This is a genomic window from Streptomyces camponoticapitis, from assembly GCF_014646115.1.
GTDB classification, from domain to species: domain Bacteria; phylum Actinomycetota; class Actinomycetes; order Streptomycetales; family Streptomycetaceae; genus Streptomyces; species Streptomyces camponoticapitis.
Map to the genome: position 1 here is coordinate 113,411 of NZ_BMMV01000004.1, position 114,330 is coordinate 227,740.

Annotated in this window: 101 protein-coding genes and 1 pseudogene (1 of these 102 running past the window's edge); 44 read left to right on the forward strand and 58 right to left on the reverse strand. The window is 71.8% G+C overall.

What is annotated here, in order from left to right; genetic code table 11:
- Positions 1–883, forward strand: partial view of a PLL family lectin gene (locus IEY79_RS07560; RefSeq protein WP_229700730.1) — the 3' portion only. Its footprint begins 275 nt before the window's first position; only the last 883 of its 1,158 coding nucleotides appear in the window; the start codon falls outside the window, past its left edge; the stop codon is at positions 881–883.
- Positions 884–961: 78 nt separating this feature from the next.
- On the opposite strand, the gene IEY79_RS07565 is transcribed toward IEY79_RS07560, so the two are convergent.
- From IEY79_RS07565 to IEY79_RS07585, 5 genes are all read right to left on the reverse strand, one after another.
- Entirely contained in the window at positions 962–3,088 is a 2,127-nt protein-coding gene (locus IEY79_RS07565) for a 3-hydroxyacyl-CoA dehydrogenase NAD-binding domain-containing protein (RefSeq protein ID WP_189106551.1), read from the reverse strand.
- Entirely contained in the window at positions 3,085–4,305 is a 1,221-nt protein-coding gene (locus IEY79_RS07570; protein WP_189106552.1) for a thiolase family protein, read from the reverse strand. The genes IEY79_RS07565 and IEY79_RS07570 overlap by 4 nt, the downstream gene beginning before the upstream one ends.
- A gap of 473 nt (positions 4,306–4,778) precedes the next feature.
- Positions 4,779–6,062 carry an HRDC domain-containing protein gene (locus tag IEY79_RS07575; protein WP_189106553.1) on the reverse strand — a complete coding sequence of 428 codons (1,284 nt, stop codon included), beginning with the start codon at positions 6,060–6,062 and terminating at the stop codon, positions 4,779–4,781.
- 87 nt (positions 6,063–6,149) lie between these two features.
- Positions 6,150–6,809 (reverse strand): helix-turn-helix transcriptional regulator, encoded by a 660-nt coding sequence (locus IEY79_RS07580; RefSeq protein ID WP_023537917.1) that lies wholly within the window; start codon positions 6,807–6,809, stop codon positions 6,150–6,152.
- Between the two features lie 255 nt (positions 6,810–7,064).
- Positions 7,065–7,739: a DUF3000 domain-containing protein gene (locus tag IEY79_RS07585; protein WP_189106554.1), complete on the reverse strand. Its 675-nt coding sequence runs from the start codon at positions 7,737–7,739 to the stop codon at positions 7,065–7,067.
- A gap of 91 nt (positions 7,740–7,830) precedes the next feature.
- On the opposite strand from IEY79_RS07585, the gene hemE reads away from it, so the two are divergent.
- Positions 7,831–8,925 (forward strand): uroporphyrinogen decarboxylase, encoded by a 1,095-nt coding sequence (gene hemE, locus IEY79_RS07590; RefSeq protein ID WP_189106555.1) that lies wholly within the window; start codon positions 7,831–7,833, stop codon positions 8,923–8,925.
- A gap of 2 nt (positions 8,926–8,927) precedes the next feature.
- Here the strand turns inward: hemE and IEY79_RS07595 are convergent, their stop codons facing one another.
- Positions 8,928–10,307, reverse strand: coding sequence for an FAD-dependent oxidoreductase (locus tag IEY79_RS07595; RefSeq protein WP_189106556.1), 1,380 nt, complete (start codon positions 10,305–10,307; stop codon positions 8,928–8,930).
- 70 nt (positions 10,308–10,377) lie between these two features.
- The gene (locus tag IEY79_RS07600; protein WP_189106557.1) at positions 10,378–11,394 is read right to left on the reverse strand and encodes a DUF4349 domain-containing protein; all 1,017 of its coding nucleotides are present in this window, start codon (positions 11,392–11,394) and stop codon (positions 10,378–10,380) included.
- 229 nt (positions 11,395–11,623) lie between these two features.
- Here IEY79_RS07600 and hemG point away from each other — a divergent pair, with 229 nt between their 5' ends.
- The 3 genes from hemG to IEY79_RS07615 all read left to right on the forward strand — a co-directional run bounded on the left by hemG (position 11,624) and on the right by IEY79_RS07615 (position 14,648).
- Positions 11,624–13,078, forward strand: coding sequence for a protoporphyrinogen oxidase (gene hemG, locus IEY79_RS07605; RefSeq protein WP_229700758.1), 1,455 nt, complete (start codon positions 11,624–11,626; stop codon positions 13,076–13,078).
- A 4-nt stretch (positions 13,079–13,082) separates the two neighbouring features.
- Positions 13,083–13,799 (forward strand): hydrogen peroxide-dependent heme synthase, encoded by a 717-nt coding sequence (gene hemQ, locus IEY79_RS07610; protein WP_189106559.1) that lies wholly within the window; start codon positions 13,083–13,085, stop codon positions 13,797–13,799.
- Between the two features lie 336 nt (positions 13,800–14,135).
- Complete coding sequence (locus IEY79_RS07615) at positions 14,136–14,648, forward strand: mycothiol transferase (protein ID WP_189106560.1); 513 nt, start codon at positions 14,136–14,138, stop codon at positions 14,646–14,648.
- Here IEY79_RS07615 and IEY79_RS07620 read toward each other — a convergent pair.
- Complete coding sequence (locus tag IEY79_RS07620) at positions 14,645–15,562, reverse strand: LysR family transcriptional regulator (RefSeq protein WP_189106561.1); 918 nt, start codon at positions 15,560–15,562, stop codon at positions 14,645–14,647. The two genes, IEY79_RS07615 and IEY79_RS07620, sit on opposite strands and share 4 nt — an antisense overlap.
- 166 nt (positions 15,563–15,728) lie before the next feature.
- On the opposite strand from IEY79_RS07620, the gene IEY79_RS07625 reads away from it, so the two are divergent.
- On the forward strand, positions 15,729–16,586 hold the full coding sequence (locus IEY79_RS07625; protein ID WP_189106562.1) for an aldo/keto reductase: 858 nt from the start codon (positions 15,729–15,731) through the stop codon (positions 16,584–16,586).
- A 109-nt stretch (positions 16,587–16,695) separates the two neighbouring features.
- Here IEY79_RS07625 and IEY79_RS07630 read toward each other — a convergent pair whose 3' ends face one another.
- From IEY79_RS07630 to IEY79_RS07650, 5 genes are all read right to left on the reverse strand, one after another.
- Complete coding sequence (locus IEY79_RS07630; protein WP_189106563.1) at positions 16,696–18,357, reverse strand: alpha/beta hydrolase; 1,662 nt, start codon at positions 18,355–18,357, stop codon at positions 16,696–16,698.
- 187 nt (positions 18,358–18,544) lie between these two features.
- A complete protein-coding gene (locus IEY79_RS37980; protein WP_189106564.1) occupies positions 18,545–19,492 on the reverse strand; it encodes a TIGR04222 domain-containing membrane protein in 948 nt (315 codons plus the stop codon).
- A 6-nt stretch (positions 19,493–19,498) separates the two neighbouring features.
- The gene (locus IEY79_RS07640; protein WP_189106565.1) at positions 19,499–21,250 is read right to left on the reverse strand and encodes an MbnB/TglH/ChrH family RiPP precursor modification enzyme; all 1,752 of its coding nucleotides are present in this window, start codon (positions 21,248–21,250) and stop codon (positions 19,499–19,501) included.
- A 150-nt stretch (positions 21,251–21,400) separates the two neighbouring features.
- Positions 21,401–22,186 carry a DUF4142 domain-containing protein gene (locus tag IEY79_RS07645; protein WP_189106566.1) on the reverse strand — a complete coding sequence of 262 codons (786 nt, stop codon included), beginning with the start codon at positions 22,184–22,186 and terminating at the stop codon, positions 21,401–21,403.
- A 121-nt stretch (positions 22,187–22,307) separates the two neighbouring features.
- Positions 22,308–23,108: an aminoacyl-tRNA hydrolase gene (locus IEY79_RS07650; RefSeq protein ID WP_189106794.1), complete on the reverse strand. Its 801-nt coding sequence runs from the start codon at positions 23,106–23,108 to the stop codon at positions 22,308–22,310.
- Between the two features lie 89 nt (positions 23,109–23,197).
- On the opposite strand from IEY79_RS07650, the gene IEY79_RS07655 reads away from it, so the two are divergent.
- The 4 genes from IEY79_RS07655 to IEY79_RS07670 are packed head-to-tail and all read left to right on the forward strand — an operon-like array spanning position 23,198 to position 25,656.
- Positions 23,198–23,875 carry an AIM24 family protein gene (locus tag IEY79_RS07655; RefSeq protein WP_189106567.1) on the forward strand — a complete coding sequence of 226 codons (678 nt, stop codon included), beginning with the start codon at positions 23,198–23,200 and terminating at the stop codon, positions 23,873–23,875.
- Positions 23,876–23,882: 7 nt separating this feature from the next.
- A complete protein-coding gene (locus tag IEY79_RS07660; RefSeq protein ID WP_189106568.1) occupies positions 23,883–24,803 on the forward strand; it encodes an ABC transporter ATP-binding protein in 921 nt (306 codons plus the stop codon).
- Positions 24,800–25,468 (forward strand): ABC transporter, encoded by a 669-nt coding sequence (locus IEY79_RS07665; RefSeq protein WP_189106569.1) that lies wholly within the window; start codon positions 24,800–24,802, stop codon positions 25,466–25,468. Before IEY79_RS07660 ends, IEY79_RS07665 begins: the two co-directional genes overlap by 4 nt.
- Positions 25,469–25,500: 32 nt before the next feature.
- A complete protein-coding gene (locus tag IEY79_RS07670) occupies positions 25,501–25,656 on the forward strand; it encodes a hypothetical protein (RefSeq protein ID WP_189106570.1) in 156 nt (51 codons plus the stop codon).
- A 103-nt stretch (positions 25,657–25,759) separates the two neighbouring features.
- Here the strand turns inward: IEY79_RS07670 and IEY79_RS07675 are convergent, their stop codons facing one another.
- Entirely contained in the window at positions 25,760–26,599 is an 840-nt protein-coding gene (locus IEY79_RS07675; protein ID WP_189106571.1) for a polysaccharide deacetylase family protein, read from the reverse strand.
- A gap of 155 nt (positions 26,600–26,754) precedes the next feature.
- Here IEY79_RS07675 and IEY79_RS07680 point away from each other — a divergent pair, with 155 nt between their 5' ends.
- From IEY79_RS07680 to IEY79_RS07690, 3 genes are all read left to right on the forward strand, one after another.
- Positions 26,755–27,264: an NfeD C-terminal domain-containing protein gene (locus tag IEY79_RS07680; protein WP_189106572.1), complete on the forward strand. Its 510-nt coding sequence runs from the start codon at positions 26,755–26,757 to the stop codon at positions 27,262–27,264.
- A 163-nt stretch (positions 27,265–27,427) separates the two neighbouring features.
- Positions 27,428–28,888, forward strand: a complete 1,461-nt coding sequence (locus IEY79_RS07685; protein WP_189106573.1) for a flotillin family protein — start codon at positions 27,428–27,430, stop codon at positions 28,886–28,888.
- Between the two features lie 149 nt (positions 28,889–29,037).
- Positions 29,038–30,282, forward strand: coding sequence for a S1 family peptidase (locus tag IEY79_RS07690; RefSeq protein WP_229700731.1), 1,245 nt, complete (start codon positions 29,038–29,040; stop codon positions 30,280–30,282).
- A gap of 76 nt (positions 30,283–30,358) precedes the next feature.
- Here IEY79_RS07690 and IEY79_RS07695 read toward each other — a convergent pair whose 3' ends face one another.
- The 3 genes from IEY79_RS07695 to zapE form a co-directional block, all read right to left on the reverse strand.
- On the reverse strand, positions 30,359–31,726 hold the full coding sequence (locus IEY79_RS07695) for an alkaline phosphatase PhoX (RefSeq protein WP_189106574.1): 1,368 nt from the start codon (positions 31,724–31,726) through the stop codon (positions 30,359–30,361).
- Between the two features lie 167 nt (positions 31,727–31,893).
- Complete coding sequence (locus IEY79_RS07700; protein WP_189106575.1) at positions 31,894–32,319, reverse strand: OsmC family protein; 426 nt, start codon at positions 32,317–32,319, stop codon at positions 31,894–31,896.
- A gap of 82 nt (positions 32,320–32,401) precedes the next feature.
- Complete coding sequence (gene zapE, locus IEY79_RS07705) at positions 32,402–33,448, reverse strand: cell division protein ZapE (protein WP_229700759.1); 1,047 nt, start codon at positions 33,446–33,448, stop codon at positions 32,402–32,404.
- A 274-nt stretch (positions 33,449–33,722) separates the two neighbouring features.
- On the opposite strand from zapE, the gene IEY79_RS07710 reads away from it, so the two are divergent.
- The 6 genes and pseudogenes from IEY79_RS07710 (at position 33,723) to IEY79_RS07735 (ending at position 39,331) form a co-directional block, all read left to right on the forward strand.
- The gene (locus tag IEY79_RS07710; protein ID WP_189106576.1) at positions 33,723–34,529 is read left to right on the forward strand and encodes a pyrimidine reductase family protein; all 807 of its coding nucleotides are present in this window, start codon (positions 33,723–33,725) and stop codon (positions 34,527–34,529) included.
- A 126-nt stretch (positions 34,530–34,655) separates the two neighbouring features.
- A pseudogene (locus IEY79_RS07715) lies at positions 34,656–35,120 on the forward strand (indole-3-glycerol phosphate synthase); the annotation flags it as partial.
- Positions 35,121–35,291: 171 nt separating this feature from the next.
- Positions 35,292–36,692 (forward strand): UDP-N-acetylmuramate--L-alanine ligase, encoded by a 1,401-nt coding sequence (murC, locus tag IEY79_RS07720; protein ID WP_189106577.1) that lies wholly within the window; start codon positions 35,292–35,294, stop codon positions 36,690–36,692.
- Between the two features lie 18 nt (positions 36,693–36,710).
- Positions 36,711–37,118, forward strand: a complete 408-nt coding sequence (gene msrB, locus IEY79_RS07725; protein ID WP_189106578.1) for a peptide-methionine (R)-S-oxide reductase MsrB — start codon at positions 36,711–36,713, stop codon at positions 37,116–37,118.
- A 187-nt stretch (positions 37,119–37,305) separates the two neighbouring features.
- Positions 37,306–38,739 carry a M20/M25/M40 family metallo-hydrolase gene (locus IEY79_RS07730; RefSeq protein ID WP_189106579.1) on the forward strand — a complete coding sequence of 478 codons (1,434 nt, stop codon included), beginning with the start codon at positions 37,306–37,308 and terminating at the stop codon, positions 38,737–38,739.
- A gap of 25 nt (positions 38,740–38,764) precedes the next feature.
- Entirely contained in the window at positions 38,765–39,331 is a 567-nt protein-coding gene (locus IEY79_RS07735) for a histidine phosphatase family protein (protein WP_189106580.1), read from the forward strand.
- A 36-nt stretch (positions 39,332–39,367) separates the two neighbouring features.
- On the opposite strand, the gene IEY79_RS07740 is transcribed toward IEY79_RS07735, so the two are convergent.
- Positions 39,368–39,760, reverse strand: a complete 393-nt coding sequence (locus tag IEY79_RS07740; RefSeq protein WP_189106581.1) for a VOC family protein — start codon at positions 39,758–39,760, stop codon at positions 39,368–39,370.
- Positions 39,761–39,895: 135 nt separating this feature from the next.
- Here IEY79_RS07740 and IEY79_RS07745 point away from each other — a divergent pair, with 135 nt between their 5' ends.
- A complete protein-coding gene (locus tag IEY79_RS07745; protein ID WP_189106582.1) occupies positions 39,896–40,534 on the forward strand; it encodes a nucleoside/nucleotide kinase family protein in 639 nt (212 codons plus the stop codon).
- Between the two features lie 135 nt (positions 40,535–40,669).
- The gene (locus IEY79_RS07750) at positions 40,670–41,650 is read left to right on the forward strand and encodes a DUF1444 domain-containing protein (protein ID WP_189106583.1); all 981 of its coding nucleotides are present in this window, start codon (positions 40,670–40,672) and stop codon (positions 41,648–41,650) included.
- Here IEY79_RS07750 and IEY79_RS07755 read toward each other — a convergent pair.
- The 4 genes from IEY79_RS07755 to IEY79_RS07770 form a co-directional block, all read right to left on the reverse strand.
- A complete protein-coding gene (locus tag IEY79_RS07755; protein ID WP_189106584.1) occupies positions 41,647–42,240 on the reverse strand; it encodes a helix-turn-helix domain-containing protein in 594 nt (197 codons plus the stop codon). The genes IEY79_RS07750 and IEY79_RS07755 overlap by 4 nt on opposite strands.
- 152 nt (positions 42,241–42,392) lie before the next feature.
- Positions 42,393–43,376, reverse strand: coding sequence for an aldo/keto reductase (locus tag IEY79_RS07760; RefSeq protein WP_189106585.1), 984 nt, complete (start codon positions 43,374–43,376; stop codon positions 42,393–42,395).
- An 87-nt stretch (positions 43,377–43,463) separates the two neighbouring features.
- Positions 43,464–45,275, reverse strand: a complete 1,812-nt coding sequence (gene treZ / locus IEY79_RS07765; RefSeq protein WP_189106586.1) for a malto-oligosyltrehalose trehalohydrolase — start codon at positions 45,273–45,275, stop codon at positions 43,464–43,466.
- Between the two features lie 134 nt (positions 45,276–45,409).
- A complete protein-coding gene (locus IEY79_RS07770; protein WP_189106587.1) occupies positions 45,410–46,318 on the reverse strand; it encodes a GNAT family N-acetyltransferase in 909 nt (302 codons plus the stop codon).
- Positions 46,319–46,452: 134 nt separating this feature from the next.
- On the opposite strand from IEY79_RS07770, the gene IEY79_RS07775 reads away from it, so the two are divergent.
- Positions 46,453–47,001, forward strand: coding sequence for a DUF1707 and FHA domain-containing protein (locus tag IEY79_RS07775; protein ID WP_189106588.1), 549 nt, complete (start codon positions 46,453–46,455; stop codon positions 46,999–47,001).
- A 73-nt stretch (positions 47,002–47,074) separates the two neighbouring features.
- On the opposite strand, the gene treY is transcribed toward IEY79_RS07775, so the two are convergent.
- Together treY and glgX are read right to left on the reverse strand one after the other, a co-directional pair.
- Positions 47,075–49,417: a malto-oligosyltrehalose synthase gene (gene treY, locus IEY79_RS07780; protein WP_189106589.1), complete on the reverse strand. Its 2,343-nt coding sequence runs from the start codon at positions 49,415–49,417 to the stop codon at positions 47,075–47,077.
- Positions 49,418–49,633: 216 nt separating this feature from the next.
- Positions 49,634–51,757 (reverse strand): glycogen debranching protein GlgX, encoded by a 2,124-nt coding sequence (gene glgX, locus IEY79_RS07785; protein ID WP_189106590.1) that lies wholly within the window; start codon positions 51,755–51,757, stop codon positions 49,634–49,636.
- Between the two features lie 401 nt (positions 51,758–52,158).
- Here glgX and IEY79_RS07790 point away from each other — a divergent pair, with 401 nt between their 5' ends.
- Positions 52,159–53,391, forward strand: coding sequence for a DUF5919 domain-containing protein (locus IEY79_RS07790; RefSeq protein ID WP_189106591.1), 1,233 nt, complete (start codon positions 52,159–52,161; stop codon positions 53,389–53,391).
- A 113-nt stretch (positions 53,392–53,504) separates the two neighbouring features.
- The gene (locus IEY79_RS07795) at positions 53,505–54,227 is read left to right on the forward strand and encodes a 3'-5' exonuclease (RefSeq protein ID WP_189106592.1); all 723 of its coding nucleotides are present in this window, start codon (positions 53,505–53,507) and stop codon (positions 54,225–54,227) included.
- A gap of 137 nt (positions 54,228–54,364) precedes the next feature.
- Here IEY79_RS07795 and IEY79_RS07800 read toward each other — a convergent pair whose 3' ends face one another.
- Complete coding sequence (locus IEY79_RS07800) at positions 54,365–55,264, reverse strand: phosphotransferase enzyme family protein (RefSeq protein WP_189106593.1); 900 nt, start codon at positions 55,262–55,264, stop codon at positions 54,365–54,367.
- A 184-nt stretch (positions 55,265–55,448) separates the two neighbouring features.
- On the opposite strand from IEY79_RS07800, the gene IEY79_RS07805 reads away from it, so the two are divergent.
- The 3 genes from IEY79_RS07805 to IEY79_RS07815 are packed head-to-tail and all read left to right on the forward strand — an operon-like array spanning position 55,449 to position 58,560.
- On the forward strand, positions 55,449–56,387 hold the full coding sequence (locus tag IEY79_RS07805) for a carbohydrate ABC transporter permease (RefSeq protein ID WP_189106594.1): 939 nt from the start codon (positions 55,449–55,451) through the stop codon (positions 56,385–56,387).
- Entirely contained in the window at positions 56,384–57,223 is an 840-nt protein-coding gene (locus IEY79_RS07810; protein ID WP_189106595.1) for a carbohydrate ABC transporter permease, read from the forward strand. The genes IEY79_RS07805 and IEY79_RS07810 overlap by 4 nt, the downstream gene beginning before the upstream one ends.
- Positions 57,223–58,560, forward strand: coding sequence for an ABC transporter substrate-binding protein (locus IEY79_RS07815; RefSeq protein ID WP_189106596.1), 1,338 nt, complete (start codon positions 57,223–57,225; stop codon positions 58,558–58,560). Before IEY79_RS07810 ends, IEY79_RS07815 begins: the two co-directional genes overlap by 1 nt.
- On the opposite strand, the gene IEY79_RS07820 is transcribed toward IEY79_RS07815, so the two are convergent.
- From IEY79_RS07820 to IEY79_RS07830, 3 genes are read right to left on the reverse strand one after another with little or no spacing between them, the layout of a single operon-like run.
- Positions 58,551–59,885 (reverse strand): RNA polymerase sigma factor, encoded by a 1,335-nt coding sequence (locus IEY79_RS07820; protein ID WP_189106597.1) that lies wholly within the window; start codon positions 59,883–59,885, stop codon positions 58,551–58,553. The two genes, IEY79_RS07815 and IEY79_RS07820, sit on opposite strands and share 10 nt — an antisense overlap.
- Positions 59,882–60,277 carry a YciI family protein gene (locus IEY79_RS07825; RefSeq protein ID WP_189106598.1) on the reverse strand — a complete coding sequence of 132 codons (396 nt, stop codon included), beginning with the start codon at positions 60,275–60,277 and terminating at the stop codon, positions 59,882–59,884. Before IEY79_RS07825 ends, IEY79_RS07820 begins: the two co-directional genes overlap by 4 nt.
- A 53-nt stretch (positions 60,278–60,330) precedes the next feature.
- A complete protein-coding gene (locus IEY79_RS07830; protein WP_189106599.1) occupies positions 60,331–60,735 on the reverse strand; it encodes a VOC family protein in 405 nt (134 codons plus the stop codon).
- Positions 60,736–60,902: 167 nt separating this feature from the next.
- Here IEY79_RS07830 and mgt point away from each other — a divergent pair, with 167 nt between their 5' ends.
- Entirely contained in the window at positions 60,903–62,108 is a 1,206-nt protein-coding gene (mgt, locus tag IEY79_RS07835) for a macrolide-inactivating glycosyltransferase (protein WP_189106600.1), read from the forward strand.
- 93 nt (positions 62,109–62,201) lie between these two features.
- Here mgt and IEY79_RS07840 read toward each other — a convergent pair whose 3' ends face one another.
- Positions 62,202–64,577, reverse strand: coding sequence for an MMPL family transporter (locus tag IEY79_RS07840; protein ID WP_189106601.1), 2,376 nt, complete (start codon positions 64,575–64,577; stop codon positions 62,202–62,204).
- Between the two features lie 379 nt (positions 64,578–64,956).
- On the opposite strand from IEY79_RS07840, the gene IEY79_RS07845 reads away from it, so the two are divergent.
- From IEY79_RS07845 to IEY79_RS07880, 8 genes are all read left to right on the forward strand, one after another.
- Positions 64,957–66,156 carry a S8 family peptidase gene (locus tag IEY79_RS07845; protein ID WP_189106602.1) on the forward strand — a complete coding sequence of 400 codons (1,200 nt, stop codon included), beginning with the start codon at positions 64,957–64,959 and terminating at the stop codon, positions 66,154–66,156.
- Positions 66,157–66,335: 179 nt separating this feature from the next.
- Positions 66,336–66,890: a DUF1697 domain-containing protein gene (locus tag IEY79_RS07850; protein ID WP_189106603.1), complete on the forward strand. Its 555-nt coding sequence runs from the start codon at positions 66,336–66,338 to the stop codon at positions 66,888–66,890.
- A complete protein-coding gene (locus IEY79_RS07855; protein ID WP_189106604.1) occupies positions 66,883–67,254 on the forward strand; it encodes a nuclear transport factor 2 family protein in 372 nt (123 codons plus the stop codon). The genes IEY79_RS07850 and IEY79_RS07855 overlap by 8 nt, the downstream gene beginning before the upstream one ends.
- Before the next feature lie 111 nt (positions 67,255–67,365).
- Positions 67,366–68,103, forward strand: a complete 738-nt coding sequence (locus IEY79_RS07860) for a scabin-related ADP-ribosyltransferase (RefSeq protein WP_189106605.1) — start codon at positions 67,366–67,368, stop codon at positions 68,101–68,103.
- A 115-nt stretch (positions 68,104–68,218) separates the two neighbouring features.
- Positions 68,219–68,398 carry a putative leader peptide gene (locus IEY79_RS07865; RefSeq protein WP_229700733.1) on the forward strand — a complete coding sequence of 60 codons (180 nt, stop codon included), beginning with the start codon at positions 68,219–68,221 and terminating at the stop codon, positions 68,396–68,398.
- Between the two features lie 103 nt (positions 68,399–68,501).
- The gene (locus tag IEY79_RS07870; protein ID WP_189106607.1) at positions 68,502–69,686 is read left to right on the forward strand and encodes an LLM class flavin-dependent oxidoreductase; all 1,185 of its coding nucleotides are present in this window, start codon (positions 68,502–68,504) and stop codon (positions 69,684–69,686) included.
- A gap of 63 nt (positions 69,687–69,749) precedes the next feature.
- Positions 69,750–71,108, forward strand: coding sequence for an NtaA/DmoA family FMN-dependent monooxygenase (locus IEY79_RS07875; RefSeq protein ID WP_189106608.1), 1,359 nt, complete (start codon positions 69,750–69,752; stop codon positions 71,106–71,108).
- A 15-nt stretch (positions 71,109–71,123) separates the two neighbouring features.
- Entirely contained in the window at positions 71,124–72,263 is a 1,140-nt protein-coding gene (locus tag IEY79_RS07880) for an LLM class flavin-dependent oxidoreductase (RefSeq protein WP_189106609.1), read from the forward strand.
- Between the two features lie 39 nt (positions 72,264–72,302).
- On the opposite strand, the gene IEY79_RS07885 is transcribed toward IEY79_RS07880, so the two are convergent.
- The 4 genes from IEY79_RS07885 to IEY79_RS07900 all read right to left on the reverse strand — a co-directional run bounded on the left by IEY79_RS07885 (position 72,303) and on the right by IEY79_RS07900 (position 76,521).
- The gene (locus tag IEY79_RS07885) at positions 72,303–73,064 is read right to left on the reverse strand and encodes an ABC transporter ATP-binding protein (protein WP_189106610.1); all 762 of its coding nucleotides are present in this window, start codon (positions 73,062–73,064) and stop codon (positions 72,303–72,305) included.
- Positions 73,040–73,966 (reverse strand): ABC transporter permease, encoded by a 927-nt coding sequence (locus tag IEY79_RS07890; protein ID WP_189106611.1) that lies wholly within the window; start codon positions 73,964–73,966, stop codon positions 73,040–73,042. Before IEY79_RS07890 ends, IEY79_RS07885 begins: the two co-directional genes overlap by 25 nt.
- A complete protein-coding gene (locus IEY79_RS07895; RefSeq protein WP_189106612.1) occupies positions 73,963–75,051 on the reverse strand; it encodes an ABC transporter substrate-binding protein in 1,089 nt (362 codons plus the stop codon). Before IEY79_RS07895 ends, IEY79_RS07890 begins: the two co-directional genes overlap by 4 nt.
- Before the next feature lie 264 nt (positions 75,052–75,315).
- Complete coding sequence (locus tag IEY79_RS07900) at positions 75,316–76,521, reverse strand: sulfite oxidase (RefSeq protein WP_189106613.1); 1,206 nt, start codon at positions 76,519–76,521, stop codon at positions 75,316–75,318.
- A 267-nt stretch (positions 76,522–76,788) separates the two neighbouring features.
- Here IEY79_RS07900 and IEY79_RS07905 point away from each other — a divergent pair, with 267 nt between their 5' ends.
- Positions 76,789–77,787, forward strand: coding sequence for a ketopantoate reductase family protein (locus IEY79_RS07905; RefSeq protein ID WP_189106614.1), 999 nt, complete (start codon positions 76,789–76,791; stop codon positions 77,785–77,787).
- On the opposite strand, the gene IEY79_RS07910 is transcribed toward IEY79_RS07905, so the two are convergent.
- Positions 77,768–78,277, reverse strand: a complete 510-nt coding sequence (locus IEY79_RS07910; RefSeq protein WP_229700734.1) for a GNAT family N-acetyltransferase — start codon at positions 78,275–78,277, stop codon at positions 77,768–77,770. The two genes, IEY79_RS07905 and IEY79_RS07910, sit on opposite strands and share 20 nt — an antisense overlap.
- A 112-nt stretch (positions 78,278–78,389) precedes the next feature.
- On the opposite strand from IEY79_RS07910, the gene IEY79_RS07915 reads away from it, so the two are divergent.
- Positions 78,390–78,992, forward strand: coding sequence for a TIGR03086 family metal-binding protein (locus IEY79_RS07915; protein WP_229700735.1), 603 nt, complete (start codon positions 78,390–78,392; stop codon positions 78,990–78,992).
- Positions 78,993–79,099: 107 nt separating this feature from the next.
- Here the strand turns inward: IEY79_RS07915 and IEY79_RS07920 are convergent, their stop codons facing one another.
- From IEY79_RS07920 to IEY79_RS07980, 14 genes are all read right to left on the reverse strand, one after another.
- On the reverse strand, positions 79,100–79,867 hold the full coding sequence (locus IEY79_RS07920) for a sirohydrochlorin chelatase (protein ID WP_189106615.1): 768 nt from the start codon (positions 79,865–79,867) through the stop codon (positions 79,100–79,102).
- A 4-nt stretch (positions 79,868–79,871) separates the two neighbouring features.
- Positions 79,872–80,810 (reverse strand): ABC transporter permease, encoded by a 939-nt coding sequence (locus IEY79_RS07925; RefSeq protein WP_189106616.1) that lies wholly within the window; start codon positions 80,808–80,810, stop codon positions 79,872–79,874.
- A complete protein-coding gene (locus IEY79_RS07930) occupies positions 80,797–81,588 on the reverse strand; it encodes an ABC transporter ATP-binding protein (protein WP_189106617.1) in 792 nt (263 codons plus the stop codon). Before IEY79_RS07930 ends, IEY79_RS07925 begins: the two co-directional genes overlap by 14 nt.
- Before the next feature lie 63 nt (positions 81,589–81,651).
- Entirely contained in the window at positions 81,652–82,770 is a 1,119-nt protein-coding gene (locus IEY79_RS07935) for an ABC transporter substrate-binding protein (protein ID WP_189106618.1), read from the reverse strand.
- A 251-nt stretch (positions 82,771–83,021) separates the two neighbouring features.
- Positions 83,022–84,386 carry a sulfate adenylyltransferase subunit 1 gene (locus tag IEY79_RS07940; RefSeq protein ID WP_189106619.1) on the reverse strand — a complete coding sequence of 455 codons (1,365 nt, stop codon included), beginning with the start codon at positions 84,384–84,386 and terminating at the stop codon, positions 83,022–83,024.
- A 166-nt stretch (positions 84,387–84,552) separates the two neighbouring features.
- Positions 84,553–85,533, reverse strand: coding sequence for a sulfate adenylyltransferase subunit CysD (cysD, locus tag IEY79_RS07945; protein WP_229700736.1), 981 nt, complete (start codon positions 85,531–85,533; stop codon positions 84,553–84,555).
- Complete coding sequence (cysC, locus tag IEY79_RS07950; RefSeq protein WP_189106620.1) at positions 85,533–86,078, reverse strand: adenylyl-sulfate kinase; 546 nt, start codon at positions 86,076–86,078, stop codon at positions 85,533–85,535. Before cysC ends, cysD begins: the two co-directional genes overlap by 1 nt.
- Complete coding sequence (locus IEY79_RS07955) at positions 86,078–86,791, reverse strand: phosphoadenylyl-sulfate reductase (protein ID WP_189106621.1); 714 nt, start codon at positions 86,789–86,791, stop codon at positions 86,078–86,080. The genes cysC and IEY79_RS07955 overlap by 1 nt, the downstream gene beginning before the upstream one ends.
- Complete coding sequence (locus tag IEY79_RS07960) at positions 86,788–86,964, reverse strand: hypothetical protein (RefSeq protein WP_189106622.1); 177 nt, start codon at positions 86,962–86,964, stop codon at positions 86,788–86,790. Before IEY79_RS07960 ends, IEY79_RS07955 begins: the two co-directional genes overlap by 4 nt.
- Positions 86,961–88,658: a nitrite/sulfite reductase gene (locus IEY79_RS07965; RefSeq protein WP_189106623.1), complete on the reverse strand. Its 1,698-nt coding sequence runs from the start codon at positions 88,656–88,658 to the stop codon at positions 86,961–86,963. The genes IEY79_RS07960 and IEY79_RS07965 overlap by 4 nt, the downstream gene beginning before the upstream one ends.
- A 126-nt stretch (positions 88,659–88,784) precedes the next feature.
- Entirely contained in the window at positions 88,785–88,868 is an 84-nt protein-coding gene (locus IEY79_RS38340) for a putative leader peptide (RefSeq protein WP_356584885.1), read from the reverse strand.
- Between the two features lie 68 nt (positions 88,869–88,936).
- Complete coding sequence (locus tag IEY79_RS07970) at positions 88,937–89,518, reverse strand: GNAT family N-acetyltransferase (RefSeq protein ID WP_189106624.1); 582 nt, start codon at positions 89,516–89,518, stop codon at positions 88,937–88,939.
- 106 nt (positions 89,519–89,624) lie between these two features.
- On the reverse strand, positions 89,625–90,929 hold the full coding sequence (locus IEY79_RS07975) for a helix-turn-helix domain-containing protein (protein WP_189106625.1): 1,305 nt from the start codon (positions 90,927–90,929) through the stop codon (positions 89,625–89,627).
- Positions 90,930–91,279: 350 nt separating this feature from the next.
- Positions 91,280–92,923 (reverse strand): acyl-CoA dehydrogenase family protein, encoded by a 1,644-nt coding sequence (locus tag IEY79_RS07980; RefSeq protein WP_189106626.1) that lies wholly within the window; start codon positions 92,921–92,923, stop codon positions 91,280–91,282.
- Between the two features lie 17 nt (positions 92,924–92,940).
- Here IEY79_RS07980 and IEY79_RS07985 point away from each other — a divergent pair, with 17 nt between their 5' ends.
- Together IEY79_RS07985 and IEY79_RS07990 are read left to right on the forward strand one after the other, a co-directional pair.
- A complete protein-coding gene (locus tag IEY79_RS07985; protein WP_189106627.1) occupies positions 92,941–94,083 on the forward strand; it encodes a YihY/virulence factor BrkB family protein in 1,143 nt (380 codons plus the stop codon).
- A gap of 9 nt (positions 94,084–94,092) precedes the next feature.
- Positions 94,093–94,848: a helix-turn-helix domain-containing protein gene (locus tag IEY79_RS07990; protein WP_189106628.1), complete on the forward strand. Its 756-nt coding sequence runs from the start codon at positions 94,093–94,095 to the stop codon at positions 94,846–94,848.
- Here IEY79_RS07990 and IEY79_RS07995 read toward each other — a convergent pair.
- On the reverse strand, positions 94,788–95,180 hold the full coding sequence (locus IEY79_RS07995; protein WP_189106629.1) for a VOC family protein: 393 nt from the start codon (positions 95,178–95,180) through the stop codon (positions 94,788–94,790). The two genes, IEY79_RS07990 and IEY79_RS07995, sit on opposite strands and share 61 nt — an antisense overlap.
- A 111-nt stretch (positions 95,181–95,291) precedes the next feature.
- Here IEY79_RS07995 and IEY79_RS08000 point away from each other — a divergent pair, with 111 nt between their 5' ends.
- On the forward strand, positions 95,292–96,944 hold the full coding sequence (locus IEY79_RS08000; RefSeq protein ID WP_229700737.1) for a sensor histidine kinase: 1,653 nt from the start codon (positions 95,292–95,294) through the stop codon (positions 96,942–96,944).
- A gap of 32 nt (positions 96,945–96,976) precedes the next feature.
- Here the strand turns inward: IEY79_RS08000 and IEY79_RS08005 are convergent, their stop codons facing one another.
- The gene (locus IEY79_RS08005) at positions 96,977–97,753 is read right to left on the reverse strand and encodes an ABC transporter permease (protein WP_189106630.1); all 777 of its coding nucleotides are present in this window, start codon (positions 97,751–97,753) and stop codon (positions 96,977–96,979) included.
- Positions 97,750–98,670 carry an ATP-binding cassette domain-containing protein gene (locus tag IEY79_RS08010; protein ID WP_189106631.1) on the reverse strand — a complete coding sequence of 307 codons (921 nt, stop codon included), beginning with the start codon at positions 98,668–98,670 and terminating at the stop codon, positions 97,750–97,752. The genes IEY79_RS08005 and IEY79_RS08010 overlap by 4 nt, the downstream gene beginning before the upstream one ends.
- 155 nt (positions 98,671–98,825) lie before the next feature.
- On the opposite strand from IEY79_RS08010, the gene IEY79_RS08015 reads away from it, so the two are divergent.
- Entirely contained in the window at positions 98,826–99,485 is a 660-nt protein-coding gene (locus tag IEY79_RS08015; RefSeq protein WP_308426656.1) for a response regulator, read from the forward strand.
- 207 nt (positions 99,486–99,692) lie between these two features.
- Here IEY79_RS08015 and IEY79_RS08020 read toward each other — a convergent pair whose 3' ends face one another.
- A complete protein-coding gene (locus IEY79_RS08020) occupies positions 99,693–100,670 on the reverse strand; it encodes a hypothetical protein (protein WP_189106633.1) in 978 nt (325 codons plus the stop codon).
- 185 nt (positions 100,671–100,855) lie between these two features.
- On the opposite strand from IEY79_RS08020, the gene IEY79_RS08025 reads away from it, so the two are divergent.
- Both IEY79_RS08025 and IEY79_RS08030 read left to right on the forward strand, forming a co-directional pair.
- Positions 100,856–103,132: an Hsp70 family protein gene (locus tag IEY79_RS08025; protein ID WP_189106634.1), complete on the forward strand. Its 2,277-nt coding sequence runs from the start codon at positions 100,856–100,858 to the stop codon at positions 103,130–103,132.
- Positions 103,129–104,508 (forward strand): Hsp70 family protein, encoded by a 1,380-nt coding sequence (locus IEY79_RS08030; protein ID WP_189106635.1) that lies wholly within the window; start codon positions 103,129–103,131, stop codon positions 104,506–104,508. The genes IEY79_RS08025 and IEY79_RS08030 overlap by 4 nt, the downstream gene beginning before the upstream one ends.
- Before the next feature lie 18 nt (positions 104,509–104,526).
- Here IEY79_RS08030 and IEY79_RS08035 read toward each other — a convergent pair whose 3' ends face one another.
- The 6 genes from IEY79_RS08035 to IEY79_RS08060 form a co-directional block, all read right to left on the reverse strand.
- Positions 104,527–106,098, reverse strand: coding sequence for a dynamin family protein (locus tag IEY79_RS08035; RefSeq protein WP_189106636.1), 1,572 nt, complete (start codon positions 106,096–106,098; stop codon positions 104,527–104,529).
- On the reverse strand, positions 106,098–108,233 hold the full coding sequence (locus tag IEY79_RS08040) for a dynamin family protein (protein WP_189106637.1): 2,136 nt from the start codon (positions 108,231–108,233) through the stop codon (positions 106,098–106,100). The genes IEY79_RS08035 and IEY79_RS08040 overlap by 1 nt, the downstream gene beginning before the upstream one ends.
- Complete coding sequence (locus IEY79_RS08045; RefSeq protein WP_189106638.1) at positions 108,226–109,857, reverse strand: dynamin family protein; 1,632 nt, start codon at positions 109,855–109,857, stop codon at positions 108,226–108,228. The genes IEY79_RS08040 and IEY79_RS08045 overlap by 8 nt, the downstream gene beginning before the upstream one ends.
- Positions 109,857–111,938, reverse strand: coding sequence for a dynamin family protein (locus IEY79_RS08050; protein ID WP_189106639.1), 2,082 nt, complete (start codon positions 111,936–111,938; stop codon positions 109,857–109,859). Before IEY79_RS08050 ends, IEY79_RS08045 begins: the two co-directional genes overlap by 1 nt.
- 32 nt (positions 111,939–111,970) lie before the next feature.
- Positions 111,971–112,579: a Pycsar system effector family protein gene (locus IEY79_RS08055; protein ID WP_189106640.1), complete on the reverse strand. Its 609-nt coding sequence runs from the start codon at positions 112,577–112,579 to the stop codon at positions 111,971–111,973.
- 265 nt (positions 112,580–112,844) lie between these two features.
- Positions 112,845–113,738, reverse strand: coding sequence for a S1 family peptidase (locus IEY79_RS08060; protein ID WP_229700738.1), 894 nt, complete (start codon positions 113,736–113,738; stop codon positions 112,845–112,847).
- Positions 113,739–114,330: the final 592 nt, after the last annotated feature.

Consider the following 114,330-nt stretch of genomic DNA (forward strand, 5'->3'; position numbering starts at 1 on the left):
CTCCATCGCCAGCGGCGCCCAGGGTTACGTCCATCTCGTGGGCATGCGGCGCACACCCACGGACGACGGGCAGATCCGTACGGACGTCGTGTACGCGGTGCAGTTCCAGACGGGCCGCCCGCTGCGGGACTGGCAGGCGCTCGGTACGCCGTACCCGAAGGACCTCGCCAGGGGAGGCCTTCTGGGCCTGCCCGGGGCGGTGATCGACCCCAACGGCTCGCTGTACCTCTTCGCCCGCAACGCGGGCCGCGGCCTGTCGGCCCGGCTCCAGAAGCCCACCGGGGCCTGGTTCGCGTGGGCGGACCTCAAGGGGTCCAGGATGACCGGCGAGGCGTCCGCCGTCGTGGGCGAGGACGGTCTGATCGAGGTCCTGGCCCCGACCGACAACGCGGTGATGCGCTGGCGGCAGCCGAAGGTGGCGGCGAAGCCCGAACGCGACCTGAAGAGCTTCGCGGCGCGCGTCGCCCCCGGCACGCTCAGCTCCGAACGCACCGGCGTGGACCGGCTCACCCACTACTGGCGCGACACCGACGACCGTACGGTGCACGCCTGGCGGCTCGACGAGGGCGAGACCGCCCCGCTGGGCGGCCCGGGCACCGGCCCGATCGCCCTGCTCCGTACGCCCGTCGACGGCCACGACTGCACGATCCTGGCCCAACGCGGCCTCGACGGACGCCCCCTGCTCGCCGCGTACCCGACGGAGAACGAGGCGGCGGGCGTCACCTGGACCCCGACGGGCGAGGAGTGCGTCGGCGCCCCCGCCCTGGCCCTGGACGGCCGCGGACGCGTCGTGATGGCGGCGGTGGGCAAGGACGGCGCCCTGCGCGTGGCCCGCCAGAAGGCGGAGCCGGGACTCGCCCTGGAGGCGTGGTCCCGCGTCTGACGCGACGACTCCCGCCGCGAACCGAAGCGGGCCGGGTCCGGCGGAAACCTCCGCCGGACCCGGCCCGCTCACCGTCCGTCAGACTGGGACGCCGGCCACACCCGGGGCCAGGAACTTCTTCCCGTTCACCCGCTCCGAGACGCCCTCCCGGTCCAAGTACGGTGTGATGCCGCCCAGATGGAACGGCCAGCCCGCGCCCGTCAGCAGGCACAGGTCGATGTCCTGGGCCTCGGCGACGACGCCCTCCTCCAGCATCAGACCGATCTCCTGCGCCACCGCGTCGAGCACGCGCGCCCGGGTCTGGTCCTCCGTCAGCACCTTGTCGCCCTGCTTGAGCAGCGCCACGACCTCCGGGTCCAGCTCCGGCTTCCCGGAATCGTGCACGTAGAAGCCCCGCTTGCCCGCCTTCACCACGGCCGCCAGGTTCTCCGACACCGTGAAACGGTCCGGGAAGGACCGGTGAAGGGTCTCGGAGACATGCAGACCGATGGCGGGTCCGACCAGCTCCAGCAGCACCAGCGGCGACATCGGCAGACCCAGCGGCTCGACGGCCCGCTCCGCCACGTCGACCGGGGTGCCCTCGTCGATGACGTTCTGGATCTCGCCCATGAAGCGGGTGAGGATGCGGTTGACGACGAACGCCGGGGCGTCCTTCACCAGCACCGCGCTCTTCTTGAGCTTCTTCGCGACCCCGAACGCCGTCGCCAGCGACGCGTCGTCCGTCTCCTCGCCGCGCACGATCTCCAGCAGCGGCAGGATCGCGACCGGGTTGAAGAAGTGGAAGCCGACGACCCGCTCCGGGTTCTTCAGCTTCGACGCCATCTCGGAGACCGACAGCGACGAGGTGTTCGTGGCGAAGATCGCGTGCGCCGGGGCGACCGCCTCGACCTCCGCGAACACCTTCTGCTTGACGCCCATCTCCTCGAAGACGGCCTCGATGACGAAGTCGGCGTCGGCGAAACCGTCGGCCTTCTCCAGAACTCCCGTGACCAGGCCCTTGTAGCGATTGGCCTTGTCCTGATTGATCCTGCCCTTGCCGAGAAGCTTGTCGATCTCGGCGTGGACGTAGCCCACACCCTTGTCGATCCGCTCCTGGTCGATGTCCGTCAGCACCACGGGGACTTCGAGCCTGCGCAGGAACAGCAGCGCCAACTGCGAGGCCATCAGGCCGGCTCCGACCACACCGACCTTGGTGACGGGCCGCGCGAGCGACTTGTCGGGCGCGCCAGCCGGGCGCTTGGCCCGCCGCTGTACGAGGTTGAACGCGTAGATCCCGGACCGCAGTTCGCCGCCCATGATCAGATCGGCGAGAGCGGTGTCCTCGGCGTCGTAACCGGCCTGGAGGTCACCGTTTTTGGCGGCGGCGATGATGTCCAGCGCGCGGTACGCGGCGGGGGCCGCGCCGTGCACCTTGGAGTCGGCCACGAACCGGCCGCGCGCCACGGCCTGGTCCCACGCCTCGCCCCGGTCGATCTCCGGACGCTCGACCGTCAGCTCGCCGCTCAGCACCGACGCGGTCCACAGCAGTGACTGCTCCAGGAAGTCCGCCCCCTCGAACAGGGCGTCGGCGATGCCCAGTTCGTAGACCTGCGCGCCCTTGAGCTGCTTGTTCTGGTTGAGCGAGTTCTCGATGATCACCGTGACAGCGCGGTCGGCGCCGATCAGGTTCGGCAGCAGCGTGCAGCCGCCCCAGCCGGGGACGAGACCGAGGAAGACCTCGGGCAGCGAGAAGGCGGGCAGCGCGGCGGAGACGGTGCGGTACGAGCAGTGCAGCCCGATCTCGACGCCACCGCCCATCGCCGCGCCGTTGTAGTACGCGAACGTCGGCACCGCGACGCCCGCGAGCCGCTTGAAGACGTCATGGCCGCCCTTGCCGATGGCCAGCGCGTCCTCGTGCCGCTTCAGCAGCTCGACGCCCTTGAGGTCGGCGCCGACGGCGAAGATGAACGGCTTGCCCGTGACACCGACCCCGACGATCCGGCCCTCGGCGGCCTCGGCCTCGACCTGCGTGATGGCCGCGTCCACGTTCGCCAGCGACTGCGGGCCGAACGTGGTCGGCTTCGTGTGGTCCAGGCCGTTGTCCAGCGTGATGAGCGCGAACGTGCCCACCCCGCCGGGGAGTTCCAGGTGGCGTACGTGCGCCTGGGTGACGACCTCGTCCGGGAACAGCTCGGCCGCGCCCTTCAGGAGTTCAGCGGTGCTCACTTGTTTCCTCCGTCGAAGTGCGGGTTCTCCCAGACGACCGTCGCGCCCATGCCGAAGCCGACGCACATGGTGGTGATGCCGTAGCGGACCTGCGGCTGCTCCTCGAACTGCCGGGCCAGCTGCGTCATCAGACGTACGCCGGAGGAGGCCAGCGGATGGCCGTACGCGATGGCGCCGCCGTACTGGTTGACGCGCGGGTCGTCGTCGGCGATCCCGTAGTGGTCGAGGAAGGCCAGCACCTGCACGGCGAAGGCCTCGTTGATCTCGAACAGACCGATGTCACCGATCGACAGACCGGCCTTGGCCAGCGCCTTCTCGGTCGAGGGGATCGGGCCGAAGCCCATCACCTCCGGCTCGACACCCACGTACGCGTAGCTCACGAGGCGCATCCTGACCGGCAGCCCGGCCTCACGCGCGAACTCCTCGGAGGCGATCAGCGAGGCGGTGGCGCCGTCGTTGAGACCGGCCGCGTTGCCGGCCGTGACACGGCCGTGCGGGCGGAAGGGGGTCTTGAGCCCGGCCAGGGACTCCAGCGTCGTACCGGGCCGCATGGGCTCGTCCTCGGTGGCCAGGCCCCAGCCCGTCTCGCCGCCCTCGGGGCTGGTGCGGCGCACCGACACCGGCACGAGATCCTGCTGGATCTTGCCGTTCGCGTACGCCTTGGCGGCCTTCTCCTGCGAGCGCACGGCGTATTCGTCGGCGCGCCGCTTGGTGATGTGCGGGAAGCGGTCGTGCAGGTTCTCCGCGGTCATGCCCATGAAGAGGGCCGACTCGTCGACGAGCTTCTCCGAGACGAACCGCGGGTTCGGGTCGACGCCCTCGCCCATCGGGTGGCGGCCCATGTGCTCGACACCGCCGGCGACGACGATGTCGTACGCGCCGAAGGCGATCGACCCCGCGGTGGTCGTCACGGCGGTCATCGCGCCCGCGCACATACGGTCGATCGAGTAGCCGGGCACGGACTGCGGCAGCCCGGCGAGGATGCCGGCGGTACGGCCGATGGTCAGGCCCTGGTCGCCGATCTGGGTGGTCGCGGCGATGGCGACCTCGTCGATCTTCGCGGGGTCGAGGTCCGGGTTGCGGCGCAGCAGCTCCCGGATCGCCTTCACGACCAGGTCGTCGGCGCGGGTCTCGTGGTAGATGCCCTTCGGGCCCGCCTTGCCGAACGGGGTGCGGACGCCGTCGACGAAGACGACGTCCCTGACGGTACGAGGCACGATGGCTCTCCTCCAGGGTGCGGGGGTGGCTCTGCTGCGGGCACGCTCTGTCGAATCCTATGCTACTTGCGGGTAACCGCACTGCCCAGAGAGACGGGGTGTTCTCCGGGTCACGGTTACGAGGTCGCCTCTCCCGGCGGGGGGCGGCCCTGCCGGGGTTGCGGTGGTGTCCGGGTGCCGCTCCGGTGTCATGCCCGGACGGCGCGATTTACGCCGCGTGCAGGGCTCGTTGGACAGCACCCCCCACCGGCGTGAGGGGGGCGGGGTCGTATGAGGGGTGTGTTCGGACACTCAGGCTGATTTGTGGCGCGGGAACAAGAACGTCTCCACGGGTCCAACGAGCCCTGCGCGCGCCGCAAATCACGCCGTCCGGACATACCCCTCCGGAGGCCCCGAACCCCGCCCCCGGCAACGAGACAGCAACCAAGACCCGCAACCGCGCCGGACGGCGACCCCGCGCCGGAGGCGACCCGTCAGCCCGTGGACGCCGTCGCCGTCAGCGCACGCGTCAGCAGCGGCGCCACCTGCTCCACCTGCCACCGCCGCGCGCCATGCGCGGCCAGCGCCGCCGACACCGCCTCCACGCTCCGCTCCGCCGGCGGCTCCCAGCAGACCCGCCGCACCGTGTCCGGCGTGATCAGGTTCTCCTGCGGCATGTTCAGCCGCTCCGCCAGCGCCGTCACCGAGGCGCGGGCCGCCGAGAGCCGGGCCGCCGCCTCCGGGTCCTTGTCCGCCCACGAGCGCGGCGGCGGCGGACCGTTCAGCGGCTGCCCGGGCTGCGGCAGCTCCCCGTCGGGCAGTGCCTTCGCCCGGTCGATCGCGGTCTGCCACTGTTCGAGCTGGCGCCGCCCCATCCGGTGCCCGAAGCCGGGCAGCGCGGTGAGCGCGTGCACGTTGAGCGGCAGTGCCAGCGCCGCCTCGATGATCGCGCCGTCGCTGAGGACCTTGCCGGGGGAGACGTCGCGCCGCTGTGCGGCCTGGTCGCGGGCGTTCCACAGCTCCCGTACGACGGCCATCTGCCGGCGCCGCCGGACCTTGTGCATGCCGGACGTTCGGCGCCACGGGTCCTTGCGCGGAGGCGGCGGCGGGGCGGAGGCGATCGCGTCGAACTCCTGCCAGGCCCAGTCCAGCTTGTTCTGCCGGTCCAGCTCCTTCTCCAGCGCGTTGCGCAGGTCGACCAGCAGCTCGACGTCGAGCGCGGCGTACCGCAGCCATGGCTCGGGGAGCGGTCTGGTCGACCAGTCGACGGCGGAGTGGCCCTTCTCCAGGGCGAACCCGAGGACGTTCTCGACCATCGCGCCGAGGCCGACGCGCGGGAAGCCCGCGAGCCGTCCCGCCAGCTCGGTGTCGAACAGCCGCGTGGGGCGCATGCCTATTTCCCTCAGGCACGGCAGGTCCTGGGTCGCGGCGTGCAGGATCCACTCCGTACCGGCGAGGACGTCGCCGAGGGCCGAGAGGTCGGGGCAGCCGACCGGATCGATCAGCGCGGTGCCCGCGCCTTCGCGGCGCAGCTGTACGAGGTAGGCGCTCTGCCCGTAGCGGTAGCCGGACGCCCGCTCGGCGTCGACGGCCAGCGGGCCGGTGCCCGCGGCGAAGGAAGCGATCACCTCGGCGAGCGCTTCTTCGGTGGCGACCACCGGCGGAATGCCTTCGCGAGGCTCCAACAAAGGGATCGGCGCCGGTTCGACGTCGGCCGGGGGAGCGCCCCCGGTGGTTCGCAGTGCTGGGTCTGCTGCGGTCTCTTGGGCGTCGGTCACGTGTCAAGGGTATCTGTGAACGGACGCCGCCCGCCGACGGAACGTTCCGTCGGCGGGCGATGCGGCCGGTGGGGAGGGTGAAACCGGTCAGTGAATGATCCCGGTGCGGAGGGCCACGGCGACCATTCCCGCCCGGTCGCCCGTGCCGAGCTTGCGCGCGATACGGGCGAGGTGGCTCTTGACGGTCAGGGCCGACAGGCCCATCGAGACGCCGATCGCCTTGTTCGACTGGCCTTCGGCGACCAGTCTGAGCACCTCGACCTCACGGCCGGAGAGCTCGCGGTAGCCGCCCGGGTGGCTCGGGGAACCCGGGGGGCGGCGGTGCATGCGGGGTCCGGCGCCGATGGGGGCGGCGCCGGGGCGGCCGGGGTGGCCGATGTTCGTACGCGTACCGGTCACGACGTAGCCCTTGACGCCGCCCGCGAGGGCGTTGCGCACCGCGCCGATGTCGTCGGCCGCGGAGAGGGCGAGGCCGTTGGGCCAGCCTGCTGCCCGGGTCTCGGACAGCAGGGTCAGCCCGGAACCGTCGGGCAGGTGGACGTCGGCAACGCAGATGTCGCGTGGGTTGCCGACGCGGGGACGCGCCTCCGCGATGGACGAAGCCTCGATGACGTCGCGTACTCCGAGAGCCCACAGATGGCGGGTGACGGTGGAGCGGACGCGAGGGTCGGCCACGACGACCATGGCCGTCGGCTTGTTCGGGCGGTAGGCGACCAGGCTTGCGGGCTGCTCGAGGAGAACGGACACCAGGCCTCCTGGGAAGGTGCGGGACGGGCCGGCTCTGGGGATGAAGCCGGGGGCGAACCGTGCTTGAAGGGTCATTGACCTCTTCGGCAGCAACCGTCTCCGCCTTTAGAGAATGATCACGAATTGATGAGTAACAATTCGGGCAATTCGGATGCGCGATCGATCATCCTACGAGTGGGCCCTTCCCCGGAGCGCGGATTTCAACCTCCCCGCAGGGGGTGGCTTGTCGATCCGGCCGGATCGACAAGCCACCCCCTAGCGAGCCTGAGGGCCCCGGCGCTGGGGGAGCGAGACCACTCCCGCGCCCGGCTCCGTCGGGCCGGTGGGGGGCGCCGGCGGGAGCCCCGCGAGCTGGCACAGCAGATCGCACCAGGCCGCCAAGTGCGTTGCCGAGTCCGGGACTCCGCCCATGCCCTCGCGCGGCGTCCAGGAGGCCCTGATCTCGATCTGGGTCGCCGGACGGCGCTCCGAGAGTCCGCCGAAGTAGTGCGACCCCGCGCGGGTGACCGTGCCGCTCGGCTCCCCGTACGACAGACCGCGCGCTTCGAGCGCCCCGGTCAGCCACGACCAGCAGACCTCCGGGAGCAGCGGGTCCGCCGCCATTTCCGGCTCCAGCTCCGCCCGTACGAGCGTCACCAGCCGGAACGTGCCCTGCCAGGCGTCGTGTCCGTCCGGGTCGTGGAGCAGCACCAGCCTGCCGTCGGCCAGGTCGTCGTCCCCCTGGACCACCGCGGCCTCCAGCGCGTACGCGTGCGGAGCGAGCCGCTGAGGAGGCTTGGTCGGGTCGATCTCCATCTCGGGGCGCAGCCGCGCCGTCCGCAAAGCTTCGACGGCCAGTCGGAACGCGGACGGGACGGAGTCCCCCTCCGTACCCCCCGTACCGCCGACGCCGTTGGAATGATCAGAAAACTGTCCCTGAGCCGCAGCCATGCGGGGAAGAGTAGGCGGAACGAGCGTCCCGTGCGGTGAAGGACACCCGGCCCGGGGCGGCCGCTTCTGTGTACATGCGAAGATTCTGGGCGTGAGCGCCAACGACCGCCCCTCGGGCCAGCCGACGAAGACCGCGCCGACATCGGCGACACTCGCCACCCGCGACTCCGCCTTCATGAAGGCGTGCAGGCGGGAGCCCGTGCCCCACACCCCGGTGTGGTTCATGCGACAGGCGGGCCGTTCGCTGCCCGAGTACCGCAAGCTGCGCGAGGGCACGGCGATGCTGGAGTCGTGCATGCGGCCCGACATGGTCACCGAGATCACGCTCCAGCCGGTCCGCAGGCACGGGGTCGACGCGGCGGTCTACTTCAGCGACATCGTCGTCCCGCTCAAGGCCATCGGCGTCGACCTCGACATCAAGCCGGGCGTCGGCCCCGTCGTGGCGCACCCCATCCGCTCGCGCGCCGACCTCGCGCAGTTGCGGGACCTGACGCCGGACGACGTCCACTACGTCACCGAGGCGATGGGCATGCTCACCGCCGAGCTGGGGTCGACCCCGCTCATCGGCTTCGCGGGCGCCCCGTTCACCCTGGCGAGCTATCTCGTGGAGGGCGGGCCGTCCCGTAACCACGAGAACACCAAGGCCATGATGTACGGCGACCCGGAACTCTGGGCCGAACTGCTCGACCGGCTCGCGGAGATCACCGGCGCGTTCCTCAAGGTGCAGATCGAGGCGGGCGCGAGCGCCGTCCAGCTCTTCGACTCGTGGGTCGGCGCGCTCGCCCCCGCCGACTACCGGCGCTCCGCGATGCCCGCGTCCGCGAAGGTCTTCGACATGATCGCCGGCTACGGCGTGCCGCGTATCCACTTCGGTGTCGGTACGGGCGAACTGCTCGGCCTGATGGGCGAGGCGGGCGCGGACGTCGTGGGCGTCGACTGGCGCGTACCGCTGGACGAGGCGGCCCGCCGCGTCGGCCCCGGCAAGGCGCTCCAGGGCAATCTCGACCCGGCGGTCCTCTTCGCCCCCACGCGTGCGGTGGAGACGAAGACCGACGAAGTCCTCGACGCCGCCAAGGGGTTGGAGGGGCACATCTTCAATCTCGGGCACGGGGTGCTTCCGAACATGGACCCGGACTCGCTGACCCGACTCGTCGAATACGTCCACACCCGGACCGCGCGCCAGTAACCTCACCACCCCGCCTTCCTGACGGCGGCCGTCGCCTTGCGGGCCGCCACCAGGACCGGGTCCCAGACCGGGGAGAACGGCGGCGCGTAGCCCAGGTCCAGCGCCGTCATCTGTTCCACCGTCATCCGGGCCGTGAGGGCGACCGCCGCGATGTCCACCCGCTTCGCGGCTCCCACGCCGCCCACGATCTGCACGCCGAGCAGCCGGCCCGACCGGCGTTCGGCGAGCATCTTCACCGTCATCAGCGGCGCCCCCGGCAGATACCCGGCCGTGCCCGTGGACTCGATGGTCGCCGACACGTACTGGAGCCCCGCCGCGCGGGCGTCCTTCTCGCGCAGTCCCGTCCGGGCGATCTCCCGGTCGCAGACCTTGCTGACGGCGGTGCCGACGACGCCCGGGAACGTGCCGTAGTCGCCGCCCACGTTCGCGCCGATGATCTGGCCGTGCTTGTTGGCGTGCGTGCCCAGCGCGATATGCCGGGTGGTGCCCGTGACCAGGTCCAGCACCTCGACGCAGTCGCCGCCCGCCCAGATGTCGTCGTGACCGCGTACCCGCATCGACAGATCGGTGAGCAGCCCGCGGTGCGGGCCGAGCGGCAGACCGGCGGCCTCGGCGAGCGCCGTCTCCGGGCGGACACCGATGCCGAGGACGACGACGTCCGCCGGGTACTCGGCGTCGTCGGTCACGACCGCCCTGACCCGGCCGTCGTCGCCGGTCAGGATCTCGGAGACGGCCGCGCCGCCGACCGTCGTGATGCCGAGGCCGTCCATCGCCTCGTGGACCAGTCGCCCCATGTCCGGGTCCAGCGTGGCCATCGGCTGCTCGTCGCGGTGCAGGACGGTGACCTCGTACCCGCGCTTGAGCAGCGCCTCCGCCATCTCGACGCCGATGTAACCCGCGCCCACGACGACCGCGCGTCCGCCGTCCGTGCGGGCCAGCGTCTCGATCATCGCCTCGCCGTCGCCGAGGGTCTGCACGCCGTGCACGCCGGGGGCGTCGATGCCCGGCAGCGATGGCCGGACCGGCCGCGCGCCCGTGGCGATCACCAGCTTGTCGTACTCCGTCCACGACTCGGTCCCGGCGTCCAGATCCCGGGCCAGGACCCGCCTGCCCTCGGTGTCGATCCGTACGGCCTCGGTCCGCATCCGCAGATCGATCGCTCGCGCCCGGTGCTCCTCCGGAGTGCGGGCGACGAGGTCGTCGAGCCGCTCGACGTCGCCGCCGACCCAGTACGGGATGCCGCACGCCGAGTACGAGGCGTAGTCGCCGCGCTCGAAGGCGACGATCTCCAGCTCGTCGGGCCCCTTGAACCTGCGGGCCTGCGACGCGGCGGACATTCCCGCCGCGTCGCCGCCGATGACCACCAAGCGCTCCGCTGCCATTGCGCGTCCCCTTCGGATGTGTGCGGGGTACCGCGTACCCCGCACACAGACGCTACGCGGAGGCGCCGGTTCAGTCCTGCTTGCCCGTGTCCGGCGATTGCGCCGGGGCGGCCGGGGCCGCCGGTGCGGGGTCGGGTGCGGGTGCCGGGGCGGGCTCCGGTGCCTCTGCCGGGGTCGCGACGGGCGTACGCCGCGCTCCCGCGCCCAGCAGCCGTACGCCGAACAGCCGCCACAGCACGTACAGCAGCGCCAGCGCCGCGGCGAACGGCAGGATCGCGGCCAGCACCACCACGGTCCACCGCAGCATCGACACGAACGCGTCCCAGCCGCCGCCCAGCGCGTCCAGGAAGCCCGGGTCGTCGTCCCCCTCGTCCTTCTTCTCCTTCGTCTCCTCGCTCAGGTCGAGCGTGACCGTCGCCATCGTCGTCCGGTCGGCGAGCGACGCCTGCCTGGCCAGCAGGGATTCCAACTCGGCCTGGCGATTGTTCAGTTGGGTCTCCAGGGCCACCACGTCCGTGACGTCCTCGGCCCGGTCCATCAGCTCCCGTACGCGGTTCACGCTCGCGCGCTGCGTCGCGATACGGCTCTTCACGTCGACCACCTGCTCGGTGACGTCCTTCGCGTTCGCCGTGCGCGCCAGCAGCTTGCCGGTGCCCGCGAGTTCCTTGAGGACGGAGTCGTACTCCGCCTCCGGGACCCGCAGCACGACCTTCGAGGTCACGTGTGTGTCGTCGATACGCTCCGTGCTCTCGTCCTCGATCTCGCCGCCCGCCCCGAGCGCGACCGAACGGGCCGTGGCGAGCGCCTTCGTCACGCTCTTCACCTCCACGGAGAGGGACGCGGTGCGGATCACATGGGTCTTCGCCGGGTCGGCGTCGGCCGCCTCGCCCTTCCCGGCCTGCTGGTCGCCGGCTTCGTACGCCTTGTCGGCGGCCGCCTCCGGGGCGGCGGCCCCCTGCCCGCCCTTCGCCGGCCGGGCCGCGCTGTCGGCCTTCATGTCTCCGCTGTCCGAACCGCCCGCACCGCACCCCGCCAGGGCCAGTGAAGCGGTGAGAAGTGCTGCCGCGAATGCGGGAAGTGCACGCATGTCGGTCCCCCCAAAGAAGCCGAGCGCTGATATCGGGGGTTCGACGGACGGGCGGGGGAGCGGGTTGCGCTTTTCCGGTCGCGAAGCGGTCACGGTCGGGACTCGGTACGGACCGGGCGCGAAGGGGCCGCGATGAGCTGCGCCGGACCCGGGTCGACCCGTGCCGGAAAAGGTCCGGAGGTGGTCTGAGAGAGTGGCAGCCATGGTGAGCAGTCCCGATCACGCGCCCATGCCCGACGCCACAGCTGGGCCGGACGCCCCGCGTACGCCCCATGTCGTCGTCGTCGGGGGCGGCATCGCCGGTCTCGCCGCGGCCGACCGGCTGCTCTCCGCCGGGGCCCGTGTGACGCTCCTGGAGGCGACCGACCTCCTCGGCGGCAAACTCCGGGCCGGTGAGATCGAGGGCGCCCCCGTCGACCTCGGCGCCGAGTCCATGCTCGCGCGCCGCCCCGAGGCCGTCGCCCTCGCCCGCTCCGTGGGGCTCGGTGAGCGCCTCCAGCCGCCCGCCACGACCTCAGCCTCCGTCTGGTCGCGCGGCGGGCTGCACGCCATGCCCAAGGGCCATGTGATGGGCGTGCCGGCCGACGCCTCGGCCCTCGCCGGTCTGCTCTCCGCGGAAGGCGTCGCCAGGATCGACGGCGAACGGGACCTCCGCCCGGTGTCCGTCGGCGACGACGTGTCCATCGGCGAGTACGTCGCGGAGCGGCTGGGGCACGAGGTCGTGGACCGGCTGGTGGAGCCGCTGCTCGGCGGCGTCTACGCGGGCGACGCCTACCGGATCTCCATGCGCGCCGCCGTCCCCCAGCTCTTCGAGGCGCTCCGCACCCACGACTCGCTGCTCGACGCCGTCCGCGCCGTCCAGGCCAAGGCCGCCGAAAACCCGCGCACCGACGCCGTGTTCGCCGGTATCGACGGCGGTGTCGGCAGACTGCCGGGCGCCGTCGCGGACGCCGTACGGGCGCGTGGAGGCGACATCCGTACGCAGACGCCCGTCCTCGCCCTCACCCGCACCGCGGCCGGCTGGGCGGTCCGGACCGAGCGCGAGATCGTCGCCGCCGACGGGGTGGTCCTGGCGAACCCGGCCTGGTCCGCCGCCGCCCTCCTCGCGCACGAGTCACCCGCCGCGTCCACCGGACTCGCGGAGATCGAGTACGCCTCCATGGCGCTCGTGACGATGGCCTTCCGCCGCGCCGCCCTCACGGACCTGCCCGGCCTGCCCGACGGCAGCGGCTTCCTCGTACCGCCCGTCGACGGCCGCACCATCAAGGCCGCGACGTTCTCCACCCGTAAGTGGGGCTGGGTCGACCGGTCGGCGCCGGACCTCTTCGTCCTGCGTACGTCCATCGGCAGGTACGGCGAGGAGGAGCGGCTCCAGCACGAGGACGCCGAACTCGTCGGGGCGTCCCTGCGCGACCTCGGCGCGGCCACCGGACTGGCCGCGCGGCCCGTGGCCACCGAGGTGACCCGGTGGATCGGCGGCCTGCCCCAGTACCCGGTGGGCCACCCCGCGCGCGTCGCCCGCATCCGGGAGGCCGTCGCCGAACTTCCCGCACTGCGCGTCTGCGGCGCCCCGTACGACGGCGTCGGCATCCCCGCCTGTATCGCGAGCGCCCGGCGCGCCGCCGACGAGATCATGGCGACACCGACCCTGGCGCGGGGCACCCATCGGGACGCGGGAGAATAGCGGTATGACTTCCGCACCAGACAAGACCCCCAACGCGGGCAAGAAGGCCAAGGACCTCAACGACGTGATCCGCTACACGCTGTGGTCCGTCTTCAAGCTGCGCGATCTGCTGCCGGAGGACCGGGCCGGTTACGCCGACGAGGTCCAGGAGCTGTTCGACCAGCTCGCCGCCAAGGACATCACCGTGCGCGGCACGTACGACGTGTCCGGGCTGCGCGCCGACGCCGACCTGATGATCTGGTGGCACGCGGGGACCGCGGACGAACTCCAGGGTGCGTACAACCTCTTCCGCCGCACGAAGCTCGGCCGCACGCTCGACCCCGTCTGGTCGAACATGGCGCTGCACCGCCCCGCCGAGTTCAACAAGTCGCACGTACCGGCCTTCCTGGCCGACGAGAAGGCGCGCGACTACGTCAGCGTCTACCCCTTCGTGCGCTCGTACGACTGGTATCTGCTGCCCGAGGAGGAGCGGCGTACGATGCTCGCCGACCACGGAAAGATGGCCCGTGGATATCCGGACGTCCGCGCCAACACCGTGTCATCCTTCTCGCTCGGTGACTACGAGTGGATTCTCGCCTTCGAGGCCGACGAACTGGACCGGATCGTCGACCTGATGCGTCATCTGCGGGGTTCGAAGGCACGGCTGTACGTACGGGAAGAGGTGCCGTTCTACACGGGCCGCCGGAAGTCGGTCGCGGACCTGGTCGACGGACTCGCCTGATCACGCTTGATCCACAGGCGCGGACCGTGATCCGCGTAGCGTGAGCGCACAACTGCATGACGACCGGGTCCGCCCTCGGGTGGCCCGGCCGTCCCACCCGGAAGATCAGACGACCGGCGGCAGCCCGCGGCCGGAACTCTCGTCCAGCGACACCGGGTCCGGCTCCGGGCCGCACCGGTCGCCGACCTGCGCAGACGCGGTGAATCTCGGGGAAGTTCGGCTTTCTTCCCCGTACTTGCCCGCGCTTCGCCGATCGCGACCGGTGGGCCCGGAGTTGTGCTTGCGAGGGCGCTCCGGGGAGCGCGGGACCGGGACAGTACAGAAGCGGAGCGTGCCATGACCACGAGCGGTGACCTGCTCATCGACGCCTTCGACCGGATCCGTCACACCGTCCACGAGGTGGTCGACGGACTCTCCCCCGAGGCGCTCGCCGTACGCATCGACGACGGGGCGAACTCCATCGCCTGGCTCGTCTGGCACCTCACCCGGATCCAGGACGATCACGTCGCCGATGTCGCGGGGACGGACGAGGTGTGGATCGCGCAGGACTGGACGGGCCGGTTCGAACTGCCCTTCTCGCGGCACGCGACGGGGTACGGACACTCGCCCAAGGACGTGGCGGCGGTCGGCGGGATCACGGGGGAGGCGCTGGTGGAGTACCACGACGCCGTTCACGAGCAGACCGTCTCGTACATCAGGACGCTTGAGGACGCCGACTACGCACGCGTCGTGGACCGGAACTGGGTGCCGGCCGTGACCCTCGGCGTGCGGCTGGTCAGCGTCGTCTCGGACGATCTCCAGCACGTCGGCCAGGCCGCGTTCATCAAGGGCTGGCTGCTGCGGCCCTAAGGCCTGTCCACGGTCTCCGGCGCCTCGTCCGCCTCCGGGTGTGTCAGGTAGGAGAGCAGTTCCCGGGCCGCCGGGCCGGTGCGTCGCTCCTCGGGGACGGCCGCCGAGACCTCCCAGAGGCCGGTCTCCGCCCCGGCGAGCGGCACCGTACTGAGCGCGGCGGCCTCGCCCTTGCGGGCGATCGGGCGGGGCACCACGGCGATGCCGAGGCCGTGCCCGACGAGTTCGATCAGACTGTGCACGTCGTTGACCTCCAGGGCCACCCGCCGTTCGACGTCCACGGCCTCGAAGGCCCGGTCCGTGAGGCCACGGGCTCCCCAGTCCTGGTGGAAGTCCACGAACACCTCGTCGGCGAGATCGGCCCACCGCGTCCCGGCGGCCCCCGCGAGCCGGTGACCGGGGTGGCAGAGCAGCACCATCGGCTCGCCGGCCAGCCGGATCAGCCGGACCCCCTCCGGTACGGCCCCGGACACGACGACGAACGCCAGGTCCAGCCGCCCCTCCGCGACATCGTCCACGAGGGACGCGGACCCCGCCTGCCTCAGCCGTATCTCCACGTCGGGGTGCTCGGACCGGAAACGCGCGAGGAGGCCGGGGACGTGCACACCGGTGACGCACTGCTCGGTGCCGACGGCCAGCGTGCCGCGCATCAGCCCCTGTACGGCGGCGACCGCCTCCTTGCCCGCCCGTACGCTCGCCAGCGCGCGCGAGGCCTCCACGAGCAGCGCGCGGCCGGCGCCGGTCAGCTCCACCCTGCGGGTGGACCGTACGAAGAGCGGGGCGCCCAGCTCGCGTTCGAGCGCGCGCACGGAGGCCGAGAGGCCCGACTGGGAGACCAGCAGCCGCTGGGCGGCCCTGGTGAAGTGCCGCTCTTCCGCGACGGCGACGAAGTACTCGAGATGACGGAGTTCCACGGACGGCAGCCTAGGCGAGAACCTCCGTGTACCGGGCACATTGAGAAGCCCGAGCGCTCAATGTGTTCGTTTTCTTCTATTGGACGCCTTGTCGGGGACGGGGCGAGACTGTCCCAGGCCCGCCGGAACCGGCCGGTCGCAGCCGCGGCAAGGAGTGCGTCAGACCATGAAGACCCGTCGTATCGGCACTGTCGAAGTCAGCTCGATCGGGCTGGGCGGAATGCCGATGTCGATCGAGGGACGGCCCGACGAGGCCCGTTCCGTCGCCACCATCCACGCGGCGCTGGACGCCGGCGTGACGTTCATCGACACGGCGGACGCCTACCACCTGCTCGCCACCGACGTGGGCCACAACGAATCCCTGATCGCCAAGGCGCTGGCCTCCCACAGCGGCGGCTCCGAGGTCCTGGTGGCCACCAAGGGCGGCCATCTGCGGCCCGGTGACGGCTCCTGGACGCTGAACGGCTCGCCGGAGTACATCAAGCGCGCCTGCGAACAGTCGCTCCGCAGGCTCGGGGTGGAGTCGATAGGGCTGTACCAGTTCCACCGCCCCGACCCGAAGGTGCCGTACGAGGAGTCCGTCGGCGCCCTGCGCGAACTGCTCGACGAGGGCAAGATCCAGCAGGCCGGCATATCCAACGCCACCCCGGAGCGGATCCGCGCGGCCGACGAGATCCTGGGCGGCCGGCTCGTCTCCGTACAGAACCAGTTCTCGCCGGCGTTCCGTTCCAGCGAGCCGGAGCTCGACCTCTGTACGGAGCTGGGGATCGCGTTCCTTCCGTGGAGCCCGTTCGGCGGCATCAAGAACGCGGCCGGACTCGGCTCCTCCTACGCCGCGTTCAACCGCGTCGCCGAGGCCCACGGAGTGAGCCCCCAGCGCGTCTGCCTGGCCTGGATGCTGGCGAAGTCGCCCGTCGTGGTGCCGATCCCGGGCTCCAGCCGCCCCGAGACCATCACCGACTCGGTCGGCGCGGCGGACCTCGCGCTCACCCCCGCCGAGGTGGCGGAGCTGGACGCGGCCTGACCGCCGGCTCACAACAGCCCCTGAGGCGCCTGTCCGCGTTCGCCGCCGACGGGAAGTGGGAAAAGCCGCCGTTGCCAGGCCCTGCCGTCCGGCAGGGCCTGGCCCGGTGTCAGAGCTGAATGCCCGGGTTCAGCCGGCGCCGCAGCTCGGAACGGGTCTCGTCCGCGTCCAGCGACACCGGGTTGGGCTCCGCGTGCGGTTTGCACTCCGTCCGACGCGCCGGTGTCTTTCCGGCCAGCAGATACGCCTCGACGTGGTCGTTGACGCACGCGTTGGGGCCGCCCGCGATGCCGTGCGTGCCCGCGTCGCGCTCGGTTACCAGTACCGCACCGGACAGGCGCCGTTGCAGCTCCAGCGCGCCCGGGTACGGCGTCGCCGCGTCCCGTTCGGCGGCCAGGATCAGTGTCGGCGGCAGCTCACCGGGCGCGGTGCGGATGTCGACGGGGCGCTGGCGCGGCGCCGGCCAGTAGGCGCACGGCAGATTCATCCACGCGTTGTCCCAGGTCTCGAACGGGGCCTGCCCGGCGAGTTCGGTGTTGTCGCGGTCCCACACCTTCCAGTCCGTCGGCCACGGCGCGTCGTTGCACTCCACGGCGGTGTAGACGGCGTTGCCGTTCTCGTTGTCCACGGCCGCGGCCGGCTGCGGTGTGGCCTGGTCGACCAGGGGCTTGGGGTTGCCCTTCAGGAACTCCGAGAGGGCCGTCGCGCGCATCGCCCAGTAGTCGTCGTAGTAACCCGCCCCGAGCATCGCCGCGTGCAGCTGGCCGGGGCCGACCTTGCCGCCCGCGGGCTTGTGCGCGACCGCCGCCCGTACGCGCTCGTAACTGCGCTGCACCTCATCGGGCGTGGCACCGAGGCGGTACGTCGCGTCGTGCTTGGCGACCCAGGCCCGGAAGTCCGCCCAGCGCTGCTCGAAGGCGAAGGACTGGTCGAGGTTGTTGCGGTACCAGATCTGCTCCGGGTCCGGGTTGACGGCGGAGTCGAAGACCATCCGGCGTACGTGGGTCGGGAAGAGCGAGGCGTAGAGCGCGCCGAAGTACGTTCCGTAGGAGGAGCCCATGAAGGTCAGCTTCTTCTCGCCGAGGGCGGCCCGCAGGACGTCGAGGTCGCGGGCGTTGTTCAGCGACGTGTAGTGGCGCAGGGTCTCTCCCGCGTTGCGGGCGCAGCCCTGTGCGTACGCCTTGGCGCGCGAGATCCGCTCCCTCTTGAACGACTCCGAGGGGTATGTCGGCGCGGGGGTGGGGGCCTTCGCGAAGTCCGCGGCGTTCTGGCAGGACAGCGGCGCGGAGCGGCCGACGCCGCGCGGGGCGTAGCCGACGACGTCGTACGCCGCCGCGATCCGCTTCCACTCGGGCAGGCCGGCCGCCAGCGGGAAAGCCATGCTGGAGGCGCCGGGGCCGCCGGGGTTGTAGACCAGGGCGCCCTGGCGGGCGACGGTCTCCACGGCCTTGCCGTCGCCGCCGGCGGCGCCCGTCTTGCCCGACGCCTTCACGCGGCTGACCGTGAGCCGGATCCGCTCGCCGTCGGGCCGGGCGTAGTCGAGGGGCACCTCGACCGTGCCGCAGGTGAGGGGAGCGGGCAGCATCTCCGCCTTGGGGCAGGTACGGAACCTGATCCCGGCGGCGGCGGCGCGCTTGGCGGCGACGACCGCGCCGCGCTCCTCGGACGAGGCGCCGGCGAAGTCCGCGCCGCCCGCCGGGGCGGCGGAGAGGGTGGACAGGACCAAGGAGCCGAGGGTGGCCAGGGCCCCGTACTTCGCAACTGCTCTCATCGCTTTCCCTTCAGGCGTGCCGCGGTGGGGGAAGGCGATCATCTCCGGCGCTGCCGGCATGTAAAGGATCTGTGAGCGGTGTCGGGGCGTGTGACTCCGATGCGTCATACAGTCACTCAATAGGCCCGTTCGGGGTGCGGGACCGGGCCGAGCGTGCTCCCCGCGCGGGCCGGCCGCGGGGTGCCGTTCAGCCTCCGCCGCCTCCCCCTCCGCAGCCTCCGCCGCCCCCGCATCCGCCACCACCGCCGGAACCACCGCCCCCGCCGCAGCCCGACCCTCCGGAGCTGCCGCAACCGCCGCCTCCCGAGGCCCCGCAGCCGCCGGATCCTCCTGAACTGCCGTCGGCGAAGCCCGCGCTCGCGCACCACTCCACCGTCGCGACGGCCAGATGCGACGCCGGCTGGAAGTCCCGTCCGGGCCGCATGCGCGTCGCGACCAGGAGCTGTTCCCGCAACAGGGTGTCCGGCAGCCCCATCGGGCCGTCCAGGGCGACCAGATGGGCCGGCGTGGTGATGTGGGTGTGGCGCGTACGGAACTCCGCCCGCGCCTTCACCCCGGCGGTGCTGAGCCGCCTCTTGGCCAGGATGGCGCAGACGAGTCCGGAGAAGACCCCGATGAACGCGAGGGGCAGGGTCGGGATGACCGCCAGCGAGCCGGAGCTCACGAGCGCGACGATGGTCAGCGGTATGAGCGGCAGGCACACGATCGCCTGGGCCATCCCCCAGTACACCCACACGCGGGCCTTCCCGGCCGGGATCAGCAGACCACGAGCGGCCAGGGAGTCGCCGACGTCCTGTACGGCGCGGCTGCGCATCACCGCGAGGCGCAGCGAGTGCAGGGCGCCGTGCGGCGCGCGGGCGTGCTCCTGGAGGACGGCGTGTTCCACCGGGTCGCGGGCGACATCGCCGTACACGGCGACGATGCCGGGTCCGCCGATACCCAGCCGCCCGTCCGAGTGCATGGCGACGATGGCGGTCTCGGCGACCCGGCCCGGGCCGCCGCCGAGGAAGGCGGCGTCCATGAGGTCGTGGATCTCCGGGGTGCCGCCGCGCGAGCGAAGTCTGACCACTCCGACGATCAGCGAGACGAAGGACAGACCGACGGCGATCTGAACCAGGGCCGCGAGCAGGTCCATGGCCGGTCACCGCCCCACGAGTACGGCACGGGCCACCCGCGCGATACGTGTCGCCCGGCCCGGCGGCCGCGCCCCGGACCGGTCCCGCCACCACCGCGTCAGCTCCCGCCGCGCGGCCGCGTCCTCGGGCAGGTCGGCGATGAGCAGGTGCTCGGCGAAGTCGAGCGCGTCGCGCCGGTAACCGGCGCGCATGGGACGGGACTTGGCGTACGCGAGGAACGCGGCGCGGTAGCCCGCGCCGAGAATCACCGGCAACTCGGGCGCCACCTTGGCGACGACCTCGGCCCGCTTCCCGGCGAGCGCCCGGCTCTGCACCTTGAGCCGCCGCGAGTCGAACCCCTCGGGCGCGGGGGTCCCGGCGACGAGGGCGGAGAGCAGCGCGGTCTGCGCGAGCGCCAGCCGCTCGCGTGCGCGATCGGTGGGCTGCCCTTCGCCCCGCGGCGCGCCCGCGCTCCCGGCGTCCGCCGGTTCATCACCGTCCTCGGACAGCACCCCGTGTCCGCCCACGCCGCCGTGTCCGCCCACGCCGCCGGTCTCGCCGTGCCCGCCGTGCCCGCCGGTCTCGCCGTGTCCGCCCACGCCGCTGGTCTCGCCGTGCCCGCCGGTCTCGCCGTGTCCGCCCACGCCGCTGGTCTCGCCGTGCCCGCCGGTCTCGCCGTGCCCGCCGGTCTCGCCGGTCCCGCCGGTCTCGCTCGTCCCGCCGGTCCCGCTGGTCCCGCTGGTCCCGGCAGGCTGGGCAGGTTTGGTCGGTTCGGTGGATCCGGCCTGCGTGGTCGCGCCCTTGGGATTCGCCGGTTCGTCACCGGCTTCGCCGGCCGGGTGCGGAATCCCTGTCGCGTCGCCCGCACCGTCGGGACCCGCCGCAACCCCCGTACCCCGTACTGCGGTCGGCCCCGGTCCCCGCAGGGTCGTGCGGATCATGGACAGTTCCGCGGCCAGTTCGGAGGGCGGCGGGAAGTTGTCGTCCCGTTCCAGGAGGACTCCCGGCGGGGATACCCGGGAGCGCAGTTCCGCGAGGACCGCGAGCACCGGGGCGCTCACCGGGTGGGCATGCGTGTCGTGCCAGACGCCGTCTCGTTCGACGCCGCCCGCGACATGCACGTACGCGATCGCCTCGACCGGCAGTTCGTCGAGTGCCTTCGCCGGGTCCTCGCCGCGGTTCACGTGGTTGGTGTGCAGGTTCGCCACGTCGATCAGCAGGCGGACGCCCGTGCGCTCGACCAGCTCCGCCAGGAACTGGCCCTCGGTCATCTCCTCGTCCGGCCAGTTGATCAGCGCGGCGATGTTCTCCACCGCGAGCGGCACGGGCAGGGAGTCCTGGGCGATCCGCACGTTCTCGCACAGCACCCGCAGCGCGTCCTTGGTGCGGGGGACCGGCAGCAGGTGGCCTGCCTGGAGTGCGGGGGAGGCGGTGAGCGGGCCACCGGCCCGTACGAAAGCGATGTGTTCGGTGATCAGCGGCGAGCCCAGCGCCTCGGCCCGCTCCGCCAGATCCGCGAGACGCCCGGTGTCGGGCCGCTCGGCGCCCCCCAGGCCGAGGGAGACGCCGTGCGGGACGACGGTGACGCCGCGTGCGCGGAGCCGGACGAGCGAGTCGGGGAGGTGGTCGGCGCAGACGTTCTCGGCGACGGCCTCGACCCAGTCGATGCCGGGCAGCGCCTCCACCGCCCCCGCGATCTCCGGCCGCCAGCCGATGCCGATCCCCAGGGTCCCCGGATTCCTCGAACGCCCCTGACTCCGCAGATTCCCCACGCTCATGAGTCCCCCTCCTCCGTACCGCGGCGAGTGCCGGTTCAGGAGTAATGGCCCCGCCCGGTGCCGGTGAATCCGAAGGAGGGGACGTTCAGAGCATCATTTGAGGTTCCCCGCGAAAGCGGGCGACCGTCATGATTCCCGGCATTCGCCGGTTCACGGCGTCGCCTTGACGCTCGGCGGCGGACGGTTGGTGTTGACGGCCGTCGGCGCGCCCGGCTGGGTGGACGGCCGGGAGGTGAAGGAGCTGTCCCCGGTCGGTGAGGCGGCCGGCGGCGACGGCGGGAGCTCGCCGTTCGGCGGCGGCGGACCCGTGGGGCTGGCGGTCTTGGTGCCCGCGGCCTCCCGCGCGATGCTGTCGAAGTCGACGAGCCCCGTGGCTTCCAGCATGGTGATGTGGTCCAGCACCGTCTGGTTGGCGTCGGTCGCCAGCTGCCGTATCAGGGTGTTACGTGTCGTATGTCTGACCTCGGCGATCAGCGCGAAGACCTTGCCGTGCGCATTGCGCAGAAGGTTGGCGAACTTCCGGTCGTATTCGGCGCCGGTGGCCGCCGACAGTTCCCTGAGCCAGCCCTGCTGCTGCTCGTTGGGCTGGTTCGGCAGCGCGACACCGAGCTTCGCCGCCACGTCGCGCGCACGGGCGTCGAGGTCGGAGTGGCCGACGACAAGATGGTCACCCGCGTCCTTGATGGCCTGGCTCGGGGCACGTTCGATCGCCTGCTGTCCGGCGGGCAGCTCCCACAGGCCCGCGAGCCGCACCTTCACGAGGAAGTCGCGGTCCGTCGCCGAGAGCGGACCCCACTGGGTCGGCACGCTCGACGCCGCGAGATTCGCCTCCCCCGTGCCGGACCGGTCGGCATACGACCAGACAGGAAAGGCGAGCGCCCCGACCGTCGCGACGAGTGCCGCGATGATGAGTGCCGTGCCGTTGATACGTCGCAACAAAGTGTTCTCCCGGGCCGATGTACTACCACCGCGTACCACCGCAGAATCAACCGCCGGCTGGACGATCGTTCAACCTAATCAGCGGTATTGAGAGATACGACATCCGGAACCGGAGTGTTCAACGACGCAGCGCCGGATGATCGGCGACGACCGTGCTCGACCCGGGCGCGATCTCCGTGAAACCGGCATCCCGGACCAACGGCAGCCCGCTGATCGTCAGTTGGCGCCAGCGCACGGCGTCCGCAGTACGTACCGCGAGCGGGAAACCGGCCTCCTGCCATGCCTTGCGGTCCGTCTCGGACAGTTCCCACCACGCGAGCTGCGCGCCGTGGCCCGTCTGGGCCATCGCCTTGCCCGCCGACATGCCGACGTCCGGACTGAGCCAGAGCACGGGGGCGGAGGGGTCGGCGGGCGGCGGATCCACGGGGTCGGCCAGGTCGGTGCCGGAGACCTGGAGCTTGGCCAGTTCCTTGGGCCAGCCGTCCAGCGGGACCGGTGGGAAGACCCGTACCTCCGCGTACGGGGCGAAGGCGGCGCCCTCGGCGGGCTCCGCGGCGTCCTCGGGGCTGGTCACCGTGATTCCCGGCAGCCCCGACGCCTTCCGCCACTCCGCGCCGCGCGCCCGCCGCACCACCTTGCGGATCCGCGCGTCCTGCCAGTCCCGCATCGCCCGCGCCCACTCGCCGTCACCCGTCGACCGCTCGTCGGCGAGCATGACGAGTACGGCGCGGGCTGCGGCCTCCAGCGCGTCGGTACGGGTCGGAGGCGCCGTCTTCTCCATCCGCACCACCAGCGGCAGGACGAACTGCGGGGCCTCGTCGCGCGCGGTCCGCTCATGCCGGAACGGGCTGTCGGCGCGGCTCTCCGCCCCGTCGTGGCCGTCCGGGCCGCCCGCCGTGGTGCCGGAGGTGTTGTCGATGCTCACGTGGCAAGTGTGCCAGCCGCGACTTGCCGTTCCGCTCGCCGATCTGTTGGCAGAACCGTCGCCTCCGGGTGACCATGCACGACATGAAAAGCGATCTCTTCGCCAGCGAGAACATGGCACAGCAGGCCACCACCCCAGGGATGAGCCTCCAGAACGCCAAATCCGTCAAATACGCCGTCAACGGTGAGATGCACGCGCGTCAGGGTTCGATGATCGCCTTCCGCGGCAATCTCCAGTTCGAACGGAAGGGCCAGGGAATCGGCGGAATGCTCAAGCGCGCCGTCACCGGCGAGGGCCTGCCGCTGATGGCCGTCAAGGGCCAGGGCGAGGCGTGGTTCGCGCACGAGGCGGCCAACTGCTTCATCGTCGACATCGAGCAGGGCGACTCGCTCACGGTCAACGGCCGCAACGTCCTGTGCTTCGACGCCACCCTCTCCTACGAGATCAAGACGGTGAAGGGCGCCGGAATGACCGGCGGCGGCCTCTTCAACAGCCTCTTCACCGGCTACGGGAAGCTCGCCATCATCTGCGAGGGCACCCCCATCGTCATTCCCGTCTCCGCGCAGGCACCGGTGTACGTCGACACGGACGCCGTCGTCGGCTGGAGTGCCCAGCTGGGCACCTCGCTGCACCGCTCGCAGTCCGTCGGTTCGATGATCCGCGGCGGTTCCGGCGAGGCCGTCCAACTGATGCTCCAGGGCGAGGGTTTCGTCATCGTCCGGCCGAGCGAGCTGACCCCGACGAAGCCGTCCGGGAGCTGACCGACGCGTGGAACTACGAGGAGTGGGCCGCCGCTACGGTGTCGGCGGCCCCTGGGTGCTGCGCGGCGTCGATCTCGCGCTGCCGCCGCGGTGCCTGGTCCGCGTCGAGGGCACCAACGGCAGCGGCAAGTCGACACTGCTGCGGCTGCTCGCCGGGATCGACTCGCCCACCGAGGGCCGCGTCACCGGCCGCCCGGTCCGAAGGGCGTACGTCCCCGAACGCTTCTCCGTCGCACTGCCCTTCACAGCCGCCGGCTATCTGACCCACCTGGGCCGGATCCACGGACTGCGCGGGGCCGAGGCGGCGGCGCGCGCCGCCGAGTGGCTTGAGCGCTTCGGTGCCGCGGGCCATGCCCGTACGGCACTCTCCGAACTGTCCAAGGGCACCAGCCAGAAGGTCGCCGTCGCCCAGGCGCTGCTGGCCGAGCCGGAGCTGCTGGTGCTGGACGAGGCGTGGACGGGGCTCGACTCCGCGGCCCGCACCCAACTCGACCTGGCGGTCGCGGAACGCGTCGCCGCCGGCGGCACGGTCGTCTTCGTGGACCACGACCCGCGCCGTCTGGCCGGGGCCTCCGACGCCGTCCACACGGTGGCGGGGAACGCGCTCGTACGCGGTACGCCCGAGACCTCACCGGCCGAACAGGGGCCCCGTGTACGGGTCTTGGCCGTCGGCCCGCCGGGCGCGGCGCCGCCGGACGGGCTGCCCGGGGCGCCGTCGTACGAGCCGGGGCCCGAGGCCGGGACCGTACGGCTGAGCGTCGCCGCCGCGCACTCCGACGCCCTGCTGCGCGCGCTGCTCGCGGCGCGCCCGCCCTGGCACATCCGCGAGGTACGCGCTCCGGCTCCGGCCGAGCGGAACGCGACGAGCACCACGAGCACGACGATCACCACAAGCACCATAAGCACGACGGGGCGCGCCACTTCATGACCGCACTCTTCCGCTACCACGCCGCCATGCTGCTGCGCTCGCAGCGCTGGCTCCCGCCGGTCCTGCTCTACGGGATCTTCCTCGCCGTCGGCGTCCAGGGCGGTGGACCGGTGCTGGACTCCCTCGGCGTCGCCGCCGCCGCTCTGCTGCCGGTCACCGCATGGCTGGTCCGGATCTGCACCACGCAGGAACCGGACGCGGCGCGGGCCGTGACGGCGGCCGCCTCCGGCATGCCCCGCGCGCATCTCGCCGCGCTGCTCGCCGCGGCGGCCTGCGCGGGCGCGCTCGGCGTCGTCGGCACGGCGGTCGTCACGGCCGTCAGCGACCCGAAGAGCGCGGACGGCCTGGTGGACGTGGCGCCGCTGCCCGCCGGGACGGCGGGCCTGCTCGCGGCCCTGGTCTGTCTTCTGGTCGGCGCCACGGTCGGCGCCCTGTGCTCCCGGCCGCTCCTGCGCGGCCGGGGCTGGTCGCTCGCGCTGACCGCGCTTCTCGCGCTGCTGGCACTGGTGACCACCGGCTCCCCGGCGAAGGCCGCCGTCAGTGGTCTGGTGACCGGCTCCCGTACGGGAGCGATCCACACCCCCGGTCTGTCCCTGGCGGCGGCCGCGCTTTTGGCGGCCGTGGCGGCGGGGGCGGTCTGTGTGCTGGGCGTCCGGCGCGGCTGAGCCCGGCGGCGCGGTTCAGTACGCTCGACGCCATGGGAGACGACGCCACCGCCGCTGCCGGGCCCGTCGTGCACGCGGACTGTGTGCACTGCGGCGAGCCGACCGAGCACCCGGAATCGACCAGGGGCAGCACGCTGTGCCCGGTCTGCGAATGGCGCGAGGCCGAGCGGAACGCCTGCTCCGGCTAGGTCGTGTCTTCGAAGTAGCGACCTCCGCCTGCAGGGCGTCGCGGCCAGGCGGGACTTTGAAGACACGACCTGGGACGTTCCCGGCGATCCGTGGGGTCGCCGCTCACCCCTTCATCAGCTCCGACACCTTGACGAAGCGGTAGCCGCGCTCGCGCAGCGCAGGCACGATCATCCGGACCGCCTCGTCCGTCACCGGGGCCGCGCTCGTCGTGCAGTGCATGACCACCACCGAGCCGGGCCGTACCTCCGCGAGCACCTGCTCCGCCACCTCCTCCGCGTCCGTGGCGAAGGCGTCGCCGCTCACGACGTCCCACTGGACCGCCGTCAGGCCCGCCGGCGCCAGGGTCCGGAGCGTCGACCGGTCGTAACAGCCGCCGGGAAAGCGGAAGTACGGCACCACCTGGCGTACCCCGGCCCTGCGGAACGCGCCGAAGGCCCGCTCCACGTCGGCGGTCATGTGCTTCCTGGGGAGTACCGGCAGCCCGTGGCAGTCGGCCGTGAAGGAGTGATGGCTGTACGAGTGGTTCGCGACCTCGAACAGGGGGTCGGAGCCGATCTCTCGCGCCTGGAACGGGTACTCCTCCGCCCACCGGCCCGTCATGAAGATCGTCGAGGGGACTTCGAGGCGGCGCAGCGAGGAGATCAGGGTCGGGTTGTCGAAGCGTTCGCCGCGGGCGGCGCGGGCTCCCTGGTCGGACGTCATGTCGGCGTCGAAGGTGAGCGCGACGGTCTTGGCGGCCGTTCCGGCACGGACCTTGCCCGGGGGGTCCGCCGCGCGGAGGAAGACCGGGGTGGTCGCCGGGCGTTCCGGCCCGGCCGGCTGGTGTGTCGCGGGTCTGGCCGAGGGGGCCGGGGCCAGGCGCGTGTCGGTGGCTCCGGCGCAGGCGGCGAGGACGGTTCCCAGCAGGGCGAGGGGCAGCAGTCTTGGTGCGTATGTGGGCATACAGGGAAAATATATGACTAAATGTTCATCGTGCTGTTTCGGCACTCGAAGATTGCCGGAACCCGGCACTGCTGCGCCGTGACGGACCGTGAGAAAATTTCCCTCCCATTCAAGGGTTCAAGGGGGACCGGCGAGAGCCGGGGGAGGGGCGACCCATGGATGTGTTCCTCGGTCTCGGTATCGCGGGTGTTGTCCTGCTCGCCGTGGCGCTGATCTTCGACGGGATCTTCGAGGGCCTGTTCGGCGGAGTGCTCGACGGCCTGTTCGCGGGCCTGCTGTCGCTGCCCGTCGTCGCGGGATTCGTCGCGATGCTGGGGTTCGGCGGCGCGATCGTGCTCGGTACGACCGACCTCGGGGTCGGCCACGCCGTCGCCGCGGGCGCCCTCGCCGGTGCCGTCACCGGCTGGCTGGCCTGGAAACTCAGCCGGGTGCTGATGCGCGACCAGACGGACGCCACGCCGCGTGGAGCGGATCTCCTCGGCACGTCGGGGTCCGTGGTCACGGCCATCCCGGTCGACGGCTACGGCGAGGTGATGCTGCGGGTCGCGGGCCAGCCGGTGAAGTTCGCCGCGAGGAGCACGGTGCCCCTGGCGCGGGGCGCCGAGATCTGGGTGGAGTCGACGCTGTCGTCCACCTCGGTCGGTGTCCGTCCCGTCGAGCGCTGACCGCCGCCGCGGAAGCGCCCTGGCGCCCAGCCGCGGATGCGCCGAGCCACCGAAGCGCGCAGCCACCGAAGTGCCGAAGTACCGAAGTACCGAACCACCGCTCAGCGTCCGGCGTCCCACATGTGCGACGCCGACAGCTCGTACGTCAACAGGGGGCAAACATATGAGTCCAGTGATCATCGCGGTGGCGGGAGCCGTCGTACTCCTCGTCCTGCTCGCTCTCGTCGTCATCACCCGCTACAAGGTCGCGGGCCCCAGCGAGGCCTTCATCATCACCGGCCGGCGTGGCAAGTCGTCCACGGACCCGGTCACCGGCCGGGTCAGCACCGACAACAGCGGCCAGAAAGTCGTGGTGGGCGGCGGCGTCTTCGTCGTTCCCTTCGTCCAGCAGAAGTTCACACTCGATCTGTCCAGCCGGCACATCCCGGTCGCCGTCCGGGGCGCGGTGACGCTGCGCGGCGTCAAGGCGCATCTCGAAGGCGTCGCCATCGTCAAGGTCGGCGGCAACGAGGACGCCATCCGCGCAGCCGCCCAGCGCTTCCTGCGGCAGCAGAAGGGCATCGTCGGCTTCACCCAGGAAGTGCTCTCCGGCGCGCTGCGCGCCATCGTCGGCCGGATGGCCGTCGAGGACATCATCCGCGACCGCGCCGCGTTCGCCGGCCAGGTCGCCGAGGAGGCCGAGGCGAGCCTCTCCGGCCAGGGGCTGATCCTGGACGCCTTCCAGATCCAGGACATCACCACCGAGGGCTCGTACCTGGAGGACCTCGGCCGGCCCGAGGCCGCCCGTGCCCGGCAGGAGGCGGACATCGCCGAGGCGATCGCGAAGCGGGCCTCCGAGCAGGCCAGGCTCAAGGCCGCCGAGGAGATCGCGGTGGCCGAGCGGACCTTCTATCTGAAGCAGGCCGAGATCAAGGTCGAGACCGAGGCGGCCAAGGCCAAGGCCAACGCGGCGGGCCCGCTCGCCGAGGCCGCGCGCCAGCAGGAAGTCCTCGGCGAGCAGGAGAAGGTGGCACAGCGCCAGGCGGCTCTGACGGACCGTCAGCTGGACACCCAGGTACGCAAGCCGGCCGACGCCGCCCGCTACCAGGCCGAGCAGGAGGCGGAGGCCCGCAGGATCGCGCAGGTCAAGGAGGCCGAGGCGGACGCCGAGCGGTCGCGGCTCACCGGTGAGGGCGAGAAGCTGCGCCGTGCGGCGCTCGCGGAGGCCGTGCGGATCGAGGGGGAGGCGGAGGCCGACGCCATCACGGCGCGCGGTACCGCCGAGGCCGGGGCGATGCAGAAGAAGGCCGACGCGTTCGCGCGGTACGGCGACGCGGCCGTGCTCCAGATGCTCGTCGAGGTGCTGCCCGCCGTCGTCGGCAAGGCGGCCGAGCCGCTGAGCGCCATCGACAAGCTGACGGTCATCTCCACGGACGGCGCGAGCCGGCTCTCGCGGACGGTCACCGACAACGTCGCGCAGGGCATGGAACTGCTCACGTCCACCACCGGGGTCGACATCGGCGAGCTGCTCAAGAACCTTTCGCAGCGCACGGGTTCGGCGGAGCCGGCCGGGGCGGAGGCCGCGCCCGGGGTCGAGGCGGCCAAGTCACCGGAGAGCGGCAAGAAGATCGAGATCAGCGGCTGACGTCCCGTCAGTCACTGGTGGGTGAAGGGCCGGCCGGACCGCTGTCCGGCCGGCCCCTCGCATGTCTTTCGCCGCGCTCGCTGAACGCAACTCCCGTATCGCCCGTATCAAGGGGTCGGACTCCGTAATCCCCCACAGGAGGCGACGAGTTGAGTCACAGGCGAATATCCAAGAGCAAGGCCGTACTCGCGGGAGCCGGGGCGGTGGGTGTCGCGGCAGCGGCCATCCTGCTGCCGAACGCCAACGCGTCACAGTCCGGCACGGACGACGGCGCGGGCGGCGCGGGGCAGAACGCGCGGACGGTCAGCGCCGCTTCGGCGCCGGAGCTCGTCGCGCGGCTGTCCTCACAGCTCGGCGAGGACTACGCGGGGGCGTACTACGACACGCAGAAGAAGCAGGTCGTGGTGAATGTCGCGGACGGCGGCGACAGCGACGCGACAGCCCGGGTGCGTGACGCCGGCGCCGTGGCGAGAAGCGTCGAGAACAGCATGGGTGAACTCCGCTCCGCCACCGGCACGTTGACCCGGGACGCCACCATCCCCGGCACCGCGTGGGCCGTCGACCCCCGGACCAACCAGATCCTCGTCACCGCCGACACCACGGTCACCGGTGAGCGCTGGGACACGCTGGAATCGACCGTGGCCTCGCTGGGCGACGGCATGGCCCGTATCCAGAAGTCGGCGGGCGAGTTCAAACCGTTCCTGGAGGGCGGCGACGCCATCTTCGGCGGCGGATCCCGCTGCTCGCTCGGCTTCAACGTCACCACGCAGGACGGCACCCCCGGATTCCTCACCGCCGGGCACTGCGGTGTCGCGGCCGAGCAGTGGTCCGAGGAGCAGAACGGCGCGCCCGTCGGCACGGTCCAGGCGGCGACGTTCCCCGGCGACGGGGACTTCGCCCTCGTCACGTACGACGACCCGGCCACCGCGGCGCCCAGCGAGGTGGACCTCGGCGACGGGCAGACCCTGCCGATCGGACAGGCGGGCGAGGCGGCCGTGGGCCTGGAGGTCGTCCGGATGGGCAGCACCACCGGCCTCGCGGACGGTTCGGTCACCGGGCTCAACGCGACGGTGAACTACGCGGAGGGCTCTGTCAGCGGCCTCATCCAGACCAACGTCTGCGCCGAGCCGGGGGACAGCGGTGGCCCGCTGTTCACGGCGGACGGTACGGCGATCGGCCTGACGTCGGGCGGCAGCGGTGACTGCACCTCGGGCGGCGAGACGTTCTTCCAGCCGGTCTCCACGGCGCTGGCCGCGGTGGGCGCGGAGATCGGCGCGGGCGGTGCCGCCGACGACGGTGGCGGCGGGGCTGTCGACGACGGCAGCGGCGACGCCGGCGACGACAGCGGTGCCGGCGTCGGCGACGACGGCTTGGAGGTCGGGGGCGACCACTGACCGGGTCTGGCGCCCCGGTCGTCGGACGGGCCACGGAACGGCCCGTCCGGCGACCGGGGATCACCCGGTCGTCGCGTCAGCGCCGGCGCCAGGGCCCCGTGACCGCGAACGTCGTCCCCGGCGTGTAGGAGTTCACGTACATCGTCTCGCCGTCCGGCGCGAACGTGACCCCCGCGAACTCACCCCACTCCGGCTCCTCGGGCGTCCCGATGTTGTCCGCCCCCCGAGCCATCTCGTACAGCTCGCCGTCCCGCGTCAGCCCGTACACATGCTGCGCGCCACCGCCGTCCTCACAGACCATCAGGCCGCCGCTGGGCGCGAGGCAGATGTTGTCCGGGGACTCGCCGGGCATCTGGATGTCGGTGTCCGGGCCGAAGGCGATCACGAGTGTGAGCCGACGCCGATGCGGCTCGTACTTCCACACCTGTCCGTAGTGGTCGGCCGCCGAGCCCTCCGCGCTCTTCGCGAAGCTCGACACGAAGTAGACGGACCGGTCGCCCCAGTAGCAGCCCTCCAGCTTCTGGGCGTGCGTGATGCCCTTCTTGCCGAAGTCCTGGAGCCGGATGGGCGTCTCCTTGGCCTGCGTGTCCGGGACCGGCACCCACTCGATACGGTCGAAGCTCGCGCCCGGCTCCTGGATGGCCGACAGGTCGGGTACGCCGGGGACCCGCATGGCCTCCAGCGTGCCGCCCGCGCGCAGCGAGCCCAGGCCGCCCCGCGGCTTCTCGGGCAGGAAGCGGTAGAAGAGCCCGAACGGCTTCTCGAACGCGTCCTCCGTCTCGTACACGATGCCTTCGCGCGGGTCGATCGCGATCGCCTCGTGCTGGAAGCGGCCCATCGCCTTCAGCGGTACGGCTCCGCTGCGGTGCGGATCGGCGCCGTCGACCTCGAAGATGAAGCCGTGGTCCTTGGTGTAGCCGTTGGTGCCGGCCTTGTCCTCGGTCTCCTCGCAGGTGAGCCAGGTCCCCCAGGGGGTGGGCCCGCCCGCGCAGTTGACGGCGGTGCCGGCGATGGCGACGCGTTCGCCGATCACGTGATTTCGCCCGTCGAGTTCGAGCGCCGTACAGCCGCCCTTGCCCATCGGGTCGTAGGTCAGGCCGTCGACGGTCGGTACGCCGATCTTGCCGTCGAACCGGTTCTCGTGGTTACGGACGAGATGGACGCGCCCGCGCCGGCCGGCGAAGGCGGCCATACCGTCGGGATTGCTGGGGACTTCGCCCTCGCCCGAACGGAGCGCGTCGCCCGTTCTGGACAGGACGCGATAACGGAAACCCTTCGGCAGGTCCAGCAGACCGTCGGGGTCGGGTACGAGCGGGCCGTAGCCGCTGCGTCCCATTTCCTGTGCGACAGCGGTGCCGGCGAACAGCTCCGACACCGCTCCGGTGAATGCGATTCCGGCCACCGATGCTCCGGTGGCCAGAACCTGACGTCGTGTTGCGGACATAAAAGGCAACTCCCTGTTGGCGGACAGAGACGTGACCCGCACGGTGTATCACGGGTGTAGTGCACACGTGAACTGTGCGGGCCACTGGGCCTTATGTGTCCTGAGAGATCAGCAGATCAGAGGATCGCAGAAGATCCGCGGACCGGCGGCTCAGGAGAGACCTCTGATCAGGCGAGCGAAGCGGTGAGCGTGATGCTCGTGCCCGCGAGCGCCTGGCTGACCGGGCAGTTGGCCTTCGCGTCCTCGGCGGCCTTGACGAAGTCCGCCTCGTCGATCCCCGCGACCTCACCCCGCACCGTGATGTGGATGCCGGTGATGCCGGTGCCGGGCACCAGCGTGACGTCGGCCTGGGTGTTCAGCTTGGTCGGCGGGGTGCCGGCCTTGGTGAGACCGTTCGACAGGGCCATCGAGAAGCAGCTGGAGTGAGCGGCGGCGATCAGCTCTTCCGGGCTGGTCTTGCCGTTCGCCTGCTCGGCGCGGGAGGCCCAGGAAACCGGCTGGTCGGCGATCCCGGAGGAGTCGAAGGTGACGACGCCACTGCCCTTGATGAGGTCGCCGTCCCAGACGGTGTGTGCCTGGCGCGTGGTAGCCATGGTGATGGGAACCCTTCTGTATCGGGCACGTGGGAGCTGATCGAACGCACCTCACGCACCGCACATCGTTACGGCACCGAACTTACTCGGCGATCACGCTCTTCGCGTCGCGTGCCAGGGCAGTGAGACGGGAGATCGCACGGAAGTACTTCTTCCGGTAGCCGCCGTTCAACATCTCTTCGCCGAAAAGCCGGTCGAACGGCAGCCCGGAGGCGAGAACCGGTATCTCCCGGTCGTACAGCCGGTCGGCCAGGACCACGAGGCGCAGAGCCGTCGACTGGTCCGGCACCGGGCCGACATCCGTGAAGCAGGCAACCCGCAGACCCTCCGTCAGCGCGCCGTAGCGGCTGGGGTGGACGGTGGCCAGATGGGCGAGGAGAGCGGGGAACTCGTCGAGGCTGGCGGCACCGCCCGTCCGCGCGGTCGCGTGCGCCGCGCGTGTCACCTGCTCGGTGGTGAGCGGGGCGGGCGCCTCGGGCAGTCCCCGGTGCCGGTAGTCCTCGCCGTCGATACGCAGGGGCCGGAAGCGCGCGGAGAGCCCCTGGATCTCCCGCATGAAGTCCGCGGCGGCGAAGCGGCCCTCGCCGAGCTTGCCGGGCAGCGTGTTGGAGGTCGCGGCGAGCGCCACACCCGCCTCCACGAGCCGGCTCAGCAGGCTCGATACGAGGACGGTGTCGCCCGGGTCGTCCAGTTCGAACTCGTCGATGCAGAGCAGCCGGTGCCCGCCGAGGGTTCGTACGGTCTGCTGGAAACCGAGCGCGCCGACGAGGTTCGTCAGCTCCACGAAGGTGCCGAACGCCTTCTCTTCGGGCGCGGCCGGGGCGGCGTGCCAGAGGGAGGCGAGGAGGTGGGTCTTGCCAACGCCGTAACCGCCGTCGAGATAGACGCCGCGCGGGCCGGCGCCGCCCGCCTCGGGCTTCCGGCCGAACCAGCGCCCCCTGCCCTGTCCGGTGCCGGCCGCGGCGCCGAGTCCGGCGGCGAACGCGCTCAGGACGGTGACGGCCTCGGCCTGGCTGGGCCGGCCTGGGTCGGGGACGTACGTGGCGAAACGCACCGAGTCGAAGCGCGGCGGCGGGACCATCTCGGCGACCAGCCGCCCCGGGTCGACCCGCGGGTCCCGCGCGCACAGCGAGACCGGCCCGTTCGCGGGAGCGGAAGCGGAGGCGGGCGAGGCGGCGGAGGGGGACGCCGGTTCGGCGGGGGAGGCTGACACGTTGTCCAACTGTAGAGCGTGTGCCGGCCGCCCCGTCCGGTGGCGGTGGCCGTCGCGGCGGGCAGGGTTTCCGGACGCGGGCACCCCGTGGGAGCCGGTCGCACGGGTGTGCGCCGCACACCCGCCCGGACCGGCGCGCGGGCCACGCGGCGACCGACGGCGTGCGACCGCGCATGTCAGACTGCTGCGCATGCGACGCCTCTTCCCCGTGACCGATCCGACCGCGGCAGCGACCACCGGCCGTTCCGAGGGCCTCGTGGGTGACCGCGAGTGGACGCTGGACGAGCTGGCCGAGGCGTACGCGTATCCCACCGCCACCCCCGCCGCGCCGCACTGGCTGCGCGCCAACATGGTCGCCACGCTCGACGGCGCCGCCCAGCACGACGGGCGCTCGCAGGGGATCTCCTCCGACGCCGACATGCGGATCTTCGGCACCTTGCGAGGGCTCGCCGATGTCGTCCTCGTCGGTGCGGAAACGGTTCGCCTGGAGGGCTACCGTCCGGCCCGCGCACGCGACGCGTTCGCCGAGCGCCGCGCCGCCGCCGGGCAGTCGGCCGCGCCCGCGATCGCCGTCGTCACCGCGAGCCTGAATCTCGACTTCTCGCTGCCCCTCTTCACCTCGCCCGTCGTACAGACCCTGGTCCTGACCGGCGCCGCCGCGTCCCCCGACCGGGTCCGTGACGCGGAGAAGGCGGGCGCGCGGGTGCTGATCGCCGGGGACGGACCCGGCGTCGAGGCGGACAGGGCGGTCGCCGCCCTCGCGGAGATGGGCCTGGTCCGTCAGCTCGCGGAGGGCGGACCCCGGCTGCTCGGGCAGTTCGTGGCGGCCGACGTGCTGGACGAACTCTGCCTGACCGTCGCGCCCCTGCTCACCGTGGGCAGCGCGCAGCGCATCACCGGCGGGCCGGGGCTCACGGACCCCGAGCGCTTCGGCCTGGAGGCCGTGATGGAGGAGGCAGGGTTCCTTTTCACTCGATACCGCCGGATCCGACATTGAGCGGAATTCGCAGTTCCGGTTAGCCCCCGCTGGGCACACTTACTCACGCAGACCCCGTGCGGACACGGGGAAGGATGGTTTCCGCAGCGGGCCGTAGAGGCCCCTGAACGACGAAGGGCGCCTGTCGTGTTCACAAGCGTATTGATGATCGAGAAGCCCCTGTCGTCCGTGGACGTCGAATTTGTCACCACGCTCCACGGCGACGAGGACGTCCGCTTCATCGTGCTCATGCAGCCCCGCGGCGACCAGGTCGACGCGCTGCTGCGCGCCGTCGACGACGTCGCGTTCGGCGAGCTGAGAGAGGCCGGGCGGGAGGGCGACGAGCCCGAGGGCGCCGAGGCCCGGGAGCCCGCCGAGATGGCGCTGGCGCACTCGCTGGGCGCACTGAGAGCCGCGGGCCGCACGGCCAACGGAGTGGTGGTCGAGAAGCACCCCCTCGACCACCTCAAGTCGGTGGTGGAGGAGGCGGCCGCCGACGAGGTGATCGTTCTCACCGAGCCCCACTACGTGGAGGAGTTCTTCCACCGGGACTGGGCCTCGCGCGCCCGTCACAAGGTCGGGGTGCCGGTGCTCAAGCTCTTCGCGCACAGCGCGGACGACGACACCGCGAACGGCGCACGGAACGGCGACGGCATCGGGGGCAGGACCGAAGGAGAGACCAAGGGGGCGGGCCGGAGCGAATAGGCTGGGGGACCGCCGACGGCACTCGGCCGCCGGCCCGCGAAATCGCGCACCCTCACCGCACCACCTGGGAGAACACCTATGGCACCCGGTATCCCCACCGCCATGGAACGGCCGCACTTCATCGGCATCGGCGGCGCCGGAATGTCGGGTATCGCCAAGATCCTCACCCAGCGCGGTGCGAAGGTCGCGGGCAGTGACTCGAAGGAGTCCGGCACCGCCGAGGCCCTGCGCGCCCTCGGCGCCACGGTCCACATCGGCCACGCGGCGGAGCACCTCGCCGACGACGCCTCGTGCGTGGTCGTCTCCAGCGCGATCCGGGCGGACAATCCGGAGCTGGTACGGGCCGCCGAGCTGTCCGTCCCGGTCGTACACCGTTCCGACGCGCTCGCCGCCCTGATGGGCGGCGGCCTGCGGTCCATCGCCGTCGCCGGTACGCACGGCAAGACGACGACGACCTCCATGCTGGCCGTCGCCCTCACGGAGCTGGGTCTCGACCCGTCGTACGCCATCGGTGGCGACCTGGAGGGGCCCGGCACCAATGCCCGCCACGGCGCGGGGGACATCTTCGTCGCCGAGGCGGACGAAAGCGACCGGAGCTTCCAGAAGTACGACCCCGAGGTCGCGATCGTCCTCAACGTCGAGCTGGACCATCACGCCAACTACGCCTCCATGGACGAGATCTACGAGTCCTTCGAGACGTTCGTCGGCAAGATCGTCCCCGGCGGCACGCTGGTCGTCGCCGCCGACCAGGCCGGCGCGGTCGAGCTGACCGCGAAGGTGCGCGACCTGTCCACCATCAAGGTCGTGACGTACGGCGAGGCGGCGGACGCCGACGTACGCGTCCACAAGGTCACCCCACGCGGTCTGACCAGCGAGGTCACCGTCGTCCTGGCCGGCCGCTTCCTCACCTTCACGGTCTCGGTCCCCGGCCGCCACTACGCCCACAACGCGGTGGCCGCCCTCGCGGCGGGCGTCGCGCTCGGCGTCCCCGCGCACAACCTCGCCTCCGCGCTCGGCAAGTACACCGGCGTCAAGCGCCGCCTCCAGCTCAAGGGCGAGGCGAACGGCGTGCAGGTCATCGACTCGTACGCGCACCACCCCACTGAGATGACCGCCGACCTGGAGGCGATGCGCGCCGCCGCCGAGCCCGGCTCCCGCCTGCTCGTCGTCTTCCAGCCGCACCTCTTCTCGCGCACGCAGGAGCTGGGTACGGAGATGGGGCAGGCCCTCGCCCTGGCCGACGCGTCGGTGGTGCTGGACATCTACCCGGCCCGCGAGGACCCGATCCCCGGCATCACCAGCGAACTGATCATCGAGGCGGCACGGCGGGCGGGCGCGGACGTCGGGGCGGTGCACGACAAGGGCGCGGTGGCCGAGGCCGTGGCGGGAATGGCGAGGCCCGGGGATCTCGTTCTCACCATGGGGGCGGGTGACGTCACGGACCTCGGTCCGGAGATCCTGGCCCGTCTGTCCCACTGAGGAGCGAGAGAGGAAGTCATGGCGTACGACATCGACAAGCCCGACGAGCAGTGGCGCGAGGAACTGTCCCCGGCCGAGTACCGGGTGCTGCGCCAGGCAGGCACCGAGCCCGCCTTCGTCGGTGAGTACACGGACACCAAGACGGAGGGCGTCTACTCCTGTCGCGCGTGCGGCGCGGAGCTGTTCCGCTCCGACACGAAGTTCGAGTCCCACTGCGGCTGGCCGTCCTTCTACGACCCGAAGGACAGCGACGCGGTCGAACTGATCGAGGACAGCTCGATGGGCATGGTCCGCACGGAGGTCCGCTGCTCCCGCTGCGGCTCACACCTGGGCCACGTCTTCGAGGGCGAGGGCTACCCGACGCCGACGGACCAGCGGTACTGCATCAACTCGATCTCCCTGCGACTGACGCCCGACGGGGCGTGACGGCTCGACACCCGTGAACAGATGACGCGGCTCGGTGATGGGACGTTCGATCACCGGGCCGTCGTCGCGTTCGGAGCGTGCCGGGCATTTCCCTGGTGGACGGGTCGTCACGTGCCGCGGGCTTGTGCCGGGTTGGCCTGTCCATGACGATTAGGCCCGCCGGTTGTCGCCTCGGAAGGGAATTTCCATGTCTGAGCAGTCCGCTGGAATGCCGCGTAGAAGGACCGTTCTCGCCTCGGCCGCCGTCACGGCCGCCGGCGTGCCCCTGATCGCCTCCGCCGGGCAGGCGGCCGCCGCGGCCGGTGGTCGCGGCCGGGAGCACGGGGGCGGGGCCGCCACCGCGCAGGCGCCCGACAGGGAATTGCGCAAGCTGCTCAAGGAGATCGACGCGGACCGTATCGAGGCGACCGTACGGCGGCTCGCCGCGTTCGGGACCCGGCACACGCTCTCGGTCCAGGACGACCCCGAGCGCGGGATCGGCGCGGCGCGTGACTGGATCCTGGCCGAGCTGAAGAAGTACGCGGCCGTCTCCGGCGGCCGGATGACCGCCGAGCTCCAGTCGTACATCCAGGAGCCCGCGTCGCGCATCCCGGTGGCGACGAAGATCACCAACGTCGTCGCCACGCTGCGGGGTTCGGTCGACCCCGACCGCGTGTACGTGGTCGCCGGGCACTACGACTCGCGGGTCACCGACGTCATGGACGCGACCAGCGACGCGCCCGGCGCCGACGACGACGCGTCCGGTGTCGCGCTCGTGATGGAGCTGGCGCGGGTGATGGCGAAGCGGCGGCCGGCGGCGACGATCGTGTTCGTCGCGGTCGCCGGCGAGGAGCAGGGCCTGTACGGATCGGGTTACTCGGCCAAGCAGTTCAAGGCGGCCGGCGCCGATATCCAGGGCATGTTCACCAACGACATCATCGGCAGCTCCCGCGCCGACGACGGCACCCGCGACCCGTACACGGTGCGGCTCTTCACCGAGGGCGTGCCGACGTCCGAGACCCCTGCGCAGGCCAATACCCGCCGTTCGGTGGGCGGCGAGAACGACTCGGCGACCCGGCAGCTCGCCCGCTTCGTCAGCGACGTGGGGTCCAACGACGCGACGGGAATGAACGTGCGCGTGGTCTACCGGCGCGACCGCTATCTGCGCGGCGGCGACCACATCCCGTTCCTCGAACAGGGCTACCCGGCGGCCCGGTTCACCGAACCCGCCGAGGACTTCGCGCACCAGCACCAGGACGTACGCGTGGAGGACGGCAAGCAGTACGGCGACCTGCCCGAGTTCTGCGACTTCGACTACATCGCCCGTGTGACGCGGGTGAACGGCGCGGTGCTGTGGACCCTGGCGCAGGCGCCCGGGACTCCGCGCGAGGCGCGGATCGTCACGAGCAACCTCACCAACGACACCGAGCTGAAATGGGCGTTGGGGGCGGAGCCGGACCTGGCGGGCTACGAGGTGGTGTGGCGCGAGACGACCGACTCCGAGTGGACCCATGTGATCAAGGTCGGTCTCACGACCACGCACACGGTGGACCTGTCCAAGGACAACGTCTTCTTCGGCGTACGCGCGGTCAACCGGGACGGGAAGCGCAGCCCGGTCGCCTTCCCGCTGCCCGGCAACTGACAGACCGTCAGGTCCATCAGCGGCCATGACCGTGCAACTCGTCTACGAGACGCACGCCACCACGACCGACAACGAGGCCGGTCTCGCGACGGGTTGGCGTCCCGGCGAGCTCTCCGAGGCCGGTCGCCGGCAGGCCCGCGAGCTGGGCGACCGGCGCCGGGACGACGGGATCGACGCGGTGTTCACCTCCGACCTGGCGCGGGCGGTGGACACCGCGCGGATCGCCTTCGCCGGGACGGCTGTGCCTCTGTACGAGGACGCCCGGCTGCGGGAGTGCGACTACGGCCACTTCACCGGACGCCCGGTCGCGGAGCTGGCACCGCGCAGGAGCCGGCACATCGCGGAGCCGTTCCTCGGCGGCCAGAGCTACCGGGACGTCCTCCGCGCCACGGCCGGCTTCCTGCGCGAGCTGAGCGCGGAGCGTGACGGCACGCGCGTACTGCTCGTCGCGCACTCGGCGAACCGCTGGGCACTCGCGTGCCTGCTCGGCGGCGCCGACCTGCGCGACATGGTGGACGAGCCGCCCGGGTGGTGGCGGCCGGGGTGGGAGTACACCCTGCCGACGGGATGGACCGGCGGCGGCTTCGAGTGAGGCCCGGCCGGCCCGGCCGGCCCGGAGGCCGGGCGGTCAGGCGGTCGTGGCCGGCTGGAGAAGGTCCCAGCGATTGCCGTACAGGTCCTCGAAGACCGCGACCGCGCCGTACGGCTCGTGCCGGGGCTCCTCCAGGAAGCGCACCCCCGCCGCCACCATCCGGGCGCGGTCCCGCGCGAAGTCGTCCGTGTGCAGGAAGAAGCCGACCCGGCCGCCGGTCTGCGCGCCGACGCTCGCCCGCTGGGCATCGTCGGCCGCGCGCGCCAGCAGGAGCGCGCCGGCGCCGCCGTGCGGCCGTACGACCACCCAGCGGGAGCCGTCGCCCCGGTCGGTGTCCTCGATCAGCTCGAAGCCGAGCGATCCCGTGTAGAAGGCGATGGCCTCGTCGTAGTCGCGGACGACGAGGGTGACCAGGGCGATATGAGTCATGGCGAGAAAGTTATACGTATGACTCCCGCTCGGGCAAGCGGACAACAAGCGGACGGCAAGCGGACCTAATGGCCTCCGGGCCCGCGCCCGTCCGGAGGCCGTTCGGACGCGCGGCCCGGATGGAACAATGCCGCCATGGACGCGCGGCAGCTCGACGCACTCACCAGCCGCGCCAGGCAGCTCGCCGCCACCGGCCGACGCCGGATCCTGGGCATCGCGGGCGCGCCCGGCGCGGGGAAGTCCACGCTCGCGGCGGAACTCGTCGCGGGGCTCGGCGGCAGCGCCGTACTCGTCCCCATGGACGGCTTCCACCTCGCACAGGCAGAGCTGCACCGGCTCGGCCGCGCGGACCGCAAGGGCGCGCCCGACACCTTCGACGCCGCCGGCTACGCCGCGCTGCTCGCCCGGCTGCGTGCGCCGGCGCCCGGGGTCGTCGTCTACGCGCCCGCGTTCGACCGGGCGCTGGAGGAGGCCGTGGCGGGCAGCGTCCCGGTCGGCCCGGACGTCCCGCTGGTCATCACCGAGGGCAACTACCTGCTGCACGACGACGGCGGGTGGGCGGCGGTACGCACGTTCATCGACGAGGCGTGGTTCCTGGAACTCGACCCCGTGGTGCGCGTACGGCGTCTGGTCGACCGGCATGTGCGCTTCGGCAAGGAGCGCCCTTACGCCGAGCGCTGGGTCAGGGAATCCGACGAGGCGAACGCGCGACTGGTCGCGCGGGGCGCGCACCGCGCGGACCTGGTGATTCCGGTCGGGGTCGGACCCGTCTGAGCCGTAACGTATGCCCCCGAACGGACATCGGCGGGCGCCGAGGGCCTACCATCGAACGTTCGACGCACTTGACGATCACAGGGGCAACGGGGACCGGGGCGCGAAGCCGAGCGCGATCATGGGGAGGCGGACGACGTGGGGTTGTTCAAGCGTGGGCCGAAACGAGACGGGCGCGAAACGCCTCGTGACCCGGAATTCAGCTTCTTCTCGACCCACGAGGCCGCGCTCTTCCGCAGCCAGGTGCGTCAGGCGTTCGCGGAGCGGGGCCTGGAGGTCACCGTCTACTCGGACCTGGTGACCGACAGCGCGGGGCGCCAGTTCGGGCTCTCCAACCTCGCCGCCGTGTGTCACAACGACGACCGCGGCGCCCGCGTCTGGGGCGAACTCGTCAGGCAGCACGCCGGGATGGTGCTGCGGACCATGGACGGCCCCTCGGCTCTCGACACCCTGTCGCCCGCGCAGATCCGGGCCCAGCTCTACCCGCGGGTGATCAGCGGCGACAGTCTCGACGCACAGGCCTTCGCGTACGCGCGCTCCGTCGCGCCGGGACTGTACGAGATCCTCGCGCTCGACCTCCCGGAGAGCGTCATGATGCTCACCGACGAGGCGCTGGAACCGCTGGGCCCGCTGCACGAGTTGCGGGCCCAGGCGCTCGGCAATCTGCGCCAACTGCCCGTCGAGGGGCGGGAGACGGTCAAGGACGCGGGGGGAATGCGGTTCGAGGTCGTCATGGGCGACTCGTTCTACACCGCGAGCCGCGTCCTGGCGCTGGACAGCCTCGTACACCAGGTCACCGGGCAGCGACTCGGCCCGGACGGCGCACTGGTGGCGTTCCCGTTCCGCCACCAGCTCGCGTTCCACGTCATACGCGACGCCAGCCTCATCCCGTCGCTGAACGCGATGGCGTCGTTCGCCGCGTCCGGCTTCGAGGACACGCCGGGCGCGATCAGCCCGTACGTCTACTGGTGGCGCGACGGCACACTGACCCAGCTCAGCGACAAGGACGAGGGGAACACCGAGGCGGGCGGGCTGCGCATAGTGGTCGGCGACGACTTCCAGGAGCTGCTGGAGCGACTGGTCTCACCGTCGGGACCGGACCAGCCGGACGTTGCCTAGGGTCCGGAGCATCGGCCCCGAGCGCGCAGCCACGCGGCTCCGCGAGGGGAGAGCGTGTAGCCGGTGTCGAGGCTGAGCGTGAGGCCGAGGGCCCTGAGCTTGCGGATGTCGCGTTTGAGCGTCTCCTTCTCGACGCCGAGGGACTTCGCGAGATCCGCCGCGCGGGTGCCCGGGTTGCCCTCGATCAGCCGTAGCGTCCCGCGCGTCCACGCGCCTCGGGTGCCGCGCGCGTCGAGCCGGTCCAGCGCCTCGCCGATGCGCGCGATGTCGTCGGCGGTGAGGGCGGCGTCGGCCGCGATCGCGTCGCGGGGGTCCGGTCCGCCGTGGGAGAGGCTGATCCGGAAGACCGGATCGTCCGGGGCGCCGCGCAGCGACGCCAGCACGTCCTCGACGCGGCGGGCGCCGGCGGCGTGGGCGTCCCCGGGGGTGATCGTCGCCGGATCGATCCGCTCGACGGCGTCGATGACGATCACCCCCGCGACGGAGAGGAACGTACCGCCGGGAGAGACGCGGCCGGTCGCCCAGCGCCGGAACGCCAGCGTGACGTCGCCCCGGGCGACGCCTTCGGCGACGGCCCGCGTGAGCATCACGACGCCGTTCCGTTCCGGGCGGTGATGGTCGTACTGCTGGAGGCCGGCGAGCTGGTCACCGCCCCATCCTGCCGCACCTACCCCGGGGGGCGGGTGCCACGGGGCCGGGCACAGCACCGCGACACCCGCCCCCTCGAACCGGTGCGGAGCTCTCAGCTGAAGTGCGACAGCACGCTGTACGGGTACGGCAGCGGGCGCTGGCTCGCCTCGTCCAGGCGGGTCGTCTGATCGGCCGTCAACTCCCAGCCCACGGCGCCCAGATTGTCCTTCAGCTGGTCCAGGGTCCGCGCCCCGATGATCGGGGCCGTGACGCCCGGCCGGCCCAGCAGCCAGCGCAGTGCCACCTGGGAGGGGGTGCGTTCGGTCTCGGTGGCGACGGCCTGGACGGTCTCCACGACCCGCCAGGTCTCCTCGTTGTCCCGCGCCCGCCAGCTCTCGCCGTCGCCGTGGGACTCACGGCTGCCGGCCGGGACCGACGTCATGCCGCGCTGGTACTTGCCCGTGAGCCAGCCGCCCTGGAGCGGGCTGTAGGGGATGACGCCGACTCCCGCCGCCTCGCTCTGCGGCAGCAGCTCCCACTCCACCTCGCGTGCGAGGAGGTTGTAGATCGGCTGGAGGCAGACGTACGGCTCCCAGCCCCGCCGGTCGGCGACGTCGAGCGCCCGCTGGAGCTGGCCGGGCGAGACGTTGCTCGCGCCCAGGTAGCGGACCTTGCCCGCCTTGACGAGGGTGTCGAGCGTGCCGAGGGTCTCCTCGATCGGTGTCCTGACGTCCCAGACATGCGTCTGGTAGAGGTCTATGTAGTCGGTGCCGAGCCGCCGCAGGCTCGCCTCCACCGACGCGATGATGTGCTTGCGGCCCAGGCCCGACTTGTTGGGCCCCTCGCCCATCGGGAGGGCCACCTTCGTCGCGATGACGAGCCCGTCGCGGTCCTGCCCCTTCAGCCAGCCGCCGAGAACTTCCTCCGAGACGCCCTGGCCGTACGCGTCGGCCGTGTCCAGGAAGGTGCCGCCGGCCTCCGTGAAGGTGTCGAGTATGCGGTGCGCGCCGGCCTCGTCGTCCTTCACGAAGGTCATCGTGCCGAGACAGAGCTCGCTGACGCGGAGCCCTGTCCTACCGAGAGTTCGCTGCTTCATGCCTGAGACGCTAGACGTTCGAGCGCACACGAGTACGCATGGTTTCACTCAGCGCTTATTCCATCGGCCTCCTCCGTCCTCGCGGGTTCAGCCGCCCGCGATCACCGCGCACGATTCGGGCGGCAGCCGCAGCACCCCGTCGGCGCCGGGGGGCTCCACCGGTTCCCAGGCCATCAGCACCTGGCCGCTCCGACCACCCAGCGGGATCTCGGCCGGGCTCGCGGAAAGGTTCAGGGCGACCCGTACATCACCGCGCCGGTACGCGAGCCAGCGCGCCTCCTCGTCGTACGCCACCTTCACCGTCGCCAGGTCCGGGTCCGACAGATCCGGGTGGCTGTGACGCAGGGCGATCAGGTCGCGGTGCCAGGCCAGCAGACGGGCGTGCGGCTCGCGGGCGGCCTCCGTCCTGTCCAGGCAGGAGCGGTCGCGCGTCGCCGGGTCCTGCGGGTCGGGAATCGACTCCTCCGCCCAGCCGTGCGCCGCGAACTCCCGCCGCCTGCCGTTGCGCACGGCCTTGGCCAGCTCCGGGTCCTGGTGGTCGGTGAAGAACTGCCAGGGCGTACGGGCACCCCACTCCTCACCCATGAAGAGCATCGGCGTGAACGGGCCGGTGAGTACGAGCGCGGCGGCGCACGCCAGCAGACCGGGCGACAGGGTCGCCGACAGCCGGTCGCCGAGCGCGCGGTTGCCGATCTGGTCATGGGTCTGCGCGTAGCCGAGGAAGCGGTACGAGGAGGTCCTGGCGGGATCGAGGGGGCGGCCGTGCGTCCGGCCCCGGAAACTCGAATACGTACCGTCGTGGAAGAAGGCGCGTGTCAGGGTCTTGGCCAGTGCGGCGAGCGGCTGGGCCGCGAAGTCGGCGTAGTAGCCCTGCGATTCGCCCGTGAGCGCGGCGTGCAGGGCGTGGTGGAAGTCGTCGTTCCACTGGGCGTGCAGCCCGATACCGCCCTGGGGGCGGGGAGTTGTCGTACGGGGATCGCCGAGATCGGACTCGGCGATCAGGAACAGCGGCCGGGCCAGCTCCGCCGAGAGCCCGTCGACGGCGGCGGACAGCTCCTCCAGGAAGGTCAGAGCGCGGGTGTCGGCGAGCGCGTGCACCGCGTCCAGACGCAGCCCGTCGAAGCGGTAGTCCCGCAGCCACGCGAGCGCGCTCCGCAGCAGATACGCGCGGACCTCGTCCGAGCCGGGGGCGTCGAGGTTGACCGCCGATCCCCAGGGGGTGTGGTGCGTGTCGGTGAAGTAAGGGCCGTACCGAGGCAGGTAGTTGCCGGACGGACCGAGATGGTTGTGCACCACGTCGAGCACCACGCCCAGACCCAGCCCGTGCGCGGTGTCGACAAAACGCTTCAGCGCCTCGGGCCCGCCGTACGGCTCGTGCACCGCCCACAGCGACACACCCTCGTACCCCCAGCCGTGCGTCCCCGGGAAGGGGCACACGGGCATCAGCTCGATGTGGGTGATGCCGAGCGCGGCCAGCGGGGCGAGCCGGTCGGCCGCGGCGTCCAGGGTGCCCTCGTTGGTGAACGTGCCGACATGCAGTTCGTAGAGGACGGCGCCCGGGAGCGGACGGCCGCGCCACGGCGCGGTCCATTCGTACGAGGCATGGTCGACCACCGCGCTGAGTCCGTCCGGTCCGTCCGGCTGCCGGCGGGAGCGGGGATCGGGCAGCACGGGGCCGCCGTCCAGCGCGAAGCCGTAGCGCGTGCCGTCGGCCGCGGGGGCGTCGGCGGTCCACCAGCCGTCGCGCAGCGGGTCGCGGGCCATGGCATGGTCGGTGGTGGCCCCGTCGCCCGTGATGCTGTCGCCGGTGGCGCCGTCGGCGGTGGCGTGGCCGGCCGGCCCGCCGATCCGGAGCGTGACATGGTCCTGCGCCCGCGGTGCCCAGACCTCGAACTGCACAGTCGTCCCCCTCTGTCGTCGGCACTCTTCACCCACATGGTGACAAGAGGGCAGGCGGGAGGCCTGGTGATCGCGTCGATTCGATGAACGCGTCACCCCAGGGGGTCCCGGTTCGGCTTCCGGCCGGGCTCCGGTCACACGAGGTTGATGCGCTCCTGGACGACCGGGTAGCCGGCGCGCGCGAAATGCGCGGCCATCGGGAAGTTCCCCTGGTCCGTCGCCGCCGCGACGGACGCCGCCCCGGCCTCCGCCAGCACGTGTGTGCACTCGACCAGCAGGTCGTACGCGTACCCGTGCCCGCGCTGCTCCGGTACGACTCCGATGAACGCGACGCACGGCCCCGACGGGTTGTGCGCGGGTACGTGGATGCCGACGAGCTCACCGGCCGGGTCGTACGCCAGCTGCCACCACTCGCGCGGTGACGGGCACCAGCGGAAGAAGTCCAGCTCCTCCTGGGCGGCCTTGTCCAGACCCGACTCCTGCGCCGTGCGCCGCGCGTGCGCGTCGAGTGTGACCGAGTGGACACGGCGCAGCACGTCGAGGATGACCTCGTCGTCGGGCTCGGGGCGGAACTCCAGTCGGCCCGGCCGCTCAGGCAGCCCGAGATCGGGCCTCCACCGGTACTGGAACCGCTCGACCAGCGGCTTCATCCCGGCTGCCCGCGCCGCCTTCGTCCGGGACGTGACGGCCGCGCGGGCCGCCGGGTCCTCGCGCCAGGCGGCGGGGGCGATCAGCTCGTACTCGACGTTCCACGGCGCGCGGCGCAGCAGTTCGGCGCCCGCCTCCTCCTCGCCCTCCGCGATGTCGAGCCAGTTGAGCAACAGCGGCTCCCGGTCCTCGGGCCCGCCCCACCAGGCGGCGCGGGCCACCACGACGCCGTCGCGCAGCGCCACCCAGCTCCACTCGGGCCGGTAGTCGCCGCCCTCGGCGACGGTGCGGTACTCGACTCCGCCCAGCGCGCGGCCCACGAGCCCCGGGTCGGGCAACGAACGGAACAACGCGGCTTCGGAGCCGGTGAGTTGGCGGAAGACCGGATCGGTCATGAAACGTGCCTCCAGGAAGGGGCGCTCACCGTAAACGACCCGCAGGGGGACGAGCGAATCAATTTCGCCGTCGCTTCTCGGCCTGAACACGCCCCTTCTGGACACGTCAAGGACTCGGCCCGACAATCAGTCGTGTGACGTCCTCGTTCGAGTTCCACACGTATCCCGCTCGGCTCTCCGACGCCGAGCGCGACCGTGTGCTCGCCGTCCTGAGAGAAGGGATGGCGCAGGGCAGGCTGTCGCACGACACCTTCATACGCCGGATGGATCTGGCGCTGGCCGCGCGCAGGTCCGACGAGCTGGAGGCGCTCACGGCCGACCTGGACACCGACGGCCGCTGGGCACGCCGGCTGTTCGGCGCGGTGGGGCGGGCGTCCGCGTTCTCCGCCCGGCTGCGCAGGGCCTGGCAGGTCGAGCGGCTGCCGAAGCTGCTGCTGCCCGACCCGGGCCCCTTCCCGCTCCGTATCGGCCGCGATCCGAGGAACGGGCTGCGGCTCAGCCACGACACCGTCTCCCGCCTCCACGCGGAGCTGGGTATGCGGGGCGGGCGGTGGATCCTGCGGGATCTCGGCTCGACCAACGGCACGACGGTCAACGGGCGCAGGGTGACGGGGACCGTGGTGGTGCGCGACGGGGACATGGTGAGTTTCGGCGAGCTGAGCTTCCGGCTCGCGGCGCACTGAACGGCGGCTTGGACGGGGCCGGGGGCCGTCCCGAGACCCCTTCGTATGTCAGGTACGGGGACGACCCTCCGCGCTACTCGCGGCGGGACAGGAGCGCCACCGGGCCGGCCGACAGCAGTTCCGTCAGGGAGATCGGCCCGCCGGGGTACTCCCGGTCCGGGGACAGCGCGTCCGTCCAGCGGCCCGCGGGGAGTTCCAGCACCGTGCCCGACCAGCCGCCCGACGCCGCCAGGCGCAGGGACAGCCTCGTCACCACGGAGATGACCTCGCCGGAGCGGGAGAACGCCGTGCAGTGGTCCGTCGCCGGACCCGTCGCGCTCAGGGGTGTGTACGTGGACGACTCCGCGAAGGCGTGCGGGCGTTCGCGGCGCAGCCGCAGAGCCGCCACCGTGAGCACGGTCTTCTCGTCGGGCGGGCCCGTACGGAAGCGTTCCCGGTTGTCCGGGTCTACCAGGGCCAGATACTCCCGCTCGGTCCCCTGATAGATGTCCGGCACGCCCGGCATCGTGAGATGGACCAGAGCGGCGCCGAGCGTGTTCGCCCTCACGTGCGGGGCGAGTTCACGGGTGAGGCGGGCCACCGCCTCGCGCGGCCGGCCGGCCGGACCCGCCGCGACGAAGTCCCGTACCGCCTGTTCGTACACCGGATCCTGCTCGGTCCAGTTGGTGTGCAGCCCCGCCTCCCGTACGGACTTGAGCAGCGCGGGCTCCATCCGGGCGCCGTCCGGGGGCGCCTCCGGCGGGGTGAAACCGATGGTCGTCTGCCAGGCCTGCCAGGCCAGTTGGGCGTCCGGCGCGGGAACCCCCGCCAACTGCCGCAGCAGCGTGTCCCACCGCTCGGGACACTCGGACAGGACGGCGATCCTGGCCCGTACGTCCGCGCTGCGCTTGGTGTCGTGCGTGGTCAGTACGGTGCCGGTGGCCGGCCAGTCGCGGGCCAGCCGCGCGCAGTAGGCGTGGAAGCGCGCCGGGCTCACCGCGGGCCGCCCGGGATCGCCACCGACCTCGTTGGCGGAGAGCAGCGGCACATGGCGGTAGAACGCCGTGTCCTCCACGGCCTTGGCGCGGAGCGCGGACGACGTCTGGGCGAAACGCGCGCAGAAGGCCGCCCGGTCCGGGCCGCCGCCCAGCCTGCCGAGCGCCAGCTCCCGTACGACGTCGACGGCCGCCGCCTCCTCCGGCACGGCGAACGCCGCCTTCGCCTGGCGCGCCGCCTCCTGGTCCACCGCCGCCTCGTCGGACTCGCGGCACGGACCGCCCGCGACCGCGTAGGGCCGGTAGACGGGCACCCGTACCAGCAGCTCCCGGATCGCCGTCCGCAGCGCCCACGGCGCGTGGTCGCGCAACGCGGCGTCCTTCGCGCAGATCCGCTCCGCGATCCGGGCCAGCGCCGAGGTCTCGGCGGCCAGTTCGTCGATGACGACCTTGTACATCGCGCGCCGCACGGTCGCTTCCCAGTAGCCGCCGCGGTCACCCGCGGGGCCGGTGAACTCCCGGAAACGGTGGGCCAGTTCGTCGGCGCCGACCGGATCGACGAACAGACCGTCGATGTGGTGCAGCGCGTCGTACCCCGTCGTCCCGGCCACCGGCCAGTCCGCGGGCAGCGGCTCGTCACCGGTGAGGATCTTCTCCACCACCGTCCAGCAGGCCCCGCCCGTCGCCTCGTTGAGCCGCCGCAGATACTCCTCCGGGTCGGCGAGACCGTCCGGATGGTCGACCCGCAGACCGTCCACGACCCCGTCCCGTACGAGTTCGAGGATCTTGGCGTGGGTCGCGGCGAAGACCTCCGGGTCCTCCACCCGTACGCCGATCAGCTCGGAAATGGTGAAGAAACGGCGGTAGTTGAGCTCGGTGCGGCCCAGCCGCCACCACGCGGGCCGGTAGTGCTGGGCGTCCAGGAGCGCGGGCAGCGGCAGCTCCTGCGTGCCGGCGGCGAGCGGGAAACGCTGGTCGCCGTGGTGCAACATGCCGTCCGCGACGCGCAGTTCGCCGAGCTCACCGCCCACCGGCCCCGGCAGCACGGGCAGCAGCAGCTTCCCGCCGCCCGCCTCCCAGTCGATGTCGAACCACCGGGCGTACGGGGACGCCGGGCCCTCCCGCAGCACCTCCCACAGGGCCTTGTTCTCCCGCGGCGCGGCCGCCATGTGATTGGGCACGATGTCGAGAACGATCCCGAGCCCGTACTCGTGTGCCCGGTGGGCCAGCTGCCGCAGTCCCTCCTCGCCGCCGAGCTCGGCGCGCACGCGGGAGTGGTCGACGACGTCGTATCCGTGGGTCGAGCCCGGCACGGCCTCCAGCACCGGCGACAGATGCAGATGCGAGACCCCGAGCGCGGCCACGTACGGCACCGCCTTGGCGGCCTTTGCGAAGGGGAAGTCCGGCTGGAGCTGGAGCCGGTAGGTGGCAGAGGGCGTCATGCGAACGTACGTACCCCGCTCAGCGGCTTCTGTGTCATCCGGTCATGCATTCGGCAGCCGACGGGCCACGGGAGCGGCCACGACACGAGCGACATCGTGCCAGACCGGACCGGACGGGGCGGGACCGGGGCCGCCGGTACTCCGGCCCCGGTCCGTTCCCGTCGCGGCCCGCCCCCCGGCCCCCGCGCGCCGTGCCCCGGCCCACCCCGCCCCCGCCTACACGGACCGCATCAGCACCGTCATGCTGCGGCCGATCATCGTGATCCGCTCGCCCGCGTCCACCTTCGGACCGTCGCCCGGTGGCACTCCCTCCGGACGCGACGTGTCCACGACGATCCGCCACTGGCTGCCGTGGTCCACGGGCACGGCGAATTCCAGCGTCTCCGCGCTCGCGTTGAACATCAGCAGGAACGAGTCGTCGGAGATCCGCTCGCCGCGCGGCCCCGGCTCCGAGATGGCCTGCCCGTTCAGGAAGACCGACATGGCCTTCGCGTCGGTCGCCTGCCAGTCGCCCTGGATCATCTCTTCACCCTCAGGGGTGAACCAGGAGATGTCCGACAGCTCGTCGTGCGTTCCCTCCACCGGCCGGCCGTGGAAGAACCGCCGCCGGCGGAAGACCGGGTGGTCGCGCCGCAGCCAGACCATCGTCTGGGTGAAGGCGAGCAGCCCCTTGTTCTTCTCGTCGCCCTTCTCGGGCCAGTGCACCCAGGCGACCTCGTTGTCCTGGCAGTACGCGTTGTTGTTGCCGCCCTGGGTCCGGCCGAACTCGTCGCCGTGACTGAGCATCGGCACGCCCTGGGACAGCATCAGCGTCGCGATGAAGTTGCGCACCTGGCGGTCGCGCAGCTCCCGCACCTCCGGGTCGGAGGTCTCTCCCTCCACCCCGCAGTTCCAGGAGCGGTTGTGGCTCTCGCCGTCCCTGTTGCCCTCGCCGTTCGCCTCGTTGTGCTTGTCGTTGTAGGCGACCAGGTCGTGCAGGGTGAACCCGTCGTGGCAGGTGGTGAAGTTGATGGACGCCAGCGGGCGACGCCCGTCGTCCTGGTACAGGTCCGAGGAGCCGGTGAGCCGGGACGCGAACTCCGCCAGGGTGCGCGGCTCGCCCCGCCACAGATCGCGGACCGTGTCGCGGTACTTGCCGTTCCACTCGGTCCACAGCGGCGGGAAGTTCCCCACCTGATAGCCGCCCTCGCCCACGTCCCACGGCTCGGCGATCAGCTTCACCTGACTGACCACCGGGTCCTGCTGGACCAGGTCGAAGAACGACGACAGCCGGTCCACCTCGTGGAACTGGCGGGCCAGCGTGGCGGCGAGGTCGAAGCGGAAGCCGTCGACATGCATCTCCTCCACCCAGTAACGCAGCGAGTCCATGATCAGCTGGAGCACGTGCGGACTGCGCATCAGGAGCGAGTTCCCGGTGCCGGTGGTGTCCGTGTAGTAACGCGGGTTGTCGGCGCCGAGACGGTAGTAGGAGGCGTTGTCGAGGCCCCTGAAGGAGAGCGTCGGGCCCAGATGGTTGCCCTCGGCCGTGTGGTTGTAGACGACATCGAGGATGACCTCGATGCCCGCCTCGTGCAGCGCCTTGACCGCCTGCTTGAACTCCAGCACCTGCTCGCCCCGGTCTCCCCAGGAGGCGTAGGTGTTGTGCGGGGCGAAGAAGCCGATGGTGTTGTAGCCCCAGTAGTTGTTGAGGCCGGCGTCCACCAGCCGGTGGTCGTTGACGAACTGGTGCACCGGCATCAGTTCGAGCGCGGTGACGCCCAGCTCGGTGAGGTGTTCGATCACCGCCGGATGGGCGAGCCCCGCGTACGTACCGCGCAGCTCCTCGGGCAGTTCCGGATGCAGCATCGTCAGGCCCTTCACATGGGCCTCGTAGATGACGGTGCGGTGGTAGTCGGTCCGCGGACGGCGGTCGTCGCCCCAGTCGAAGTACGGGTTGACCACGACGGCCGTCATCGTGTGCGGCGCCGAGTCCATGTCGTTGCGCGAGTCCGGCTTGCCGAAGTGGTAGCCGTACACCGACTCGTTCCAGTCGATGCTCCCGCTGATCGCGCGGGCGTACGGGTCCAGGAGCAGCTTCGCCGAGTTGCAGCGCTGCCCGTTCTCGGGCGCGTACGGCCCGTGGACCCGGAAGCCGTACCGCTGGCCGGGCATGATGCCCGGCAGATAGGCGTGCCGGACGAAGGCGTCTGTCTCGCGGAGCTCCACCGCCGTTTCTGAACCGTCGTCGTGCAGAAGGCACAACTCGATCCGGTGCGCGGCCTCTGAGTAGACCGCGAAGTTGGTTCCGGCGCCGTCGTACGTGGCGCCGAGGGGATACGTCTGTCCCGGCCAGACCTGCATAGATATGACTCTTCCACTTCTGATCCGGGTGCTGGGGCTTTCTCTCGATCAGATACTCCCCGAAAGACGCGCAACCTCCTAGGAGGCCCGTTCGGAAGCCGGGCCGGAAGCAGTCGGACGAACCGGTGGGTCAACTTCGGGTTCCGGGGGCACCACCCCGTTGCAGGACCGTGTCCTGACGTGGCATATGGCCGGATTCGGACCATACGCCGCCCCTCGTTCGACCCCCCGTCACCAGGCGCAATCCCTATGAATCATCCCACTCCGGCCGAGATCGGCACACAGAACGCCCGCGCCCGCCACAGGAGTTGAGAAACGAGCCTGCGCATCCGGCTGCACCTCCTCCCCTTCGCGCAGTACCCTTCCTTGATCGTTGAAAGGGGAGGGAAGGCGGTGCGCGGGTGAGCTCGGGAGGGCTGGAGCTACCCCCAGGTGACCCAGGTCACGAGGGGGTTTCCGGCGACATCCCGCCCGGAGCGGTCTCCCTCGCACGGCCGATGGAGATCGGGGCGGAACTGGACTGGGGCCCGGAGGCCTGGACCGAGGTGCGTACGCGCGCCCAGCGGGCCGGCCGGGCCTATATCTGGCTGAATCTGGTCGAACAACGGCTCCGTGCCGTCGTGTCGGCGATCCTCAAACCCATCTACGAGCCGGTGCACGGCGACGACTGGGTGGTCGCCGCCGCCGGACCGGCGGGGCAGGAGTGGGTGCAGCGCGCCGTCGCTGTCCGAGAGGTCTCCCGCCGCAAGGGCTATCTGCTCGACCCGGCCGACGACAACGTCCTCAGCTTCCTCACGCTCCCGCAGCTGCGGGAGCTGATGGTCCAGCACTGGCCGGGCTTCCAGCCGTACTTCGACGACCGCCGCGACGTGGAGCTGGCCCTCGACGAGCTGGAGGTCGCCCGCAACGTCGTCTCCCGCAACCGCGCCCTGTCCGAGGCCGTGCTCGCGCAGGCCGAGCGGGCGTCGGCGCGGCTGCTGGAGATCCTGGGCAGCGGGACGGCCGTGCCGTCCGCAGAACGGCTCAGGGTGGACGCCGTGGAGGACCTCGTCGGCGACCGGTACGCGGACGTGGTCTCCGTCCACCCCGACCGGGTCCGGCTCCAGCGGCAGATCCCCGCCGAAGACCTCTTCGGCGGCGCGCGGCGCCTCGACGCGGTCGGGATAGGCCTGAACCTCCTCGTACAGAACTTCTCCGGCCGGCGCCTCGTACGGCTCGCCGAGTCCGGCTGCCGGATACGGCTGCTCTTCCTCAATCCGGCCAGCAGCTCCGTCAAGCGCCGCGAGCGCGAACTGGGGCTCAAGAAGGGCGAGCTGAGCCGCTCCGTGGAGATGAACATCCTCCATATGCGGCGGGTGCGCTCCCGGCTCCGCGACCCGGACGCCTTCGAGATCCATGTCTTCGACGAGACCCCGCGCTTCACCGCGTATCTGGTCGACGGGGACGGCCCGGACGGGCTCGCGGTCGTGCAGTCGTACCTGAGACGGGCGCGCGGCATGGAGGCGCCGGTGCTCGTCCTGCGGGGCGCCGGGCGCGATGTGGTGCGGGTCGGCCAGGACACGGAGCACGGGCTGTTCCAGACGTACCGCGAGGAGTTCGAGTCGGTGTGGGCCGACTCGCGCCCGGTCTCCTGACGCCGCCCGCACGCGGCTGACGTGCTGAAGCCGCGTCAAGGCTCCGCCCGGCGTTGTCAGTGCCGCGTGCGAAGGTGAATGTCGAACGGGGAGAAGCGTGAGGGAGGACCGGGATGGGCTGGCACGGGGAGCCGTTGGTCGGATTCGATCTGGAGACGACCGGTACGGAGCCGCTGGAGGCGCGCATCGTGACCGCCGCGGTGATCGCGGTGCGGGACGGCGTGGTGGAGGAGCGGCGGGACTGGCTGGCCGATCCGGGCATCCGGATCCCGGAGCAGGCGTCGGCGATCCACGGGGTCACCAGCGAGCGGGCGTCGGCGGAGGGACGCCCCGCGCGTGAGGTGGCGGACGAGATCGCGGCGGCGCTGACGGGGTACTGGACGCGGGGCGTCCCGGTCGTGGCGTACAACGCGTCGTTCGATCTGACGCTGCTCGCGGCGGAGTTGGCGCGGCACGGGCTGCCGTCGCTGAACGACCGGGTGGGCGGCGGGCCGATCGGTCCGGTGATCGATCCGTACACGATCGACCGCGCCGTCGACAAGTACCGCCGGGGCAAGCGGAATCTGGAGGCGGTCTGCACCGAGTACGGGGTGGTGCTGGGCAGCGCGCACAACGCGGGGGCGGACGCGCTGGCCGCGGTGCGGGTGGCGACCGCGATAGCGGGCCGCCACCGCCAGGTCGCGTCCCTGACGGCGGCGGCGCTGCACGAGCGGCAGATCGCCTGGTACGCGGAGTGGGCGGCCGACTTCCAGAGCTTCCTGCGCCGCAAGGGCAACGCGGACGCGGTGGTGGACGCGGACTGGCCGCTGCGCGAGTTGGTGCCGGCGGCGGGCTGAGCGCGCGATCTCCAGCCTCACCGGCGTTTGGGGGCACGGCCGGGGGCCGTACGGGGTCCGGGGCGGAGCCCCGGTTGTGGGAAGGGGCGGGTAGGGGAACAGGCCCCGCGCAGCGGCCCCCGCACCCGCACGACCCATCAGAAGGGATGCCACCGCACCTCGGGGTCACCGTCCCGCAGCGACGCGACCCTCCGGCGGAACTCCGCCAGCGCCTTCGGGTTCGTCGGGGCGTGCTGGGCGACCCACGCGCAGCTCGCCGTCTCGCGGGCCCCTCGCAGCACGGCGCAGCCGGACCAGTCGCGTACGTCCCAGCCGTAGGCGGCCGTGAAGTTGTCGTACGCCTCCGGGGGCATGCCGTAACGGTCGCGGGAGAGCGCCATCACCACCAGGTCGTGCTCGCGCAGATCGGTGGAGAAGGTCTCGAGATCGACCAGGACCGGTCCGTCCGGGCCGACATGGACGTTGCGGGGGAGCGCGTCGCCATGGATCGGGCCGGGCGTGAGGTGCGGGGTGAGCGCCGCAGCGGCGGCGGCGAAGCCGTCCCTGCGCTCGCGCAGATAGCCGGCGTCGGCCGGGTCGATCGTGTCGCCGGCGATCCGCAGCCACCGCTCCACGCCGCCGAGCAGTTCCCTGCGCGGCAGTTCGAAGGGCGGCGCGGGCAGGGCGTGGACGAGCCGGAGCAGCTCCGCCAGGTCGGCGGGGCCCGCGGGCCGTACGGCATCGGGCAGCCGCCGCCAGAGGGTCACCGGGTGGCCGTCCACGGTACGGGCCTTGGGCTCAGCCGCCCGGACCGCCGGGACGCCGCTCTCCGCTAGCCAGTCCGCGACGGCCAGTTCACGCTCGGCGCGCGCCAGCAGCTCCGGGGCCTCGGCCAGGCTCCGGCCGACCTTGACGACCAGGTCGCCGACGCCGAACACGGCGTTCTCGCCGAGCGCGAGCAGTTCGGCGTCGGACGCCGGCCGGTCTCCCCGGACGTGCCCCGGCCCGTGCGGCAGCTCCGTGGCGTCCAGTACGGCGCGCGCCCGTGCCTCGTCCATCGGAACTCTCCCGTCACTCCGCCGACCCTGCGGACTCCCCAGGCTCCCCGGACTCCCCGGCGAGATCGGCCCCCAGTCTCGCATTCACGCAGGTTGGCTTGACGAACTCCTCGCTCGTCAGCACGATGACGGGGGCCGCCAGGGCGGCCATCCCCCACGAAAGCCGCCCGAAGGAGCCGAATTCGTGACACTGGCGACCGCAAAGGCGCGGTCAGGCAAGGACACGCCGGGGGAGGGGCGGCCACGGGAGAAAGTGGTCGACCGGGGCGCCTGGTTCCTGGTGCTGCCGGCCCTCATACCCATCCTGGTGCTCAGCGTCGGCCCCCTGCTCTACGGCATCACCCTCGCCTTCACCGACGCGCAGTCCGGCCGCACCGAGCCCACCGAGTGGATCGGGACGCTGAACTTCCAGGACCTGTACCACGACACGCTCTTCTGGGAGTCGTTCCGGATCGGTCTGGTGTGGGCGGTCGGCGTGACCGTCCCGCAGTTCGTGCTCGCGCTCGGCCTCGCCCTGCTGCTGAACCAGCGGCTTCGGTTCCGCTGGCTCGCCAGGGCCCTCGCGATCATCCCCTGGGCCATGCCCGAGGTCGTCGTCGGCATCATGTGGCGCCTCGTCTACAACGCGGACGCCGGAATCCTCAACGAGACGATCCGCGACTTCGGCCTCGGTGACGGCCGCGACTGGCTCACCGGCCTTGCCACCGCCCTGCCCGCCGTGATCGTCGTGGGGATCTGGGCGGGCATGCCGCAGACCACTGTCGCGCTGCTCGCCGGACTCCAGAACACCCCGGACGAGCTGCACGAGGCGGCGGCGCTGGACGGCGCGGGCGCCTGGCGCCGGTTCCGCACCGTCACCTGGCCCGCGCTCAGGCCCGTCGCCCTCGCCATCACCGCGCTCAACTTCATCTGGAACTTCAATTCCTTCGCCCTGGTCTACGTCCTGACCAACGGCGGCCCCGGCGGCCGTACCCGACTGCCCATGCTCTTCGCTTACGAAGAGGGCTTCCGCTACGGCCAGTTCGGCTACGCGGCCGCCATGGGCTGCGTCATGGTCGCCGTGATCTCGGTGCTTCTCGCCTTCTACCTGGTCGGACGCATCAAGGCAGGGGAGGAGAAATGAGTCTGCGCACCAGCGGGCCCGCCCGCGCCGGGCAGTATCTGGCGCTCCTGTGCTACCTGGTCTTTCTCGGCTTCCCGTTCCTGTGGCTGATCTCCACCGCCTTCAAACCGGCGCGTGAGCTGGGCAGTCTGCACCCCACCTGGATCCCCGACAGCCCGACCCTGGAGAACTTCCGGCAGGCGTTCGACGAGCAGCCGCTGCTCAGGGCAGCCGGCAACAGCCTCACCGTCGCGCTCTCCGCCGCGCTGATCGCCGTGGTCATCGCGACGCCGATGGCCTATGTGATGGCCCGGCAGCGCGGCAGGCTCGCCACGGTGGCGACCGGGTGGGTGGTGGTGAGCCAGGCGTTCCCGTTCGTCCTGGTGATCATCCCGCTCTTCCTGGTGCTCAAGAACCTCCATCTGATCAACTCCCTCTTCGGGCTGGTCATGGTGTACGTGGTGTGGTCCCTGCCGTTCGCGCTCTGGATGCTGGTCGGGTACGTACGGGCCGTACCGGCCGAATTGGAGGAGGCCGCGGCGGTCGACGGCGCGGGCCGGCTCCGTACGCTCGTCTCGGTCACGGCCCCGCTGCTCGCGCCGGGCATCGTCGCCACCGCGATGTTCGCGTTCATCACGGCGTGGAACGAGTTCTTCTTCGCCCTTGTCCTGCTCAAGACCCCGGAGAAACAGACGCTGCCGGTGATCCTCACCCACTTCCTCGGCGCCGAGGGCGTCGCCGACCTCGGCCCGCTCGCGGCGGCGGCGTTCCTCGCGACGATCCCCTCACTCGTCATCTTCGCGGTCATCCAACGACGGATCACGGGCGGCATGCTCGCCGGGGCGGTGAAGACCTGATGCGTACGAGGACCCCGATACGCGCGAGAACGCGGCTGGTGGCCGCCGCCGCCACCCTCGGCCTGCTGCTCACCGGCTGCTCCGGCTCCGGCGACGGCGATTCGGCGGACGGCCGGATCACCCTGCGCTTCCAGTCGCTCGCCTGGCAGGACGAGTCGGTCGCCGTCAACAAGGCGCTGGTGAAGGAGTGGAACGCCGCCCATCCCGAGGTGAACGTCGAGTACGTGCAGGGCAGTTGGGACAGCGTCCACGACCAGCTCCTCACCTCCTTCGAGGGCGGCGAGGCGCCCGACATCATCCATGACGCCTCCGACGACCTCGCCGACTTCGCGTACGGCGGCTATCTCGCCGATCTCGACGGGCTGCTGCCCGACCGGCTGAAGCGGGACATCCCGGAGCGCAGCTGGCAGACCACGGCCTTCGGCGACGGGCTGTACGGCGTGCCGTTCCTCCAGGAGCCGCGCGTGCTGATCGCCAACAAGAAGATCCTCGAAGCCTCCGGCGTCCGGATCCCGACCGTCGAGAAGCCCTGGACCTGGGCGGAGTTCAGGTCCGCCGCCAGGGAACTGACGGCGGGCGAGGGGCGGGAACCGGCGGCGGGGCAGGCGGAGTACGGGGTGGCCTGGCCGCTCAAGGACCCGGTCTCCGCGACGCTCAACCTCAGCCGGTCCACCGGTGGGCAGCTCTTCCACCGGGGCAAGGACGACAAGGTGACGATCAAGTACACGGAGGCCGACGCCGAGGTCCCCGCCGTCATCCGCGACCAGGTCAACACGGACGGCAGCGCCTCGGGCGCCACGCTCGGCATGGGCGGTTCGGACACACTGCCGGGGTTCTTCGCGGGGAGGTACGCGATGGTGCCGCTCGGGTTCTCGTACCGTCAGCAGATCATCCAGCAGGCGCCGAAGGGCTTCGAGTGGACGGTGCTGCCGTCGCCCGCCGGTGCCGACGGCGCGACGCAGGGGGTCAGCCCGCAGACCCTGTCGGTCTCCGAGGACACGCGGCACAAGGAAGAGGCCGTCGCCTTCATCGACTTCCTGCTCCAGCCTTCGAGCATGGTCCGTCTCGCGCGGGGCGACTGGATGCTCCCGACGGGTACGGCGGCGCTCGCCGACCCGTCCCTGCACACGGAGAAGGACGGCTGGTCGACCGGTGCGGCGCTCGCGCGCGAGCTGCGGCCTGCGCCCGCCCAGTCGGTGCGCGGCTATCCGGAGTGGAAGGACAAGGTCGCGACCCCGGCGCTCCAGGAGTACTACAGCGGCGCGATCGACCGCGCCGAGCTGGAGAAACGGCTGGTGAAGGACGGCAATCTGGTGCTGGCCCGCTATCAGCGCTGAGGGGGGCCGCCGTCCGACTCCAGACGGGCGGCGCGGTCCTGGAGATAGCGCTGCTCGGGAAGGCTGGTGGTGAGCCGCGCCGCCGTACGGTAGTCGGCGAGCGCGGACTCGCGGTCGCCGGCCCGCTCCAGCAGATGGGCCCGGACCGCGTACAGGCGGTGGTACCCCGTCAACCGTCCGTCGGAGCCGAGCGGTTCGAGCAGGGCGAGTCCGGCGCGCGGGCCGGAGACCATCGACACGGCGACGGCGTGGTTGAGCGTGACCACCGGATTGGGCGCCAGCGCTTCGAGCAGCTGGTAGAGGGCGACGATCTGCTGCCAGTCGGTGTCCTCGGCGCGTACGGCCTCCGCGTGTACGGCGGCGATCGCCGCCTGCACCTGGTACGGCCCGAGTTCGGCGTGCGTCAGGGTGTCCGAGATCAGTGCGACGCCCTCGTCGATGGAGGCCCGGTCCCACAGCGCGCGGTCCTGCTCGGCGAGCGGGACGAGGGAGCCGTCCGGCCGGGTGCGTGCCGAGCGTCGGGCATCGGTGAGCAGCATCAGCGCGAGGAGCCCGGCGGTCTCACCGGCCATGGCGCCGTCGGAGCGGTGGCCGTCTTCGGCGGTCCCGGTGCTCGCGGGGTCCCCGCCCGGCAGCAGCCGGCGTACGGTCCTGGTCAGCCGGATCGCCTCGCCTGTGAGCTCGCCCCGGCGCAACTCCGGGCCCGAGGTGGCGGTGTAGCCCTCGTTGAAGATCAGGTACAGCACGTGCAGCACCGAGCGCTGCCGGTCGGGCAGTTCGTCGGGCGGCGGCATCCGGAACCGCGCGCCCGCCGCCTTGACGCGCTGTTTGGCACGGCTGACGCGCTGGGCCATCGTCGCCTCGGGGACCAGGAAGGCGTGCGCGATCTCCGCCGTGGTCAGCCCGCCGACCGCGCGCAGCGTGAGCGCGATGCGGGACGGCGGGGTGAGAGCGGGATGGCAGCAGAGGAAGAGCAGGGTGAGTGTGTCGTCCTCGTGCGCCGGCTCGTCGGCGGCGGGCGCGTACCACTCGTCCGCCGGAGTCAGCGCGGCGATCGTCTCCTCCCGCCGCCGGTCGGCCGCCTCGCTGCGGACGCGGTCGGTCAGTCTGCGCGACGCGACGGTGACCAGCCAGCCGTCGGGGCTGTCCGGCACACCGTCCCGGGGCCACTGGACGGTGGCGGCGAGCAGCGCCTCCTGGACCGCGTCCTCGGCGGCCTCGAAGTCGTCGTGGCGGCGTGCGAGCGCGGCGAGGACGCGCGGCGCCAGCCGGCGCAGCAGATCCTCGACGCGCTCGCCGTCCCGCCCGTACCCGCCGCCCGTCACATCTCCTGGCCGGAGGTGTCCATGATCGGGCGTACCTCGACGGCGGCGAACCGCGCGTCCGGGAAGCGTGCCGCGATCTCGGTGGCCCGCTCCGGGCTGTCGCAGTCGACCACGAAATAGCCGGCCAGCTGCTCCTTGGCCTCGATGTAGGGCCCGTCGGTGACGGCGGGGAGACCGTCAGTTACGCGTACGGACTTCGTGTTCACCGGGTCGGCCAGCGCCGTGCCGCTGATCAGTTCGCCGGACGCGGTGATCTCCCGCCACAGTTCGTCCGCCTGCCCGCTCATCCCGGCCCGCTCCTCGTCCGACATCGCGAGTGCCTCGCGGGTACGGAGGAAGGCCGGATGCCCCCAGCTCTTCGGGTTGCTGTAGATCATGATCAGGTACTTCATCTCGACTCCCTGCGCTCCGGACGTACGGTACGGCCCCGCTCGCGGACCACCGCTCAGCCCGTACCGGCGAGCCCGACGACATTGCCCTCCGGGTCGGCGAAGTGCCCGACCACGAGGGTGCCGGGGGCGGGGTGCTCGGGCTCGGGGCCCATCCGGCGGGTTCCGCCGAGGCGTTCGGCCTCCTGGAGGGCGGCTTCCACGTCGGGCACCCCGATGTAGAAGAGGACACGCGGCTCAAAGCCCGCGCCACCTGCGACCCCGCCGTTGATGCCGGACGCGCCGTCACCCGGCACGGGATTCGCGCCGCCGTGCACGAAGCCGTACTCGCCGGGCCGCGACACCGCGGGGGTGCTCGCGTCCCCCAGGTCGAAGTCCCACCCGAACAGCTCTCCGTAGAAGGCGCGCAGTCTGGCGGGGTCGGCGCCGACGATCTCGAAATGCACCACTGGCAGTCCCATGACCGCTCCTCTCCTCGTACCGCGTACGTCCCTGGTGGACGTCTTACAGCGAGGTCGGAGCCGGCGGACGGATCTCTACACGGATCCGCGTCCCACCGGGAGGAAATCGCCGGGCCTCCGTCCGACATAGACGAGACGTATCGTCTCGCTTCTGGTACGGTGAGTTCATGACCTCACGACAGCGCGCCCATATCGCCATGTTCTCCATCGCCGCCCACGGGCACGTGAACCCCAGCCTCGAAGTCATCAGGGAACTCGTCGCCCGCGGGCACCGCGTCAGTTACGCGATCCCGGCCTCGTTCGCGGAGAAGGTCGCCGAGACCGGGGCGGAGCCGGTCATCTACACCTCCACGCTGCCGACCGAGGACGACCCCGACGCCTGGGGCACCGAGCTGGTCGACAATCTGGAGCCCTTCCTCGCCGACGCGGTGCAGGCGCTGCCCCAGTTGGCCGGGGCCTTCGAGAACGACCGGCCCGACCTCGTCATCAGCGACATCACGTCGTACCCCGCGCCGATCCTGGCCCATCGGTGGGGCGTCCCGTATCTCCAGCTCTCGCCGAATCTGGTCGCCTGGGAGGGCTACTACGAGGAGGTCGGCTCCGCCCAGAACGCCCAGCTCGCCGAGTCGGAGCGCGGGCGGGCCTACCGCGCCCGCTTCCAGACGTGGCTGGACGAGAGCGGGACCGGCTTCGACCAGGACCGGTTCGTCGCGCATCCCGATCGTTCGATCGTGCTGATCCCCAAGGCACTTCAGCCCTTCGCCGACCGGGTGGACGAGTCGGTCTACACCTTCGTCGGCGCGTGCCAGGGGGAGCGGGCCGACCAGGGGGAGTGGGAGCGGCCGGCCGGGGCCGGGAAGGTCCTGCTGGTGTCGCTCGGCTCGGCGAACACCAAGCAGCCCGCCTTCTACCGTGCCTGCGTCGAGGCGTTCGGCGACCTGCCCGGCTGGCATGTCGTGCTCCAGATCGGCAAGTTCGTGGACCCGTCCGAACTGGGGGAGGTCCCCGGGAACATCGAGGTGCACTCCTGGGTGCCGCAACTCGCCGTCCTCAAGAAGGCCGACGCGTTCATCACCCACGCGGGCGCGGGCGGCAGCCAGGAGGGGCTCGCCACCGCCACGCCGATGGTCGCCGTACCGCTCGCTGTCGACCAGTTCGGCAACGCCGACATGCTCGTCCAACTCGGCGTCGCCCGGCGGCTGTCCATGGAGGAGGTGACTGCCGAGGCGCTGCGGGAGGCGGTCACGGCGCTGGCGGCGGACCCCGAGGTCGCCCGCAGGGGTGAGGAGATCAGGCAGGACATGGCGAAGGAGGGCGGCTCGCGACAGGCGGCCGACATCATCGAGGACGCGCTGCCGGTGCGTACCGCCTGACGCGCCTCGGGCGCGCGGCACGACGCCGTACGCCCGGCCGGTGGAGGCCGGCCGGGCGTACGGCGCGTGCGGTCCGCGACAGGTGACGGCCCGTCAGGCCCGTACGGGATCGGGCTGTTCGCCGGCCTTCCCGTACGGGGCACCCGCACCCGCGGCGCCAACGGCGGGGTCGGTCTCGTCGTGTGTCAGGTCCGGCAGCCACCGCAGCCACCTGGGGAAGTACCAGTTGCGCTCGTCCAGCAGCGCCATGATCGCCGGAAGCAGTATGCCCCGGATGATCGTCGCGTCGATCAGCACCGCAGCCGCCAGGCCGACGCCCATCTGCTTCATCGACTGCATCGACAGCGTCCCGAAGATGGCGAACACGGCGACCATGATCACTGCGGCGCTCGTCACCACGCCCGCCGTGGTCACCACCCCGTGGGTGATCGCCTCCCGGGTCGTACGGCCCTGCGACCGGGCCTCGCGGATCCGGGAGACCACGAAGACGTGGTAGTCCATCGACAGCCCGAAAAGGATCACGAAGAGGAACAGCGGTAGCCAGGAGATGATCGCCCCGACGCCTTCGGCGCCGACCAGCGACGCGCCCCAGCCGTGCTGGAAGACGATGGTCAGGATGCCGTAGGCGGCGCCGACCGACAGCAGGTTCAGCACGATCGACGTCACCGCGATCGTCAGTGATCTGAAGCAGAGCAGCATCAGTACGAAGGCGAAGATCACGACGAAGGCGAAGACGGGTGCCACGGCGCCGACGAGCTGGTCGTTGAAGTCCTTCGACCCGGCGACCTGGCCGGAGACCGGCGCCTCGACGCCGTCGACCGTGCCGAGCGTGTCGGGCCGCACCGTGTCCCGCAGCAGCTCCAGGCTCTTCTCGGCCCGGTCCTGGTCCGAGCCGCCGACCAGCGGCACCTCGATGATCGCGATGTTCTGCGCGTCGTGCGTGACGATCTCGACGGGCCCCTCCGAGGCGCCCGAACTCACCGCCCGCGTACGGAAGTCGGCGAGTGCCTGCCGTACCGGCGCGGCGTTGATGTCGTCCGCACGCACCACGACCTCCGCCGGGTCGGCGCCTCCCGGGAAGGCCGCGTTGACCCGCTCGTACGTCTGCACGATGGGCAGCGAGTCCCCGAACTCCTGGTCCAGCGTGAAGTTCTGGGTCTGCATGCCCACCGCGGGCAGGGCGATCGCGACGAGCGCGCCCGCGGCGACCACCAGCGCGGTCTTCGGCCGGCGCAGTACGCGGCCGAGCACCGCGCGCCAGAACCGGCTCTCACCCGTGCCGCCGGTGCCCGCGCCCCCGGCCGCGGCCACGCGCTGCTTCTTCGACTGCTTGAGCCGGTTCAGGAACGGCACCCGGCCCCGTTCCACGCGCTCGCCGAGCAGTGACAGCAGCGCGGGCAGCACGGTCACCGAACCGACCATCGCCACCGCGACCACCATCAGCGACGCGAGACCCATCGCCTTGAACTCGGCCAGCCCGGTGAAGAGCATGCCCGCCATGGCGACACAGACCGTCACGCCGGAGACGATCACGGCCCGGCCGCTCGTCGCCGCCGCGATCCGCAGCGCCGTTGCGGCGTCGCGCCCGGCCTCGCGCTCCTCGCGCTCACGCCGCAGATAGAACAGGCAGTAGTCGACGCCGACCGCCAGACCCACCAGCAGCATCACGGAGTTGGCCGTGTCGGTCATCGGCATGACATGGCTGACCACGCCCATGAGCCCCATCGTGGCCATGATGGCGGTGAGAGCGAGCGCGACCGGCAGCAGAGCCGCGACCAGGGCGCCGAACGCGATCAGCAGAATCCCCAGCGCGACCGGCACGGCGGAGATCTCCGCCTGCTTGAAGTCGTCACCGAACGCCTCGTCGAAGGTCTTGTTCATGCTGGCGCCGCCGATCTCGGCGATCCGCAGCGTCTCCTCGTGCTGTTCCGCGACGCCCTCGACGGCCTTGAGCACCGGCTCGACGCGCTCGCTCGACGTCTCGGGGTCGCCGCGGATGTTGAACCGCACCAGCGCGCTGCGCCCGTCCTTGGAGATGGTCTTCGTGTCGTACGGCGACGTGACGTCGGCGACCTCGCCCGTACGCTCGACCGCCGCCATGACCGCCGCGACCCCGGCGCGGAACTCCTTGTCGGTGGCGGACACGGACGAGTCGACGCCCTGGACGAGGACCGACTCGCTCACCGGTTCATCGAGACCCCCGTCCTCGATGATCCGCTCCGCCTGGCTGATCTCGCCGGACATCTGCTCGCTGTCCTTGACCTCGACCGTGCCCGCCGCCGAGCCGAGTCCCATGGCGAGTACGACGAACAGCACCCAGACGGTGACCGCCGTCCACCGGTGCCGCGCGCTCCAGCCGCCGGCCCGCGCCGCGATCCCGCGCGGGGCGGGCACCGTTCCCGGCCCCCGCTCCGGCGGTCCGCCGCGATCGCGTCCGTGTCCGCGTCGTTGTCTCTCTGTCGTACTCATCGCCGGTCCGTCCCCTTGGGCCCGAGAGCGGCCCTGCGCCGCTGTCCCTCTTCGAACTTAGGGTCGGATTCCGGCCTTCTCCTCCTGCCTCCCGGTGAGTCCGGATGCGCCCTGACTCCTCCTCATGGGGAGGGAGCACCCCTGACGAGCGGGATCGAGGCCCCTTACAACCAACCCGCCGCGGACGGAGGCGGAAGGCGCGGTCCGGGTTGGGTGAGGTTGGCCGATTTGGTGTGAAGAGAAGTTGTCCGCCACGTCACAGCGGTCTGAAGGTCTTGATCTGAGCGCGACAATCGGCCAGGGTTTCGAGCCAGCTCGCCGGAAGTTCTTCGTCCGGCGGGCTTTCCCCCCACAAAAGTTCACGAGGAGAAACCTCTTCATGGCAACTCATAAGCGCGCCAACCGGATGAGACTCACCGCGGCGATAATCGCGGTGGCGGCAGTGGCCGGTATCACCGCCTTCACCTCCCCCACGGCGGGGGCGGCGGTCACCCCCCTCGGCACGGTGTACGGGGCCGACGCCAAGGGCGCGGTCGCGGGCAGCTACATCGTGATGCTCGACCGGAAGGCGGACAAGAAGGACCTCGCCGCCGAGTACGGCGGGAAGCTCAACCGCACCTACGCATCCGCCATCAACGGCTTCTCGGCCAGCGGCCTTTCGGCCACCGAGGCCAAGCGCCTCGCCGCCGACCCGGCCGTCTCCAAGGTCGTGCAGAACAAGAAGTTCTCCATCGACGCCACCCAGGACAACCCGCCGTCCTGGGGCCTCGACCGGATCGACCAGACGGCCGCCGCCGGTGACAACGCCTACACCTACCCGGACGCGGGGGGTGAGGGTGTCACCGCGTACATCATCGACACCGGAGTCCGCGTCAGCCACGCCGACTTCGAGGGCCGCGCCTCGTCCGGCTTCGACGCCGTCGACAACGACGACAGCGCCGACGACGGCAACGGCCACGGCACCCACGTCGCCGGCACGGTCGCGGGCGCCGCCCACGGAGTCGCCAAGAAGGCGAAGATCGTCGCCGTCCGCGTCCTCGACGACTCGGGCAACGGCACCACCGAGCAGGTCGTCGCCGGCATCGACTGGGTCACCGCGAACCACACCGGCCCGTCCGTCGCCAACATGAGCCTCGGCGGCGGCGCCGACCCCGCCCTCGACGAGGCCGTCCGCCAGGCCATCGCCTCGGGCGTCACCTTCGGTGTCGCGGCGGGCAACGACACCAGCGACGCGGGCCAGACCTCCCCGGCCCGGGTGGAGGAAGCCATCACCGTCGCCTCCTCCACGGTGGACGACCAGCAGTCGGTCTTCTCCAACTACGGCCCGATCGTGGACATCTACGCCCCGGGCACCGACATCACGTCCACGTGGAACGGCAGCGACACCGACACGAACACCATCTCCGGCACGTCGATGGCGACCCCCCACGTCGTCGGCGCCGCGGCGCTGTACCTCGCCGGACACCCCGACGCCGCGCCGGCCGACGTCGCCACCGCCCTGACGGACGGTGCCACCCCCGACGCCCTCACCAATGCCGACCCGGGCACCCCGAACAGACTGCTGAAGGTCGTCGAGTGACCCGGGCGTGTTTCCGCTGAACACGCCCTGGGGTCCGGCTGGTCCGGAAGACAGCCCCCAGTCCCGCTGACGGCCCCTCACAGCGGACCGGCGGTCGCCGCGCTCTCCCCCACGGGGCGCGGCGGCCGTCTTCCGCATGCCGGAGCGGTATCGGCCGCCCGCCGACCTATCGTGGACCCATGACGACGACCAGATACGGGGCGCTGCTGCGCGGAATCAATGTCGGCGGGAGCCGGAAGGTCCCGATGGCCGCGCTGCGTGACGTGCTCAACGGCCTCGGCCACAGCGACGTCGTCACCTACCTCCAGAGCGGCAACGCCGTCTTCACCGACACCACCGGCGCCGACGAGTCCACGTTCGCCGCCGCGCTCGGCGACGCCATCCACGACAGGTTCGGCTTCGCCGTCGACTGTCTGGTGCGCGACGCCGCCTATCTGAAGGCCGTCGCCGACGCCTGCCCCTTCCCGGCCGCCACGCTCCAGGCCAAGCAGCTCCATGTCACCTACCTCTCCGGGTCGGCGGACCCCGGACGCTTCGCCGCGATCGACCAGGAGTCCTACCGTCCGGAGGAGTTCCGGATCGGCGACAGGGCGCTGTATCTGTACGTCCCCGACGGCCTCGGCCGCTCGAAACTGGGCGCGGCGCTGTCCAGACCCGGCCTCTACCAGGGAATGGTCGCCACCAGCCGCAACTGGAACACCGTCACGAAGCTGGTGGAGCTGACCCATGACTGAGTCGCCCGCGGTCGTCGCCGCCATCGAGACCGAACTGCACCTCCTCGACCCGGCCGTCCGCTCGTCGGCCGAGCTGATCGGGGAGGTGCTCCACCCCGAGTTCAGGGCGTTCGGCTCGTCGGGCCGGTCCTGGGACCGGCGGTCGCTCATCGCGCACCTCACCGCGCACGACGCGCCCGCGGCCCGGCCCGTCACGACGACCGGTATGCGGGGCGACGAACTCGCCCCGCACCTGGTGCTGCTGACCTTCGACACCGAGCACAAGGAGGTCTGGGCGCACCGGAGTTCCCTGTGGATGCTGACCGGTGGGCGCTGGCTCCTCTACTTCCACCAGGGCACCGTCTTCACGCCGGAGCACTCCTGACCGCGCCGGGCGCCGACCATTCGAGTGGGATCGGTCCCGCCGTGCCCGATATGTGGCTCCTGCACCGCTATAAAGGGGCCCGTCACGTTGTTCGACTGATGGGTACTCACCATGCTGAAGGCCGCCCTGCGGGTCCTCGCCGCCGCCTCTCTCGCGACCGCCGCGCTCGCCCCGACCGCCGCGTCCGCGTCCACCGCGGCCCCGGTCCCGGCGCCGAACGCCCCCGCGCTCACCCCGGTCCTCGCACCCGAACTCGACACCGCGCCCTGTGGCCCGGTCGTCGGGTACCAGGCCTGGGACTGGTGGCGTACGACGACCAACCCGCTCATCGCCGACTCCGTCAGGCGGACCGCGGCGTCCGAGCGCTGGCAGTGGCGCGACGACACCAACACCCTGTGGCGCGGCGACACCCGGGAGAACGTGCAGGACCTGTTCGACAAGGGCTTCACCCCGCGCGGCGAGGCGATGGTGCCGCTGGCCGAGTACATCGTCAAGGGCGGCGGGCAGGACAGCGCGCACGTCAGCACCAGCTGTGAGAAGTGGGTGGCCCAGAAGTTCGCCACCTACGGCGCCGCGAAGACCGGCTGGGTGTACGAGATCGACGCCCCCGGCGGCATCGACGTGAACGCCACGGCCGCCCTGAACCGCTACGAGTCCCCGTACCTGTGGAACAAGGAGATCGACTTCCCGGGCGGGATCAACGGCCGCTACATCAAGCAGGCGTGCAAGTACCACCTGATCAAGACCGACCCGAAGACCAAGGTCAACACGTACGAGAACCTGGGCTGCAAGACCAACCAGAACTTCCGTCCGCTGACGGAGCGCCTGGGGGTCCCCGCCGGACGCTAGGGTCTGCTCCCTCCCGCCCCCGGTCGCCGGACGGCCCCCCGTCCGGCGACCGGGGGCGGCATTGTCGTGGACGGTGGTGCGGAGTTACCGTTCACGGAGCGGAGAGAAGAGGGAGGTGACGGCGGTGCGAGGTACGTCCACGACGCCCGCGGCCGGCACCCCCGGGAACGGCCCCGGCGCGGACGGCATGTACTCCCGGCGCCATATCGACCTGCTGCGCGTCGCGGGCGCGCTGTGTCCGGCGTACGGCGACGCCGCCCAGCGGCACACGGCCCCACCGCGCACCGCCTTCTGACGCACCGCCCCCGACGTTCCTTCCGGGGGTGACGGCTGTCCGGCGCGCGTGTCCATTCCGCCGAGTTCCCGGACTCACCGGACAGCAGGAAGCGGTACGTCCCATGCCCCTTTCCCCTCAGCCCCTCCATCTCGCCGTCGCTCTCGACGGCGCGGGCTGGCACCCCGTCGCCTGGCGGGAGCCCGCCGCCCGCCCCGCGGAACTGTTCACCGCGCGCTACTGGACCGATCTGGTGGCCGAGGCCGAGCGCGGCCTGCTGGACTTCGTCACCTTCGAGGACTCGCTCAGCCTTCAGTCGTCCCGGCCCGACGGACCGGACGGCCGTACCGACCGAATACGGGGCCGGCTCGACGCCGTGCTGATCGCCGCCCGCGTGGCCCCTCTGACCCGGCACATCGGGCTCGTCCCCACCGCGCTCGTCACTCACACCGAGCCGTTCCATCTGTCGAAGGCGATCGCCACGCTCGACCATGTGAGCCTGGGACGGGCCGGAGTGCGGGTCAGGGTCTCCGGGCGCGCCGACGAGTTCGCGCACGTAGGACGCCGTACGGCGCCCGCCCGGCCGGTCACGGCCGCCGCGGTCCGGGAACTGTTCACCGAGGCGGGCGACTACGTCGAGGTGCTGAACAGGCTCTGGGACAGCTGGGAGGACGGCGCGGAGATCCGTGACGTCGCCTCCGGCCGCTTCATCGACCGGGCCAAGCTCCACTACATCGACTTCGAGGGCGCCGAGTTCAGCGTCAAGGGCCCCTCCATCACCCCGCGCCCGCCGCAGGGCCGGCCACCCGTCGCCGCGCTGGCGCACGACACCGTGCCGTACGAACTGGTCGCCGGCTCCGCCGAGATCGGGTTCGTCACACCCCGCGACGCCGACGACGCCCGCGCGATCGTCGCCCGGATCCGCGACGCCCAGGGGGCGGCGGGCCGCGCCGACGAGACGGTGCACGTCTTCGGCGACCTGCTCGTGTACCTGGACGACGCCCCCGGCGCCGCCGCCGAGCGCCGCGCCCGCCTCGACGAGCGGGCGGGCGAGGCGTACACGAGCGACGCCCCCGTCTTCACCGGCACCCCCACCGAGCTGGCCGACGTTCTCCAGGAGGGCCGGGAGGCCGGCCTCACCGGCTTCCGGCTGCGGCCCGCCGCACTGCCGCACGACCTGGAGCGGATCACCCGCGCTCTGGTGCCCGAACTCGGACGGCGGGGCCTCTTCCGTACGGAGTACGGGGCCGGCACCCTGCGCGGCCTGCTGGGCCTGCCCCGCCCGGCCAACCGCTACGCCACGGCCTGACCGCGCCGGGCGGCGCCCGCCACCGGACTCCACGACCCGCGACTGCCGAAGGACGCCTCTCCCATGAGCAAGCCCGTCAAGCAGATCCATCTCGCCGCCCACTTCCCCGGCGTCAACAACGCCACCGTATGGAGCGACCCGGCGGCGGGCAGCCAGATCGACTTCAGCTCCTTCACCCACTTCGCCAGGACCGCCGAACGCGCCAAGTTCGACTTCCTCTTCCTCGCGGAGGGGCTGCGGCTGCGCGAGCAGAACGGCGAGATCTACGACCTGGACGTCGTGGGACGGCCCGACACCTTCATCGTCCTGAGCGCGCTGGCCGCGGTCACCGACAAGCTGGGGCTCGCCGGCACGGTCAACTCCACCTTCAACGAACCGTACGAGGTGGCGCGACAGTTCGCCTCGCTCGACCATCTCTCGGCCGGGCGGGCCGCGTGGAACGTCGTCACCTCGTGGGACGAGTTCACCGGACAGAACTTCCGGCGCGGCGGATATCTCGAACAGGAGGACCGCTACGAGCGCGCCAAGCAGTTCCTCGCGGCCGCCTGGGAGCTGTTCGACTCCTGGCACGGGGACGAGATCGTCGCCGACAGGGAGTCCGGCCTCTTCCTGGCCCACCCGGATCCGGGCGGATTCGACCACCATGTGAGGCAGTTCGACATCAGCGGCCACTTCAACGTGCCGCGCGGACCGCAGGGGCGGCCGGTCATCTTCCAGGCGGGCGACTCCGACGAGGGAAGGGAGTTCGCGGCGTCCGCGGCCGACGCGATCTTCACGCGGCACGGCACGTTCGAGTCCGGCAAGGCCTTCTACGCCGACGTCAAGGGCCGCCTCGCCCGGTACGGCCGTTCCCCCGACGAGCTGAAGATCCTGCCCGGTGTCACCTTCGCACTCGGCGACACCGACGCCGACGCACGGGAGAAGGCGGCCGTGATCCGCCGACAGCAGGTGAGCGGACAGACCGCGATCCGGCTCCTCGAACAGCTCTGGAACCGCGATCTCAGTTCCTACGACCCCGACGGGCCACTGCCCGACCTCGATCCGGTGCCGGGCGAGAACACCGTCGCGCGGGGGCGGGCGAGCGTACGGATGCACCGCTACCCGCTCGCCACCGCCGCGCGCTGGCGAGCCCTGGCCGAGGAGAAGGATCTCTCGATCCGGGACCTCGTCATCGAGGTGACGGGCCGTCAGACCTTCATCGGCTCCCCGGCGACGGTGGCGGCGGCGCTCAACGACTTCGTACAGGCCGACGCGAGCGACGGATTCATCCTGACGCCCCATCTGACACCGGGCGGGCTGGACGAGTTCGCCGACACGGTCGTACCGCTGCTCCAGGAGCGGAGCGTGTTCCGGACCGAGTACGAGGGTGACACCCTGCGCGACCACCTGGGGCTCCGTACGCCCGTGCCCGCCGCCCACTGACAAGGAGCAACCACCGTGGCCACCACCGCCCCCACCCCGCTCGCCGTCCTCGACCTCGTGCCGGTTCCGTCCGGCTCCACCCCCGGCCAGGCCCTGCGCGACAGCATCGACCTCGCCCGGCGGACCGAACGGCTCGGATACACCCGCTACTGGTTCGCCGAGCACCACCTCAACCCCGGAGTCGCGGGCACCTCACCGGCCGTCGTGCTCGCCCTCACCGCCGCCGCCACCTCCACGATCCGGCTGGGCTCCGGAGCCGTACAACTCGGCCACCGCACCGCCCTGTCCACCGTGGAGGAGTTCGGGCTGCTCGACGCGCTGCACCCCGGCCGGTTCGACCTCGGACTCGGCCGGTCCGGCGGACGGGCGGAAGCGGCGACTCCCGCGCCGGTGCCGGAGCACGTGACGCCCGTCGTCGACGGCCGGACCCCGAACGGGCTGCGCATCCCGGCCCGGTTCTCGGTCGCCGGTCTGCTGCGCTCCCCGCGCTTCGCCCTGCACCGGAAGCTGCTCCAGCAGCCGAACGCCGAATCGCAGCCCTACGACGAGCAGATAGCCGACATCCTCGCGCTGCTGGCCGGCACCTACACCACGGGCGACGGCATCGAGGCGCACGTGGTGCCGGGGGAGGGGGCCGACCTCCAGGTGTGGATCCTCGGCAGCAGCGCGGGCATCAGCGCACAGGTGGCCGGGGCGGGCGGCCTCCGCTTCGGAGCCAACTACCACGTCAGCCCGGCGACCGTGCTGGAGGCCGCCGAGGGTTACCGGGCCGCGTTCAAGCCGTCCGCCGAGCTGGACCGGCCCTACGTCAGCGTCTCGGCGGACGTCGTCGTCGCCGAGGACGAGGCGCGCGCACGCGAGTTGGCGGCCGGCTACGGCCTGTGGGTGCGCAGCATCCGCAGGTGCGAGGGGGCGATCCCGTTCCCCACGCCCGACGAGGCCCGCGCGCACCGCTGGAGCGACGCCGACCGGGAACTGGTCGCCGACCGCACCGAAACGCAGTTCGTCGGCTCACCCGGGAGCGTCGCGGACCAACTGGAGGTCCTGCGCGACGCCACGGGGGCCGACGAACTTCTCATCACCACGATCACCCACGACCACGCGGACCGGGTCCGCAGCTACGAACTGCTGGCCGAGGAGTGGGCGCGGCGATAACGGTTCGACCGGGCGGGGCGGCCCGGTCGACCGGGCCCGTCACACCGCGCTCTCCTCCTGCGCCGTGGGGTCCACCCCCAGCTCCTCCAGCAGCCGCTCACGCAGCGTGGCGTACGCGGCGCTGCCGTGGGCGCGGGGAGCGGGCAGGTCCACCGGGATGTCGGCGCCTATGCGGCCCTTGGCGAGGACCACCACGCGGTCCGCGAGCACGATCGCCTCGTCCACGTCGTGCGTCACCAGCAGAACCGCGGGACGGTGCCGGGCGCAGAGCCGCCGCAGCAGTACATGCATCCGGATGCGGGTCAGCGCGTCCAGCGCGCCGAACGGCTCGTCCGCGAGCAGCAGTCCCGGTTCGCGTACGAGCGAACGGGCCAGCGACACACGCTGCTGCTCACCGCCCGACAGCTCGACGGGCCACGTCTTCTCCCGCCCCGCCAGGCCGACTTCGGCGAGCGCGGCCCGGCCGCGTGCCACCGGATCCGGTCCGTCGAGACCGAGGACCACATTGTCGAGCACCCGCTTCCAGGGCAGCAGCCTCGCGTCCTGGAAGACGACGGCGACCGGATCCGGGGCGCCGAGCTCGCCGGTGCCCGTCACGTCGTGGTCGAGCCCGGCGAGCGCGCGCAGGAGCGTGCTCTTGCCGGAGCCGCTGCGGCCGAGCAGCGCGACGAACTCCCCGGCGCCCAGGTCGAGATCGAGCCCGTCGAGGACGTTGCGGTCGCCGAACGAGCGGACCAGACTCCGGATCCGTACCGTCGCGGCCGGGTGGTCGGCGGTCAGCCCGCCAGCGTGCGTCGCCATGACAGCGTCCTCCGTTCGACGAGACGTACCAGCGCGTCCGAGAGGAGCCCCAGAAGCCCGTACACGACCAGGCCGACGATGATGATGTCGGTCTGCCCGTACGTCCGGGCCAGCTCCATCATGTAACCGATCCCGCTGGTCGCGTTGACCTGCTCGACCACCACCAGCGCCAGCCAGGCACCGGTCACCGCGAACCGCATGCCCAGCAGGAAACCGGGCAGCGCGCCGGGCAGCACGACATGCCGCAGGAACGCCGTACGGCTGAGCCCCACCGTCTCGGCCAGCTCCACATAGCGGTTGTCGATGGTGCGCAGCCCGTTGTGGGTGTGGATGTAGACGGGCACGAAGACGCCCAGGGCGATCGTGATGACCTTCATGGACTCGCCGATGCCGAACCAGAGGATCAGCAGCGGGATCAGCGCGAGCGACGGGATGGCGCGCTTGATCTGCACCGGGCCGTCGATGACTCCCTCGGCGATCCGGCTGAGGCCCGAGACGAGCGCCAGGAAGAGGCCCGCCAGCACGCCGAACAGCAGGCCCAGCGCGGCGCGTTGGGCAGAGGTGGCGAGGTTCGACTGGAGCCGGCCGTCCGCGATCAGATCGCCCGCCGTCGTCACGACCGTCCAGGGGGCCGAGAGATTACGGGCGTCGATGAGGCCGGTGGCGGAGCCCGCCGCCCACAGGGCGAGCAGCAGCAGGGGGCCGAGTGCCCAGCCGTACGGGACGGGCCGCCCCAGGCCGAGCCGGCGGCGCGGTCCGAGCCGCCGGACGGTGCGGGAGTCGCGGGCGGGCGGGGAGGCGGCGGCGGGTCCCGCGGCGCCGGCCGGGCCGGTGTCCGGGCCCCCGTCCGTCGCCGACCCGGCCTTGGTCAGGGTGATTTCCTCGGCTGCTCCGGTACTCATGATCCGGCTCCCGTCCCGGCCCCGGTGTCGGCGCCGGTGCCCGAGACCGCCTCGGCACCGACCTTCTCGAAGCGGCGGTCGAAGAGGATCTTCGCGTCGAACGACTCCTTGCCGGTCTCCTTGGCCAGCAGGTCGATCGTCTTCTGCTGGTCGGCGATGGCGTCCTTCCAGTCGCCCGGAATCGCCGGGTGCCCGCCGGTCTTGACCAGATACTCGCCGTCCTCGCGCGAGAGCCCCTGGTCCTTCACGTAGTAACCCTCGATCCACTCCTCGGGATGCGTGTCGATCCAGACCTCCGCCCTGGCCCAGTACGTCACGAACTCCCGTATCGCGGCGGCCTTCTGAGGGTCGCTCACCGAGGCCGTGGGCACCCAGAGATGACTGGGGTCGTCGCGCAGCCCGTGCGGGATCGTCTTGCCGCCGTCCTTGCCGTACTTCGCCGGATAGCGCTTGATGTTGACCCCGCCGAGCGGCGCCGCGTCGACCTGGCCACCGCCGAGCGCGGTGGGATAGACGTCCCCGGTGCTCGGCAGCTCGACCAGCTTCACATCGTCCTTGGTGAACCCGGCCTTGGCCAGGATGCGCAGCACGAGCGCGCCCTGGGCCTGTCCCGGGCTGTACGCGATGCGCTTGCCCCGCAGGTCGGCGAGGCTGTCGATGCCGGCGCCCGGCGCGATGCCGAGCTCGTATATCGGGTTCTTGACCGGGTCCGTGCGGAACGCCGCGGCGACCAGTTTGGTGTCGAGCCCGGTCCAGTGGGCGTGGATCGAGGGGATCTCGGCGGCCGAGCACACGTCCAGGGCGTTGGCGCGGAACGCCTCGGAGCACTGCGGACCGCCGCTGAGGTTCGCCCACTTGACCTTGAAGGGGAGCTTGTCGATCTGGCCGGAGAGCTTGAGCGCCACCTCGATCTCCGGACTCCCGATGGTGATCTCGGTGTCCGGATCCACCGTCTTCGGAATCTCGACGGCCGAGAGGTCCTTCGAGGAGGCGGTGGTGGCGGCGGAGTTGTCGGCGCAGCCGGTGAGCAGGACCGGGCCGATCAGTACGGAGGCGAGCAGGACAGCACGGAGTGCTCTGGGCATGTCTGTTCCCGGGTTCTCTGTAGCGCTGGGGTCGTCACGGAACGAGGTCGTGAGGTCCGCTACAGAGGGCGGTCGCGACGCGCATGAAATCGACGGCGCGTCGTCTGCTCAACCGCTGGGATCTGGACATGTTCGCGAAGCTAGCGGCGGTACGAAGCCATGGGCAAGGGGCCCGGTCCGGATGTGCGATACGGCAACAATGGCTTCGTACCGCCGCTATACGCCTGACACAGTAGGTGTGACGCAACAGGACAAAGGGATCCTTCAGTTCACGGTGACCGGGACCCTGATCATCGCGTCGAAGAGGTAGCCCTGCGTGTTCGGCACCGAGCGCTCGGGCTGGGTGTTCCCGGCCATGTCGGTGGCCCGTGCCAGGAGATGCGTCCGCCCCGTGGTGTGCGGGCGCCACGGGGCGGACCACCGGACCCAGTTGTTGCGCAGCGGGGTGTCCCGGAGCTGTGCGCGCTGCCAGCGGATGCCACCGTCGGTGCTGAACTCGACGTGCCGCACCGGCGCGTGGGCCGACCACGCGCGGCCGGTCAGCCGGTGGGTGCGCCCGGCGGCAAGCACCGTGTCGGGCGCGAGTTCGAAGCCGGACTTTATGGTCTGCCGGGTCAGCGGCGCACTGCCGCCGGGCGGGTACGACGGGCCGAACAGCCGGTAGAAGTCGGTGTTCCAGGGCGAACTCAGCGGCTCGGCGCTCACCTCGATGTCGCCGACCCACTTGATGGAGGCGATCCCCACCCAGGACGGCACGACGACCCGGACCGGATACCCGTGGTCGTACGGCAGCGGCTCACCGTTCATCTCGTACGCGAGGATCACGTCGTCCAGCGCCTTCGCCACCGGCAGCGGGCGGCGCACCCGGCCCAGGTTCACGCCCTCCGTGACGTAGTCGGCGTCGAGTCCGCTGGGCATCACGTCGACCGCGTGCGCGCCGATCCCGGCGTGCCGCAGCACGTCGGAGAGCCGTACGCCGCGCCAGCGGGCCACGCCGATCGCGCCGAGCGTCCAGGCCGTGCCGGTGGCGGCGTCGCCCTGCTGGGAGGTGTAGTAGCTGCGCCCGTTGCCCGCGCACTCGATGGCCACGTCGCGGGTGACGGAGGGGAGCCGGCGCAGCTGGTCGTACGTGAACCGGGCAGGGCCCCCGCGCAGGCCGCTGCCCCAGACCGTGAGGCTCCAGGAGCTCTTGTCCAGCACGGGGGTCGCCGTGTGGTTGCGGACGAAGAAGCGCTCCACGGGGGTGTGGCGGCCGGTGTCGCGCAGGGCGGCGAAGTTGGCCTCGGCATTGGTGCCCCGAACGGTGAACAGCTCCGGTGGGAGCGGCTTGACGATGCCGGGCACGGTCGGCCCGGCGCTCGGAGCGGGCGGGGCGGCCGCGGCAGGCGCGGCGGCGGCGATCTGCGCGGCCACCGGGGCGACCGGGGCGGCCGCGAGCAGCTTCAGCAGGGAGCGACGAGCAGGGGTCATCACATGACTCCTCAAAGGAGGGAGGACCGGGGAAGGTCCTGGAAACGGGGAGAACCCGACAGAGCCGGGGAGAGACAGGCGTCAGCGACAACAACAGCGGCGCGGCGAAAGGCGCGACATGACAGCCATGCGGGAATCCTAGACGCGCTCCCCGGCCCGGTCAGCTCTTTTCCGTACCAGGTCAGTGCCCCCGGCCTCCGGCGCCGCCCCGCGCCGGATCTATGCTCGGACGGATCGGACGCGGGGTGACACGGAACGGAGTCGGGGATGCGCTACATCATCATCGGGGCGGGCGCCGTCGGCGGCAGCATCGGCGGCCGGCTCGCCGAGTCCGGTCACGACGTCGTCCTCGTGGCCCGCGGCGCGCACCACGCGGCGCTGCGCGACCACGGTCTGCGGCTCACCACGCCCGACGGCACGCGCGTGCACCGTCCGCCCGTGGTCGAGCGGCCCGACGAGCTCGAACTGCGCCCGGACGACGTCCTGTTGCTGTCGGTGAAGACCCAGGACAGCACCGCCGCCCTCGACGCCTGGTCCGTGCGGCCGGTCGACGGCGGCGGGACCGCCGGCGAGCGGCTTCCGCTGGTCTGCGCCCAGAACGGGGTGGAGAGCGAACGGCTCGCACTGCGCCGCTTCCGGCACGTGTACGCCATGTGCGTCTGGCTGCCCGCGACCCATGTCGAGCCGGGCGTCGTCTCCGCCGGGGGCACCCCGTACACCGGCACCCTGCACATCGGACGCTACCCGTCGGGCACCGACGAGACCGCGGCACGGATAGCCGCCGACCTGGAGAAGTCCCGGATACTGGCCCCGGTCGTACCGGACCCGATGCGCTGGAAGTACGGCAAGCTGATCGCGAACCTCGCCAACGCGGTGGAGGCGGTCTCCGGCCGTCTCCTCACCGACGAGGCCCGTGCCCTCGCCGCCCGGACGCAGGCCGAGGGCCGCGCGGTGCTCGCCGCCGCCGGTGTCGAGGCGGTGAGCGCGGCCGAGCAGGACGAGGTGCGGGCGAGGATGACGTTCGACCCGTACGCGGTCCCGGAGGGCGGCGGCGGGTCGTCCTGGCAGAGCCTGAGCCGGGGCACCGGCACGATCGAGTCGGACTACCTCAACGGTGAGATCGCCCTGCTGGGGCGCTCGCACGGGGTGGCGACACCGGTCAACGAGGCCCTTCAGCGGGTCGCGAACTCCTTCGCCCGCGAGCGCCGCCCGGCGGGTTCCCTGCCGGTCGGCGAACTGCTGAGGATCATCGACGCCGGTGCGTGAGATGGCTCGTGGTGCCGCCGTCCTCCTGGGGCATGTCCCGCACACGCGTGTAGCCGAGCCCCGCGAGAAGTGAGAGCGAAGGCGCGTTCCGGGCGTCGACGGTGGCGTGCACCTCGGCCAGGCCGAGCGTGTCGTGCCCGTACGCGGTGAGCGCCGCGGCCAGTTCCCGGCCCAGCCCCAGGCCCTGGACGGCCGGCGTGAGCGCGTACACCAGCTCGTGACCGTCCAGCCACGGCTCCGGCGACGGCTTGATCTCGGCGTGCCCCGCGTAGCGGCCGTCGTGCCGTACGGCCCACACGGCGAACCGGTCCGCCGGATAGACGTCGGTGAAGACCCGGCCGAACAGCGCCCGGTCGGCGGCCTCGCTCCGCGGGCCGTCGCCCATCCAGCGCGACACCCGCGTGTCCTGGAAGAGCGCGACGAAGTCGTCCTCGTCGGCGCGGACGTACGGGGACAGGGTGAGCCGCTCGGTGCGCAGATCGGGGGTCACGGCCCGGAGACTAGGTACGCCCGCGCGTACGCCGCAACCGGATTGTCCCCTCGGCCCCGCCTGTCGCCTTTCTTCAAGACCGGTGCCCGCCGCCCTTCCTACGGTGAGCGGCATGAACAGCGACACGAAGACCGCCATCAGCACCGTCCACCCCGCGATGCGGGAGTGCGCCGCCGAGGCCGCCCGCATCGCCGGCGCCGTACCCGCCGACCGCCTCGCGGCGCCCACACCCAGCGCGGAGTGGGACGTCCGGGCCCTGGTCAACCACCTGGTGCTCTACACCTCCCACGGGCTTGAGCACCGCGCCCTGCGCACCGAGATGCCCGGGACACTCACCGCGCGCGACTTCACGGCCGACGCCGACTGGCCCGAGCGCTACAGGGCCGCGCTGGACCGCGCCGTCGAGGCATGGGCCCCGCCCGCCGTCTGGGAGGGCGAGATCGGCGAGGGCCCCGGCGCCTCCCCGGCGGCCGCCGTCGCCACCCTCATGACCCTCGAAATGGCCCTGCACGGCTGGGAGCTGGCGCGGGCCACGGGGCAGGAGTTCCGGCTCTCGGAGAAGACCGCGGCGTTCGTGCTCGGTGTCGTCGAGGAGTACGCCGAGATGTACCGGCAGTACGACGGCTTCGCCGACCCCGTACCGGCCCCAGGGACGGCGGGCACCTTCGACCGGGCACTCGCCGCGAGCGGCCGCGACCCGCTGTGGACGGCCTGACGCGCACGACCCCAAGTGGCCCACGGTGCTCGCCGGCTACCCCATCTCTTCGAGGAAGCGCACGCGGACGGGCGGCCTCGACTACTCCTGACCCACCGCGGCGGCTCTCAGGCGGTGAGTACCGCGACGTGCCCGGCGGTTCTCGCCGCCGCGTAGCGCCGCACGATCAGCCGCGCCAACTCCGGTGCCGGGCCCAGTACATCGGCCAGTACGTCCGCCCCCGACTCGCGCGCGCCCCGGGCGATACGGTCGGGCAGCCGGCCCGGCGCGATCACGTACGGGGCCACGGCCACCCGCCGTACCCCTTCCGCCCGCAGCTCGCGCACCGCGTCCTCCGTGCGGGGCAGGGAGGCGGAGGCGAACGCGGGCCGCACGGCACACCAACCGGTATGCCGCCACTCCCGCGCGACATGAGCGATCACCGCGATCGCCTCCGGGTCGCTGGAGCCCGCCGAGGCCAGTACGACCCCGGTCGAGCCCTTGTCACCGGGCGTGAGCCCGGCCTCGTACAACCGCCGCTCCAGCGCGTCGGTCAGCAGCGCGGACGGGCCGAGGACATCGGCCTGCCGCACGGTGAGCCTGGGCAACCGCACCCGCGCCTCGTGCAGCACGGCCGGGATGTCGGACTTGGCGTGGAAGGCCCGCGTCAGCAGCAGCGGGAGCGCCACCACGTCCCGTACGCCCTCCGCGTCCAGCCGCTCCAGCACGCGCGGCACCGTGGGGGAGTTGAAGTCCAGGAAGCCCGCCTCCACCCGCAGCCCCGGACGCAGCGCCCGCACCCGGCGAAGGAGCGCGTGCACCGTCGCCGCGTGCCGCGGGTCGCGGCTGCCGTGCGCGACGATCACGAGCACCGGGCGTTCCGCCGTACGGGGCATGGGATCAGCTCCTGACCAGGAGACCGCGGCTGCGCAGGACGCGGCGCTCCAGGGGAGAGAAGAACAGCAGGTCGATGCCGATGCCGACGATCAGGATGAGGATGATCGTGGCCAGCACACCGGACATGTCGCTGTAGGTGCGGAAGTTCTCCATGAGCTGGCCGAGTCCCGTACCGAGGTCCGGGGAGCTGGCGATCAGCTCCGCGGCCATCAGCGAGCGCCAGGAGAACGCCCAGCCCTGCTTCAAGCCTGCCAGATAGCCGGGCAGCGCGGCGGGCAGCAGGACGTGCCGGATGCCGTTGACGCCGGTGGCGCCGATGGTGCGGCCCGCCCGCAGATACAGCGGCGGGATCTGGTCGACGCCGGCGACCAGACCGTTGGCGATGGACGGTACGGCGCCCAGCAGCACCACCGCGTAGATCGTCGCGTCCGTCAGACCGAACCAGATGATCGCCGCGGGCACCCAGGCCACCGACGGCAGCGACTGGAGCCCGGACAGGATGGGCCCGATCGCGGCCCGTACCACCTTCACCCGCGCGACCAGCAGCCCGAGCGGCGTACCGATGGCGACGGAGACGACGAAGCCCAGCGCGCCCCGCGAGACGCTGGTCCAGATGTAGCCGAGGAGGGTGCCTTCCAGCCACATCGCCTCGATGGAGCGCCAGACGTCGAGCGGACCCGGCAGCACGTAGTCGGGCTTGATGCCGGAGACGGCGGCGAACTGCCAGACCGTGATCACCAGGACGACCGCAACGAGCGGCGGAACGAGCTTGGAGAGCAGCACGCTGCCGAGCGACACCCGCTCCTCGGACCTGGTCTCCAGCGCGTCCAGGCCGGCCTCCAGGCCCGCCAGGTGATCGTCCTTCGACACCTTCGTCCTGGCCGACGGGTCGCCCCCCGAAGTGTCCGTGGCGCCGGGAACGCCCGTCTCAGTGCTGGCCATGTCGTCGAATCTCCCCACGCAGCTCTTCGGTGATCTCCACGGACAGGTCGGCCACCGCGGCGTCCTCGATCCGGCGCGGCTGCGGGATGTCGATGCGCCACTCCCGCGCGATCCGCCCCGGCCGCGACGACATCAGCACCACGCGCTCCGCGAGCCGGACGGCCTCGCGGACGTTGTGCGTGACGAAGAGGACCGACACGTTCGTCTCGGCCCAGATACGGGTCAGCTCCTCGTGCAGCACATCGCGCGTGATGGCGTCGAGCGCGGCGAACGGCTCGTCCATCAGCAGCAGTTGGCTGTCCTGCGCCAGCGCGCGGGCCAGCGCGACCCGCTGACGCATTCCGCCGGACAGCTCGTGCACCCGCTTGCCGTACGCGCCCGTCAGCCGTACGAGTTCGAGCAGCCGCTCGGCCTCGCCGCGCCGCTCGGCCTTGGGCATGCCCCGCATCTTCAGAGCGAGTTCGATGTTCTTGCCCGCGGTGAGCCACGGGAACAGCGCGTGCTCCTGGAACATCAGGGCCGGCCTGCCGCCGGGGACGTCGATCGCCCCGGCCGACGGCAGGTCGAGCCCGGCGACCAGATTGAGCAGGGTCGACTTCCCGCAGCCGGACGCCCCGAGGAGCGTCACGAACTCACCGGGCGCCACGTCGAGACTGACGTCGTCCAGCACGAGCTGGCCGGAGCCGGCGCGGCCGAACGACTTGGACACATGGTCGAGCCGGGTGGCGTACGGCTCGGTGCCGACCGTTGTGGCCTGCTTGACGAGTGCGGTGGTCATGAGTCACACCTCCTGGGTCCTGGAGCGGTCCGGTTGCGGGCGGGGTCGGGCGACTCGCCTCGGCTACTTCACGCCGAGACCGGCGTCGTCGATCGCGGGCTTGCCCTCCGCCTTCAGCACCTTGTTGAGCAGCGACAGGTCGTAGATGCCGTCCAGCAGCGGGTCTTCGAGCAGCCCGGCCTTCACCGCGTGCTCGGACGACACGCTGAGCGTCGAGGCGAGCGGGTCGTCGATGATGTCGACGTTCTTCCACGCGGGGTCGAGCACCTCGGGCGGCAGCGCCGCCCCCGAGTCCGCCTTGAGCTTGGCGTTGGCCGCGGCCTTGGCCTCGTCGGGGTTGGAGTTGATCCAGGCGTTCGTCTTCACCGAGCCGCGCAGCACCGCCTCGACGACGTCCGGGTGCTCCTTGAGGAACTTCTGGGAGACGATCACGTTCGTGATGACGAACTTGCCGTCCTTCCACAGCTTCTTCTCGTCCAGCAGCACCGAACCGCCGCCCGCGACCAGCTTCGACGCGGTCGGCTCGGGCACCCACGCGCCGTCCAGCGAACCGGACTCGAAGGACGCCGGTATCTGCTTGTTGTCCTGGCGGATGACGGTGACGTCGCCCTTGCCGGTGTTGGTGTCGACCTTCAGGCCCTTTTCCGACAGGTAGTTGAGCAGCGCCACGTCCTGCGTGTTGCCGAGCTGCGGCGTCGCGATGCGCTTGCCCTTGAGGTCGTCCAGGGACTTGATCTTCTTCGGGTTGACGACGAGCGAGACGCCGCCGGAGGCCGAGCCCGAGACGATCCGCAGGTTCTGGCCCTTCGACTTGGTGAAGCCGTTGATCGAGGGGGAGGGGCCGATCCAGCCGATGTCGATCGCGCCCGCGTTGAGCGCCTCGATCTCCGAGGGCCCCGCGTTGAAGACCTGCGGCTTGATCTTCGTGCCGCCCAACTCCTTCTGGATCAGGCCCTCCTGGAGGCCGACCAGCGCGGTGGCGTGCGTGATGTTGGCGAAGTAGCCGATCTTCACCTCGCCGAGACCGCCGATCTTCTCGCCCTCGGCGGCGGGGGCGACCTTCTCGTCCTTGTCGTTCTCGGAGCCGTAGCCGCAGGCGCCGAGCGCCACGGCGAGCAGGGGCAGGGCCGCGACCGCGGCGAGTGCGCGTCGGCGCAGCGGGGCGGTACGGGTGGCTGGCACGGGAGGTTTTCCTCTCGTCGGCCCGTGCTCACGTCCCTCGGTGACGAGGCGGCGTGGCCGGGCGGTCGGCGTGTCTTCGGCGGAACGGGTACGGCACCGGGGTGCCGGAGGTTCGCTGGGCGCGCGTGCGGTGCGCGTACGTCAGCGCGCACATCGCGCCACCCCGCCGGTCCCCGCGCCGAGGGCGCCGCTGCCGACCCGGCCGCCCTCCTTCGCGAACGTCGCGAACACATCCACCGTGCCGGCGGCCATCAGAAGTCCCAGCCCTTGTCCTCGGCCGCGTCCGGCGCCGGGGCGGACGGCGGCTCGGCGGCGAAGGACTCGCCCGCCATGCCGGCCGTCAGGGTCGTGCCGTCCGCCGGGTCGATCAGCAGGAACGAGCCGGTACGGCGCGAGTCGCGGTACGCGTCGAGCGCCAGCGGCTCCGCCGTACGGATCACGACCCGGCCGATGTCGTTGGCGACGAGCTGCCCCGGCGCGGGGTGCTGCGACAGGTCGTCCAGGGTGAGCCGCGACGGGATGTCCTTCACGATCGCCTTCACCGTGCGGGTCGTGTGCTTCAGCAGCACCCGCTGGCCCACGGTCAGCGGGCGGTCGGCTACATGGCAGACGGTCGCCTCCACGTCCCGCGTGCTCGCGGGGAGACCGGAGCTGGGCGCGATCAGATCACCGCGCGAGATGTCCACGTCGTCGGTGAGCCGGATCGTCACCGACTGCGGCGCCCACGCGATGCCGACGCTCTCGCCGAGCGCGTCGATGCCCTCGATCGTGCTCGTACGGCCCGAGGGCAGGACGGTCACCGCCTCGCCGACGCGCAGCACACCCGAGGCGATCTGGCCCGCGTAGCCGCGGTAGTCGGGGTGCTCGGCGCTCTGCGGCCGGATCACGTACTGGACGGGGAAGCGGGCCGGGCAGCCGGACAGATCGTGGCTGACGGCGACGGTCTCCAGGTGTTCCAGGACGGTCGGCCCGCCGTACCAGTCCATGTTCGCCGAGGGCTCCACCACGTTGTCCCCGGCCAGCGCGGATATCGGGATCGCCGTCACCTCGGGTACGCCGAGCGTGGCGGCGTACCCGGTGAACTCCTCGGCGATCGCGGCGAACACGGGCTCCGCGTACTCCACGAGGTCCATCTTGTTGACGGCCAGCACCACGTGCGGGACCCGGAGCAGGGCCGCGACCGCCGCGTGCCGGCGGGTCTGCTCGACGACCCCGTTGCGCGCGTCGACCAGCACGACGGCCAGCTCCGCGGTGGAGGCGCCGGTCACCATGTTCCGGGTGTACTGCACATGCCCGGGGGTGTCGGCGAGGATGAACCGCCGCCGGGGCGTCGCGAAGTAGCGGTAGGCGACATCGATGGTGATGCCCTGTTCCCGCTCGGCGCGCAGCCCGTCCGTCAGCAGTGCCAGGTCGGGCGTGTCCTGCCCGCGGCCCAGCGAGGCGCGCTCGACGGCCTCCAACTGATCGGTGAGCACGGACTTCGAGTCGTGCAGGAGCCGCCCCACCAGCGTGGACTTGCCGTCGTCCACGGATCCGGCGGTGGCGAAGCGCAGCAGGGTGGTGGCCGACAACTGCTCGGCCAGCTGCTCGGTACTCGTATGCCCGGTGGTCGTCATGGTCAGGGCCTCTCTTTTGGATCAGGCCGGATCGGGGAGCGGGGTCTGGTGTGTGCGGTCGCGAGGCGGAGGAGGGAGACGACGCGGGGCACCGGCGACCGACGGCAACGCGGCGAGTGTGTGTGCCGGGGCCCGCGAGCCCGGCAGGATCCGGAAGAGAGGCACTTTAGAAGTACCCTTCGCGCTTGCGGTCTTCCATGGCGGCCTCGGACATCTTGTCGTCGGCGCGGGAAGCGCCCCGCTCGGTGAGGCGGGACGCGGTGATCTCCGTGATGACCGCGTCCAGCGTGGTGGCCTCGGAGTCGACGGCGCCCGTGCAGGACATGTCGCCGACGGTGCGGTAGCGCACCAGACGGGTCTCGGTGGGCTCGCCGTCCTTGGGGCCGCCCCAGTCGCCGGCGGTCAGCCACATGCCGTGGCGGTTGAAGACCTCACGCTCGTGCGCGAAGTAGATCTCGGGCAGCTCGATGCCCTCGCGTGCGATGTACTGCCACACGTCCAGCTCGGTCCAGTTGGAGAGCGGGAAGACCCGGACATGCTCGCCCGGCGCGTGCCGGCCGTTGTAGAGCTGCCACAGTTCGGGGCGCTGCCGGCGCGGGTCCCACTGCGAGAACTCGTCGCGCAGCGAGAACACCCGCTCCTTGGCGCGCGCCTTCTCCTCGTCGCGGCGGCCGCCGCCGAAGACCGCGTCGAACCGCTCGGCCTGGATCTTCTCCGTCAGCGGGAGGGTCTGGAGCGGGTTACGTGTGCCGTCGGGACGCTCGCGCAGCGTGCCCGCGTCGATGTACTCCTGCACCGACGCCACCTGCAGTCGCAGCCCGTGCTCGGCCACCGTACGGTCGCGGTAGGCCAGCACCTCGGGGAAGTTGTGACCCGTGTCGACGTGCAGCAGCGTGAAGGGCACCGGCGCCGGCGCGAACGCCTTCAGCGCCAGATGCAGCATGACGATGGAGTCCTTGCCGCCGGAGAAGAGGATCACCGGCCGCTCGAACTCGCCCGCCACCTCACGGAAGATGTGCACGCCCTCCGACTCCAGGGCGTCCAGATGACTCAGGGCGTACGGCGCCTCGCTGCCGCCGGTGCCTTCACCGTCGCCGCCCTCGCTGCCATCGGTCCCGTCGGTGACGGATGCGACGCTGGTCGCCATCAGGCCAGACCCCTCTCGGTGAGCAGCGCGTGGAGCGCCGCCGCGGACTCCTGCACGGACTGCGTGTGCGACTCGATCCGCAGATCGGGCTCCTCGGGCGCCTCGTAGGGGTCGTCGACGCCGGTGAGACCGCTGATCTCACCGGCCGCCTGCTTCGCGTACAGGCCCTTCACGTCCCGGACGGAGCACACCTCGACCGGAGTCGCGACATGCACCTCCAGATACGCGGTCCCCTCGCCCTGGTGGCGTTTGCGCACCGCCTCGCGGCTGTCGGTGTACGGCGCGATCACCGGCACCAGCGCCTTGACGCCGTTCGACGCGAGCAGTTCGGCGACGAACCCGATGCGCTGCACGTTGGTGTGCCGGTCCGCGCGGCTGAACCCGAGGCCCGCGGAGAGGAATTCGCGGATCTCGTCGCCGTCCAGGACCTCCACCCGGTGGCCCTCGGAGCGCAGCCGGTCCGCCAGTTCGACGGCGATGGTGGTCTTGCCCGCGCTGGGCAGCCCGGTGAGCCAGATCGTGGCGCCCTGTCCTGCCCGTCCCATCAGTGCAGCCCGCATTCGGTCTTGGAGTTGCCCGCCCAGCGGCCGGCGCGGGCGTCCTCGCCCGCCGGCACCCGGCGGGTGCAGGGCGCGCAGCCCACGGAGGCGTAACCGTCCTGGAGCAGCGGATTGGTGAGGACGCCGTGCTCGGCGACGTACGCCTCGACGTCCTCCCGCGTCCAGCGCGCGATCGGTGAGACCTTGACCTTGCCGCGCCTGGCGTCCCAGCCGACGACGGGGGTGTCTGCGCGGGTCGGCGACTCGTCGCGGCGCAGTCCCGTCGCCCAGGCGTCGTACGCCGTCAGGCCCTCTTCGAGCGGCTTGACCTTGCGCAGCGCGCAGCACAGGTCGGGGTCCCGGTCGTGCAGCTTCGGACCGTGCTCGGCGTCCTGTTCGGCCACCGTCCGTCGCGGGGTGAGTGTGATGACGTTGACGTCCATCACGGCGGCGACCGCGTCGCGGGTGCCGATCGTTTCGGGGAAGTGGTAGCCGGTGTCGAGGAAGACCACGTCGACGCCGGGCAGCGCGCGCGACGCGAGATGGGCGACCACCGCGTCCTCCATGGAGGAGGTGACGCAGAAGCGGGCGCCGAAGGTGGTGGCGGCCCAGGTCAGGATCTCCAGGGCGGAGGCGTCTTCGAGTTCGCGGCCCGCGCGTTCGGCGAGAGCCTTGAGTTCGTCGGCCTTCCGGTCGTCGGTCTCGACAAGAGCGCTCATATCCGTTCCCCTCCGTCGTCCGTCGTCAGCCCACGGGTCAGCAGCCCGAGGAACTTCAGCTGGAAAGCCCGGTTGCAGGCCCCGCACTCCCAGGCACCGTGGCCCTGTTCGTTCGGGCGCAGGTCCTCGTCGCCGCAGTACGGGCAGTAGAACGGGGCGGCGCGCTCACTCACGACAGCGCCTCCTCGGAGGCGCGCGCCGCCCAGGTGGCGAAGCGCTCGTCGCTCTCGCGCTCCTTCTGGAAGCGCGTCAGCACCCGCTCGACATAGTCCGGGAGTTCGGCGGCGGTGACCTTCAGACCGCGGACCTTGCGGCCGAACGAGGGGTCCAGACCGAGCGCGCCACCGAGATGGACCTGGTAGCCCTCGACCTGGTTGCCGTCCTTGTCCAGCATCAGCTGGCCCTTGAGGCCGATGTCCGCGACCTGGATACGGGCGCAGGCGTTGGGGCAGCCGTTGACGTTGATGGTGATCGGCTGGTCGAAGTCGGGGATACGGGCTTCGAGTTCGTCGATCAGGGAGGCGCCGCGCGCCTTGGTCTCGACGATCGCCAGCTTGCAGAACTCGATGCCGGTGCAGGCCATCGTGCCGCGCCGGAAGGGCGACGGCTTGACCCGCAGGCCGAGCGATTCCAGGCCCGCGACCAGCGAGTCGACCTGGTCCTCGGCGACGTCCAGGACGATCATCTTCTGCTCGACGGTGGTCCGTACCCGGCCCGAGCCGTGCTCCTCGGCGAGGTCGGCGATCTTCTTCAGGGTCGGGCCGTCGACCCGGCCGACGCGCGGCGCGAAGCCGACGTAGAGGCGGCCGTCCTTCTGGCGGTGCACACCGACGTGGTCGCGCCACTCCTCCACGGGCCGCTCGGGGGCGGGGCCGTCGACGAGCGCGCGCTTCAGATACTCGTCCTCGAGGATCCGGCGGAACTTCTCGGCGCCCCAGTCGGCGAGGAGGAACTTCAGCCGGGCGCGGGTACGCAGCCGGCGGTAGCCGTAGTCCCGGAAGATCCCGATGACGCCGGCCCATACGTCGGCGACCTCCTCCAGCGGGACCCAGACGCCGAGCCGCTGGCCGATCTTGGGGTTGGTGGACAGCCCGCCGCCGACCCACAGGTCGAAGCCGGGGCCGTGCTCGGGGTGCTCGACACCGACGAAGGCGATGTCGTTGATCTCGTGCGCGACATCGAGCAGCGGCGATCCAGAGATGGCCGTCTTGAATTTGCGCGGGAGGTTCGAGAACTCCTTGGTGCCGATGAAGCGGGCGTTGATCTCGTCGATGGCCGGGGTGCCGTCGATGATCTCGTTCGCGGCCACTCCGGCGACCGGGGAGCCGAGGATCACACGCGGTGTGTCGCCGCAGGCCTCGGTGGTCGACAGACCGACGTCCTCAAGACGCCGCCAGATCTCCGGGACGTCCTCGATCCGGATCCAGTGCAGCTGGATGTTCTGCCGGTCGGTGATGTCGGCGGTGTCCCGGCCGAACTCGTGCGAGATCTGGCCGATGACGCGCAGCTGCTCGGTGGTCAGCCGGCCGCCGTCGATCCGGACCCGCAGCATGAAGTACCGGTCGTCCAGCTCCTCCGGCTCCAGGATCGCGGTCTTGCCGCCGTCGATCCCGGGCTTGCGCTGGGTGTACAGCCCCCACCAGCGCATGCGTCCGCGCAGGTCGGCCGGGTCGATGGAGTCGAATCCGGCTTTCGAGTAGATCGTCTCAATGCGTGTCCGCACATTGAGACCGTCGTCGTCCTTCTTGGCCTGCTCGTTGGCGTTGAGGGGAGTGAAGTGCCCGACGGCCCACTGGCCCTCACCACGGTGACGGCTCACCTTGCGGCGGGGCGTGGCTGCGGCGGGTTTCTCAGGGGTGGCGGCCATGGCGCAATACGTCCTTCGGGACTACGGAGACGGCTCTGACCTGCACACGTGGCTACGGGCGCAGCGGTGCGCAGTGGGATTCGAGCGAAGGGGGGAGCGGGTGGGGCGCGGCGGGGGCTGTGCTGATCAGCTCGCCCGACAGATGGCGCTGGACATGCGGCCGAGATCGACGTGCCGCCGACTCACCAAGGCAATTCCAGCTGTAGACATGGGGGAAGCCTGGCACGCGGATCTGAGGCCAGTCCACCACGATCCATGATGTGGACGAGACTGTCCCGCTATGCGAGATCGGGTGTCGGGCGGGCCCCGGCCCACGGGCCCGGCGCCACCACGTCGGGCTCCTCGGCCACCTTCGTGTCGAAGAGCGTGAAGCCACGCCGCAGATAGTTGTCCATCGCGTACCGCCCGTCCTTGGAGCAGGTGTGCAGCCAGACCCGCTTCGTCGGGGTCCGCCCCGGCCGGCGCTCCGCCATGTCCCAGGCGCGGGCCACCGCGTACGACAGCAGATGCCCGCCGATCCGGCGGCCCCGGAAGGCGGGGACGAGCCCGAAGTACGCGATCTCGACCGTGCCGTCCTCCTGCGCCTCCAGCTCCGCGTACCCGGCCGGGGTGCCCTTCTCGTACGCCACCCAGGTCTCGACACCGGGCCGGGAGACGGCCTCGTGCCACTCCTCGTACGACCACGCGAGCCGGTCGGTCCAGCGGATGTCACCGCCGACGGCCGTGTAGAGGAACCGGCTGAACTCCGCCGAGGGGATCTCCGACCGGATGATCCGCACCTCGCCCTCGGGCTCCGAGGCCGGCCGCAGATCGGCGGGGGAGGTCTGCTCCAGGGACCACGTGGTCACAGTGATGCTCATGGTCGCCAGGGAACCACGCGGCCCAGCACCGGCCAAACCGTGTTCCCCGGCCGGGTGAACAGCGGCGTTCGCACCCGGCCCGCCCGCCCTTCCCCGGCCTCCGGCCCTATCCCTGGCCCTGTCCGTGGTCCCGCCGGGACAGCCGGCCGCCCGCCACCGCCGGCGCCGTCGAGTGCGGCAGCAGATCCGCCGGGTGCTCCGGCCGTACGACCTCCACCTCGACCTCCTCGCTGAAGCGGTACGGCCGGTGGGCCAGCACCCCCGCCAGATGACGGCGCACCCGCGACATCTCGGCCCGCACCGTCACCGTGCGCGTCGGGTCCCCGAAGACGTCGGCCGCCAGCTCCGCCGCGCTCCGGCCGTCCCGGTGCACCGCCAGGACGTAGAGCAGCTCCGCGTGGCGCGGCGTCAGCTCCTGCGCCCAGCTGCCCGCCGACCCCGAGACCGTCAGGGACCAGCGCCGGGGCCGGCTCAGATCCAGCACCACCTTGCTCGGCGCGTCCGGCGGCGGCTCCTCCTCCACCGTCAGCAGCCAGCCGCCGGGCAGCGGCTCGACGGTGCACATGCCGAGGGACGGCAGCCAGAGCCGCCCCGGCCGGAGCGACTTGGGCAGCGGCAGCCGGTCCACCGGCGCCATCCCCGTGACGGCGGCCGTCCAGCCGTGCGTGTCGACGGCGACGGCCCGCCCGCCCACCCGGGACAGGATCGGCGCCGCCACCGAGCGCAGCCGCCCCACGGCCCGCTGGTGCCGCTCCCGCAGCTCGCTCTCGGCGAGCCTGGCGACGGAGGTGACCAGCGCCAGCGTCGTCGGGTGGAAACCCGCCGCCGGGCCGCTCACGTCGATGGCACCCAGCAGCCGCCCGTCACGCGGGTCGTGCACCGGCGCGGCCGCGCAGGTCCAGTGGGTCAGGGTGTGTACGAAGTGCTCGGCGGAGTGGACCTGGACCGGGGCCCTGGCGGCCAGCGCCGTACCGATGGCGTTGGTCCCGGTGACCTGCTCCGACCAGGCCGCGCCCTCCGCGAGGCTGATGGCGTCGGCCTGCCGGCTCACCTTCGGGTTCCCCTCGCGCCACAGGACCCGGCCCTGGTCGTCCGAGACCACCAGGATCTGGACCGTCGCGTCGGCGACGTCGGTCAGCCCGCCGGTGACGCCGCGTATCACCTCCGCGAGTGCCGATGTACGACGCCGGTGTTCGAGTTCCTCCGCCCCGAGCACCGCCCGCCCGGTCTGCCGGTCGGGGTCCACACCCAGCCGCCGCATCCGCTGCCACGACGCCCCGATGACGGGACGGGGCGCCATCGGCGGCCGGTCACCCGCCAGCGACGCCTCCCGGATCCGCTGGAGCAGCCGCGTCGCCCGCCCGCCGTCCATCGTCGCGAGGCGTGACAGGTCGAGCGGTGTGTCCTTCATCGGAGCCCCCCGCCGCGTACGGTGCGTCTGTCGATTCCGCGATGTCCGGGCGGACACGCACCTCTGCCCGAGCCGGGATCCGGCCGTCCGGTGCTGTTCGCTCCTCCCACCATCGTGCCGTTCCGGCCCGCGCCGGGCGCGACGATTTCGGATTTTCCGCAACGGCTTGCAACTCTGGCAGACAGCCACCGCATACGTGAGGGTGACATCACGCCGAGGGTGGTGCCGTGTCGGCGCAGCACCACCCTCGGCCCCCCCCGACGCGCGTTTGCGTCCGGCCGGTTCCCGGGCGAACGACGGCCGCCCGTCACCGGTCGGACGGCGGGCCGGACGGCGGGTCGGACGGCCGGTCAGACGGCCCGCGCCCGCGTCACCACCGACTCCAGGTCCAGAGTGTGCGGCAGCGTACCGAAGGCCGTACCCCAGTCCCCGCCGAGCCGTGACGCGCAGAACGCGTCCGCGACCGCCGACGGCGCCCACCGCACCAGCAGCGAGCCCTGGAGCACCAGCGCCATCCGCTCCACCAGCCGCCGGGCACGGGCCTCGATGCCGTCCAGATCCGCCAGTTCGGTCAGCAGGTCCTTGATCGCCCCGTCCAGCCGGTGGTCCGCGCCGCGCGCCTTGCCGACCTCCTGGAGGAACGCGTTCAGCGCCTCCGGCTCGCGCTGGAGCGCGCGCAGCACGTCGAGTGCCTGGACGTTCCCCGAGCCCTCCCAGATCGAGTTCAGCGGCGACTCACGCAGCAGCCGGGGCATCCCGGACTCCTCCACGTAGCCGTTGCCGCCCAGACATTCGAGGGCTTCGGCGGCCACCGGCGTACAACGCTTCGTCACCCAGTACTTGGCCGTCGGCACCGCGAGCCGCAGAAACGCCCGCTCCGCCTCCGAACCCGTGCTCTGCACGGCATCCTGGGCCGCCGCCAGCCGCAGCCCCAGCGTCGTCGCCGCCTCCGACTCCAGCGCCAGATCGGCCAGTACGTTGCGCATCAGCGGCTTGTCGATCAGCTCACCGCCGAACGCGCCGCGGTGCGCGGCGTGATGGACCGCCTGCGCGACCGACTGGCGCATCAGCGCCGCCGAGCCGAGTACGCAGTCCACCCGCGTCGCCGCCACCATCTCGATGATGGTGCGCACCCCGCGCCCCTCCTCACCGACCCGGCGGGCCCAGGTGCCGTCGAACTCGACCTCGCTCGACGCGTTCGACCGGTTGCCCAGCTTGTCCTTCAGCCGCTGGATCAGGAACACGTTGCGCGTCCCGTCCGGCAGCACCCGCGGTACGAGGAAACACGTCAGCCCGGCCGGCGCCTGAGCCAGCACCAGGAATCCGTCGCACATCGGCGCGGAGCAGAACCACTTGTGCCCCGTCAGCAGATACTCGCCGGCCGCGTCCAGCGGGCTCGCGGCGGTCGTGTTGGCCCGTACGTCGCTGCCGCCCTGCTTCTCGGTCATGCCCATCCCGAACAGCGCGCCCGCCTTCTGTCCGGCGGGCCGCAGACCGGGCTCGTACCGGTGCGAGGTGAGCCGGGGCTCCCACTCGGCGGCCAACTCCGGGTCCGTCCGCAGGGCGGGCACCGCCGCGTGCGTCATGGACAGCGGACAGCCGTTCCCGGCCTCCGCCTGCGTCCAGACGTAGAACCCGGCGGCCCGGCGCAGATGACCGTCGGGGCGGCCCCAGGCGTCCGTCAGCCCCGCCGACACGGCGGCGTCGAGGAGTTGGTGCCAGGCCGGATGGAACTCGACCTCGTCGATCCGGTTGCCGTAACGGTCGTGCGTACGCAGCTTCGGCGGGTTCTCGTTGGCCCGCGTCCCCCACTCCTGCGCCCGCGCGGAACCGGCCAGCAGACCGAGCGCGGACAGCTCCGACCGTGCCTCGTCGAGGACTTCGGGCGTGGCGTGCCGCTCCAGGCCTTCCGCGAGCGCCCGGTCGCCGCCGAAGACGTCGTATCCGACCAGCGGCGGAACCTGGTTGGTCACTGTGTGGGTGGTGGCAGTCATGCCGCTACGGTAAGGAGGTGCAGGCAGCAAACGAAACACCCGAGCGGCCATCGGGCCGACTCCGCCGACTCCGCCGGGTCCGAGCCCTCTACCGCAACGTCTCGAAGCGGAAGATGGCCTGGCTGCTGCTGAAAGACACGGTCAACTCGTGCATCGAGTACAGAATCCTCGGTCTCGCGGCGGAGGCGGCCTTCTTCACGCTGCTCTCCCTGCCGCCGTTGATGCTCGGTCTTCTCGGCCTGCTCGGGTACATAGACGACTGGACGAACACCACCACCGTCGCCTCGATCGAGGAGAACATCCTCACCGCGGTCGGCACGGTCCTCTCGGACCGCGGAGTCGACCAGATCGCGAAACCCCTCCTGGCGGACGTCACGCACGGCGGACGCCCCGACCTGATCTCCATCGGTTTCGCGATCGCGCTCTGGTCGGGCTCACGGGCGGTGAACGTCTTCATCGACACGATCACGGTGATGTACGGACTCGACGGCCGGCGCGGCATCGTCGCCACCCGGCTGCTCGCCTTCCTCCTGTACATCGTGGCGCTGCTCATCGGCGCCGTCGTGCTGCCGCTCGCGGTGGTGGGGCCGGACAGAGTCGTCGACATCATCCCGTGGGGCACGGAGGTCGCCAGCGTCCTGTACTGGCCGGTGGTGATCCTGCTCTCCATCGCCTTCCTGACCACGCTCTACCACGTGTCCGTGCCCGCGCGGTCGCCCTGGATAGAGGACGTGCCGGGCGCCCTCGTCGCCCTCGGCATGTGGGTCTTCGGCAGCTTCCTGCTGCGGATCTACCTCACCAGTACGGTCGAGGGCCCCACCATCTACGGATCGCTGGCCGCCCCCATCGCGGTGCTCCTGTGGATCGGGATCTCGGCCTTCGCCGTCCTGGTCGGCGCGGCGGTCAACGCCGCCATCGACCGGGTCTGGCCGTCCGTCGCCACGGCGGCGGCCCGCGCGGCCAACGACCGGCTCAGGGCCGCGCAGGCGGCGGAGCTGGTGGCGCGGGTGGAGGCCCTCTCGGGGGAGATGGACGAGGGCGAGTACGGCCCCGACCCGGACATGCCCTCGGAGTTCCCGGAGCGGTGGTCCCGCTTCCTGCCGCCCGACGACCTGAAGTCCCGCTTCCACTCGGGCCGGGACAAGGAGCAGAAGCCGTAGCCTGGAGGTGTGTACAGGGAACGGGCCTCGCGGGTCGAGGGCGTCGTCGTATGGACGCGGACAGCGCCGGTACGGGCCGACGGCCCCGTCTATCCGGTCCTGCCGGACGGCTGCATGGACCTGCTCTGGATCGGCGGCCGGCTGGGTGTGGCCGGCCCCGACACCCACGCCTACCAGCCGAATCTCCAGGGCGGCACCGTCGGCGGCGGTGGCGAGTGTGTGGGGGTCCGCTTCGCGCCCGGCATCGCGCCCGCGCTCCTGGGCGTACCGGCGCACGAACTGCGTGACCTGAGGGTGGATCTCGCCGACCTGTGGCCGGGCCCCGAGTCACGCGAGATCGTCGAGCGCGTCGCCACCGCCGCCGACCCGGCCGCCGCCCTCGAATCGGTGGCGCTGCGGCGGATGGCGCTCGCCGGGCCGCCCGACCCCCTGCTGCGGGCCGTCGTGGACGGGCTCGACGCGGGGCGTACGGTCGCCTCCGTCGCCGACACCGTCGGCCTCGGCACCCGCCGGCTGCACCGCCGCTCCCTCGACGCCTTCGGCTACGGCCCCAAGACCCTGGCCCGCGTCCTGAGGCTCCAGCGCGCGCTCGCGCTCGTACGGGCCGGGGCGCCGTACGCGGAGGCCGCCGTCGCCGCCGGCTGCGCCGACCAGGCGCATCTCGCCAGGGAGACGCGCGATCTGGCCGGCCTCACGCTCGGTGCCTACGAGGCGTTGGCGAACAGCGAGACGCCGCAGCCGTCCGGGTCGAGCACGACCGCGTAACGCTGCCCCCAGGTCGCGTCCCACGGCTTGAGGTGCCCGCGGTACCCGGCGCCCACCAGCGCGTCGTAGACGGCGTCGACCTCGGCGGGGCTGTCGCAGAGGAAGTTCAGGCCGACCCGGTCACCGTTCGACGGCGCGGTCCAGCCGGGGTCGAAGGACCGTACGACCTCCTCGGTGTCCCACGCGATACGCGTTCCGCCGGGCAGGGCGGCCTCCACATGAGGAGCGGAGTCCGCGTCGGCGGGGATGTCCAGGCCGAGCCTGCGGTAGAAGGCGAGAGAGGCCGCCATGTCGGAGACGACGATGCCGATCAGATCAAATCGTGGAGTCATGGGTCCAACGTAGGCGGGGGCCGGCCGACCGGTCTTGAACGAATCGGACGCGAGGAGCCGGCGCCCCTCGTTCGATAACCTCGAACGGTGCGACCACGGGGTGGGAACGGCGTGACGGGCGGGCGAGGGGCGGCGACGGGCCGCCTCGGCACTTGGGCGGCCGTGGGCCCAGCCGTACGCGACACCGCCCTGTGGGGAGCGCTGGCCGCGTTCACCCTCGCCTGGTTCGTGGGCCACCCCGACTCTTCCGTCGCGCTGGAGCTGGTGCTCCCGCTGCTCGTTCTCGCGGTCGCGATACCGGGCCGCCGCCGATGGCCCGTGGCCGCCGTGTTCGCTGTCAACGCACTCTGCGCGCTGGGCCTCGCCCACCCCGCCACCCCCGCCAACGCGTACGTCCTCGCGCTGGCGGTCCTCGCCTGTCTGCTGGGTACGGGACCGACGACCACCCGCTCCACGCTGCTGACGTTCGGCGGCTGCCTGGCCCTCGACCTGGCGCTCTGCGCCGTGCTGGGCGTGGAGGCGGTGTGGTGGTACTGGACGCTGACGATCCTGCCCCTGGCACTGGTCGTGCCCTGGCTCTTCGGCCGCTACTGGCAGGCCCAGCTCGCGCTCGTACGCGGCGGCTGGCAGCGGGCACAACTCCTGGAGCGGCAGCAGCGCCTCGTCGCCGAACAGGCCCGGCTGCGGGAACGGACCCGGATCGCCGCCGACACGCACGACTTCCTCGGCCATGAACTGAGCCTCATCGCGCTGCGCGCGGGCGCCCTGGAGCTCTCACCCACACTGTCCGGCCGGGACCGGGAGGACCTGGGGGAGCTGCGGGCGGCGGTGGCGGACGCGGTCGGCCATCTGCGGGACACGGTGGGGGTTTTGCGCGAGGACGAGGACGAGGACGGGGACGAGGGTGATCGGGACGGCGGGCCGACGGCCGAGTCCGTCGAGGAACTGGTGGACCGGGCGCGGGACTCGGGCGTCGCCGTCGATCTGCGCCGCGAGGGCAGCCCGGCGCCTCCCGGCCTCTCACCGCTCGTCGAGCGGGCGGTGTACCGAGTGGTGCGGGAGTCGCTGACCAACGCGGCCAAACACGCGCCGGGGGCGGCGGTACGGGTGCGGATCACGCACAGCGGCGGGCGCACGGAGGTACGGGTGACCAACTCGGCTGCGGCGGCTGGTGAGTTGTCGGCCCGGCCGGGGTCGGGAGGGCGGGGTCTGGCCGGGCTGCGCGAGCGGGTGCAGGTGGTCGGGGGGTCGCTGCGGGCGGCGCCGCACGAGCAGGGGTTCGAGGTCGTCGCGACGATGCCGGACCAGGTGGGACCGGACCGGCCGACGGGCCCGGGGCGGGAGCCGGGGGCCGACGCGGGGGCGGTGCCGGGGGCCGACGCGGGATCGGAGTCCGTACGGCAGCTCACCGCGGCCCGTCGCAGGACCAGGCTGCGGTTCGCCGCCGCGTTCGTGGTGCCCGGCGGATTCGGGCTGATCACCCTCGTGTCCGCCGCCTACGCCGCGTTCCAGCTGGCGACCTGCGTACTGCGGCCCGCGGACTTCGCCGATCTCCAACTCGGCCAGAACCGAGCCGAGTTCGCGAACGTCCTGCCCGCGCGGCAGTTCCCCTACGCGTCCGGCGCCGCGAAAGCCAGGCCCCGGCCGCCCGGGACGGTCTGCGAGTTCTACCGCTCGGGCGGCAGCCTCCTCGACCAGGTTGACCTCTACCGTCTCTGCTACGCGGGCCCCCGCCTGGTCGCGAAGGACGTGATCCCGGGGTAGACACACCCCGGACCGGGGCGCACGCAACCGCCCTACGCGTCGCGGCGTCGCAGTACCTCCCGGCCCGCGAGATGCGCGACGGCCGCCCACCCCGTCACGATCAGGAGCCCCACCGGTCGCGGGTACGGCGCCTCGTCGCCCAGCATGGAGTGCGTGCCCGCCGCCAGGGGCAGGTGGTCGTTCACCGTCAGCAGCACCTCACCGCCCAGCCCCTCCAGCAGGGTCGGCACGCCGTACAGCAGCAGGAAGAGCACCGTCAGTACCCCGGCAGGCGCCCGCAGCGCGAACGACATCCCCACCGTCAGCACCGCGACCAGCCCCAAGTAGACGCCGAGCAGCAGCACTTGACCACCGACCGTGGCGCCGTCGAACGTCGCCCGGCCCTCGAACGACACCCACGCCACCACCGTGCCCAGCACCCCGAGCAGCACCCCGGCCAGAAACGCGACCGCGCCGGTGACCAGCGCCTTGGCCAGCTGGACGCGGTGTCTGACCGGCACCCACAGCAGCGTCGCGCGCACACTCGTCGTCGCGTACTCGGCCGTCACCGAGGTCATCGCCAGGACGCCCACCGCGAACTGCACCAGCACGGCGGCGGCCACCGGCGCGTTGCCGACCGGCTGGACGGGATGGCCGTTGATCCGGGCGATGGAGCCGTAGTAGAAGGTGAACACCCCCATCAGCGCCACCCCGGCGACCAGGCAGAGATACGCGGCGCGTACGGTCCACAGCTTGGTCCACTCGGCGGCCACCGCCCCGGGGAGCCCGCCGCCCTCCGGCGCGACCGCCACTCGCGTCGCCGACCTCATGCCGCCGCCCCCGCCCCGTACTCCACGCTCTCCGCGGTGAGTTCCATGTACGCCTGCTCCAACGAGGCCGAGACCGTGCGCAGTTCATGCAGCCGCACGCCCAGGGCGTGGGCGGCATCGCCCACCTCCCCGGCGGTCCGGCCCCTCACGACCAGCTCCGTGCCGCCGCCCGGCTCCACCTCCGCGCCGTTGCGGACAAGCTGACCCGCCAGCGCGCGGCGGTCCTCGGCGTTCGGGACTCCCACCCGCACCGCGGTCGGCGAGCTGCCGGCCAGGAACTCCGGCATCGCCGTGTCCGCGAGCAGCTTTCCCCTTCCGACGACGACGAGTTGATCGGCCGTCAGCTGCATCTCGCTCATGAGATGGCTGGAGAGGAAGAGTGTGCGGCCCTCGGCGGCCAGCGAGCGCACCAACTCGCGTACCCAGCGCACCCCGTCCGGATCGAGACCGTTGACGGGCTCGTCGAAGACGAGGACGCCCGGGTCGCCGAGCAGCGCGCCCGCGACGCCGAGCCGCTGGTACATGCCCAGCGAGAACTCGCCGGCGCGCTTGCGGGCCACCGACATGAGCCCCACCAGCTCCAGGACCTCGTCCACCCGGCTCACCGCGATGCCGTTGCTGCGGGCCTGCGCCGTCAGATGGCCCCGCGCGGAGCGCGCGGGGTGCAGCGCCTTCGCGTCCAGCAGCGCGCCCACCTCGCGTACCGGATGACGCAGCGCGGCGTACGGCCTGCCGTCGATGAGCGCCGTGCCCCCGGTCGGGTGGTCCAGCCCGAGGATCATGCGCATGGTGGTCGACTTGCCGGCCCCGTTCGGGCCGAGGAAGCCGGTCACCCGGCCCGCCTCGATGTCGAGCGTCAGTCCGTCCACGGCGAGGGTGTCGCCGTAGCGCTTTGTCAGCCCTCTCAGGGTGATCATGTGCTGTTTCCCGTCCTTCCGGTTCGCTTCCTGCCCTGTGGACGGTAGGAAGGGCTCCGGTGGCGGCACATCGGCCGTTCGTCAGCGAACACGCCCCTTACTTTCGTCGGGGACTCCCGCGCGGGCCGTCTCGGTACACTCCGCCCGTGGTCAGGGTGCTGGTGGCAGACGACGAGGCGCTGGTCCGCGCCGGGGTGCGCGCGATTCTGGCGCGGGACCCGGGGATCGAGGTCGTCGCCGAGGCGAGTGACGGGCAGGAGGCCGTCGACGCCGTGCGCCGGCACCGGCCCGATGTGGCCCTGCTGGACATCCAGATGCCGGGGTTCGACGGGATCGTCGCCGCGGAGCGGATCCACCGTGAGCTGCCCGGCACGGCGGTGGTCATGCTGACGACCTTCGGCGAGGACGCCTTCATCGCCCGGGCGCTGCGCGGCGGCGCCGACGGATTCCTGCTAAAGGCGGACGACCCGAGGGAACTCCTGGCAGGCGTCCACGCGGTCGCCGCGGGCGGAGCGTATCTCTCACCGAGGGTGGCGGCCCGCGTCGTGGCGGGGCTGCGGGCCGGCGGTTCGGGCGCGGCGGCGGTCAGACCGCTCACGGAACGGCTGACGGAGCGGGAGCACGAAGTCCTCGCGCTGGTCGGCTGCGGGCTGTCCAACGCGGAGATCGGTGAGCGTCTGTATCTGGTCGAGGGCACGGTGAAGGCCCATGTCAGCGCGATCCTGGCCAAGTTGGCGGTACGCAACCGGGTGGAGGCGGCGATCGCCGCGTACGAGGCGGGCCTGGTCGTCCGGAGTCGCGACGACCGGCCCTAGGGTCTGTCGTTTGGATCTTCGGTGGCCCGGAACGCCTGGCACGGCCGGTACGAGCACGATCCTCCGCCTCGCGATGCACCGCACCGGACGCCCCGGGGCCCCGCCGCGCGGGCGGACGACACCACTTCGGAGACACCTCCCGGACGAATGAGTCCGACCGGGCCGGGCGGCGGTGCCGCCGGACAGGCCGGTCCTGCGGCGGCACGGTCAGCTCTCCTGAGTGCCGGTCTCGTTGTCGTACGGATCGAAGTACGGGTCCGGGTCGGGGTCGGGGTCGGGGGAAGTGTCGGCCGGCAGGCCGCCTTCCTGTCCGAAGCGGTCGGCCGTGCCCGTCCCCTGTCCACCGGACCCAGGCGCTCGCCCGGCGTCCGGCTCCCGGGTCGGCTGGTCCCACGGGAGCCCCTGTGGGGGCAGTTGGGGCTGCGAGTCATCGCCCCTCGGACCACCGATGCCGATGAACGGTGCGGCGATGTAGGTGGCCCGGCGGTATCCGGGAGGTGCGGAGGCACCGGGCGGCTTTCCGCCGCCGAGGGCCGGCAGTCCGGCGCCGGACACTCCAGCCACGGACGACCCCGACCCGGACGTCCCCCGCTCAGGCTCTCCGGTCGCCCCGCCCGGAAGGTGGAACCAGGCCAGCCGGTCGTATCCCGCGATACGTACGGCATGGAACATAGGCGGCGAGAGCTGATCGTCGTATTCGTTGTGTATCAGGCTCCGGTACAGGTCGTCCCAGAGGGCGAACGCCAGATCGGGTTCCTGCCGCGCCTTGAACGCCGACTTGAATTCCGCCGAGTCGAGCAGCCGGGTGGTGGCGACCACACCGTCGCCGGCATAGCCGCCCGCGGTCATGTGGACATTGTCCACCGCCGCCGCGGCACGCAGCCTTAGCCGGTGCTCGGCCGTCCTGCCGCCGTTGTCCCTGCGCAGGGCCCTCTTCAACTCCCGTACCAGGGAAGGGATCACCCGCGTCTCCACGATTCCCGGCGGCAGGATCAGCAGCTCGCCGTCGCCCTGGCCCTGTCTGGCGCAGGCGTCCCGGTCGATGCCCGCCGCCTCGCACGACTCCTCAAGGATCGCCAACAGCCGGTCCTGGTCACGTATTTGGTCCGGCACCGTACGACGGGTCGAACCCTCGGTGTCGACCGCGAACGAGAGGCGGCGTACACCACCGTACTTATTTGTCATCAGAACCTCGCTTCACTTGAGTGGCCGCGGCATTCCGAGCGCCCCGCAGGGGGAGGGACACGGCGAAGGCGGAATCGGGGGGACGGGCCGAACGGCGAGCCGAGTGACGACAACTCTGCCCGTTCCGCCGCCGGATTTCACCCGGTTCAACTACTTTGTTGTCTCTGTGGAACGGGGGAATGATTTTGGCTGACTTGACCGCGCCCGTGCTCTGCGTCGACTTCGGTACGAGCACCACGCAGGCGGCCCTGCTGAAGGGCGACGAGGTGCGTCTGCTGCACGACCCGGTCGGCGGGTCGTCCAACTGGCCCTCCGCGGTGTACGCGGAGGGCGACACGTTACTGGTGGGCCGGGCCGCGGAGAGACGTAAACGCGTCCACCCCGAGCGGTACCGGCACGAGTTCAAACGCGACCTCGGACAGGGCGCCCCGATCCGGCTCGGCGGGGTCTCCCGTACGGCCGAGGAACTGCTCACCACCGTGCTGCGCACGCTGCGGGCCGAGGCCGAGCGCCTGTCCGGATGGCCTGTGACCGAGGCGCTGCTCACCTTTCCCGCCTCGTACGGGCCGAAGGACCCCCGTCGCGGGGCCATGCTGGAGGCCGCGGCCCACGCCGGGCTCGGCGTCGCCGAGCTGCTGCCCGAACCGGTGGCGGCTGCGCTCTCCCCGCCGGCCGGGAAGCCCTTCGCACCCGGAGATCTCATCCTGGTGTACGACTTCGGCGGCGGAACCTTCGACACCGCGCTCGTACGGGTCGGCGCGGCCGGACACGAAGTGCTCGGGCACGGCGCCCTGGAGGACTGCGGGGGGCGCGACCTGGACGCGCGGGTCGCGGAGGAGCTCCAGAGGAAGTTCGCCGGTGTCCGCCCACCCACCACCGGCGGGACCACCCCCGAGGCGATGCTCAGGGCTCAACTGGATCTGAACGACCTCTCGCTGGAGCTCAAGGAGCAGCTCAGCAGCGGGGAGAACGCGGAGGAGTTCACCCGTACCGACATCCAGGTCACCCTCGACCGTAAGACCCTCACCGGCCTGGCCACCCCGCTCCTCGACAGGACGATCGACCGCTGCGGCAACCTGATCAGGGCGGCGAAGTGTGACGTCAGCCAGATAACGGCCGTGCTGACGGTCGGCGGCACGTGTCGTAGCCCCGTCGTCACCGACCACCTCACCCGCCACTTCGGTGCGCCGATCCGGCAGCCGGAGAACGCCCAGCACGCGGTGGTCCTCGGGGCGGCGGTATGGGCGCGGGCCACACCCGCACGCGTCATCCGGCCGGCCCGTCCCGCCCCGGGCATCACCCCGCTGGCCTGGGAACTGCCGTCAGGCCGTGCGGAACTCATCCGACAGCAGACGGTCACCGGCGACTCCTTCCGGGCCGGTGACACCCTCGCGCGGATCCGGGACCGGGAGGGCGCCATCCACCATCTGATCGCCGACACCTCGGGGACGGTCGTCAACTGGCATGCCCAGGTCCGGCACACCGTGCATTCGGGCGACTGGATCGTCACCACCGCCGCCGGCGCGTCAGGAGCCGGATCCACCGCCTCCCCTCAACTGCCCGCCGAACCGCCTCTGATGGAGTGGCGCGCGCACCAGGCTCCCGTGGGGGCGGTCGCCTTCAGCCCCGACGGACGGTTCCTGGCGACCGCCGACCACCACGGGACCGTCACCATCCGCAACCTCATCACCGGGGAATCCGCCCCCACGGTCGAACTGGCCCGTCCCGTGACCGCGTTGGCGGTCGACTCCCGACGCGGTCTGATCGCCGCGGGTCTGGAAGGGGGCGGAATCGAGATCTTCGATTTCGCGGGGGAGACTCGTCTCCCGTCGGTCGGCACAGAGGACGAGATCGAGACCATGACCTTCGGTGACGCCGGCGCCTGGCTGGCGGCGGCGGACGGGTCCGGGACGCTCGGATGGGCCACGGACGACTGGACGGAACTGGCCTCCGAGGAGCTGCGCGGCGACGCGGGCGGGCTGGCGACGCGCGTGGGCGACGCCCTGCTGCTGGGTGACGTTCGGGCGTTCACCCTGCTCGACACCCTCGGCGACCTGGACGACGGGCTGCTGCCACTGGCTCTGTTCGGCGGGCTGACCGCCGACGGGGGAGGTCCGCTGGTGGCCGTCACGCCGGGTGGGGTCCTGTCCGCCGGGCACCGTCCGGGCGCGGTGGTCAGGATCGACGCGCGGCACCTCGCGCAGGTGGCCCGGAGCGGCAGCCGCCTGCTGCTCGCCGGGTACACGGGCGGCGATATCCAGCTCTGGTCCCTGGCCGGCGGTGAGCTGCTCGGCGACCTGGGTGTGTCGGGGGAGGTGCTGTCCATGGTGTTCAGCCCGGACGGCGGCAGACTGGCGGTGGGCCAGGACGACGGCGCCGTCCTGATCTGGAACCTCACCGACGACGCACCGCCGGTGGCCCCGGCCGGGGCCATGTGGGCGCCGGGGAGCGGTCCGTCATGACGGAACCGACAGATCCCGTGCTCGCCGTCGACTTCGGTACCTCGGGCACGTGCGCCACCCTGGCCGACGGCTCCCGCACCCGGCAACTGCGGGAGCCCGCGAGCGGCGACTGGTCGTGGCCCTCGGCCGTGTTCATCGACGGGAACCTCCCCCGGGTCGGCACCCTCGCCGTCACCCACAAACGCCTCGCCCCGGCCGACCACCGCGACGAACTGAAGCGCTACCTGGGGCAGGACACGCCCCTGCGGCTCGCCGGGCGCGGCTACCGGCCCACCGTGCTCGTCACGGCCCTGCTCCAGTCCGTACGGGCGGAGGCCGAGCGGGTGAACGGCGGCCCGCTCGCGCGGGCCGTCCTGACCGTCCCCGCCTCCTACGGCCCCGGAGACATCCGTCTGACGGACCTTCTCGCCGCCGCCCGCGCGGCCGGAATCCCCGCCCCCGAGGTGGTGCCCGAACCGGTCGCCGCGGCCTTCGCCCCGCTGGCGGGCGGCCCCCTGCCGCCCGGAACCACCGTCCTCGTCCACGACTTCGGCGGCGGCACTTTCGACACCGCGGTCGTCACCATCGAGGAGGACGGCCATCAGGTGCTCGGCCACGCCACCCTCGACGACTGCGGTGGGCGCGACATCGACGCGGCCGTCGTCCGGTATCTGCGCGATGCCGGCGGCGAGGACCTGCGGCGGCTCCTCGACGGCCCGGACGAGGCCGCCGACCGCGCCCGGATGGATCTGCGGGACTTCGCCCAGCGGCTCAAGCACCGGCTGGGCGCGGAGACGACCGCGACGGACGTGTTCACCCCCGCCGAGGTACGGCTGACCCTCGACCGCCAACGGCTCGACACCCTTATCAGGCCCCTGCTTGAGCAGACCACCGACCGGTGCGCCGAACTGCTCCGCACCGTCCGGTCGGAGCACGCGACGACGCGTCCGGAGGCACACCCGCCTGTGGTGTCCGCGGTGGTGGCGGTGGGCGGGTGCAGCCGCCTGCCGGGGGTGCCCGAACACCTCGCCCGCACCCTGCGGCTGCCGGTCCGTCAGGCCGAGGACCCACAGACGGCCGTGTCGCAGGGAGCCGCCGCCTGGGCCTTGCGGGGAACCGCCGGGCGAGCCGCGCGCAGGACACCGTCCCTCGGCCCGGCCCAGGACCGCACCCCGCTCTCCTGGGCGCTGCCTCCGGGGGCGTCGACGCTGCTGTCCTGGCGGGTGCCGCAGGGCGGCCGGTTCACGGCCGGCGAGGTGCTGGCCCAGGTCCGCGCACCGGACGGATCTCTCCTCGACCTCACGGTCACCCGCGCCGGAACGGTCACCCGTTTCCACGCCGGGGTCGGCGACCAGATCCTCAGCGGGGACTGGCTGGTGACGACGACAGCCGGGTGACCCCGCCAAGCCGGCCGCTCAGCCCGGCCGGTTGACGCCGCCGGGCCCGTCCAGTTCCGCGAGGAGGTACTCGTAGGACCGCACCACCACCCGGGCCGCCTCCCGGCTCGGCCCGGACAGGGCGCCGCCCTGCCAGCGCACCAGCCAAGTCGTGTGCCGGAGACCGGCCTGCCGGCGCAGCTCCTCCACAGGGGTGTCCGGGGGCAGCCCGAGCCGGTCGGCGGGGCGGCGCCCGAACTCGCCCGCACACTGCCGGATCTCATGCGCCTGCGCGTCGCTGAAGCCCAGAGCCCCGGCGTACAGCCGCCGCAGGGTGTTGAGTTGGGCGAAACCCGGTTCGTCGACGACCAGCGCCTCGATGACGCCGATCGCCTCGTCCAGCGCCGATCGCTCCCGGGGACCGAGCCCGGCGGCCAGCCGCTCCGGCATGGAGCGCACGCGCTCGGCGGCGGAGTCCAGCTTGAGCAGGGCGGCCCGGTGCCCGAAGTGACCGGCCAGCCGGTCCCGCAGTGCTTCCATGCCGCTGTCCCGCATGAGATGGGCCCGCAGCTCCGGAACCGTACGCACGTGATCGCGCACCGCCTCGCAGGCCGAGTGGATGCCGTACGCGCCGAAGCGGGTCCACAGCCGTCGGCGTTCGGCGGCGTCGAGCGGCAGACCGGACCCCTCCGCGCAGAACATCGACGCCATCGACAGCGCCGCGAAGAGTGTGTCCCGCGATACGCCGGCCAGGGCGTGGAAGCTCGTCAGTGTGTTGTCGTCCAGAGTGCCCGCCGCCTGCCCTATCAGGCTGCACACCGGGGTGAGTTCGTACAGCCGCTGCTTCATACCGGGTGCCTCGCCCATGGTCCGCTCCGCCAGGGCGCGCCCCCGCTCCAGAGGGTGCGGGCCGCCTGGCTGCCACAGATGCTCACACTTGGTGAGGACTCCCAGAGTGGTCAGCGGGGTGGACATGGCGAATCCCGGGCCGAGGAAGTGCGCGAGCAGGTCCGCGTCCACCGTCGAGGGCCCCCGGATCGAGAGGACCAGGATCAACGCGTCCGCCGCCGAGGCGTGGCGCAGCGTCGACCGGTCGAGTTCGTCGGCGTCGATGCCGAGGAAGTCGAAGGTGTTGCGCGAGTCCTCGACGTACCGGGAGTCCAGCCCGGGTGTGTCGATCAGCTCGAACTTCTTCAGATACGGCGCGCCGATCTCGGCGACGATCTCCGAGATCCCCCGCAGTTCCCCGGCGTACTCCTCGCGCCGGACCGTCAGCGATTCGAGCCGGTCCAGGCTGGTGGTGACCGGTGGCCGGCCGTCCTTGTAGTGGATCGTGAGGCCCGGTGTGTCACCGTGCCGCAGGCGGTTGACGTTGAAGGTCAGCTCCTGCGAGCCGGTGGCGACCCGCTCCTCACCGATGAGCGCGTTCACGAGCGTCGATTTCCCGGTGCTGATACGGCCCACCACCGCCACCCTCATCAGCCCGGCAGCCCGGTCCCTCTCGGCCTCCAGCGCTTGGCGCAGCAGGGCTGTGCGGTGGCCTCCGTCGGCCAGCGACGTGAGGGCGGCGGCGAAGGCGGCCGCGACCCGTCTCTCCAGATCGTCCGCCACTACGCGCCGTCCCCCCTGCCGTCTCCCGTGCCGTCCCCCGGGCCGTCGAAGTGCCCCGCGCCCGCGTCTTCTCGGCTTCCCCCGTCTTCTCCGCTTTCCGTGCCGGCCAGCCGGCCGACCGCTGACGCGAGCCGGTTCACCTGGCTCTCCGCCTCCGCCAACGGGCGCTGTTCCTCGGCCAGTTCGGCCAGCCGGAGCGCCCCTTCCGCCTCGGTGCGCACGAGAGTGTTGCGCAGCCGGGGCAGCGTGTCGTCGATGCGCTGCCGCTCCCGTGTGATCCGGCTGTCCATGTCCGCGCCGATCTCACTGCGGAACTCCGCCATCGTCCGCTCCACCACCGCCCCGATCCGATGCGCCTGCGTGCTCCTGGCGTCCTGGAGCGCCACGGCGAGTTCCCGCCGCCTCGCCGCCATCACCTCGGGCGAGACCTCCTCGGTGACCACCTCCTCCCACTCGGAGGCGGGGCGCACCTGCCTCCTGCTGGTGAAGGTCTCGGTCCGGGGCGCCGAGAAGAAGTCCATGGTGGCCTCGGCCGCCCGCTGGAAACCCTTGCCCAGAAACCGGCCGATCCCTGTGGCGATCGCCTGCTTGCGCGGGCTGCGGGGGAGCGTGACGGTCTCCGTCACCGTCTCGTACTCCGCCTCCGTACGGTGGATCACCCGACGGGTCGGCCGGTGCAGCCTTCCGAAGGCGCCGAGATCCACCACCGGTGGCGACGGAAGGCCGCGCAGGGCGCTGCCGGTCAGTTCGAGCCCGATCCGCTCGGCGATGTCGCGCTGGGTCCGGGCCGCCTGCCCGGCGCCCCACGTGCTCACCGCGCTCAGTGCCACCCCGAGATCGCTGTTGACCCGGTCGGCGAGCTGGTCCGGTTCCTGGAGATAGCGGTCCACCTGAAGGTATTCCTGCTCGGCCCGCTGCCACACGGTGTCGAACTCGGCTGCCCCGCGCTCGCCCAACTTCCGCTCCAGCAGGGCGAGTTCGGTCTCCAGCTCGGCACGCCAGGAGGCCGCGCCGTCCGCCAGTTCCGCCAGCCGCGCGGACTCCCGTTCCATCTCCCGCTCCAGGCTCTCGACCCGGGCGCGGCCGGTCTCCCGCTGCGCCTGTTCCTCCGCCCGCAGCGGTGAGAGAAGCACATGGACGGCCGACTCCAGCTCGGACAGTGCCCCGCCGAGCAGTACCTTGGCCCGGTGACGGGCCAGCCGGGACCACACCGCGGCCTCCAGCCGGGCGAAGCCCGAACGGTGGAGCAGGTCCCTGTTCCCCGTCACCAGGCCGGTGATCTTCGCGGTGCTCGAAATCGGCAGGACCTCGATGGCGGCCACCGGCTTCCCGGTCACCTCGGCGATCCGGGCCCGCACACCCGCCAGGAAGTCGTCCACGTCGGGGACCAGATCGATATGGGTGAGGGCGAACATCATCGCGTCCGGGCGGTCGGCCGCCCCGACCGCGTGCGCGGCCTGTGCGAGGAAACCGACCTCGCTGTCGGACAGCGGCTCCTGTGCCGACGACACGAACAGCACCGCGTCCGCCGTGGGCAGATACTGCTGGGTCGCCAGCGTGTGGTCGTGGTACACCCCGCCCACCCCCGGCGTGTCGACCAGGACCAGCCCGGACGCGAGCCGGGGGTCCGGGAGTTCGATTTCCAGGAGCAGCGCCCGCTCGGCGTCCGGATGGGTGGTGCCCTGGGCCGCGTACGACCCGATCTGCGCCCGCTCGATCCTTCGGCGCTCGGGTGGCGCGGGCGCGGCGGGCGGCGCGGTCTGCCCCGCCGCCGGGCGGTTTCCCGGTCCGCCGTCCAGGCCGCTCCCGCTTGCCTCCGCCCCCGCTTCATTACCGGCGAGGGTCACATGAATACGTTCCTGGTCCCCGTACGCGACCGTGGTGACCAGCCGGGTGGTGAAGAACATGTCGACGGGCAGCAGGTTCGGCTGCTCCAGGAGCGCGTTGAGCAGACTCGACTTGCCTCGCTTGAACTCACCGCACACCACGACCGACAGGCGCCCCGACGCGAGGCGTTCGCGCGCTCCGTAGAGCCGGTCCGTGGTCTCGCCCGCCGTGCCGCGCTCCTCGGCGGCCTCGGTGATCCTCGCCAGCAGGGAGAGGATCACCTGCCGCAGAACGTCGTACTCAGCCATGCCCGGCCCCTATCCCTTCCTCGGACGCGTCGAGCGCCTCCGAGACCCCTGATGCCTCAACCGATGCCTCAACCGATGGCTCCACCGCTTCCGACGTCCCGGACGCCGTGACGCGGTGCAGCAGCAACTCGTACGAACGGCGGATCACCCGGACCGCGCCCCGCGAGGCGCCACTGTGCTCGCCGAGGGCGTCCGCCCGCGCCCAGCGGCCGACACCGGCCCCGGCCCCCTCCGCCAGCGCCCCGGCGCCCGTGCCCTCCGGCAGCCCGAGCCGCGCCGCCGGTGAGGTTCCGTGCTCGCCGGTGACCCTCAGCAGCTCCTCGGTCTCCCGTGCGCCGAGGGTCAGCCGGCCGGCGTAGTGGTCGCGCAGAACGGCGAGTTCCAGGAAGGCGTGTTCGCGGAACTCCAGCGCGGTCAGGTCCGACAGGGCCGGTCGCAGGCCGGCCGGCAGGCGGCCTGTGAGCGAACGGGCCTGCTGGACTACGCGGTTGACCTTGATGACCTCCGCCCGGTTGCCGAAGTGGTCCAGCAGCAACCGCCGGAAGTCCTGGACACCACTGCGCTCCAGCAGCTCCGCGCGCAGCGCCCCGATGTCCTCGGCGTCCTCGCGGACCAGACAGCAGGCGGTCACGATCCCGTACGCACCGAACCGGGCCAGCAGGCCGGCCCTGCGCGCGGCCGGCACGGGTACGTCCGGGAGCTCCCGGCCCGCGAAGTGGGGGCCCCGGCGCACGTGCCTGGCCAGGGCGTCCTGGTCCAGCCGGGAGAGTGTCACCAGATCCGCGTGGTCCTCCTCGGTGAAGGTGCTCGCCGCCGAGCCCAGCAGCCCGGCCACCGGCCGGAGTTCGAACAGCAGACGACGCGCCCCCGCCGACTCCATCAGGAACTCCGCGACCCGTCGCCCTTCCGCGAGGGGGTCCGGGGCAAGGGGCCAGTAGTGCTCCACCTTGGTGAGCGCTCCGACCGTGGTGACCGGTCCCGCCGTGTCGAATCCGGTGCCCGCGAAGTCCCCCAGCAGCGCGGCGAACTCGCCGGACAGCCCCCGGTCGAAGACCGCGACGAGCGCGTCGGCCCGGGCGGCGTGGCGGACCGAGGCCGCGTGGACCTCGTCGCCCGAACGGCCGAGCCAGCGGAGGGCGTTGGCGGAGTCCTCGCCGTAGGTCGAATCCAGCCCCGGGGTGTCGATCAGATCGTGCGCCAGCAGCTGAGGACTGGGGTGACCGATCTCCAGATGGTCGATGCGCCGAAGCAGCGCCTGGAGTTCCGGGTCCCGAGCCCGTGCCCGTACGGCCAGTCGCTCCATTTCCTCCAGCGGGTACGCGGCGGGGGGCGCGCCGTCCTTGTGGTGCACGATCAGCCCCGCCGGGTCCGCGTGCCGGAACCGGCAGACGTTGAAGGTGAGTTCGAGCGCGTGGGTGGGGGCGGGTGCCGCGCCGAGAAGGGCGTTGACGAGCGTGGACTTTCCGGAGCTGATCCGTCCGACGAGCGCGATACGCATCCGTGCCTTGAGCCGGTCCCTGCTCTCGGCCAGCAGCCGGCGCACGTCCGCCACGGGCTCACCGTCCGCGGCGGAGAGTGCGGCGTCCGCCCGGTCGAAGGCCGCGTACACCCGACCCGGATCCATCAGCTTCCGGCCTCCTCGCCGGCGTCCCCGTTACCGTCTCCGCCGCCCGGGTGCTCGTCCCGGTCCTCGCGGTCCGCGCCCGGACGGGCGGCCTCGGCGCCGATGTCCTGGAGCCGGTTCAGGGTCCGCTGGAGCGGGACCCGCTCGTTCTGGAGGCGCTGGACGCGCTGCTCAGCGTCCTGCTCCTGCGCCTCGTACGTCTCCCGGATACGCGCCAGGGACGCGTTCACACTCTCCCGTTCCTGCGTGATCCGGCTCTCCAGTTCGGTCACCACGGCGGTCGACATCTCCGCGACGAGCGCGTCGACGGACGCCCGCAGGTGCGTCTCCTGTGACTTCCGCAGGGGGGTCAGCGTCTCCTTCAGGCTCCCGCGTTCGGCTTCCCGCTCCTGCTTCGCGGCCTCGTCGGCGGAGTGTCTGTGCCCCACGCCCGCGCCGAACAGCGCGCCGACGATCGACCCGGCCCAGGCGCCGAACTGGGCGCCCACGGCCGTACCCGCGCCGGGCAGGAACAGCGTCCCGAGGAGCGCGCCCACACCGGCCCCGGTGCCCGCCCCCACGACACCCCCGGCGCCCGCGACGACCGTCACCTCCCGGACCCGCCGCCCCAGGGAGTGGGGCCGCTCGTCCTGGCCGACCCCGGTCCTGACATCGACCGGCGGCACCGGCGGGTCCGGGAGCCGTGTGAACCGGGGGCTGCCGAGCGACAGACCGCTGCTCAGGGTGAACTCGCCCAGAATGCGGGCGGCCTCCCGGCCCGCGGTCTCGTTCAACGTGGCCACCAGCCCCGCCGCGTCCAGGCTGATCTGGCGGACCAACGCGTCGGGGTTCTTCAGATACTCCTTCTTGTAGAGGTAGTCGGCGTACGCGGTGAGCCATATCTGGTCGAGACCGGCGGAGGCCTGGCCGCGGAGATCCGTGCGGACGGTGGTCATCGCGGCCGTCAGTTCCGACCTCCAGAGCGAGTTCGACTTCCCCAGCTGTTCCAACCTGCCCTGACGGACGAGGTAATCGTCCCGGAGCTTTCCCAACTCGGCCTTCGTGGCGCGCCGTTGGGAATCGATGGCCGCGTCGACAGGGTCGATCAACGCCTGCGTACCGCTTCCGAGTGCGGTGAGCGCGTCCCCGAGCAGCACTTTGGTACGGCGCCGGTTCAGCGCGGCCCACAAGGCGGCTTCCAGAGCGGCGAAGTTGCTCAGCTCCCAGTCCGCCGTGTCGCCGTCCGCCAGGTGGTCGAGTCGGGCCTGGGCGGAGACCGGGACGATGGTCAGCTCTCCGGCGGGACGGCCGGTTGCTTTCACGACCTTGTCGGTCAGTGCGGCCAGGACCTGGTCGTACGAGCCCACCAGGTCTGTCTTCGTCAGGACGAATATCTGGGCGTCCGTGTCGTCGTCGACCTTCGCCGCGTCGCTCGCGGTCCTGATGAAGTCGGACTCGTGCCGGGTCAGTGGCTGAGTGGCGTCGGCCACGAACAACAGCGCGTCGGCCTGCGGCAGGAACGCGAGGGCCACCGCTGTGTGCTCCTCGTACATACCGCCGACGCCCGGTGTGTCGACCCACCGGATCCCCGCCTCCAGGCGGGGGTTGGGTGTCCGGATCTCCAGATGGAGGGCCCGCCGGGCGTTGTGCGGGTTGTTCGCCTCGGTGACGTAGTCCTTGATCTCCGACCGGCTGATGATCCTGCGTACGGTACGTGGCTCCGCCCGGCCGCCGGGATCCCCGCTCAGGCCGTCCCCGCCGGGCCCCTCCGGGGCGACCGCCGGCTCGTCTTCCGGTTCTTCGACCTCCAGGACGACGGCGATCTCCTCCGTGACCCCGTACTCCACGGTGGTGACCAGACGCGTGGTCAGCACCGTGTCCGTCGGCAGCAGGCCGGGCTCCCCGAGGAGAGCGTTCAGCAGCGTGGACTTGCCCCGCTTGAACTCGCCGCAGACCGCGACGGTGAGGCGTCCCTCGCTCAGCCGCCGCCGGGCCGCGTCGAGCCGTGCTGCGGTATGTGCCGCACCGGTGGCCTCGGCGGTGGCGGTGACCGTGTCGAAGAGGGCGAGAAGTTCGGAGCGGAGCGATTGGTAACGGCTCATGACGGATGTCCCCCATCCTCCGGAGCGGGCGTTCAGGCGAGGAGCAGCACCAGGACGACGAGTGCCACCGCGAAGGCGGCCAGCGCCAGGGACACCTGTACGAGCAGGTGTTTGCGCCACGCGACCTGGCTCATGACGACGAGCTGACGGCTCAGCATCGGGAGCAGGTCCTCCTGCCCCAGGGCGGCCCGGAGCCGCACCGGATCCCAGTGCCGCACGTGCCCGAAGTAGACGAAGTTGTCGGGGGCGGCCGCCCGCGCCGCCCGCGTCCGCAGCCGTGGCTGGATGGCGACGATGGCGCACAGCGCGCCGATCAACAGGGCCACCAGCGCGATCAGCACCATGGAGCTCAGGGCGCCGTCCACCCGGCGGCCCGCGAAGGAACCGTCCTTGGCCAGCGACGCCAGGCCGGCCGCCGAGGCGGCCTCCAGGGTCAGGGCGAAGCTCGCCTTGTTGTCGACCCGGGCCGTCCAGTCGCCGAGCGCCTGATGAATACGCCAGGCGTTCTCGCGGGCTTCGGCGGCCGTCGGCGGCTGCGCGGGCGGCGGCGCCGGTGCGGGGGTGGGTGAAGGCGGCGCATGGGGTGGAGGTGACGGGTCGTCCGGTGACGGCGATAAAGGTAAGGGTTCGTTTCGAGCCATGTGTCGTCTCCCCCGATGCACCGTTCAGCTCTGCTCACATACCCAATCACTTCCGGGCACAAGCCACCGGCGAATCCGCGGAATTCGGTACGACCGTACGACCGCACGACGGGGGACGCGTGTGTGTGACGAGCCCCGGACACGCGACAGCGGGCCGCGCCAAGGGCGCGGCCCGCCGGGGACATGGGTCCCTGCGTCCCTCGGAGCTTCAGAGGATCGTCACCCTCGAAGTTCCCGGACGCATCGGAGACTGATTTCAGCTGCCTCAGATGATCGACACACCGTAGACACTGAGGGCCTCGGTGACCGGCTGGTAGAACGTGGTGCCGCCGGAGGAGCAGTTGCCGCTGCCGCCGGAGGTCAGGCCGTGCGCCGTGGAACCGGAGAAGAGCGCGCCGCCGCTGTCGCCGGGCTCGGCGCAGACGTTGGTCTGGATGAGACCGGAGACTATGCCGTCGGGGCCGTAGTTCACGGTCGCGTTGAGGCCCGTGACCGTGCCGCTGTGCACGCCGGTCGTGCTGCCGCTGCGGGTGACACCCTGACCGACGGCCGGGTCGGCCGCGCCGTCGATCTCCTGGTAGCTGCCGTTGTACAGGTAGACCCTGCCGTCGGCCGCCGCCGGGTTCGAGTGCTGGATGATCCCGTAGTCGTTGCCCGGGAAGCTGGAACCGGCGGTCGAGCCGATCGACCAGCTGCTGCCGATGTTGGTGCAGTGACCGGCGGTCAGCGCGAAGTTGGTGCTGCCGTTGGTGACGTTGAAGCCGAGCGAGCAGCGGGCGCCGCCGGTGGTGATGGCCTCGCCGCCGGCGATCAGCTTGCTGAACTTGCCGGGGGTGCGCTTGATCGTCACACCGGCGTCGGTGTCGGCGAGAGCCGACTTGACCTCGGCCAGCTCGGCGGCCGAGACGGAGGTGTCGGCGGTGACGACGATCTTGCCGCTGGCCTGGTCGGTGTACCAGGCGGTACCGGCCACGTCCGCGCCGCGGACGGCGGAGCTGGCGTCGGCGAGCTCGGCGGCCGTCACCTTGGCCTCGGGGGCCGGGGCGGCGACCGCGGACGGTGCCGCGAGCGCGACGGCGGTCACCAGACCGGACGTCACGGCGAGCATGCGAGCGCGTCTGGACACGCCGTTGAGGGGGGAGAAGCGCTTGAAGGTCACGAAATCCTCCATCGGTGGGGGGGGAAAGCACGGCCCCGTGGGGTGTGGGCCGTTGTTCGTGCGCCGGTCCCCGGCCGGTCGGTGCCGGCCGTGGACCTGTCGATCCGCACGGAAGAAATCGTTGACGGGGTCAGCTTCGTACACAAGGCCGACTTCCGGACCCCGGCCGTCCGCGCCGTGGAAGCCCGTGCCCGCCCCCGCCGCCGGGCCGGCCGCCACCGCTTCGCGCGCACTCGTCCGACGGTTTGCTGCAAAGCGGCCGGGTGCGGTGACGTGGCATGGGAATCGGGTCGAAAATGCCTGCGGGACAACGGGTTTGAGCCTGTATACGGAGAGGCTGCGGCGGGTCACGTCACGAACACACACGGTTTGCACGGCGGTTCGGGACCCGGTACGAGTGCGTGTACTGCCGTGCCCACGGCCTGGCCGGTGGCGGCGGACCGGGCGCCGCCGCTGTTGCCGGGGCGGCGTTATGGGGCGTACGAGCGAAATCCGCGCGCCCGCTCGATGGCCGAATATCTTTGTACGGAGGCGAGTTGGCCTCATCTTATCCGTCCACATTCGGCCAGCGCTCAGCCCTTGTGGGGCGGCC

What these genes read in the sequence shown, in the direction of transcription:
- IEY79_RS07585 (WP_189106554.1), bottom strand. Translation starts at nt 7,739, where the DNA reads ATGGCTGCGGCTCAGGGACAGTTTTCTGATCATTCCAACGGCGTCGGC.
- IEY79_RS07595 (WP_189106556.1), bottom strand. Translation starts at nt 10,307, where the DNA reads ATGGCAGCGGAGCGCTTGGTGGTCATCGGCGGCGACGCGGCGGGAATG.
- IEY79_RS07600 (WP_189106557.1), bottom strand. Translation starts at nt 11,394, where the DNA reads ATGCGTGCACTTCCCGCATTCGCGGCAGCACTTCTCACCGCTTCACTG.
- hemG (WP_229700758.1), top strand. Translation starts at nt 11,624, where the DNA reads ATGCCCGACGCCACAGCTGGGCCGGACGCCCCGCGTACGCCCCATGTC.
- hemQ (WP_189106559.1), top strand. Translation starts at nt 13,083, where the DNA reads ATGACTTCCGCACCAGACAAGACCCCCAACGCGGGCAAGAAGGCCAAG.
- IEY79_RS07615 (WP_189106560.1), top strand. Translation starts at nt 14,136, where the DNA reads ATGACCACGAGCGGTGACCTGCTCATCGACGCCTTCGACCGGATCCGT.
- IEY79_RS07625 (WP_189106562.1), top strand. Translation starts at nt 15,729, where the DNA reads ATGAAGACCCGTCGTATCGGCACTGTCGAAGTCAGCTCGATCGGGCTG.
- IEY79_RS07630 (WP_189106563.1), bottom strand. Translation starts at nt 18,357, where the DNA reads ATGAGAGCAGTTGCGAAGTACGGGGCCCTGGCCACCCTCGGCTCCTTG.
- IEY79_RS37980 (WP_189106564.1), bottom strand. Translation starts at nt 19,492, where the DNA reads ATGGACCTGCTCGCGGCCCTGGTTCAGATCGCCGTCGGTCTGTCCTTC.
- IEY79_RS07640 (WP_189106565.1), bottom strand. Translation starts at nt 21,250, where the DNA reads ATGAGCGTGGGGAATCTGCGGAGTCAGGGGCGTTCGAGGAATCCGGGG.
- IEY79_RS07655 (WP_189106567.1), top strand. Translation starts at nt 23,198, where the DNA reads ATGAAAAGCGATCTCTTCGCCAGCGAGAACATGGCACAGCAGGCCACC.
- IEY79_RS07665 (WP_189106569.1), top strand. Translation starts at nt 24,800, where the DNA reads ATGACCGCACTCTTCCGCTACCACGCCGCCATGCTGCTGCGCTCGCAG.
- IEY79_RS07670 (WP_189106570.1), top strand. Translation starts at nt 25,501, where the DNA reads ATGGGAGACGACGCCACCGCCGCTGCCGGGCCCGTCGTGCACGCGGAC.
- IEY79_RS07675 (WP_189106571.1), bottom strand. Translation starts at nt 26,599, where the DNA reads ATGCCCACATACGCACCAAGACTGCTGCCCCTCGCCCTGCTGGGAACC.
- IEY79_RS07680 (WP_189106572.1), top strand. Translation starts at nt 26,755, where the DNA reads ATGGATGTGTTCCTCGGTCTCGGTATCGCGGGTGTTGTCCTGCTCGCC.
- IEY79_RS07685 (WP_189106573.1), top strand. Translation starts at nt 27,428, where the DNA reads ATGAGTCCAGTGATCATCGCGGTGGCGGGAGCCGTCGTACTCCTCGTC.
- IEY79_RS07695 (WP_189106574.1), bottom strand. Translation starts at nt 31,726, where the DNA reads ATGTCCGCAACACGACGTCAGGTTCTGGCCACCGGAGCATCGGTGGCC.
- IEY79_RS07700 (WP_189106575.1), bottom strand. Translation starts at nt 32,319, where the DNA reads ATGGCTACCACGCGCCAGGCACACACCGTCTGGGACGGCGACCTCATC.
- IEY79_RS07710 (WP_189106576.1), top strand. Translation starts at nt 33,723, where the DNA reads ATGCGACGCCTCTTCCCCGTGACCGATCCGACCGCGGCAGCGACCACC.
- murC (WP_189106577.1), top strand. Translation starts at nt 35,292, where the DNA reads ATGGCACCCGGTATCCCCACCGCCATGGAACGGCCGCACTTCATCGGC.
- msrB (WP_189106578.1), top strand. Translation starts at nt 36,711, where the DNA reads ATGGCGTACGACATCGACAAGCCCGACGAGCAGTGGCGCGAGGAACTG.
- IEY79_RS07730 (WP_189106579.1), top strand. Translation starts at nt 37,306, where the DNA reads ATGTCTGAGCAGTCCGCTGGAATGCCGCGTAGAAGGACCGTTCTCGCC.
- IEY79_RS07735 (WP_189106580.1), top strand. Translation starts at nt 38,765, where the DNA reads ATGACCGTGCAACTCGTCTACGAGACGCACGCCACCACGACCGACAAC.
- IEY79_RS07740 (WP_189106581.1), bottom strand. Translation starts at nt 39,760, where the DNA reads ATGACTCATATCGCCCTGGTCACCCTCGTCGTCCGCGACTACGACGAG.
- IEY79_RS07745 (WP_189106582.1), top strand. Translation starts at nt 39,896, where the DNA reads ATGGACGCGCGGCAGCTCGACGCACTCACCAGCCGCGCCAGGCAGCTC.
- IEY79_RS07760 (WP_189106585.1), bottom strand. Translation starts at nt 43,376, where the DNA reads ATGAAGCAGCGAACTCTCGGTAGGACAGGGCTCCGCGTCAGCGAGCTC.
- IEY79_RS07770 (WP_189106587.1), bottom strand. Translation starts at nt 46,318, where the DNA reads ATGACCGATCCGGTCTTCCGCCAACTCACCGGCTCCGAAGCCGCGTTG.
- treY (WP_189106589.1), bottom strand. Translation starts at nt 49,417, where the DNA reads ATGACGCCCTCTGCCACCTACCGGCTCCAGCTCCAGCCGGACTTCCCC.
- glgX (WP_189106590.1), bottom strand. Translation starts at nt 51,757, where the DNA reads ATGCAGGTCTGGCCGGGACAGACGTATCCCCTCGGCGCCACGTACGAC.
- IEY79_RS07795 (WP_189106592.1), top strand. Translation starts at nt 53,505, where the DNA reads ATGGGCTGGCACGGGGAGCCGTTGGTCGGATTCGATCTGGAGACGACC.
- IEY79_RS07800 (WP_189106593.1), bottom strand. Translation starts at nt 55,264, where the DNA reads ATGGACGAGGCACGGGCGCGCGCCGTACTGGACGCCACGGAGCTGCCG.
- IEY79_RS07810 (WP_189106595.1), top strand. Translation starts at nt 56,384, where the DNA reads ATGAGTCTGCGCACCAGCGGGCCCGCCCGCGCCGGGCAGTATCTGGCG.
- IEY79_RS07815 (WP_189106596.1), top strand. Translation starts at nt 57,223, where the DNA reads ATGCGTACGAGGACCCCGATACGCGCGAGAACGCGGCTGGTGGCCGCC.
- IEY79_RS07825 (WP_189106598.1), bottom strand. Translation starts at nt 60,277, where the DNA reads ATGAAGTACCTGATCATGATCTACAGCAACCCGAAGAGCTGGGGGCAT.
- IEY79_RS07830 (WP_189106599.1), bottom strand. Translation starts at nt 60,735, where the DNA reads ATGGGACTGCCAGTGGTGCATTTCGAGATCGTCGGCGCCGACCCCGCC.
- mgt (WP_189106600.1), top strand. Translation starts at nt 60,903, where the DNA reads ATGACCTCACGACAGCGCGCCCATATCGCCATGTTCTCCATCGCCGCC.
- IEY79_RS07840 (WP_189106601.1), bottom strand. Translation starts at nt 64,577, where the DNA reads ATGAGTACGACAGAGAGACAACGACGCGGACACGGACGCGATCGCGGC.
- IEY79_RS07845 (WP_189106602.1), top strand. Translation starts at nt 64,957, where the DNA reads ATGGCAACTCATAAGCGCGCCAACCGGATGAGACTCACCGCGGCGATA.
- IEY79_RS07850 (WP_189106603.1), top strand. Translation starts at nt 66,336, where the DNA reads ATGACGACGACCAGATACGGGGCGCTGCTGCGCGGAATCAATGTCGGC.
- IEY79_RS07855 (WP_189106604.1), top strand. Translation starts at nt 66,883, where the DNA reads ATGACTGAGTCGCCCGCGGTCGTCGCCGCCATCGAGACCGAACTGCAC.
- IEY79_RS07860 (WP_189106605.1), top strand. Translation starts at nt 67,366, where the DNA reads ATGCTGAAGGCCGCCCTGCGGGTCCTCGCCGCCGCCTCTCTCGCGACC.
- IEY79_RS07870 (WP_189106607.1), top strand. Translation starts at nt 68,502, where the DNA reads ATGCCCCTTTCCCCTCAGCCCCTCCATCTCGCCGTCGCTCTCGACGGC.
- IEY79_RS07875 (WP_189106608.1), top strand. Translation starts at nt 69,750, where the DNA reads ATGAGCAAGCCCGTCAAGCAGATCCATCTCGCCGCCCACTTCCCCGGC.
- IEY79_RS07885 (WP_189106610.1), bottom strand. Translation starts at nt 73,064, where the DNA reads ATGGCGACGCACGCTGGCGGGCTGACCGCCGACCACCCGGCCGCGACG.
- IEY79_RS07890 (WP_189106611.1), bottom strand. Translation starts at nt 73,966, where the DNA reads ATGAGTACCGGAGCAGCCGAGGAAATCACCCTGACCAAGGCCGGGTCG.
- IEY79_RS07895 (WP_189106612.1), bottom strand. Translation starts at nt 75,051, where the DNA reads ATGCCCAGAGCACTCCGTGCTGTCCTGCTCGCCTCCGTACTGATCGGC.
- IEY79_RS07900 (WP_189106613.1), bottom strand. Translation starts at nt 76,521, where the DNA reads ATGACCCCTGCTCGTCGCTCCCTGCTGAAGCTGCTCGCGGCCGCCCCG.
- IEY79_RS07905 (WP_189106614.1), top strand. Translation starts at nt 76,789, where the DNA reads ATGCGCTACATCATCATCGGGGCGGGCGCCGTCGGCGGCAGCATCGGC.
- IEY79_RS07915 (WP_229700735.1), top strand. Translation starts at nt 78,390, where the DNA reads ATGAACAGCGACACGAAGACCGCCATCAGCACCGTCCACCCCGCGATG.
- IEY79_RS07920 (WP_189106615.1), bottom strand. Translation starts at nt 79,867, where the DNA reads ATGCCCCGTACGGCGGAACGCCCGGTGCTCGTGATCGTCGCGCACGGC.
- IEY79_RS07925 (WP_189106616.1), bottom strand. Translation starts at nt 80,810, where the DNA reads ATGGCCAGCACTGAGACGGGCGTTCCCGGCGCCACGGACACTTCGGGG.
- IEY79_RS07930 (WP_189106617.1), bottom strand. Translation starts at nt 81,588, where the DNA reads ATGACCACCGCACTCGTCAAGCAGGCCACAACGGTCGGCACCGAGCCG.
- IEY79_RS07940 (WP_189106619.1), bottom strand. Translation starts at nt 84,386, where the DNA reads ATGACGACCACCGGGCATACGAGTACCGAGCAGCTGGCCGAGCAGTTG.
- cysD (WP_229700736.1), bottom strand. Translation starts at nt 85,533, where the DNA reads ATGGCGACCAGCGTCGCATCCGTCACCGACGGGACCGATGGCAGCGAG.
- cysC (WP_189106620.1), bottom strand. Translation starts at nt 86,078, where the DNA reads ATGGGACGGGCAGGACAGGGCGCCACGATCTGGCTCACCGGGCTGCCC.
- IEY79_RS07955 (WP_189106621.1), bottom strand. Translation starts at nt 86,791, where the DNA reads ATGAGCGCTCTTGTCGAGACCGACGACCGGAAGGCCGACGAACTCAAG.
- IEY79_RS07965 (WP_189106623.1), bottom strand. Translation starts at nt 88,658, where the DNA reads ATGGCCGCCACCCCTGAGAAACCCGCCGCAGCCACGCCCCGCCGCAAG.
- IEY79_RS38340 (WP_356584885.1), bottom strand. Translation starts at nt 88,868, where the DNA reads ATGTCTACAGCTGGAATTGCCTTGGTGAGTCGGCGGCACGTCGATCTC.
- IEY79_RS07970 (WP_189106624.1), bottom strand. Translation starts at nt 89,518, where the DNA reads ATGAGCATCACTGTGACCACGTGGTCCCTGGAGCAGACCTCCCCCGCC.
- IEY79_RS07975 (WP_189106625.1), bottom strand. Translation starts at nt 90,929, where the DNA reads ATGAAGGACACACCGCTCGACCTGTCACGCCTCGCGACGATGGACGGC.
- IEY79_RS07980 (WP_189106626.1), bottom strand. Translation starts at nt 92,923, where the DNA reads ATGACTGCCACCACCCACACAGTGACCAACCAGGTTCCGCCGCTGGTC.
- IEY79_RS07995 (WP_189106629.1), bottom strand. Translation starts at nt 95,180, where the DNA reads ATGACTCCACGATTTGATCTGATCGGCATCGTCGTCTCCGACATGGCG.
- IEY79_RS08005 (WP_189106630.1), bottom strand. Translation starts at nt 97,753, where the DNA reads ATGAGGTCGGCGACGCGAGTGGCGGTCGCGCCGGAGGGCGGCGGGCTC.
- IEY79_RS08010 (WP_189106631.1), bottom strand. Translation starts at nt 98,670, where the DNA reads ATGATCACCCTGAGAGGGCTGACAAAGCGCTACGGCGACACCCTCGCC.
- IEY79_RS08020 (WP_189106633.1), bottom strand. Translation starts at nt 100,670, where the DNA reads ATGACAAATAAGTACGGTGGTGTACGCCGCCTCTCGTTCGCGGTCGAC.
- IEY79_RS08030 (WP_189106635.1), top strand. Translation starts at nt 103,129, where the DNA reads ATGACGGAACCGACAGATCCCGTGCTCGCCGTCGACTTCGGTACCTCG.
- IEY79_RS08040 (WP_189106637.1), bottom strand. Translation starts at nt 108,233, where the DNA reads ATGGCTGAGTACGACGTTCTGCGGCAGGTGATCCTCTCCCTGCTGGCG.
- IEY79_RS08045 (WP_189106638.1), bottom strand. Translation starts at nt 109,857, where the DNA reads ATGGATCCGGGTCGGGTGTACGCGGCCTTCGACCGGGCGGACGCCGCA.
- IEY79_RS08050 (WP_189106639.1), bottom strand. Translation starts at nt 111,938, where the DNA reads ATGAGCCGTTACCAATCGCTCCGCTCCGAACTTCTCGCCCTCTTCGAC.
- IEY79_RS08055 (WP_189106640.1), bottom strand. Translation starts at nt 112,579, where the DNA reads ATGGCTCGAAACGAACCCTTACCTTTATCGCCGTCACCGGACGACCCG.